This is a genomic window from Mesorhizobium muleiense (genome assembly GCF_900099905.1).
In the GTDB taxonomy this organism is placed as follows: Bacteria; Pseudomonadota; Alphaproteobacteria; order Rhizobiales; family Rhizobiaceae; genus Mesorhizobium; species Mesorhizobium muleiense.
On record NZ_FNEE01000014.1, the window covers coordinates 1 to 114,171 of the forward strand.

The following is a 114,171-nucleotide window of genomic DNA, read 5'->3' on the forward strand; positions in this document are numbered from 1 at the left end:
GTCCGCACGACGCGCTTGGCGGCGCTGTGCCGCTCGACCGCTACCGCGTCTCGCAGCGCCAGCATCGCGAAACCGTCGAGCCGTTCGACTATGCCAAGGACGATCTCATCCGCCGCGTTCAGCAGCATGGCTTCGTCTCCATTCTCGGCCACAACGTGCGCCTGTGCAGGGCCTTCGCCGGAAAGTCCGTCGCCTTTCGCCCAACCGCTGCCGACGGCGTCTTCGACGCCTGGTTCAGACATCAGAAAATAGAAACCATCGACCTCAATGCCATTGATCGATAGGATGGCAAACTGTTCGCGATGTCTTCGCACACCTGTTCGCGATGTCTCCGGTCCAAACACGGGAGAGTCCGAAGGGGAAGCGGTGACCCAAACCGGTCCTTGCTGGGCCGATTTGGCGGCTCGTAACCGGACGTTGCCCGGAACCAGCGACTTTGCACCGTTCCTGCCGTTCCAATTGAAATCAGCTACGGCGCTAGGTGACCCGACTCCAGTCGTTCCCAAAGCCGTCGGCTTCTTCAAGCCGCCGATTAGCGGCATGGAAGTGGCATGTTACTCAGCCCGCTTGGGCGCGGGTGAACGTCCATAGGGGGCGATGCTGACGTCGCGACTTTGCCAAGCTGGAAGACCTCCGTCGCCTCGCCGCGGCCGCGCAGCCGGTGCTTGCCCGCCGGGATCCTTTCGAACCTTTCGTCGAGCCGCGACGCGGTCTCGCCGGAAATGGCGATTGCGGCGGTGGCGCCCGGTTCGAGCTGCTTGCCGAGGTCCTGCAGCCGCTGGCTGACGTTCACGGTGTCGCCGACGATCGTATAGTTGACGCGGTCGGATGCGCCGATATTGCCGACGATGACGGAGCCCGTGTGGATGCCGATGCGGACATGAAGCGGAGGCCGGCCTTCGCCAGCCGCTTCCAGATTGTCCTTGTCCAACTCCTCGCGGATGGCCGCGGCTGCGCGGACGGCCGCGGCGGCATGGCCCTTCAGACGATCCGGCGCGCCGAAGAACGCCAGCATGCCGTCGCCCAGGAACTTGTCGACAGTACCGCCATGTGCATCGACCGCGCCGCACAGGATCGCGAAGTGGTGGTTCAGCAACCTGGCCGCGGCGGCGGCGTCCATCTGCTCCGACAGCGTGGTGAAGCCGGCGATGTCGGTGAACATGACGGTGACGACCGCTTCGCGCGGTTCGGCGATGCCGATCTCTCCGGTGCGCACCAGCTTGGCCACCAGCGAGCGCGGAATATAGGTCGAGAATGCACGCAGACCGATCAGCATGGCATTGAAGGCCGAAGCCTGGTTGTCCAACTCCAGCACCCTGCTGCGCGGCAGGGGGGTCACGCCGTCGAGATCGAAATCGGCGACGCGCGTGGCCTGGCCGGCAATCGCCTGGATCGGGCGCGACAGGCGCTTGCCGAGAAGAATCGCGACGATGACCGCCACCGCCATCGCGCCAAGTCCAAGCATGGCCGATCCCATGACGCGCTCGATTTCGTCACCGATCTGACTGGTCTTGAAATATGCGCCGAGCGTCCAGGGCCGGTCACCATAGCCGGTGATCTCACGGGTAATAGCGACGTAAGTGTTCTCTCCATCCCATGACGTCGAACCGTCCTTGTCGTCAACCTGGATTTCGGCAACCTCGATATCGCGGGTACGCTGCGTGCTGAACTCCGCTTCCGGTTTGCGCGCCTCATATCCGGCGAGAACCGGATCGCCGAAATTGGCGAGCGGCGTCAGCGGCAGGATGCCGTTCTTCAGCGCATCCGGGGAAGCCAGCCGCTGGTCCGCCAGGATGGATCCGTCGCCATCCAGAATGAAGGCATGCGTGCCGAAGCGCGACGACAGTTCCTGCGTGATTTTGGACAAGTTCTGCAGTTCCACCGCGGCGATCACCCAGGCCTTCGTGGCGCCATCACGTGACAGCGGCGCCGAGACGTTGGCGAACAAGCCATACTCGTTGGCCACGAAGGCGCCCCAACGGCGTCCGTCGACCTGTTGGCGCTGTTCAAGAACGGCGCGCACTTGCGGCGATTTCTCGGTTTCGGCGGGGAGTTTCCGGATCGTTCCGGCAGGATATTTGGCGTCGTTGTCCCCGGTCACCGCCGCCCCCCTGCAAATCAGGTCGGGTGTGCAGATCAACATTGCGTTCACCCCCGGCGCTGCCGCCAGCGCACTGGCAAGTGCCGCCGACATCGCCTCGTCGTCGATCTGGAACTCGCCCTGCTTGTAGATCTGCGCGACGCCGTCCACGGCGCTCTCGGCGCGCCCCATCTCGGCGCGCAGCAAATCCTCCATCGCATCGATCAGGAGCGTCGACTGGGCGCCGAGCAGGTCGAAAGTGTTGCGAAGGTTGGCGCCGACCGACAATGCGAGCACGCCGCCGACCGACAGGAACACGAGGCTGCCGAAACTCATCGCCATGATGACTGCAATGGGTATGCGACGCCGCTTCTTTTCGGGGCGGACCAGACGCACTGGTTGTGCGGACGTGCTCATGCAGCCAATGTCATAATGCGCCACCGCATTGCAAGCCCGGTGACGGCTTTAAGGAGAGGACGCGCCGAAGCATTCGCACCAATGTGGCGCCGATGTTTCCAGCGCCGATGATTCCGATCCTCATAGGGGTGTTCCTTTCGTAAATATGGAAGAGCGCCCGCCTCAGTCGCGGACGCGGGCGCCTCGAAGATGCGCCCCTTTCTCGCGCAGTGTCGAGAGTGTCAACTCCCGGAAAGGCGCATGCACCACATGATCGTCGCCGCCATGCAGGAGAACCGGGCGATCATCAAGGCGCATATCGAGCGAGTGGTGACGATCTTTGAGCCGATCATTCGCGAGAGGACCGAGGCGGGCGAACTCAAGGTCGAGGACCGGCAGAAGCGGCCCGTGCGGTCAACACCGCGTTCACGCCGTTCTTCCACCCGATTCTGATCGAGCACTGCGTTCAACACGGCGAAGACACCGACGCGGCAGGTACCAACCGTCAGGTTTCACCACCAGGTACCTTCAAACGAAAGATCGGAGGGCAACACGCCTCCGATCTTTCGGTGACAGGACAACCGCCGGCCTATTCGCTTTTCCAGACACCCCATACATGGGGGTTTGCCGCGGGCCATACCGAATAGCCCTTTACTTTCGGCGACACGGCATCGAGGGACGGCTCGTAATAAAGGCCAAGGATCGGCACATCCTTTGCCATCAGTGCATGGAGCTGCTTGAACAGCGCCTTGCGTTGCCCGGCGTCGGTCGTGGCCATCGACTTCGTGTAGAGATCGACGGCCTCCTTGCTGTCCCACTGCGCCGTCGGGTCGGTCGCCTTGTCGCCAAGGATGACGCCATACATCAGCGACGGATCGAGACGAGCCGAATAGCCAAAGGACTGGATCTGGAATTTGCCGACAAGGTAGTTGTCGAGCTGTGCCGCCCAATCCAGCACTTCGAGCTGGGCGTTGAAGCCCGCGGCCGTCAGCATCGCCTGCAGCAGCACGGCGTTCTCGTACATGCCCTGGTAGCGGGTGTTGGTCTGGATCTTGATCGGCTCGCCCTTGTAACCGGCTTCGTCCAGCAGGGCTTTGGCCTTGGCCGGGTCGTATTCCGGCCATTTGAGGAAGTCGTCGTCGAAGAACGAGCTCGCCTGGGCGACGGCCGAGGGACCTCCCGTGGCGGCACCGCTGGTGCTGGCGGCGGCGATCTGGTTGATGTCGGCGGCATGCGCCAGCGCCTCGCGTATTTTGACGTTCGACAGCAGCGGGTCCTTGGTCTGCAGCAGGATCACCGTCCACGACAGGCCTTGCGTCGACAGCACCGTCATGCCGCGCGACTTGGCTTCCTCGGCACGCGATGATTCAAGATCGGGCAGGACATCGAGCTCGCCGGCAAACAGCGCGGTTTCCGCAGCCGCCGTGTCGGGGACGACCATGAAGCGCACCTCGTCGACATAGGCCTCACGGCTGCCGGCAAAGCCGCTCGGCGCCTCCTTCACCGGCTTGTAGTCGGCAAAGCGCTCGAGCACCAAATACTGGCCCTTGACCCACTCCTTCAGCGTGAACGGGCCGCTGCCGATGGCGGAATCGGCGAGCCACTTGCCGTCGGCGCCGACATTCTTCGGGCTGGCGACCCAGCCATTGCATTGGACACTGGCGAGTTGCGCCAGAAAGAGCGCATTCGGCGCCTTGAGCGTGAAGACCACGGTGCGTGGATCAGGCGTCGCCACTTGCTCGACCTTGAGGCCCTGGCTGCCGTCGAAGAAGGGAATGCAGAACCACTGATTGGCCGGGTCCATGCGGCGGTCCCAGTTCCATTTGACGTCGGACGAGGTCACGGCGTCGCCATTGTGGAAAACCGCGCCGTCGCGCAACGTGAAAGCATAGGTCTTGCCATCGTCCGATACTGTCCAGGATTCGGCCAATGCCGGGCCCACCGTGAGATCGGCGCGATAAGCCACCAGCGTCTCAAAGATATGGTGCAGCACAGTGTCGGTGTTTGCGTCGCGATTGAGACCGTCGGTGGCGCGGATGTCTGCGTTGATGCGGACCGTGAGCGTGCCGCCGGTTTTCGGCTGCTCCTGCGCCATCGCCGGCAGTGCACAAATCATCACCGCGATTGTCGCCAGCACCTGAAACAATCGTCTTCCCATCATCAATCCTGTTCCCATTTTTTATCTCCAGTTTGACCGCAGTTTTTCAGGCGGGCGCCGCATTCAATGTCCGCGCAAAGAACTCCTTGACCTTGGCGATGAGCGCGCCGTCGTTGTGAGCGATGCCAGGCACGACATCCAACTGCACCTCGACGCCATGTCTCTCCAGGCTGCCCTTCAACGATCTGATCCGGTCGTTGCGGGTCGCGCCGGCGAGATCGGCGCCGGGCATCCACCAGTCATCCTCCGGTTTGATGGTGATCTCCCAGGTTTGGAGATCGTCACCACCGATCACCATCTGCACGGCGACCTTGCGCATGGCGTCGAGGTCGATGGCCTTGCCGAACACTTTCTCGAAGTCGCGCACCCCGACCCAGAAATCGTGATCGAAGTCGAGCAGGGTCACGACGCCCGGCGCACCGATCGATGCCGCCAGCAGACGTTTGGGATGGAGGAACAGGAAACGATGGGTGAAATGGCCGCCGCCGGAGAAGCCGTACATCAGCACGCGGTCGCCGCGGATGCGATAGCGCTCGCGCATCTCCTCGACCATGTCGAGCAGCACGGCATCGTAATGCAGGTCGCCCTGACGCAGCATCTTGTAAGAGGAAAGATCGCCCGGAAAACAGATATTCGCCGGGAACAGCGGGGCGAGCACGATCACGCCGTTCTGTTCGGCGAAGTCGGCGAAGGCGTCCCGGTAGGCGAGCATGCCTCGCTCGGTGCCATGCACGATCACCGCCAGCGGATAGGTCTTGTCGCTGTCCTCGTCATAGTCGTCGGGGACATAGGCGCAATAGGGGAAGCGCTGGTCGAAGCGGGAGGCGTACACCGTCGTGTGCCCGAAATCGTAATAGGACAGGCGCTTGCCATGTCCGCTGACGTTGCGCATCGAATTTTCCCTGATCTCAATTTCATTGTTTCATCATTTTGTGTGACTGAAAAGCATTTGTTTATCCACATCGTCAGGAAAGTACGTATTTTACATCGCGTAACGCCTGACATCATCGGGCAAGCATGTGCTGCTATCCGGGCCGTCGCGCGTCAAGTCCAGCCGAGCGGCCGACAAACGACATCGTGAAGTTGTGCAGGTTGACTCGGTTGTCTGCTCGCCTAACTTCGGGGCCACATGATATTTTCCCGCATCCGCAAGCTTGTCCCTCTTGCTCTCCTGGCCGGCAGTTCGATCGTGTCCTCCTGCGTCGCCCCTGACGACACATCGAACCTCCCGAAGGAAGACGCCACAACGGCGGCAGCCCGCAAAGAGATGGTCGGTCTCAGCGAGGCGGACGTTCGAATGTGCGCCGGCTTCCCGACTGCCACCGCTGATGCGGAGAGAGGCCAGATTTGGACCTATCAGCGTACTGTTCAACGCGGCAATCTCAACGTGGTGATCCCAACTTTGGCCGTGGGTGCGATCCCGACGGTTGGAGGATCGCTCAATGTCGATCCCGGCGGCTATTGCAACACGCAAATCCGAATGGTCGACGGCCGTGTTGCCGAGGTTGCCTACGCCGGCGACAACAACACGCCGAACCATCGCGATGCGCTCTGCGTCAGCACGGTAGACGGCTGCGTGGCCTATGCCCGCCAGCGCCATCAAGTCAGGACAAGAGCCAGCCCCAGGTAACCGGCCAGCTAATCGGGTTCCAGGTAATCGGGCTGGCTGGCGCAACCCAGGCCCTGCAGAATTCGTTCCTGTTTCAGGCAGACGTTCCATATCCGAACCGTCGCCAGGGACCGACCGCCGGCTCCCTGCCGATCGGCCTTGCGAAAAGCCGGTCGGCCGGAACCATTCTTGGGATCGGGAGTACAAGAGGTCGAAGGGACAGGGATGGCAGACGATGATCATCACCCGCAGGACATTCGTGAAGACTGCCGCCGCTTCCGGCGCGGCTCTGGTGTTGCCGGCAGCCGCGCCCGGCGCGCCGCCCGCGCCGGCGATGCGCGCCGTGCCCTCCTCGGGAGAAATGCTTCCCGCTGTCGGCCTTGGCACCTGGATCACCTTCAATGTCGGCGACGATCCGGTGCTGCGCGACGAGTGCGCCGAGGTGATGGCGGCCTTCTTCGCGGCAGGCGGCCGCATGATCGATTCCTCGCCGATGTACGGCTCCTCGCAGCCCGTGATCGGCTATGGCCTCGAAAAGCTCGGCCGGCCCGAAGCGCTGTTTTCCGCCGAGAAGGTCTGGACCTCATCCGCCGCCGACGGGCCCGCGCAGATCGAGCAGTCGCGCCGCTTCTGGGGTGTGCCGCGCTTCGACCTCGTGCAGGTCCACAACCTCGTCGCCTGGGAGACGCATCTCGAAACCCTGTTCGCCATGAAGGCGGACGGGCGGATCCGCTATGTCGGCATCACGACGTCCGAAGGACGGCGGCACGATTTGTTCGAACAAATCATGCGCGCGCATCCGCTCGACTTCGTGCAGTTCACCTATAACGTCGTCGACCGAGAAGCGGAGGAACGGCTGCTGCCGCTGGCGGCCGAGCGCGGCATGGCTGTCATCGTCAACCGGCCGTTTCGGCAAGGCGCGCTGACGCGCCAGCTCCAGGGCGAGACGCTGCCGGACTGGGCGGCCGGGATCGGTGCCGCGACCTGGGCGCAGTTCATACTGAAATTCATCGTTTCGCATCCCGCCGTCACCGTCGCCCTCCCCGCCACCACCCGCGTCGACCACGTGCGCGAGAACCTGTTGGCGGCGACCGGTCCCCTCCCCGACGCGGCCATGCGCGAGCGGATGGCGGCCTACGTCCGGGACCTCTAGGCAGGCATTCGTCGGCTGGCCCACGAATGCCTGCCTGGATTCTGTTGTTTTGTCGCAGGTTCTTGTCGCAAAACCGTGGGAGGCTTTTGTGGAACCTGCTTGGATGTCGGAATGGTGGACCTACCGGCTGGAGGATTTCCTGCTCTTCTCGCCGCGCGTCTATTGGCGCATGTTCGAGTTGGCCAATGCCGCGTTCTGGCCGCTGCATCTCCTGACGCTCGCCGCCGGCCTCGCCATTGTCCTGCTCGTGCTTAGGCAGCCGCGTCGCCATGGTCTGTGGATTGCGCTCGTCCTCGCCGCGCTCTTTGCCTTCGTCGGCTGGTCCTTGCTGTGGAGCCGCTATGCCGCGATCAACTGGGCGATCGCCTATGTCGCGCCGGCCTTCGGCCTGCAGGCGCTGCTGCTGGTGATCGGCGGTGCGCGCGGCGGCCTCGCCTTTGACCGGCGGGACATCGCAGGGCGGCTCGGGCTGCTGATCGCGGTCGCTGGCCTCGTCGTTTATCCCCTGCTGCCGCCGCTCTTCGGGCGGCCATCGGCGAGTGCCGAGGTCTTCGGCATCGCGCCGGACCCGACGGCGATCGCAGCGCTCGGCGTGCTGCTTGCCGGGAGCGGCGGGCTTGTGCCGCTGCTGTTGGCGATCCCGCTGCTGTGGCTGCTGCTCAGCGGCCTGACGCTGCATGCCATGGGCGATCCGCAAGCCTGGCTGCCGCTTCTTGCAGCGGCCACCATTCTCGCTGCATTGACCCTGCGCCGCATCGCTCGGTGATGCCAGCACGATCGAGAAAGTCAGCCGGCTCCAGCCAGATAGTACAAGTTTCAGATGTAACCGAATTTTCTCCTTCTGAAATCGTAGCGTAACGCCGCACCGCCAGATTCGCACTTCAGCAGACCGCAGCCACAGCTCGCCGCGTGGATGTTCACAGCCAGCTGGTTGCGCCAGCCGGTAGCGGTCGTGACTTGCTCTGAAAAAGAGGAGGTGATCATGGCCAATCAATTTTCGCGGACAGCGCCAACCGTCCAACCGATAGCCGCCACGCCGGAACTTCCTTCCGCCGTCCCGCTGATGGCGCTTTCGACCGGTTTCTGGGCCTTCAAGACTCTGGCCGCTGCGCATGAGCTGGACCTCTTCAGCCGCCTTGCGGGCGGCGCCGACGTCACGGTAGCCGAGCTGGCGCAAGCGCTCGGCCTGCATCAACGCCCGGCCGAGATGCTGTTGACCGGCTGCGCTGCACTCGGGCTCCTGGAGAAAACCGGCGGCCGCTATCGCAACACGCCGTTAAGCGAAACCTATCTCGTGCGCGGAAAACCGTATTACTTCGGCGGCTTCGTGCAGATGCTCGACAAGCGGCTCTATCCCGGCTGGGGTAGGCTTGCCGAAGCGCTGCGCACGAACCGGCCGACCACGTGGGACCCGGCGGTGCAATCCTCGGTGTTCGACGGCGAAGATCCGATGATGCTGGCGCTGTTCTGGGAGGCGATGCATTCGGTCTCCACGATGACCGCGCGCAAGCTCGGCGAAGCGATGGATTTCGGACATTTCCGCCGCCTCCTCGACATCGGCGGCGGATCGGGGGCGTACGACATCGAGCTTTGCAAACAGTATGGGGCGCTGCGTGCGACCGTGTTCGACTTGCCGCATGTGGCCGCGATCGCCGCGGGAAAGATTGCCGAGGCCGGTTTGACCGACCGGATCGAGACCGCAGGCGGCAACTTCTTCGAGCAGCTTCCCGGGGATCACGATTTGCATCTCCTATCGATGATCCTGCACGATTGGGACGAGGCGAAGAACCGCGCCCTGCTGCGCCGGTCGTTCGGGGCTTTGCCGAGCGGCGGCGCAGTCGTCATCAGCGAGCTTCTCGTCAACGACGAAAAGACCGGACCGGCGCCGGCGGCGCTGATGAGCCTCAACATGCTGATCGAGACGGAAGGACGAAACTACACGCCGGCCGAATATTCGGCGTGGCTCGAGGAAGCCGGATTCCGGGACATCGAGACGGTCTGGTTCGAGGCACCCGGCGCGAACGGCGCCGTGATCGGCCGCAAGCCGTAAGGCGCAAAGCGCAGTGGAATAGGCGCCCCGCAGTTCAACCCTGCCGACAATGATGATGGAGGCCGAAATGGCTCACACGCAAACCCGCGTCGATCGTCACCGTCTGCTTGGACTTGTGGTGAAAACCACAGCAACCGCAATCGCGGCTCTCAAGACCTGGCAACGGACCGTCTCAAGACGTCGGGCAATCGCTGGTTTGACGCCCGAGCGGTTGAGGGACATCGGTCATGCCGAGGCACCCGCGCCTGTGCTTGAGGTCAAGGCGGGTCTGGTCACGAACTTGATGTCGATGAGGTAAGCGAAATTCGAACCGATAAGATGGACTGGAACAGTCTTGCCCAATTCTCGGCCGCGACACTTTTGATTCTCATCACGCCCGGCCCGATTATGCTGATCATTGCCCATAATACGCTGCGGCACGGGGCGATGGCCGGTTTCTCGACCGCGATTGGTGTAGAGTTCGGAGAGGCGTGTCTGCTCGGGGCGATTTTCGTCGGCCTGTCACTTTCCGGTGAACTCTTGCCGGTGCTGTTGCGATGGCTTTCGCTGGCCGGAGCTCTTTATCTCATCTGGCTCGCTGCGGGCGCGTTGCGCCTCCGCCACCGGCCTTCGCGCTCTCCGAATTTGTCTCGCGCTCGTCCGCCCGTCCTCGACGGGCTGGCGATCGCCTTCGCAAATCCCGCAGCTCTTCTGTTCTATGCCGCCTTCTTTCCGCAATTCATAGATCCGGATCATTCGATCTCTATGCAAATAGCCTTGCTTAGCGCGATGTATGTTTGCTTGCGCTCAGTCTCCGCCTCGGCTTGCGTCTTGACAGTCGCGCGGCTGCGGCTACCGGTCGGCTGTGCACAGGTCGGCAGATTTGCAAATCTGGGCTGCGCCGCAGTCTATCTCTCCATCGCAGTCATCACCGTCCTCAGACTTATGTGAAATCGCACCGAACGGTGACCAATGTCGCCACCTTCGGCGGCAGTGCGGCCGGCCGTCATCGCAGGTCTCGCCAAGGCAGCGGCGGTCATCCATCTCTCTTCTTCTCACAACGTCAGGCAACCGGGCGCTTTGCCAGCAGCAGCCCACATCCAAGCATGATCATGGCACCGCCCGAGCCTTCACGAAGACGGCGAACGAGATTCCCACGCGACGCCGCGCCATCGCGAAGCCTTCCGGCTGCAAACGCCACGACAATATCGGCGAGCGTGTTGAGGGCAACCGAGATGGCGCCGAGGATCAGGAACTGCAGAACGACGTGATCCGACGATGTATCGACAAACTGGGGAATGAAGGCGAGGAAGAATGCGGCCGTCTTCGGGTTCATCACTTCGACAAGGACGCCATCCCTGAAGGCCCGCATCGTGCCGACGGGCGGCTCCGAATGACCCAGCGACTTGTAGTCGAGCCTGGCATGGCGAATGGTTCGGTATCCCATCCAGACCAGATAGAGCGCGCCGACCACCTTGAGTGCCGTGAACAATTCGGCGCTTGCCAGCACGATCGCCGAGACGCCAAGGCTGCCGGCCACGACATGAAACAGCCCGCCGAGGCCATTGCCAAGGCTCGAAGCGATTCCTTCCGAGCGACCGCCGGAAAGGGTTCGGGCGGCGACATAAAAAATCCCCGGACCCGGGGTAATCGCCAGCAGGAATGCCGTGAACAGGTAGACGGTGAAGGCGTTGGATTCCAGCATGGAAATGTCCTGACGAAGTCTGTCTATCGAGCTTGCATACAACCAGCGGAGAAAACCGCATCGAGATGGTCGAGAGCGGCGGCGACGCGCTGCCGTGCCTGGTCCTTCAGCGGGAGGACGGGGCGTGGCGGATCGACGTCGCAGAGGTTCAGAAGACTGGCGACGACATACATCACCCTGAAACTGCCGAATTCCTTGAACAGCGCCCAAAGCGGTCCGAAGGCGGCGTCAAGTCGCTCGACGGCCGCAGCGTCCCCGGCTTGCGCCGCTCGCGTCAGGGCCAGGGCCTGTGACGGCAGAAGTCCTGCGACGACGGAATACCAGGCGTCGCTCCCGGCGAGCAGCGCAGGCGCGCCGCCCCAGTCGCCGCTGTAGCCGATCCTGAATGCCGACCCGGTCGCAGACCGGAGGGAGGCAAGTTCGGACGTGAAGTCACCACCGGATGGCAAAGGCATCTTCACGGCTTCGATGTTGACCACCTTCGACAAGCGGGAAATGAGGTCCAGGCTGAAGGTGAACCTGGTCGTGCCGGGATTGTTGTAGATGCAAAGCGGGAGCTGCCCCGCGTCGGCGACTGTGGCGAAGTGTTCGAAGACCTCATCGTCGACGAGCGGCGTATAGGAAACCGGAGCGAGCAGCAGGCCATCGGCGCCCGCAGCCTTCGCGTCACGGGCAAGGTCCACGGCATCGCTGGTCCGGATCGCTCCGACGCCGACAATAACCGGGATTTTGCCGCCGACCGTGTCCATTGCCGTTTCGACCGCCCGTCGACGCTCTTGTCGCGTGAGGAAAGCATAGGCGCCGGTACTGCCGAGCAGTCCGATGGAGTCCGCTCTCGCCTCCTCGATGTTCTTCAGAAGGCGCGCGAGGGCGGCGGTGTCGAGCCTGCCGGAAGCGTCCGCCGGGGTGATCGGGAATGCTGAAAGGCCTTGGAAGAGTGACATGAAGGAACCTTTTCAGATGCGGGTCAGGAGAAGCTTTAGCCCGGTAAATCCGAAGAATACCGCCAGCGTGCCTTCGATCCAGCGCCGCGCCCGTCGATACAGGGCGATCATGGGAGCGGTCGAAAAGACGATCGCGTAGCCGCAGAAGATGGTGACGCTCAGCACCGCGCAGCCCGCGAGGATCACCAGAACCGTATGCGACGACGACCCGGGCCCGAGTCCCAGCGTCATCAGCGCGATCCATGCCAGGATCGATTTCGGATTGGTGAGATGCATCAGCAGTCCGCGCTTGTAGAGAGTGGCCGCCGTCGCCTTCCGTTCGTTGGTCGGGCGAAGCTGATCCTTGTCTGAAGAAAGCGCAGCCTTGCCCGCTTTGAAGGCGAGATAGAGAAGATACAGGCCGCCGAGCAGCTGCAGGACCACAAGTGCGTGCGCGTATCGACTGAGGATCGCCGAGACACCTGACGCCGCCATCAGGCCCCAAAAGATCGAGCCACTGACGACGCCAGATGCGATTGCCAGCGCGGCCCCGCGGCCGTCGTTCATGGCAACGGCCATGATACGCATATTGCTCGGCCCGGGACTGCCGGCAGCGATGACGTAGGCGGTAAAGACGATGATGAATTGGTGGAACTCGGCCAGCATTTTACTTCCCAGGAGGTGCAATCTGGCGTCATCAATACAAGCACAACTGGCCCTGACATAGAACCAGTTTTGAATAAAAAGCGCTGGTCCAGTTGGCCTCAGGCCTTTGCCTGGCTGATTTTCCCGGTAATGTCTGGATCAACGAAACGTCTTCATTTGGGTAATCGCGAATGGTCCAGTCCCGCAAGCAGAATTCGTCGTCGGGAAGTTCGTCGTCGGGATTGGGCGCGCGCGGGATCTATGAGAACCTGCGGGAACAGATCGTGGCAGAAGTATACGGCCGCGGGGACGTGCTCCCGTCGGCTCGTGCGCTGGCGGTCGAGCTTGGCGTCTCACGAACGACTGTGACGTCCGCTTACGAACAGCTCGCCGCAGAGGGGTTCGTGGTCATTCGACATGGCGCGCGGCCACGGGTGGCCATCAAGATCGCGCACAGCGAGCCGGGAGACCTCGGTCATACAGCCGCAGAGCCACACAGCCTCTCCGCTTTCGGAGAAAGGCTTCGATCCCGAGCCATCCCGATGCGGGTTGCGTCGGAGAAGCTCGTCGCCGACTTCCGCTACGGCGACATGTCGGCCTCTGACTTCCCGACCCTTGCCTGGCGGAAGGCCATGAACGATGCTGCGCTGGGACGGCCGCCCAAGCTGTCCTATGGCGACCCCTGTGGCTCGATCCGCCTGCGCAGCGCTCTGCAGGGCTATCTATGGCGAGCGCGCAGCATCAGGTGCGAGGTCGGCGAGATCGTCGTCGTCAACGGCTCTCAGCAGGGACTGGATCTCTGCGCCCGCCTGCTTCTCGATGAGGGCGACGGCTTTGCCATCGAAGAGCCCTGCTACCCGATGGCACGGAGCGTCTTCGAGATGACAGGAGCCATCGCCGCCCCGGTGGAGGTCGACGCCGAAGGCATCAGGGCGGACCTGTTGGCGGATGTTGGCGCGCGGCTGGCTTACGTCACGCCGTCACATCAGTTTCCCCTCGGAAGCGTCATGTCGATGGGGCGACGCCAGCAACTGCTAGGATGGGCGAAAGAGAAGAGGGCCTACATCGTCGAGGACGACTACGACAGCGAATATCGTTTCGACATGAACCCGATACCGCCGCTTCGCGCGTTGGGAGGCGCGTCGAACGTCATCTATATCGGTACGGTCTCGAAGACACTGTCGCCGTTGCTGCGGATCGGCTACGTCGTCGTTCCGCGTGAGTTGCAGGAGGTTTTTGCCCACGCCAAGCGCCTGACGGACAGGCATGCGCCCAGCCTCGAACAGGAGGCGCTTGCGACCCTGCTGGAAACCCGCGTCTACGAAAGCCACGTGCGCAAGGCCCGGCGTCAAAATGCCCGCCGACGTGCAGCGCTCCTCGACGCTCTGCAGGCGGAATTCCGCGATCTCGTTCGGGTCGAAGGCGCAGAGGCCGGTCTGCACGTCGTCGTCTGGTTTCACGACACGCCGCCCGCTATGGCGGCATCGTTCATCGAGAAAGCCGCCTCGCTCGGGGTCGGCATCTACTCCATATCGCCGCATTATTTCGACCAGACATTGGATTTCGACCAGACATTGGATCGCAGCTGCCTCGGCCTGGTGATGGGATACGCAAGTCTGACCGAGAGCCAGATCCACAGAGGACTAAAGCTCCTTCGACGCGCTTACGAGGAGGCAACAGGCAGCGGCGACGTATCGTAGGTGCTTTACGGCCTGCCTGAGGGAACAGGCGCGCGCGACGCCGAAGGCAGCCTCGGCACCGCGCGGGTGGTGATCTGCCGCTAGAGCGCTTTGCGTTTTGGTGGACCAAAACCGCGCTCTAACTCCTTGTTTTACACATTTTGTCGGACGCCAAACCAAGATTTTTGGCTGCAAAATGCTCTAGAACCACCGCCGTTCAGGCTCGGAGCTCTTTGCGATGACAATTCCCAAGAGAACGCCGAGCACGCCGCCAAGCATCATCGCCGTAGAGATCGTGCCTGGATTCTGCTGGACGGTTTCGGTCACGGTGTGTGCCTGGCTGCGCAATTGCCGGGCTGCGCGCGAGGCTCGTTCGGCGGCGCTCTCGTACCAGCCCTGTGCCTCCTCGGCACGGTCGGAAAGGGTCCGGTTTATTTTGGCGATTTCGCGACGAAGCTCGGCGATCTGTTTCTTCATCGCTTCCTGCGCGTCGTTTGCCGCCTTTGAGGTGCCTGCCATATTGGTGGTCTCCGCCATTGGATTTCTCCCTTTGGTAATCATATCCCCCAAGGTCATCAGATAGGGGAAACGGTCGCGGACACGCAGGGTTCCTTGCCCCAGAAAACGCGCCGCTGATTGCGTTATCAAGCATCCCCTTGCTCCCGCGCGTGGCGGGCAATGATGCTCTCCTCGTCGGTCGCGACGACGCGTATTTCGACCTTGCTGTCCGGTTGGCTTATGATCCCGGCATGGGCGGCATTGGATGGCTCGTCGATCGCCACGCCAAGCCAATCAAGCCTTTCGCAAATTGCCTTGCGGACCGGCGCCGAGCGCTCGCCGATGCCGGCGGTGAACACCAGGCATTCGAGGCCGCCCAGCGTGTTGGCGAGCGCGGCAGCTTCCCGTGCCGCCCGGAAGGCAAAAAGCTCTACCGCTTCGCGGGCGTGGGGGTTGTCGCTCGCTTCCAGCGTGCGCATGTCGCCCGAGATGCCGGATATTCCAAGCAGCCCGGATTCCTCATAGAGCATATGCTGCAGAGCCTCCCCGGCGATGCCTCGTTCCAGGACGAAGTACAAAAGCACGCCCGGATCGATGGCGCCGCAACGCGTGCCCATGACCAGGCCGTCGAGCGCGGAAAAGCCCATCGTCGTGTCGAAGCTTCTCCCGTCGCGCATGGCGCACAGGCTCGCCCCATTGCCGAGGTGGGCGACGATCGTCCGCTTCGCTGCAAGCGCCGGCGATATCGCCTTGAGCCGCCCGGCGATGTACTCGTAGGAAAGTCCGTGAAACCCGTAGCGGCGGATTCCGTCCGCATCGTATTTGCGCGGCAGCGCGAAGCGGCTGACGATCGGATCCATCGTCTGATGGAAGGCGGTGTCGAAGCAGCCGACCTGCGGCAGATCCGGCCGCAGCGCCGCAAGTGTGCGGATCGGCGCGAGACTGCGGGGCTGGTGCAGCGGCGCAAGCGGCGTCAGCCTGTCCAGGGCCTCGATCACGACCGGCGTCAGGCGGACGGGTTCGACGAACTCGCGCCCGCCATGCACGATGCGGTGACCGGCGCATACCAGTTTCCTGCCGCCAAGTTCGCTCTCGATCCAGCGCAGCAAATCGCCGATGCCCGCATCGCGTGCGTCTGCGGCAAGCGGCCGATCACACTGCATGGTTCCGTCAGCCGCTTTCGCGCTGAGCCTCGGCGCATCGCCGAGATCCAGCTTGCCACGCGAGACAAGCTGCAGTTCGGTGGAGGGTTCCAGATCGTATAGTCCGAACTTGATGCTGGAGGAGCCGGCGTTCAGTGCCAGAATTGCCTGTCGCATCAATCGCCAGCCTTCGTCGCGCTGTTCTCGGGCCAGTTCCACTCCTGGATCTCGGGCATGTCTTCGCCATGCTCGCGGACGTAAGCCTTGTGTTCGGCAAGCTTCCCGTGAAGTTCGGCGGCAAGGTCTTTCGCCCGTTCGGCGAGCCCCCCTTCGGCGAGACTGGGCACGCGTTCGACCGCCGCGAGCGCCAGGTGGTAGCGGTCGAGCTCATTGAGCACGACCATGTCGAACGGCGTCGTCGTGGTGCCTTCCTCGCGAAAGCCGTGCACGTGCATGTTGTCATGGTTGGCGCGCCGGTAGGTCAGGCGGTGGATGAGATAGGGATAGCCGTGATAGGCGAAGATAACCGGCCTGTCCTTCGTGAACAGCGCGTCGAAATCCTCGTCCGCCAAGCCATGCGGATGCTCTGAATTCGACTGCAGCGTCATCAGGTCGACCACGTTGACGACGCGTACCTTCAGGTCCGGAAGCGCCGAACGCAGAATGTCGGCGGCAGCGAGCGTCTCCAGTGTCGGCACGTCGCCGGCGCAGGCCATGACCACATCCGGATCCTCGCGCTCCGCAACCGTCCCGGCCCACTCCCAGATTCCCGCCCCCGCCCTGCAGTGGGCCTCCGCGGCGTCGACGGACAGAAATTGCGGCGCCGGCTGCTTGCCGGCGGTGATGACGTTGATGCGGTTATAGGTTCTCAGGCAATGGTCGGTGATCCACAGCAGCGTGTTGGCATCCGGCGGGAAATAGAGCCTGACCGTGTCGGCCTTCTTGTTGGCGACAAAATCGGCAAAGCCCGGATCCTGGTGGCTGAAGCCGTTGTGATCCTGCCGCCAGACATGCGAGGTCAGCAGGTAGTTGAGGGAAGCGATAGGCTCGCGCCAGGCAAGTTCGCGGGATGTCTTCAGCCATTTCGCATGCTGGTTGACCATGGAATCAACGATGTGGATGAACGCCTCGTAACAGGAGAACAGGCCATGGCGGCCGGTCAGCAAATAGCCCTCCAGCCATCCCTGGCAGAGATGCTCGCTGAGCACTTCCATGACGCGGCCGTCCCGGGAGAGTTTTACGTCATAGGGCTCTATTCGCTGCATCCAGACCCGGTCGGTAACCTCGAATACCTCGTCAAGCCGGTTGGAGGATGTCTCGTCCGGCCCCATCAGCCGGAAATTCCCGGCCTGCGCATTCAGGCTCATGACGTCGCGAAGATAGCCCCCGAGAACCCGCGTCGCCTCGGCCTTGGCGCCACCCGGACGCGGCACATCGAGCGCCAGGCTTTTCCAATCGGGAAGCACGAGGTCGCGCTTCAGCAGTCCGCCGTTGGCATAGGGGGTTGCGCCCATGCGCTTGGATCCGGTTGGCGCAAGCGCCGCCAGCTCTGGAAGAAGATGCCCGCTGTCGTCGAACAGCTTTTCCGGTTCGTAGCTCCGCATCCAGTCTTCGAGGATCTTGCGGTGTCCCGCATTGCTGCGGGCGTTCGACACCGGCACTTGATGCGAGCGCCAGAAATCCTCGACCTTCTCGCCATCGACCTCCTTCGGGCCGGTCCACCCCTTCGGGCTGCGCAGCACGATCATCGGCCACAGCGGACGCTCTCCTTGCCAGAACGGCGTACGGGCGCGCTCCTGGATCGAGCGGATTCTGTCGAGCACGGTGTCCAGCTTGATGGCCATCAACCGATGCATGGGAACCGGCTCGTGACCTTCGACGAAAAAAGGTTCGTAGCCATAGCCGGCGAACAGGGCTCGCAATTCCACGTCATCCATGCGGGCAAGGATCGTCGGGTTGGCGATCTTGTAGCCGTTGAGATGCAGGATCGGCAGGACAGCGCCGTCGGATGCCGGGTTGAGGAACTTGTTGGAGTGCCATGCCGCCGCGAGCGGACCGGTTTCCGCTTCGCCGTCGCCGACGACGCAGGCGACCACCAGATCGGGATTGTCGAAGGCCGCGCCGAAAGCATGGACCAGCGCATATCCCAGTTCCCCGCCTTCATGGATCGAGCCGGGCGTTTCCGGAGCAGCGTGGCTCGGCACTCCGCCGGGGAACGAGAATTGCCGAAAAAGTTTCCTCAACCCGTCTTCGCCCTGGCCGATTTCGGGATAGATTTCGCTGTAGCTGCCCTCGAGCCAGGTGTTCGCCACCATCGCCGGGCCGCCATGACCCGGGCCGCAGATAAACAGAACGTCGAGACCGCGTTGACGGATGACGCGGTTCAGGTGGACGTAGATGAAGTTGAGGCCAGGCGTCGTGCCCCAATGGCCAAGCAGCCGCGGCTTGACGTGTTCGGCTTTCAGCGGCTCGCGCAGCAGCGGATTGTCCATCAGATAGATCTGGCCAACCGAAATGTAGTTCGCGGCCCGCCAATAGCGGTCCATGAGATCGACCTGATAAAGGCCCGTTGTGGTCGCAGCTTTCTGAGCCTCGTCGTTCATCGAAAATCTCCAGAATGCGTTCGCCCGTCGATATCTGGAGTGACATCGCTCTGGAGAAAGGATTCTTACGGAAATAAGTTCGGCTGGAGCCGCCATTTTCGCCCGCCAATCGCTCTTTTGCAGGAACCTGGAAGCTCGCCAACGGTTAAGGAGACTAGCCGCCCGACATGAGTTGCCGAGGCCGAGCGCATACCCGAGAAGCCGTCGGGCACGATCAGGGGACAATCGGGGGCTGTCAGCTCGCAAGAGGAGCAAAAAGATGCTCGATCTTTCCCACGCACGCAACCGAATGGTCGAAGTCCATCTCAGCCGCCGTGGCATCCATGACCGCGAGGTGCTGGAAGCGATGCGCGAGGTTCCGCGCGAGGCATTCGTCGCTCCCGGCTTTGAAGAATTCGCCTATGAGGACGGGCCGCTGCCGATTGCCGAGGGTCAGACGATATCGCAGCCCTACATCGTCGCCTTGATGATCGAGATGGCGGAAATCGGACCGGGCGACCATGTCCTGGAGGTTGGCACCGGTTCGGGCTACGCGGCTGCCGTGATGAGCCGGATCGTCGAACGCGTCTACACGATCGAGCGCCACGCCGGGTTGGCCGAAACGGCGAGACAGCGGTTCCAAGAGCTTGGCTACGACAATATCGAAGTCCGCACCGGCGATGGCACCAAAGGCTGGCCCGACGCGGCGCCCTTCGACGCCATTCTGGTCGCCGCCGGCGGACCCGGTGCGCCGCTTGCGCTTCAGGAACAGCTCGACGTCGGCGGCAGGCTCGTCATCCCGGTCGGCGACGATCCGCATGATCAGCGCCTTCTCAAGGTCACCCGAAACGGCGCTGCGACTTACAGCGAGGAGGATTTCGGCGGCGTGCGGTTTGTCCCACTCATCGGCGAGCAGGGCTGGCCCGAGAGCGGCAACCGTATCGCGAATGATCGTCCGTCCGGACGCGCACGCACGCGCAGCCTGCCCGAGATGATCGCGGCGGCGGCCGAACCGCTGCCGGATTTCGACGATCCGGCGTTCGGCGAATTATTCGACCGGTTTGGCGACCGGCGCGTCGTCCTGCTCGGTGAAGCGAGCCACGGCACGTCGGAGTTCTACCGGGCCCGCGCCGCGATCACCCGCAGGCTCATCGAGAAGCACGGCTTCACCATCGTCGCTGTCGAGGCCGACTGGCCTGATGCAGCGGCGATCGACCGCTACGTCCGGCATCGGCCGCCACGCGCCAACGCCGATCCGCCGTTCCAGCGGTTTCCCACCTGGATGTGGCGCAACACCGACGTTGCCGCGTTCGTCGACTGGATGCGACATCACAATGAACGCATCAGGCTATCGTCCCGACTGGCGGGGTTCTATGGCCTCGACATCTACAATATGAGCGGATCGATCGCCGCGGTTCTACAATATCTCGATCTGGTCGATCCGCAGGCAGCAAAGATCGCGCGTGAACGCTATGGCTGCCTGACGCCTTGGCAACATGAACCATCCACCTACGGCCGTGTCGCACTCACATCGGGTTTCGAGAAATGCGAGCAGGCCGTGCTCGAACAATGCCGCGAACTGCTTGCCAGGCAGCTCGACTATGCCCAGCAGGACGGCGTCGATTTCATGGATGCCACCCAGAATGCCCGGCTGATCGCTTCCGCGGAACGCTACTACCGGATCATGTACTATGGCGGCGCGCAGTCCTGGAATTTACGCGACACCCATATGTTCGAGACGCTCGAGCATCTGCTGGAAGCTCGCGGGCCGAACGCCAAGGCGGTCGTGTGGGCGCATAATTCCCATATCGGCGATGCCCGCTACACCGAAATGGGGATTGTCAGGGACGAAGTGAACATCGGCCAGTTCTGCCGCCAGCGCTTCGGCGACGAGGCAGCCTTGATCGGGCTCGGCACGCATTCCGGGACAGTCGCCGCGGCCTCCGACTGGGACAGCGAGATGGAAATCAAGCGGGTGCGGCCTTCCCATAGCGATAGCTACGAGCGGCTTTGCCATGATAGCGGCGTCTCGCGTTTCCTGCTCGATATCAAGCGCGACGATACGTTGCGCGAGCGGCTTCTGGAGCGTCGGCTGGAGCGCTTCATCGGCGTGATCTATCGGCCGGAAACCGAACTGCGCAGCCATTACGCGGATGCCTCTCTTGCCCAGCAGTTTGACGCGTTCGTCTGGTTTGACGAAACCGTCGCGGTGACGCCGCTTGGGCCGGAGCATGTCGGAACCGGCGTTCCCGACACCTATCCGTTCGGGCTCTAGCCGCCTCGCGGACAAGGCCGCGTCAAGGTGAGTTTCGGCGGAACATTCATCGCGCCGTGCTGTTTCTAGTGCATGTCGCCCAAAAGTGCGCAGCGGTTTTGGGACAACGACATGCATAAAAACAAAGATTTAAAGCGCGTCGATTGAATCCGTTTCAACGCGATGCGCTTTAGAACAGGACCCTTTTCGAAGGAGTTGTGCCATGAGCGGAACCAAACATCCAAAGTGGAAAAAGCCGAGCGATGCCGATCTGAGGAACAATCCCGGTATCGGCACCTCGAAGGGCACGATCAAGGAAGGCGACGAACTCGTACTCGAAGGCGAAAACACCATCGAGGGCGATGTCGAGAACGACACGAACGCCCTTGGCGGGATCAATCCAAGACAAAAGATGCGGACGAACAAGTAGCGTCGCTGCGCATCCCACGCGCTATTCACTCCCAGCATAAAATGTCGCGGCGACAGCAATCGAGATCAGGCTCAGCATCGCCAGGACTGCCCTGGCGACGTGCGAGGCTTCCCAAACATCGCGCAAGTCTTTCCAGTCGCCGCTTTGCTTCCGGCGGAGCATTGAAAAAAACGTCGCGGCTGGTTTCGACACTGCGACGTCCTGCACCCAGAAATTGTTGACGGGATGTGTTACCAGCCAATAGGTCGCATGTTCCGCCACCAGGAAGACCAGGGCCGCCAAAGTCCACCAGAATCGACCGCCTGCATAGGGCGTGAGGTAAAGCAGGATGGCGAGTGCAATGATGCCGCCGATCTCGGCAAACCCGCCGATCGTGAAGCCGGGATAGTAGATCTCCTGCACAGATTTGTAGGTGGCCTCCTTGAGGCGCAACTTGCCGGGCAACTCCAACGCGTGTGCGAGCGACAGCGCCATTGCGATTGCGACCAGAAGAAGGGTGACAATCATGAACGCGCGCATGCTGTTCCTCCCTGAACCGTCTTGACAATACGCGGCGTACATAGCGTGCTCGCCGACACGGTAAAGGCGACGGAGGTGGAGCCGCCGCTCCATTATTCAACGCCGCTGGCATTGAGCCCCACCGCCAAGGCATGGAACCATCGTTCGGCGCGATGGTTGTCACCCTGGATGATCCTCCTCCGAGCAAACGGAAGGAGATACATGCCGCTGCGAACGACCCACGTCTAGGCCGGCGTCGACAGCGAGAACGAGCTATTCATTGGCGCCGGAGCTGTTGAGTGGAAACACATTGGCGCCGAGGAGATGTGAAGCAAGCTTCGGGGAGTCTCCGATGACCGATCCTGATCCAGACCCGAACAATCCCGTGCCGATACCGGATAATCCCAATCCTGAGCCGGCCCGGCCTCCTGCTCCGCCGGAGACTCCGCCTGGTGAGCCTCCGGGCGTTCCTCCGCCTTCGCCTGATCCCGTTCCCAGCCCCGAAAGGCAGCCCGTCGAAATTCCTCCCGATATACCACCGGAGATTCCTACGGAACCGACCTTTCCGGGTCCGACGGCCAGAGCATTGGACCCGGAGCATTCGACCCCGGAGCATTGGACCCAGGAGTAAAAACCCGGCAGTAGAACGATGCCGTCGCCGGCCATTCCGGTTTGGTCATTCCCCGATTTGGCTGGTCGAACGTTCGTTGAGCGTCCCGCCGGTTTGCGCATCGATCGCCGCCAGGCTGACCTCATAGCCCCACAGGGTCCGGATATGGCGCAGCGTGGCGTCGCGACTGGCCTCCTCCAGCATGATGCCGTTCTTCACCTTGTGCTCCAATCGCAACTGCCGGTCGCCGAGCAGATCGACATCCACCACCTGGATATCCGGCCGGCTCGCGCCGATGTCGTAGCTCTGGGCGAGCCCGGCGCGTATCTTTTCGTAGCCACGCTCATTGTGTATCGACGCTACTTCGTAATGCGGCTCGCTGGCGGCGTCGGCGAGGACAAAGAACCGCCACTTCCGCATCAGGGCGGGGCTCAGATACTGGCGGATGAAAGATTCGTCGCGATGGTTCGCCCACGCGTCGAGCAGGGTTTCGCGCCAATCGCCGTTGCCGGCGATATCGGGGAACCAGTCACGATCCTCGGCAGTCGGCTCGGTCGCTATGCGCTGGATGTCCTGCATCATGTCGAGGCCCAACGCATAAGGATTGATGCCGGAAAACCGCGGGTCGTCGAAGCCCGGCTGAAAGATCACGTTCGAATGGTTGCGCAGGATCTCCAGCATCGCGCCTTCGCTGATCAGGCCACGATCGAACAGCATGTTCATCAGCGTGTAGTGCACGAAGGTGGCGCAGCCTTCGTTCATCACCTGCGTTTGCCGCTGCGGATAAAAGTATTGCGCGACGACGCGGACGATCCTGACGATTTCACGCTGCCAGGGCTCTAGGACCAGGCTGTTTTTTTCCAGGAAGTAAAGCAGGTTCTCCTCGGGCAGCTTGAGCGTTTTCTTTCGCTCCGCGATGTCGGAATTCTTTTCCCCAACATTGTCTCCACCCTTCGAAGGCGGCAGCGTGCGCCACAGATCGTTGTAAGAACGCTCTTCGTACTCCAGGCGCTCACGAACGCCTACACGCTGCCGCTCCGACGACAGCTTCGGCGGCCGGCGATATCTGAAGACCCCCTGTTCCATCAGCGCGTGGGCCGCATCGAGGATCGCCTCCACCGCGGCAACGCCGTGCCGCTCCTCGCAACGGGCAATGTAACCCTTGGCAAAGTCCAGATAACTCAGGATCGCGCTGGCGTCCGTCCATTGCCGGAACAGATGATTGTTCTTGAAAAAATGATTATGGCCAAGCGCTGCATGAGCTGTCACCAGGGCCTGCAGGGCCATGGTGTTTTCCTCCATCAGGTAGACGATGCAAGGATTGGAATTGATCACCAGCTCGTAGGCGAGCCCCCGCCCGCCTTTGCGGTAGAGCAATTCCTGGTAGAGAAAATGCTTGCCGAAGGACCAGTGGCGATACATCAGCGGCATGCCGACCGAGGAATAGGCGTCGAGCATCTGCTGGGACGAGATGATCTCCATCTGCACCGGATAGATGTCGAGATGAAGCTCTTCGATGGCGATCGCCTCGATCGCTTCGTAGGCGCGCGACAGTGTCTTGAAATCCCAGTCGGACCCCGAAAAGAGCAAACCTGATTTGCTGGTTTGGCCTGGTTTGCCGGTTTGGCCTGATTTGCTGGTTTGGCCCGACTTGCTGGTCTGGCCCGACTTGATGGTCTGGTTCGCCATCGGCTCCCCTCAAGCGCTTTTCTGCAAGACCGGCTGCCTGGCAAAGAGCTGGCGAAAGACCGGATAGATGTCGGCTGCGTTGGCGATACGGCTCATCTGGAAATTCGGCCATCGCTGGTTGACAACGCTGTAGGCGCGCCAGAGCGAGGTTCCATTGTCGGTGGTGCCGAAAATATGGCTCTCACGTTCGTCGATGATCTCGACATAGGCAAAATACTGGCACAGGCGCATGATCTGGCCGTCCATCAGGCCGATGCAGCGCTCGGAATCGGTGACGAAATTGTCGCCGTCCGACGCCTGGGCGGCATAGATGTTCCACTCGTTGCTGGGATAGCGTTGCGCGATGATGCGGTGCATTTCCTCGAGTGCCGTGGAAACAACCGTGCCGCCGCTTTGCGTATTGTAGAAGAAGGTTTCCTCGTCCACCTCCTGCGCCTCGTGCGTATGGCGGATGAAGACGATTTCGGTGCGGTCGTAGCGCCGTTTCAGGAACAGGTGCAGCAGCACGAAGAAGCGCTTGGCCAGATCCTTCTCGCGTTCGCCCATCGAGCCGGATACGTCCATGAGACAGAACATGACCGCATTGGCATTCGGCACGGGCTGGGCGTCGAAACGGTTGAAGCGGATGTCGACGGGATCGACATAGGCGATCCGCTTGCGGCGGCGCTCAAGTCGCTCAAGCTCCTCCCGCAGCGCTGCAATGCGCTGGCGTGCCGGCGCCGCGCTCTGCGGCTCGGCCTCCAGGATTGCGAGTTGCTCCGCAATCGCATCGAGTTCCTCCTGCTTGGGGCGCCTTAGCGCAATCCGGCGACCATGGCTGTTTCGCATCGTGCGCCCGACATTGATGTTGGTCGGCGAACCGGTCGCCGCGAACCCGGCGCGGCGCGGTTTGAAGGATAGTATCTCCTTGAGGTTGAGCTTGACCATGTCGGGAAGTTCGAGATCCTCGAAAAAGAGGTCGAGCACCTCCTCGCGCGAGAGCACGAAACGAAAATCGTCCTCCGAGACCGTTTTCCCGGGAGATGAGCCGCCGCCGCCCTGGCCGGGCTTCGGAACCCGGTCGCCCGGGGCGAAATGCTTGTTGCCCGGCAGGATGTGCTGCCGCCTGCCGCTGTCCTTCGCGTCGCTGAAGCTCGGCTCAGCTGTGCCCCTCGCTGGCATCGAGACGGCGTGCTCGCTGTCGACATCGGCGATCTTGCCGGTACGGATCCGATCCCGGATGCTTCGCTTCAGCTCTTCGCGCGCACGTTTCAGGAAGCGCTGGCGGTTGCCGAGGCTCTTGTCCTTTGGGTTCAGTCGGCGATCGACAAAGATCGGCATGGAACCATCCCGGCCGGACTCAGCCCGCCTTGTTCACCCGCATGTACCAGTCCACCAGTCGGCGGACCTGGCGTTCGGTGTAACCGCGTCCGACCATCCGATGCACGAACTCTGTATGCCGCTTCTCCGTTACGCTGTCCTGCTTGGAGCCGAAGCTGATCACCGGGAGCAGATCCTCGACCTGACCGAACATCCGCTTCTCGATGACTTCACGCAGCTTTTCATAGCTCGTCCACGAAGGGTTGCGGCCATGGTTCCTCGCCCGGGCGCGCAACGTGAACTTCACGACCTCGTTGCGGAAGTCCTTGGGGTTGGCAATGCCGGCCGGCTTTTCGACTTGCGACAGTTCGTTGTCGAGCACCTCGCGATTGAGGATCTGGCCGGTATCGGGGTCTTTGTAGTCCTGGTCCTCGATCCAGGCATCGGCATAGGCGATGTAGCGGTCGAACAGGTTCTGGCCGTATTCGCTGTAGGATTCCAGATAGGCCTTCTGAATTTCATGGCCGATGAACTCGGCATAGCGCGTGGCCAGTTCCGACTTTATGAAGTCGAGATAGGCGGCTTCCGTTTCCTTGGGGAACTGCTCGCGCTTGATCGCCTCCTCCAGAATGTACATCAGATGCACGGGATCGGCGGCCACTTCCTTGGTGTCGTAGTTGAAGGTCTGGGACAGGATCTTGAAGGCAAAGCGCGTGCTGACGCCGGTCATGCCTTCATCGACCCCGGCGGCATCGCGGTATTCCTGAACCGACTTCGCCTTGGGATCTATGTCCTTAAGGTTCTCGCCGTCATAAACGCGCATCTTGGTGTAGAGCGGCGAATTGTCGTGCTCGGCCAGACGGGTCGAGACGGTGAACCGGCTGAGAATGTCGAGAACCTCCGGTGCACAGGAACTGGAGGCCAATTCGCTTTCGCGCAGCAGCTTTTCGTAGATCTGCCTTTCTTCTGTGACCCGCAGGCAATACGGCACCTTGACCACCAGGATACGGTCGAGGAATGCCTCGTTGTTCTTGTTGTTCTTGAACTGCAGCCATTCCGATTCGTTGGAGTGGGCTACGACGATGCCCTGATACGGGAAAGATCCGAAGTTTTCCGTACCGTTGTAGCTGCCTTCCTGGGTAGCGGTCAGCAACGGATGCAGGACCTTGATCGGCGCTTTGAACATCTCGACGAACTCGAGCAGCCCCTGCGTGGTCCGGTTCAGGCCGCCGCTGTAGGAATAGGCGTCCGGATCGGATTGGCTGAAATGCTCGAGCTGTCTTATGTCGACCTTGCCGACCAGGGCCGAAACGTCCTGGTTGTTCTCATCGCCTGGCTCGGTCTTGGAGATGCCTATCTGGCGTAGCCGCGAAGGCATGAGCTTGACGACGCTGAACTTGGAGATGTCGCCGGACAGTTCGTCGAGGCGCTTGGCCGCCCATGGCGAGATAAGACCGTTCAGCCGGCGCCGCGCGATGCCGTATTTGTCCTCCAAAAGGTCGCCCATGCGGTCAGGATTGAAAAGCCCGAGCGGCGATTCGAAAACCGGACTGATCTGGTCGCCGACCTTCAGCGTATAGATCGGACGCTCCTCCATCAGCTTCTTCAGCCGTTCGGCGAGCGAGGACTTGCCGCCGCCGACAGGGCCAAGCAGATAGAGAATCTGCTTGCGCTCCTCGAGCCCCTGAGAGGCATAGCGGAAATAGCCGGCTATGCGCTCGATCGTGTCCTCCATGCCATAGAACTCGGCGAAGGTGGGATAGACCTTGATTGTCCTGTTCGAGAAAATGCGGCCGAGCCGCTCATCCATGCTGGTGTCGATCAGGGTGGGCTCGCCGATCGCCTCGACCATCCGCTCGGGCGCCGAAGCATACATCGATTTATCCTCGCGGCAGGCAAGGAGATATTGCTGGATGCTTATCTCCTCCTGCGCCGCATTGGTGTAAATCTCCGAAAACAGATCGAAGACGTCGGAGTGGTTCTCGCGCATGGTATTCCTCGCCCCGGCCGGTCTGGTTGCTGTCGCCTCTTCACTCAACTGTCGGAAAGCCTTTGTGGTTCCCTATTACACGTAGTGCGTCTGCGACCGGATGTTAGGGGTCCAGACAGATATCGTGAACGCCTGGAAGTCAGCCAGCGAATGGCTCGCACAATGGAACGTTTCCGAGGGAAGTCCATTCTTCCACCAGCGCTTGCCGAGCGCAACAGCCCGCTGGGTACAAGTTGCCTTTCTGAAGCAATAAACCGCCCGCGCTCAGCAGTTGCCCGCGCTCAACGGTTGCCCGCGCTCAACAGTTGCCCGCGCTCAGCAGTTGCCCGCGTTCAGCAGTTGCCCGCGTTCAGCAGTTGAATGGCGAATCACTGGCCATTCGGCGAAGAGAGCTGCACTGCGGTGTCCAACCCCTGCACCGGGAGCAACGGTTTCGCTCCTGATGGGTAACGAGGGAAAGGAGATGTTCCATGTTCGAGAACAGCATGTGGTTGATCGTCGTTGCTGGAGGCCCGCTACTGCTGGCAATCCTGCTCGCCTACGCACTCCTTACGTGGCGACGCCGGGGGCCTGCAGAGCGCAGAGAAAGCGATCGGGCCACCGAGCGACTGTATCGCGAGGAAAACGGCCCGGGCAGAGGCGGTAAAACAACGTAAAACACGTCGCATGAAGTCGGTCGAACGCGACTCGCTTTAGACTCCAACACTTTCGGGCCAAAGCGCCCGGATCTGCTTCGGCAACGCGTCCCGCACCTTGGCCGACTGGCCGAGGTCGACATGCCTGGCGAGTACCTTGAACACGGATCTCGTCGCATCCTCGGGATTCACCGGTCGAGTGGATTTCATCTCCTCGGCCACCCGCTGCAAAAAATCCTCCAACGAACGGCTGCTCGTCGGCAGATCACGCGGCCGATACCGATCATAGTAGGCTCCGCGCACGAGAAGCGGCAGTTCAGCCCCCAAATTGGCAGCCAGTTCAATCTGCAGCCAATCCCGCAAGGTGCGTAGAACGGCTCCCAGCATATGCCAGGCCACGCGCCTGTCGGGCCCGTGATCGGCCATGATCTCGTCCAGCCAGATGTTTGTCGTCTGCAGGGTTTTGTCAAAAACTTCCAAGCCGGTTGCGCTCATCGTCGCCTCCTCTGGGCAATCCCAACACCCGCCCAAAATACCCGCCCAAAATAGCCGCCCAATATACCCGCCATGACGCGCAAACGGCCATTGAGCGCTATTGTTTCATCACGCGTTGAAAATTGTCCAAGAGCAGCGGCGGATGCAGCCAGTGGATTAAATCCAACGTCTGAAGCGAGGCGATCACATGCCAGGTTGCGCAGCCATCAATTTAGTGCCCATGACTGGACAGCTCGCAAGCGCTCCAAGACTGTAGAATTCAAGCGAAGGGCCTTTACGCGTACAGTTACGAACGGGCACCCCAACGAGGCGGCCATGAAGAGCGATACCGAATATCTACGTCTCGCCGTGGAGATCGCCACCGAGAGCCGGGCGAGTGGCAATCATCCTTTCGGGGCGCTCCTGGTCGGGCCGGAAGGCGACGTGCTGCTTTCGTCGGGCAACACCTACGCGCGGGATCGCGGCGTTGGCCACGCAGAGGCAAACGTGGCGCGCGCGGCTGCGCAGCAATACGACCCGACCTTTCTCGAGCGATGCACGCTGGTGACCTCGGTCGAGCCGTGCTGCATGTGCCCGGGGCCTGTTACTGGGCCGGCATCGGCACCGTGGTCTACGGACTCAGCGAAAGGCGGCTGGCCGAGCTGACCGGAGACAATTCGGAGAATCTGACCCTCGATCTGAGCTGTCATCAGGTGTTCGCCGCCGGACGGCGCCATGTAGCAATCCGTGGCCCATTCCCTGAACTCGAAGAAGAGATCGTAACCGACCACAAGGATTTCTGGTGACAGAAACCAATCATAAAGGACTGCTGTCGGTGAAGAATTCGTAGCCTCTGCGGCGCCATGAGCTCCGGCCACTTCTGGCCCAAAGGTTTGACACGCGAGGCCCGCGTCTTGTTGCAGGAAGCCATCGACTCGCGCGCAAAACCGCCGACACGCAAAACCGTCCACTGACTCGACCGACACGTTCATTCCACCAGTTCGAACGCTCAGTTGCCCGGAACCTTCCGCCCCTCTCGCCGGTTTACCGCGGAGGGGTTGCAAATGGGTCGATATTTCAGCCTGTCAGCTGCGTCATTGTTGCTCGCGAGCGGCTCTGCCGGCGCCCAGACGAGCACTCAGTCGGCACTTGAGTCCGCGGGAGCGGAAGCGCAGCAGATAGAAATGCTGTTTTGGGTCATGCTAAGCGGCGGCACCGTCATCTGGCTGGGCGTGGTCGGCCTGCTTCTTCATTCAGCCCTCGTCAATCGCCGCAGGCTGGCCGAAAAGTCTGCCAGCAGCATCATCCTTTGGGGCGGCGTAGTCTTCCCCTCGGTCACGCTTTGTGCGCTGCTCGCCTATGCGCTGTGGCTGATGCCTGGCCTTCGGCCCTTCGCCCAGGCGAGCCCCGCCGCCCTGCGGATCGAAGTCACCGGCAGGCAGTTCTGGTGGGAAGTTGTCTATCACCCTCCTCTGGGACCGCCGGTCGCGTCTGCCAACGAGATCAGGCTGCCGGTCGGCGAGCGGGTCGAATTGACCCTGAAAAGCGCCGATGTGATCCATTCCTTCTGGATCCCACCGCTCGGCGGCAAGATGGACATGATCCCCGGCCGCACCAACAGGCTTTCGATCATGGCCACCAAAGCTGGTCTATTCCGCGGCCCGTGCGCGGAATATTGCGGCACGTCTCACGCGCTGATGGCGCTCTCGGCCGTCGCCATGGCGCCCGAAGCCTTCCGGTCCTGGCTTGCCGCCCAGGCAATTCCCGCGGAAGGGGCCGGCGCAAGCGGCGGCGCGCTGTTCCTGCGCCATGGCTGCGGGTCCTGCCATGTCGTCGCGGGCACCGATGCGCGCGGCCTGATCGGCCCGGATCTTTCGCATATCGGTTCCCGCGCCACCGTCGCAGCCGGAATCCTGCCCAACACCGAAGACGCCGTCGCCAGCTTCATCGCCCGGTCCGACCTGATCAAGCCCGGCTCCAGGATGCCGGCCTTCGACATGTTGCCGCCGGACGACATTCGCGCCATAGCCGCCTGGCTGAGAGGCCTGCGATGAGCGCTGCGGTCAAGGAGCGTTCGCCGGAAGAATACAAGGCGCAGGAACAGCGGCTGCGCGCTGTGTGGGCCAATCCGACCGGTTGGCGCTACTGGACCTCGGTGAACAATTACCAGATCGGCCTCTGGTACGGCTCGGCCGCCTTCGCCTTCATGCTGTTTGCCGGCGTGCTCGCGCTGCTGATGCGACTGCAGCTCGCCGTGCCCGACAACGACTTCCTCTCGGCCGACTTATTCAACCAGGCTTTCACCCTGCACGGCACGGTGATGATGTTCCTGTTCGCGGTGCCGATCTTCGAGGCGGTCGCGATCTTCCTCCTGCCGCCGATGCTGGGCGCCCGCGAAATGCCGTTTCCGCGCCTCGGAGCCTTCAGTTTCTGGAGCTTTTTGCTCGGCGGTATCTTCGTCTGCGGCTCGATCTTCTTCAATGCGGCGCCGTCGGCAGGCTGGTTCATGTATCCGCCGCTCGCCACCGACAAGGAGTTCTCCGGCATTGGCGCCGACATCTGGCTGCTCGGCCTTTCCTTCATCGAAGTCGCCTCGATCGCGGCCGCCGTCGAACTCATCGTCGGCATCATGAAATGCCGCGCGCCGGGCATGCGCATCAACCTGATGCCGCTCTTCGCCTGGTACCTGCTGATCGTTGCCGGAATGATCCTGTTCGCCTTCCCGCCGCTGATCGCCGGCGACCTCCTGTTCGAGATGGAACGGATGTTCGATTGGCCGTTCTTCGACGCAGCGCGCGGCGGCGACCCGCTGCTGTGGCAGCATCTGTTCTGGATATTCGGCCATCCGGAAGTCTACATTATCTTCCTGCCGGCGATCGCGCTGATGGCCATGATCGTGCCGACTTTTTCCCAGCGTCCGATCGTCGGTTACTCCTGGATCGTGCTCGCGGCAGTGGGGACAGGGTTCCTTTCCTTCGGCCTGTGGGTGCACCATATGTTTGCCACAGGCCTGCCGCAGATCTCGCTGGCCTTCTTCTCGGCGGCCTCCGAGGCGGTGGCGATCCCGACGGGCGTGCAGATCTTCGTCTTCATCGCCACCATGCTGGCCGGCCGGGTGATCTTCTCGACCCCGATGCTGTTCGGCACCGGAGGGCTGGCCATCTTCGTCATTGGTGGCCTGACGGGCGTCATGGTGGCGCTCGCACCCTTCGACTGGCAGGCCCACGACACGTATTTTGTCGTTGCGCATCTCCATTATGTGCTGATCGGCGGCATGCTTTTCCCGGTCGTGGCCGGGCTCTATTACTATTACCCGCTGATCGACGCGAAGAAGCTCTCAGACGGGTTGGGGCGGCTCGCCTTCTGGCTGATGTTCTGCGGCTTCAACATCGCCTTTTTCCCCATGCATCTGAACGGCTTGCGCGGCATGCCCCGCCGCGTCTTCACCTATCCAGCCGAAATCGGCTGGAACTGGCTGAACCTGATCTCGACGGCCGGAGCCTTCATTTTCGCCGCGGGCGTGCTGGTGGTCGTCTTCGACGTGCTCAGGCCAAAGCACCGGCAGCCGCGCGGCGAGTTCAACCCGTGGAATGCCGGCACGCTGGAATGGATTTCCGAGCCGGAGGAGAACTGGGGCGTCCGCTCGATACCCATCGTGCGCAGCCGCTACCCCTTGTGGGACCAGAAGGACCTTGCCCGCAAAGTCAATGAAGGCCGCTATTATCTGCCCGACGCGGAAGAGGGATGGCGCGAGGGACTGGTCACCACCGTGCTCGACGCCGAACCCGTCCAGGTGCTGCGCGTCGGCGGCACCTCCCATGTCACCATCGTCTCGGCTCTTTCGCTCGGAGGCGCCTTCATCGCGCTTACCTTCCACTGGTGGATCGCGACGGCGCTGGCCGCAATCATCTGCTTTTGCGCAGTCATCTACTGGCTCTGGACGGGCACTGGCGAAATCCCCGAGAAGCCGGAAAAGGATGTCGGCCTGGGCCTCAGCCTGCCGCTTTATGCCTCCGGCTCCGATTCGGTCGGCTGGTGGGCGATGTTCATCACCATGGTGGGCGATGGCACCGCGTTCGCCAGCCTCGTCTTCGGCTATTTCTTCTACTGGACGATCCATGCCAACTTCACCGCGGGAATTGCCGGGCCCGATGCGGTCTGGTCGCTGGTGGCTGCCAGCCTGTTCGCTGCGGCGTGGGGCCTGATGGTTGCGGCACGCACGGTCAACAGGCGCGGCGCTACGGCCACTATGCGCGGCTTGCTGGTGCTGTCCCTGCTGACGACCGTTGCCGCGTCCGCCACAGGCCTGGCCGCGCCATTGTCTCCAGGCATGGACCCGACGCGCCACGTCTATCCCGCAATCGTCTGGATCCTAGTGATCTGGGTGCTCGCCCATGCAGCGCTCGGCACAGTCATGCAGGCCTATTGCCTGGCCCGCTCGCTGGCCGGCCGACTGACGCCGAAGCATGACCTGGATCTAGGCAATGTGGTGCTCTACTGGCATTTCCTGCTGATTGCCGCCGTCACCACCTTCGCCATCATCGGCCTCTTTCCGGCAGCGATGTGAGGCGCCGATGTGGCTTGTCCCAAAACAGATCGAGACACTGTGGACGCTGTTCACTGCGCCGGTGGTGTGGGCTGCGCATTTCCTTGTTTGCTACATTGGCGCGGCGATCTATTGCGCCAAACCCGAGCTTGTCGGGCTGAGTTTCAGCGCTGTGCGCGCCGGCATCGCCGCCGCCACCGTGATCGCCCTCTCGCTGATCGCGCTGTCAGCATGGCTCGCCTGGCGGCAATGGGGCCTCGGCACAGACGATCCGCCGCACGACGATCCGACGAGACGCGACCGGACCCTGTTCCAGGGCTTTGCGACGCTGCTGCTCTCGGGTCTCAGCTTCATCGCCGTGATCTTCACCGCGATGCCTGCATTGTTCCTGACGGAGTGTATCCGGTGAGACGCGCCTGCCTCATCCTCGGCATCCTCGTCCTTGCCCTGGTCTGGCTCGGGCCGCTGCTCGATGGCTTGCGGGATTCGTTTTCGGCGCACATGCTGGCGCATATGGGAGTGGTGGCGATCGCCGCGCCGCTGATGGCGATTGGGGTCCCGCTCGGCCCGACACCAGGTGCGAGCCGGGCGTTCACCCTCGCCCTCCCCGCCTCCCTCGTCGAACTCATCGTCGTCTGGTCCTGGCACGCACCGGCCTTGCGGGTTCTGGCGCAAAGCTCGCTGTTTGTCACCGCTGTCGAGCAGGTCACGTTCCTCGCCGCCGGGCTGTTCCTGTGGCTGGCCTGCCTGCCGCGCCGCGGCTCGGACACCACAGGCTATGCCGCCGGCGCCTTCGCCCTGCTTCTGACGTCCATCCACATGACCTTGCTCGGCGCGCTGCTGGCGCTGACCCCGCGGCCGCTTTATGGGACCGGCGAGACAAGCTGCTTCGGCATCGCGCTTTCCGCCCAGCAGGATCAGGAACTTGGCGGCGTTATCATGCTTCTGGTCGGCGCCGCGGTCTACCTGGCCGGCGGCGTGACGCTTTTCGCGCGCATCCTCGCCACACCACCGCGGAAGACGGTCTGATGCATATCAGCTGGAAGAAGCTCGCCATAGCGCTTGCCATTCTGCCCTTCGTCGTGGTGCTGGCGGCCTGGATCGGCTTTTTCAATGTCGGTGCCTCGAGCGGCCACTGGAAGATCACGGAATGGTTCCTCCATTTCGCCATGCGATCGGCTGTGCGCACCTATGCCCTGGCGGTCGACGCTCCAGAGGCTCTGCCGCGCCATGCGATTCAGCCGGCCGCCGGGCATTTCGCAGGCGGCTGCGCCATCTGTCACGGCGCGCCGGGCGAGCCGCGATCTCCTGTCGTCATGAGAATGCTGCCGCAGCCGCCTGACCTTGCCGGGGCCGTCGGCGAATGGTCGGACGCGGAGCTTTTTCGTATTGTCAAGCACGGCGTGCGTTTCACCGGCATGCCGGCCTGGCCGACGCAGGAACGCGACGACGAGGTCTGGGCGATGGTCGCCTTCCTGCGCGAACTGCCGTCGCTGGACGAAGCCACCTATCGCGATCTCGCCTATGGCGAAAGGCTTGCGCCTCCTGCAGGCGCTGCCGAAACCCTGCCGCAAGCGCTGGCGGATTGCGCCCGCTGCCACGGCGAGGACGGTCTTGGACGCGGTCCCGCGATACCCGTTCTGGCCGGGCAGAGCGAGGCGTATCTGCTTGAAAGCCTGCGTGCCTATGCCGAGGAAGGCCGGGCAAGTGGGTTGATGAGCCTGCCCGCCATTGCGGCAGGGCCTCAACTCTGGCCGGACCTGGCCAGGCATTTCGCTGCCCTGCCGGCGATGCGCCCCGGCGGCGGGGGCGATCCAGCACTTGTCCGGCGCGGCAAGGAAATCGCCGAGAGCGGCGTCAGGCAGGCCAATGTGCCCGCCTGTCTCGCCTGTCACGGAAGACAGGACCGCAGCCCGCTCTATCCCTCGATCGCCGGCCAGCCGGCGCCCTACATCGAGACGCAGCTTGGGTTGTTCAGGGCGGGAAAGCGTGGCGGAACGCGCTTCGGCCATCTCATGGCAAATGCCGCGAAGGGTCTGACGGACGACGACGTCCGCGCGCTTGCGGCCTACTTCTCCCGATCGGCCGCTGCGTCGGCAACCGCAACGCGATAAGCGCGTTTGCGTTCTTTCGACGTTTTTCGAGGTTCTGGTGAAAAACTTGGCTACCGCCCTTCTCATGCTGATCATTGTTCTCGTAATCGCCGCAGGAGCGATCTTCTTCCTGTCGCGCGAAGAGGCGACCGTTCCGATCGCCGAGACCTATGGCCCCAACCCGACCCTGCCGGAGCCCAATCCGACCTGGCTGCCGACCGTCCATGTCGCCAAGGCCATGCCATGGCCGCAGGGCACCAAGCCGACAGCGGCCCAGGGATTTGCAGTCAACGAATATGCCCGCGGGCTCGACCATCCGCGCTGGCTGTATGTGTTGCCAAACGGCGACGTGCTGGTGGCCGAGAGCAATGCGCCGCCCAGGCCGGAGGAGGGCTTCAGCATACGGCGCTTCTTCGTCAATTTCTTCCAGAGCCAGGCCGGCGCGGGGACGCATAGCGCCAATCGCATCACGCTGCTGCGCGATCAGGACGGCGACGGGGTGGCAGAAACCAGAACCGCCTTTCTCACCGGGCTGTTCTCGCCATTCGGCATGACCCTGCTCAACGGCAAGCTCTACGTCGCCAACGCCAATGCAATTGTGGCCTTTCCCTACCAGGAGGGTGCGACCGAGATCACCGCACCGGCGGAGAAGATCGTCGACCTGCCTGCGGGGAGGAACCACCACTGGACCAAGGACGTGACCGCCTCGCAAGACGGGACGAAGCTCTATGCGACGGTCGGATCCAATTCCAATGTCGGCGAGAACGGCCTGGAGGCAGAGCAGAACCGCGCCGCCGTGCTGGAGATCGATCTCGCCTCGAGACAGACGCGTCTCTTCGCCTCGGGCCTGCGCAATCCGAACGGCTTGTCGTGGAATCCGGAAAGCGGTGAGCTCTGGGTCGTCGTCAACGAGCGCGACGAGATCGGCAGCGACCTGGTGCCGGATTACATGACTTCGGTGATGGATGGCGGCTTCTATGGCTGGCCTTACAGCTATTTTGGCGAGCACGTCGATAATCGCGTCAAGCCGCAGCGGCCCGACCTCGTCGCCCAGGCGATCAAGCCGGACTATGCGCTCGGGGCGCACACGGCTTCATTGGGACTGACCTTCAACACAGGCGACCTGTTCGGTCCTCAATACAGGAATGGCGCTTTCGTCGGGCAGCATGGCTCGTGGAACCGCAGGCCGCACAGCGGCTACAAGGTGATTTTCGTGCCGTTTTCAGGCGGCAGGCCCTCCGGCCCGCCCCAGGACATCCTCACCGGCTTCCTGAGCGAGGACGACAAGGCTTTTGGCCGTCCCGTGGGCGTGGCGATAGACCGGCGCGGCGCCCTGCTGGTGGCGGATGATGTCGGCAACAAGATCTGGCGGGTCGTTCCAGCTCAGACGCAATCGGCACTTTGAGCAGTTCGTGCTGCCGGCGGCCCGGAAGCGATATGGCACCGCTTGCCATTGCCGGTCGGACACGGCGTTCCGGCGCCGATCAAAGCCGAAAATCAAGCTGTCGTTGCCAATCCGCGCCCCCGTGCGTGCCGGACCCTTTGACGCATACGATCGGCAAGGGAAGCGAGCGAGCCTTGCGCCGTGCGCGTCCCAAGGACGGATTGCAGGACAACGCCCTGCGTTGCGAATTTATGCTTGAACGCCTCTGCGCCGCACAGGAAATCGACCGTGCTCAAGCCGTGATCGAACGACCACTGTATGTAGTCCATCATCAGGATCATGCCCGGCGACGCCTGGCTGAAATCCGGATCGAAAGTGGTCACGAACGCCATCATGGTGTGGTGCTGGACGAAGTTGATGGAAACCGCGACCATTGCGCCATCGCATTCAAGTACGAAAATGTGCAGCACGCCGGCACGCGCCAGCGCGTCAACAAGTGCGGCCAGTACCGGCGCTCCCTCTTCGAAAAGTTGCGATTCACGCTTGCGCTCGACCAGCCATCTGCGCTTCAGGGCAGAGAGCCGGTCGAGTACCGGCTGCAGTGGCTCGTCTGGCGCAAGCAGGCGAAATTTCATTTCGCCGGCTTCTTCCAACGTCTTGACGCCGCGCCGATAATTCTGCCGTGTCTTTTTCGACTGCTCCGCGAACCACGCCCCTCCGCTCGCCCACTGTCCGGCGACGCGATAACTGACTTCCTCCCTGTGATTGGGGCGAAGTCTGATCCCGCTGGAGGGATCCGGAGTGAGAATTTTGCGGGCCGCCGCACCCGGCAAGAGACGATTGAGAAAGGCAATATCGAAGCCACCGGCGTCACAGATCCGGGCCCATACTCCCTGCAGGGCCGATAACGAGCATTCCGGAGCAACGAGAATATCGCCGTAATCGGTATAGCTGCTGGCCGCCCATTCGAGAAACCGCAGGCCCTTGCGCTTGCGGATCGCCATGGGAACGACAGCAACGAGCCTGTCACCATTCCAGACCAGGCCGATCCGCAGCGCGCGCTGGTCACGGTCCGCTACGGTATTCCACCAGGCCGAAATCCAGGCATGACTCTGAAAGACCAGCCCATCGGTGCGACGCCAGAGATTCATCCAATCGGCTTCGATCGCAGCCAGGCGATCCGCCGAACGGACAACTTCCAGGCGCTCTGCGCTCGAGGCGTCAATCGAAACAATTGTGTTCATTGGGAACGATCCTGTGCGATGGCATCGGGACGCCTCAGGAACAGTCTGCGGAGATGCCCTCCCATCTTCCTGAGCGGCAGGATGTAAAGCCCAAAGAGCGATTGATAGTCGCGCACATCGCGATCTATCAGGCCAAATTTGAGGTCTTCATCCGGATCCGGGACAAACTGCGTCCCGAAGAGGCGATCCCAGAACGAAAACAGCAGGCCAAAATTCTTGTCGTAGTGGCGAGGGTCGATGCTGTGGTGCACCTGGTGCCAGTGCGGACACAAGATGACGTTGTTCAACGGGCCGAAGGAAATCTTGAAATGGGTATGACGAACAAAGTCCATCATCAGGATGTTGCGGATGACATAGACGTTGATGCCGAAGATGGCGATCTCTGCCGGATCGAGCGCGATCAGGCTCCAGATGCCGAAGCAGATCCCCGGGATGACGCCATCCCAGATACGGTTCAACAGATCGTCCAGCGGGTGAACCCGGTCCTTGGTGATTCCCACCATCACCTCGGCCGAATGATGCACTTTGTGCAATTCCCACAGGAACGGGAAGTGGTGCTGGGCGACATGGTAGAGATAGTACGAAATGTCGTAGGCGATCAGCATGGTTGCGGTGAAGATGACGATCGTCACCGGTCCGGCCGGGCCGTCGATGAGCGGCGCCTCGATACCGAGCAGCCAGCCGATTGCGTGGTGCGTCCCATAGCCGACGGCGGCAACGAAGGTGGCGCCGGCAGGGATGAGCAGGAATGGCATTATCGCCCGTTTGGTGACCCAAAATAGGACATCCGCTCGCGCCGACGGGTGCAGGATGACTTCCGCCGGGAAAGCGAAATCGAAAAAGTCCCTGAGGGATTTATGCTCGACAGTCCGCCAGTAAGCGACCACCGCGCTCCCCAGTGCGGTGAAAAGCAGGAGGCCGAGCGTCACCAGATCGACGTTCGAAAGCTTTTCCACAATCAATCCGGCGAATTCAGAAAACATCGGTGCGGTGGCTCCTGGGCCGTAAGCTGGCCATCCGGCGAATTGCGAAGCAAGAAACTTGCCAAACCCACTGCATGTTGCCGGCAGCCAAATGGCTATTGCGGCTGCAACAAGCATAAGCATGCCGGATTTGCGCCAGACTAGCAGTTCAACCGTAACAAAACGCTAAAAGTTCGAACGCAATTAATCTCGAACATGGCCGAAACACCGGAGAGGCCGCTCCGCTGCAGCGCCGGTCGCTATCATAGCGGCCGGCGGATTGCCGCGAGCTGTATCTCAATTCCGTCTTCGCCCACTTCGCCACGCCAGGCGATGCGTTCGGCCGGCTGCCTGACGCCAAAACGCGGTGAAACCCAGCCGCCCTGCCCCGGTGCGTCGCCGCCGGCACGGATGTCGACCGCAGCGTCCGGAAAGCGCATGGCTATCAGCGGCTCGTCGCCGCGCAGTACCGTGACCGTGTTTTCGTCCCGATCGGTGCCGAGACCGGCTGCGAGTTGAAAGACGATCTCGGCCACACGCCTGCCGCCGAGCAGTTGGTCGCTCACGACGATGCCGTCGGCCTGGTGCGTCACGGTGCGCTGATGCACGACGCCGAAGCGGCTTTTATAGCCGTCATGGCGGGCGCGCAGCTTCCAGTGCGTTCCCGGCTCGCTCTCCACCAACTCCGCAATCGCCTTGTGCGACCAGTTGAACATCCCGGCGATGATACTTTGGCTTTTGCCCTCGATATTCAGCGTGTTATGCGCCGGTGTCGAGCGAAACCAGTTGCGCCAGACGCCTCCCGAACCGTAGAGCCAGGTGCCGGGATCGACCAGCACCGGCTCGCCATCGATGCACAAGGTGAGCGACAGCGCGTCGGCATGGCCGTGAGCCGCTATCGAGAGATAGCCGAGCGGGCCGTGGTCGAATGTCAGATCGATGCTGCGGCCGTTCATCTCGCCGCGCCAGACCGAGAGCCCGCCCTGCGTGAACGTTTGCAGCCCACGCGACACCGGTGTCGGCTCCGACGGCGTGCCAAAGACAAGCGCCCGAAAATCGTCGGGCTCAGCAGCGTTGCCCGGCATCTGTAGAAAGCCATGGATGGCGGCGGCGACGGATCGGACATAGTCCGGCTCGTCCCCGAGCGTCAGCACGCGACCTTCGTCATTGTCGCCAAAGCCGGCGGCTGGTGGCAGCCAGGCGACAAAATTGGCAAAAGCGGCCAGGCGCGCTTCGACGGGCGAGGCAAACGGCGTTCCGGCCTGGCGTGCCGCGGCAGCGCACAGCAAGATCAGTTCGGCGGTGAAGGCCGCGTAAGTCGGGGTCTGCTCGGCACCGGCGCCATCGGCGAGAATCTGCTTGCGCGCCTCAGCCAGGAGGGCTTCGCGTGCAGCGTCGGGTGCGGCCCCCAATGCCAGGCCGATCAGATACTCGCCAGCCAGTTCTGCGACGAGGTGATTGTTGGCGGAGGAAAAACGGGAGGGGAACCGCGGCAGCCAATAGGCGCTTGCCGCCAGTATTTCGCCCACGTGCTGCCGTGTCGCCGCGCCAAGTCGGTCGCCGACCAGGTCCATGGTGACAATCAGGCTGATGGCTCGCAGCGCAACTTCGATGCCGGAGGCCCAGCCAACCCCCCGAAACGGCGGGTTGGCTGAATGCCAGCTGTCGATCGCCGCCTCTATGGCCCTCCGGGACTGGTCGTCGCCGGCGAGAAGCAGGTGGGCGGCCAGTGGCGGCAACTGCTGCAGCCGGTTGATCTCCCACACATATTTTACATCGCCGCGGCCGCCGCCATTGCGAAAATCGATATCGAAAGTATGGGCCTCGGCACCCGGCCAAAGCCCGCCGGTCACCGGATCAAGGCGCCAAAGCTCGGGAGGAAACAGCCGATCGGGATCGCGCCGTGGCCATGTCCGCCCAAGTGCGGAAAACTCGCCGCCAAGCGCCTTTTGCGCCGCCGCCGCTATGGCTTGCCGTTGTGCCGGTGTCGCAGCCAGCACAGCATCGCGCAATCCGCGCAGCACCGGCTGCAACCGGGGCGAAGCATAACGCTGCCAACCGCCGTCGCGGCGGCGCGAAGCGATCCTTCGACGCTGCTCGCCCAGCCGGTGCAACACCTCAGCCGGCTCCATGCTGCGCAACCGGTTGATGTACCAGCCGATTCTCATACCGCCCCGCCAGGGTTTCGATTCTTGTATACCATGCTGTCGAAAAGCCGAGCGACCGCAATCCTCTTTTCCGATCCTGCGGTTAATATCTCCAACCATGAAACGGAAAGAGTGGCGATGAGAAGGACGGCGTTTGTTGCAGCGTGGATGCTCGGCATGGCGATAGCCGCCAGCGCTGCGCCGATCCCGCTGCAGCGCGGCGTTGGCGTGCATGAATGGCTCAACTGGTCGCCGGTGGAGGAGGATGGATCCTACCGTTGGCCGCCCTATCGCAGCGAGCAGGAGTGGCGCGCTGGACATAGGCCGCTCACCGATTGGCCCGGCGACGCGTTTACGCACATTCGGTCGATGGGCTTCGACTTCGTCCGGCTGAGCGTCGACCCCGGCCCTCTGCTTGCCAGCCGGGGCGCCAAACGCCAGCAGGCGCTCGACATACTTGCCGCCGCGGTCGAGCGGGTCACGTCGGCCGGCCTCAAGGTGGTTTTCGACCTGCACGGCGTCACCCAGGTTCCGGCCTACAGCATGGAGATGATCTATGACGGTGCCGACAGCGAAGGCGTCGCCAGCTATCGCCAAATGGTTGTGGCGGTCGCCGCCATGCTGGCCAGGGTTGGCACCGACAAGGTAGCCCTCGAGCCTTACAACGAGCCGGCATACTACCCCTGTGATTCGAGCGGCAGCGATGACTGGCAACGGATCATGGCAGACACGGTCCGCGATATTCGCGCAGTCAGCAGTGAACTCACCATCGTCGCAACAGGCGCCTGTGGCGGCAGCATTGCCGGACTGGTCAATCTCGCCCCCGGCTTTGACGATCCGAATGTCTACTACAGCTTCCATATGTACGAGCCGCACAGTTTCACGCACCAGCGGTCTGACGGGACAGGCGCTTTCGCCTCGGGGCTGCCCTGGCCGGCCGACAGCAGCACGCCCGAAAAGGTGACCGAAACCGTTAAGGCCCGGATGGACGCCGCCGGCTTGAGCCCGGTCGAGCAGGTGATGAACATGGTCGCGGCGCGTCAAGCAATCGCCCGGTATTTCGAGCAGAATTGGGGGCCGAGCCAACTCGAGGCGAGCTTCCGTCAGGCGGTCGACTGGGCCGAGGCGCATGGCATTCCAGGCCGGCGACTGTTCATGGGCGAATTCGGCGTCATCCTCATGTCTGCGGACGGCCGCATGGGCGCGTTCGACGCTGACCGTCTGCGCTATCTCGAGGCGGTGCGCCAGCAGGCGGAACGCTTCGCGATACCCTGGTCTGTCTGGGAATTCGCCAATCCGCATGGGATGTCGCTGATCCTCCCCGACGGACCGCCTATAGCCGATGCCGGACTGGTGCGAGCGCTGGGTCTTGCGTCTCAGTAACGCGACATGTCGAGTTGCTGGTTGATGAGCGCCCGCTTGCCGCCCCGCCCGGCGGCAATGCGGTCCACGGCTTTCAGGCAAAACCGGATACGACCGTTTGTGCGGTTGACCAACGTCTCGACGAGTCGCGCGGCGCAGGCAGGTGCCGCCCCGGCGGTCGGGATATAGCGAATCAATGCCTCGCCGGGCTGGTCCTGGTAGAATTGCAGTTCCTCTATGCCGTCGAAGAATGCGGGGCCGTCGGGCACCAGGTGCGTCGTCACCACCCGGCCGCCGTCGGCGGTCACCAGATAGTCGACGTTTCGGCGCGGCATGACAGCCTCGACTCTAAGCCGCTGGCCGTTTGCCTCATTCGGCAGTTCCACCAACCGGGCAGAGTCGCCGGTATCGTAGCGGATGAAAGGCATGCCGGTCGACAGGAAGCCAGTGCCGACGAGCCTTCCCTCCTTGCCTGTCTCTGTTACCGGCTCGCCTGCCGCGTCGACCAATTCGGCGAGGCCGTAGAGAGGATTGAACGCGTAGCTGCCGGGGGCTCCGGGCGTTTCTTCGGCGAACAGCACCTTTTCGCTGAGCCCATAGAAGCAGGACAGCGGTACGTTGCCAAGAACGCTTCGGATGATCTCCCTTTGATGGGCATGGACTGGCTCCGAGATCATCATCATGCCCTTGACGGGCCGTTTTGGTACTCGGTCAAGCACGCGCATATGCCGGCAAAACAGCTCTATGGCCGAGGGATAGCCATAAAAATACGTGATGCCCCGCGCGTCGATCAGGTCGAGATAGGCATCGGCGTCGTCGACCGTCATTGGAAAGACAGAGAGCCTTAGCTCGCGAAGTGCCGGGTCCCATTCATGCAATCGCTTGCCGGTGGCATCGAGGCTGAACCCGCGGAAGCAGACGCGCGCCGTGTCTTCATCATAACCGATCCGCGACCAGACGTGGTAGACAAACGCCATCTCGCGGGCGCTCCGATCCTTATCGAGATAGAAGCGAAATGGCTTGTCGGTGCTGGAGCCGTTGCCGGAGGCCTCATCCAGTTGGGCAATCGGCACCGCCAACGCTGCAGTTCCAGCCGCCCGCAGGATGTCCTTGGACAGAACCGGGAGGCGGCGCAGGTCGGCAAGTCCCAGCGTCGACAGATCGAAGCCAGGACCGAGGGCTTGGTCGATCGAATCGCGATAGAACGGACTGCCGGCATGGGCTTTCCGCAACAGCGCGCGCAGCGCGGCCAGATGAAATTGCCCGGCATAGATAGGATCCTCGGCGGCCATGGCGATCCGGCTCCGCCACGACCGATAGGTCGCACCAAATTTTACCCGAGTTGGCGCCAGCGCCAGCATGGGCGCCAGCAGCCGCCTGACCGCCGGCGGGCTTCGCACATAGGCACCGCGCGCTACGTCAAGAAAATTCATGATTTTGCACCGGACCTGCCGTTTGCCGCCTCATGCCACACACGGCATATCGATGCCGCGAACGAAGAAAGCTCCAGCCGTTCCCGGTGCACCGCCATGGCAGCCGAGCCAAGACGGGCGCGCAACGCCGTGTCGTCAACCAGTTCTGTCAGTGCCTCGGTCAGCGCCGCCACATCGCCGGGCGGCACCAGCAACCCGGTTTTCCTGTCGATGATGATGTCCTCTACCGCGCCGACAGGCGTGGTGACCACCGCGAGGCCGGAGGCCATTCCCTCGATGACCGAGACCGGGAGGTTTTCGGCGAATGAGGGGAGCGCCAGAATGTCGGCCGAAGCGATCAGCGATGCAACCTCGTTTGGACCCACCCAGCCTGGAAAGGCGATACATCCGGCAAGCCCCAGCCCGGCCGATCTTGCCCGTACGGCCTCGACGTCACCATCGCCGGCGATTGTGGCGCGCCACCGCCTGACAGGCTTCATGCGATGCAGTGCGTCCAACAATTGCGGCACGCCCTTGCGGTCGCCGATACGGCCCAGGAACAGGATGTGAACGCTGTCTCCACCACCGACATGGGCCAGGGACGGGACTTCGGTGGCATTGGGCACAATCACTATGTTCGCGGCCGCGCCTGGCGCCCGTGCAGTGACGAAGTCGCGCCAGATACGGCCCAGAACCACGATCCGATCGGCATGCTCGAACATATGCCGGATGCGGCGGCTCATGAAGCTGCGGTTTTCCTTCCAGAACGTCTGGTATTGAGCTCCATGCAAATGCAGCACATAGCGGATGCCGAGCAATCGCGCGCACCTCGCGATGACCATCTTGCGGTAGGTACTGCCAAAGCTCGATACGTTGATGTGAACGACGTCGGCACGGCCGGCAACACGCGCGACCACCATCCGAAGGCAAAAGCCAATCATGTAGAGGACCGACAGCGCGACCGAGCCCGAACCGCGACTGGGAAGGAACCGCGCTTCGACCTTTCCGTCTCCCTGCCGTTGGAGTTCGCGATCGAGCGCCGCCATGATGCGGTCGATGCCGCCCTGCCCCGACACACCCGACGGGGTCGCGACCAGGACATGTATTTTTCGATCGGGTAAGAGACTTTGCAGCATGGTATTCTCGATAGCACGGACCGCGTAACCACAAAGCAAACGTTCCCGGTAAGTTTACGGCAAATCTTTTAGTTCAAACTGAATCTGTTCACCCTTCGCCGCTGTCGCGCTGGATTTTCCGCCGGTCGACGGTTAGTCGATGCGGAATTTTCCGGGGACAACCCTTTGCTGCTGCGCTCCACGCTCATCTACGCCCCGGCGATCCTGCTGACGCGGATTTCCGCTCTGCTCCTGCTGGTCATCGTGACGCGGCTGGTCGACCAGACCGAGTATGGGCTGCTGACCCTGGTGGTGACCATCGGCGAAATGACCGACATTGCGGTCACCAACTGGCTGCGCATCGCTTTGCTCAGGCTTGGCGGCAAAGGCGACGTCAGCCGCGGCAGCCTGATGCTGGCCGGGCGGGTGTTGCTTGCCAGCACGGCACTGGCGCTGATCATATCCGTGGTCGCCTCTGCAGTGATCGTGCCGGAGCGCTGGGTCGAGTTCGCGATCGCCGTCTGCAGCTACCTGATCGCCGGTTCCATCGGCCGCTACGCGTTGACGGTGCTGCAGATGCAGCAGCGTCATTCGGTCTATTCGATGCTCGAGTTCCTGCGCGCCGTGCTGCAGCTGGCGCTGCCGATCGGCGCCATCGTCATGTTTCAAGATTCCTTTCTGACGGTATCGCTCGGCTCCAGCCTCGGTGTACTGATCGCCGGCATCGTGGCGGGCGTCATGGCATCCCGACGCGTCGTTGCCGGTCCGCCACGCTTCACCCAAAAGGAGTTCTTCGTCCTCGGCGTGCCCCTGGTCATCATGGCGCTGGTCGGCTTCGGCCTGCACAGCGCCGAGCGTGTGTTCCTCAAGATCTATTACGATGCCGGCGCGGTGGCGATCTTCGCCGCAGCCTATGCACTGGCCCGCCAGCCGATCGATATGGTCGCCAATTCCATCAACATGGGCGCCTTTCCCGAGGTGGTCAGCCGGTTCGACGACGACGGGCCCGCGGCATCGGGCCGGCTGCTGTCGCAATTGATGGCCTTGATGATGCGCCTTTGCCTGCCGGTTGCAGCGATGCTGGTCGCACTCAGCAGCGATATCACGCAACTCCTGCTGCCCGCCGAGTATCACGGCCGTTTCGGCCTGCTCTTTCCGATCATCGCCTTCAGCGTGCTGTGTGCCAATCTCGCCAGCTTCGTCTATGGCACCGTGGTGCACGCGCACAAGCGGCCGTGGCTGCTGATCATCGCCAATTCCTTCGGCTCGGTGGCGACAATCGCGCTGTCCGTCCTGTTGATCCCGCCGATGGCGGAGGTCGGCGCTGCCTTGGCGCTGGCGGGCGGATCGCTGGCAGGCCTTTTAGCCTGCATCATCATCAGCGAACGGCTGACGCCGGTGCCGGTGCCATGGCGCGACATCGGCATGTCGGTCGTCATCTCGCTCAGCACCGGGCTGGCCGCCAGCCTTGCCAGCGCTCTGCTCGGCAATATGCCGGCCATCTTCTCGCTCGTTGCCGGCGGTGCCGCTGGCGCAGTGGTTTTCTTCGGGCTGACCTGGCTGTTTTATCCCGCCGCCGCGATGCAATTCGTAGCCAAGCTGAGGGCGCGGCTGCGGCTCGCATAGGCCGCAACGGCATTTGCCGAATTGTCGTTCCATAGTCCTGGAAAAAGCGGCTCCGACTTCGGACTGATGCAGCAGCCCAGGGTCGTCGGCTGGTAAAGCTATTTATGGATCGACCTTCCGGCGTCCCCGACGGCCCCATAACTCCCGGCACAGCAGCGCCGCGTAGGCGGTGTTGGTGTCATAGTAGCGGCGCCACAAGCGTCGCGGCTCCTGTGCCACGCGAAACAGCCATTCCAGACCGGCCGCTTGAACCAGTTTTGGCGCCCGGACAACCTTGCCGCCATAGACATCGAAACTGCCGCCCACGCCCATGACGAAACTCGGGGTGAGTTCGTCACGATAGCGCTTGATAAAGCGCTCCTTGCGCGGCGTCGGCATCGCCACCAACAGGCAGTTGGCCCCCGAGGCGTTGATCGCCTCGACGATGCCGGCCTCGTCTTCCGGCTTGAAATAGCCATTGCGCATGCCGGCGACAACGAGACCCGGATGATCCCTGGCAAGTCGCATTCCAACGGCATCGAGCACGGATTGTTCGGCGCCCAGGAGGAAGGGCCTGAAGCCACGATTTGCGCAGAGGCTCAGCAGATTGATCATGATGTCGACGCCGGCCACCCGCTCCGGCAGCGCGACCCCGCAAAGACGCGCCCCCCAAAGCACGCCGATGCCGTCGACGTTGATCACATCCGCCGTCGCCACATCCTCCCGCAACTCGCTGTTGTTGCGCATGTTCACAAGCTTGGCGACATTCACCACCACATGATGCAGCGGCCGCCGCAGGGTCATCGCCTCATCGGCGATGGCCAGCGTCTCGGCCATGGTCAGCGCATGGATCGGCGCGCCGAGGAATTCCCGGCGCCGCGACGCCAACAGGCGATGCTGCGCCCATGCCGGGTCGTGCGCGTTCATGCGGCCTCCTCTGCACTTGCAGGAAGCGCCTCGAGCGCTGATTTCTTGCCTTCGATGCGGGCGTCGGGCTTGCGTGCCTTGCGCCAGGTCCACAAACCCCTGGTGTCGATGAGTTTCTTGTCCTTGAGCGCTTCGGGATCGACCAGATTGAACTGCCGATGGTCGACCAGCAGGACGACGATATCGCACTGGTCGATGGCGGAAAGCGCATCGGTGAAGACGATGCCCTTGCCCTCGAGCTCATGCGGCAGCCTGTGTGCGTTGGGTTCAGCCGCAATGATCTTCAGGTTGGGAATATCCGACAAAAGCTTCACCACCTCGACGGCCGGGCTCTCGCGCATATCGTCGATATTGGGTTTGAAGCTGAGGCCAAGACAAGCGATCGTCTGCTTACGGGATGGGTCGAGCAAGGCTTGTATATCCCTGACCACCGACAACGGACGCTCGGAATTGATCCGGCGTGCCGAAGCCATCAGCCGCGTGCTGTTGGGCGCGGCATCGATGATAAAGTACGGATCGACCGCAATGCAGTGGCCGCCGACCCCCGGGCTCGGCTGCAGGATGTTCACGCGGGGGTGCCGGTTGGCGAGATCGATCACCTCCCAGACGTTGAGCGACAGATCCTGGCACACTGCCGCAAGCTCGTTGGCAAAGGCGATGTTGACGTCGCGGAACGCGTTCTCGGTCAGCTTCACCAGTTCCGCGCTTTCGGCCTGGGTCGTGAACAGGTCGCCGGCAACAAAGGTTGAATAGAGTGCTGCGGTGCGTTCCGACGACTTGCGCGACAGTCCGCCGATCGAGCGATCGTTGTTGATCAACTCGGTAAGGACCTTTCCCGGCAACACCCGCTCGGGCGAGTAGGCGACCAGGACATCGGCCTGTTCGCCATGCACGAGAGGAAATTTGAGGTCGGGCCGCAACTCGGCAAGCAGTCCGGTCATGATGCGCGTCGTGCCGACCGGCGATGTCGATTCCAGCACCACAAGGTCTCCCCGCTTCAGCACCGAGGCAATGCTGCGTGCCGCCGCGAGCACAAAGCTCACGTCAGGCTTGTGGTCCTCGGTCATCGGGGTCGGCACGGCGATGACAAAGGCGTCCGCCGGCTGCGGCGTGCTGAAAGCCCTGAGCTTGCCGTTGGCGACAACCTTCTGGATCAGACCATCGAGGTCCGGCTCGACGATGTGGATCTCGCCGCGATTGACCTTCTCGACCACCGCTTCGTTGACGTCGACGCCGATGACGTCGAGCCCGCGACTGGCGAAGATGGCACAGGTCGGCAGGCCGATATAGCCCATGCCGATAACGGAAACGGTCTTGATCTCAGCCATGATGCAGCAGTTCCTCAACGATCCGGTTACTGGCCCGGCCATCGCCATATGGGTTGTGTCGTTCCGCCATGCCGCGATAGGCCGCCTGGTCGTCGAGCAGGCTGTTGGCATTCAACAGGATCTTTTGGATATCGGTGCCGACGAGACGGGCGGTGCCCGCCGCGATCCCCTCGGGCCGCTCGGTATTCTCACGCATCACCAGCACCGGCTTGCCGAGCGAAGGCGCTTCTTCCTGCACGCCGCCGCTATCGGTCAGCACCAGATAGCTCTGCTTCTGCAGGAACAGGAACGGCAGATAGTCCTGCGGGTCGACCAGGTGGATGTTGGGCACGCCGCCCAGTTCTGCGTTGACCACCGAGCGCACATTGGGGTTGGGATGGACCGGATAGACGATCTGCACGTCCTCGCGCATTGCCAGCCCCTTCAGCGCCGTGCAGATACGATGGATGCCGCCGTCGAAATTCTCACGACGATGACCGGTGACGAGCACCATTTTCTTGGCCGGATCGAGGAACGGGAAACCGGCGGCGAGTTTTGCGCTCATCAGACTGTCAGCGTCGATCGCGCCGGAAAAATGCAACAGCGTGTCGATCACCGTGTTGCCGGTCACGAAGATGGTGCTCGCAGCCTTTCCTTCGGCGATGAGATTGTCGCGCGCCTGGATGGTCGGCGCGAAATGCCAGGTCGCGATATCGCCGGCAATCTTGCGGTTCAGTTCCTCTGGAAACGGAGAGTTGATATTGTGGCTGCGCAATCCGGCCTCGATATGGGCGACCGGGATGCGCTTGTAGAAGGCAGCCAAAGCCGCAGTCATCGCCGTGGTCGTGTCGCCTTGCACGAGGACGATATCAGGCTTCGCCTGCTCCAGCACTTCGGCCATGCCCAGCAGCACGCGCGAGGTCACGTCGAACAATGTCTGGCCGGGCTGCATGATGTTGAGATCATGATGCACCGGCAGGCCGGTCAGTTCGATGACCTGGTCGACCATCTCGCGATGCTGGCCGGTGATGCATGTCTCGGTGATGAAACCTGGATGGGCAAGCGCGGCACGCACCACCGGAAAGCATTTGAGCGCCTCAGGCCTGGTGCCGAACACGATCAGCAGTTTTTGCCTGGACGGCAGTTTTGGATGTGAAAGGATGTTCATTGCTGATCCTGGTCGCCAGAAGGCGTCGCGACCTGCCGATTATTCGCCACGAGCTATAATAGCGGCAGAAGCCGCCTCCGTGACCTTAAATCTTAATATATGATTAACAGCCAAGCCCACGTCCTCACCGGTAACTCTTATGAAAGCCTGAACCGATAGGTATCCTGGCAGAGTAGTCTTGAAAAAGAATATATTCGATTGACTAATATTTTAATTATCGGCCACACGGTCGGATCTCGGCGCTGGGAAAATGCGCTTCTGGTGCGGTTGAGCGCAGCCGGTCACGTGGTTTCGAGCGGCCGCGCGCCGACGCCTGCGCCGATTGCACGCGGCCTGGATGTTGTGCTGGCGATCGAGAGCCGGCGCTTCGGTCCCTCATTGGCAAGCCGCTCCGAGCCGTTGCCGTCTGGCGGTTCTGGTCCGGCCGACCTCATAATCGATCTCACCGGCACTGCCGCACGACGTGACGCGCCGGTTCTGACGCTCGAATTTTGCGGCCGCAGCACGTTCCCCGCCGGTGTGGCCGAGATGCTGGCGAGCGGGCGATTGCCCGAACTTGCCGTTCGCCTCGACGGCGTCACAGTCGCCCGGGGCCGACCGATGCTCAGCGACCGGCTCTGGCTGTCTCGCAGCTGCAACGACCTGCTCGCTGGGGCCATCTCGCTGGTCGCGCAAAGCGTCGCCCGTTTTGCCGCGGGCGAACTTGCGCCGATAGCCGATAGCCCGGCGCCGATCCCGAGGAACGGCAGGTTTGTCCGGCACTATCTGCCTTTTTTCTGCAAGGGGTTGGTCGATCGCGCCGTGCAAAAACTCAGGCTTGGACGGCGTCCCTTCTATTGGCAGGTTGCCTATCGGCTGATCGACGGGCCAGGTGTCGCCGAAACCGGGCAGCTCGACGGTAAGCCGTTCACCGTCCTGCCGGACGATGGCCAGCGATTCTATGCCGATCCGTTCGTCCTCGAGCGGGATGGCCGCCACTATCTGTTTGTCGAGGAATTTCCCTACGCTACGGGTCGCGGCGTGATTTCTGTCGCCGAACGGGGTGACGACGGCAGCTTCGGCGTGCCGAGAGTGGTGCTGGAGGAAAAGCACCACCTGTCGTATCCGCAGGTGTTCGCACAGGCCGGCGAGATTTTCATGATTCCTGAAAGTGCGGCGGCGCGCGAGCTTGTGCTCTACCGCGCCGCGCAGTTTCCAGATCGCTGGGTACGCGACACCGTGCTGTTGACTGACAAGGATTTCAATGATGCCACGCTGCTCGAATCGGCCGGCCGCTTCTGGCTGTTGGGGACGGAGCGGTTCGGTTATGGCAGCGCGTCGGACACGATGGCGGTCTATTCCGCACCCTCGCTGCGCGGGCCGTGGGTTGCGCACGCGCTCAATCCCATCGCCGTCGATCACTCGGCCGCTCGCCCCGGCGGCGCCTTTATCGGCCACGGTGACGCCCTGGTGCTGCCGGTGCAAAACGGGTCGAGAGCCTATGGCGGCGGTCTCGGGTTGATGCGCCTGGAACGGCTTGACGATTTCGATGTCAGTTTTGCGCCGCCCCGCCCGATCGGCCCGGGGCCGGCATGGGGCCGCACGGGCATTCACACGCTCAACCGCGCAGGCAATGTTGAGGTTGTGGATAGCGCCGGCTGACGCGTCTGGAGCCTGCGCTATCCAGGCCGATTCAGTTTTGGCTCGGATGCAGCCGCGGCCGACAGTATGCTCGCCGGCCCGCTTCGAAACGGGGCGTTTCTATAGGCAAGCAGCAACACCACGATAATGGTGATCTCCGGCGATTTTGACGAAAGCGCGTTATTCGACAGCGCAGCAAGCAGGAACGTCATAGTGCCGATCCATGCCGGCAGCGGCGCCCCGCGCAGCAACCGGAAAATGAACCAGAACACCAGCCCGATGAAGAGCACGGCTATCGGCAAGCCGAACAGCATGATGATGACCACCGGCGCGCTCTCGATGTAGGGTAGATGCAACTTCTCGTTGACGATTGCCAAGAGGTCGTCGACGTTCATGCCGAACAGGATGTCTTTCCAGCTGACAAGTCCGAACACCTGGTAGATCGTCACCCGCGCCATGAAGTTTTCGTCAAAGATCGTGTTGCCGAATCGGTTCAGGAGCCCGCCCGAAAACAGTATGGCCACCAGCACTGCGCCGCCCGCCACGGCGAACAGCAGCACGACAGACTTGGCCTGCCGCTGATGCTTGAGCGACAGGCGCGGCCAGGGCACGAACATCAGCAGGATGAGGGTTTCTGCGGCAGCGAGCAACAGGGCGGCGCGGGCGCCTGATGCAGCACAGCCGACGAGCAATACGAAGATCGCCAGCACCCGCACCCATATGCGCCAGTTCGTCAGCGGTACGAACCCGATGACTGTGGCGCAGAGCGCGCCCAGGGCCAGCGGGTGCGCCGATAGGCCGATCGGCCTGAACTGCAGTTCGTTGAGACCGTAGGGCAGAAATCGATGTTGAGTCACCGCTTCGATCGTGCCCATCACAGCGCTGAGGACCACCATCCCAAGCACGAGGTCGCCCAAGGCACGCCGCACTTGCGCGTTCAGGGCCAGCATCAACAGGCCTGCGGCGCCCGCCACCAGATAGGTATCGATGATAAACCCGGAGGAGCCGGCACGGCCGGTGATGAACAGATACGGCACCAGCGCGAAAATCACCGCAGAATAGAGCAGCAAGGCCTTGAAGATTCCAGTTTCGTCGCCCTGCAGCAGAAACGGTCGGCTGAAAAGAACGACAGGAAGCAGCAGGAAGATGGCATAGGTGCCGACATGCAGTTTCTCGTAGAATGAACCGCCGTCGGCGGTATAGTCGACGACCATGTTCATGATCTGCGGCGACACCGTGAAGCGGAGCAGGAACGCCAACGCCGCGCACAGGAAAAACAGCAGCGACAGCGCGTTCTGACGGCGCGCCTGGCTGGATCGTTCCGATACGGCGGCGGGATAGCTCATCGCCGATCCAAGTGAGGGTATTCAGACGCCATTCTGGCCAACGAGATCCATTCAAGGGACCGCTGAACGGACGCGGTGCCTGACTCGGCAAAATATGCCAACTTGGAAAATGACATGTTAACGATCTTTCTGTAGTGCTGGTCCGCGTAGCGAATAACCAGAGTTAGCGCCATGTCCGCCGCTTCCGGCACAACCCCTCCCCCTACAGCGGATTCCAATATCAGCGCATTCGAGCGGATCGCCAATGCGCGGCGCGCCAGCAGGGCAAGGCTGCAACAGGATGCTCCGGTCACGGCGCGCCCCTCCGCCCCTGTCACTCTGCCCACGCCCGAGCCTGTCCCGACGGTGACGCTCGACAAGATCGGCGATTTCCTCGAGCTCGATTTTCGACGCCTTTTTGTCTGGCTGCGTGCCGGGCTCGTCCTGGCATTGATGCTGGCGGTGGCCGGCGGCGTCATCGGCGCCGCCTACGGATTGCTGAGCAAACAGCGTTATACCGTCACGACGGAAATCCTCATCAATCCTGCCAATTTGCAGGTTGTGGAAAACGATGTCTACTCGCAACCGGGCCAGGTCGACAGCCAAATACTGAACGCGCGCAGCAAGCAGCGCATCTTGACCTCCGGCAACGTGCTTGCACGTGTGGTGGACGAACTCGGTCTCGCCAACGATCCGGAGTTTTTCGATCCGGACCAGACCGCTTCCACCTCTGGTGCTGCAGTGAGTGGCGGCAAGTCCGATCCGAAGCTTGTCGCCCAGAAAAGCCTGGCGCAGCGGGTCAGCGTCGCTGCAGATGAAACCTCGTTCGTCACAACCCTCGCGGTATCGGCAGAAACCACCGGCAAGGCGATCCTGATCTCGCAAGCCATGGTGAAGGCTTTCCAGGAAGAACTGGCCACGGCCGAAGCTGCTGGCGCCGGCCGTGCCGCAGCTGCTCTTGAGGGCCGGCTCGGCCAACTCAAGCGCGACGTGCAGGCAGCCGAAGAGAAGGTCGAGAGCTACAGGCGCAGCCACAATTTGTCGGCCAGCAATGGCCAGCTTGTCAGTTCGCAGACGATGACGCAGCTCAATAGCGAAATTGGCGAGGCGCAATCGCGCGTCATCGCGGCGCAGGCAAGTTACGACGCCTTGGTTGCTTCCGGTGTCAATGGGGCCAATCCTGACCCCGCGGTTTCGGCAGCACTCTCAGTGCTGCGCGACAAGGCGAATGGCTTGCGGCAGCAGATCGATTCTCAGTCCATGACCTTTGGTCCGCGCCACCCGACGATCGTCCGGCTCAGGACAGAATTCGAAACCGTCAGTTCTCAACTCAGGGCGGAGTTCTCGCGCACGGTCGGCACGGCAAAAGCCAACCTGGACAAGGCCAACGCCTCGTTGGCTTCTCTCACCGCCAGGATGAACGCTCTGAAGAACAACGTTTTCACCGACAGCGAGTCCCAGGTCGCCCTGCGTGAGCTTGAACGCGACGCCACCTCGAGAAGGGCGGTCTATGAAAGCTTCCTGTCTCGCGCGCGCCAAATCACCGAGCGCGAGCAGATCGACACCACCAATGTGCAGGTGATTTCCACCGCCGTGCCGCCACCGGGTCGCTCGTGGCCGCCCCGCACCCCTGTGACGGCAGGCCTGGGAGCTTTCGCCGGCTTTGCTCTGGGCATGCTGCTGGCCATTGCCATGGGTATCGTTCGCGACATGCGCCAGCCGCCGAACCGATCAGGCATCGGCGTCAGCCGAGCCTGAATCCAGGCATGGCGAAGCGCATTGTCTTTCACATCGCCAGTCTCAGGGGCGGCGGCGCCGAGCGTGTCTTCGTCCTCATGGCAAATGAATTGGCATCGCGTGGGCACGATGTCACCCTTTTTACCTGGAACGCGCAAGGACCCAACGCCGCGCTGCGCTCCCCCGCCGTGCATCTGGTCGATTTCGACCTTCCCATCCAGGGCGAAGGTTACGGCAAGTGGGAGACGCTGAAAGCCATCGTGCGAAGCGCAGGTTTGTTCAGCCGCCTTGGTCCGCATGCGGTCTACAGCGCCCCGGAATTTGCCAATCTGGTCGTGGCGCTGGCGCTTCTCCTGGCGCGAAGCCGGGCGCGGTTCTTTCCAAGCTTCCACGCAGCCGCCTCATTGCCTTCCAGCAGTCTCGGCGCGAGAATAGCGGTCTGGCTTTCCGCGCTGGTTGCAGCGCGCGCAACCAAAGCCATCGCCGTCTCAGCGGGTGTCGGCCGCGACCTTGCGGCCCGCGGCTTTCCCAAATCCAAAATTGTCGTCATCAACAATCCGCTGCCGCCGGTTGCGGCGCTCCAGCAGGATCCCCATGCATGGCAGCCACAGCTGGCGAGGATGGGCGATGGCCCGGTCATCGCCACCGCCGGGCGCCTGGTGCCGGTCAAGGACCATCGGACCTTGCTGCGGGCTTTCGCCATCCTGCGCGCCGGCCGCCGCGCTCGGCTTGTCATCTTCGGTGAAGGTCCGCTGGCTGCCGAATTGCGCGCCTATGCCGAGGAAACCGGTATCGGCGCGGACGTGCTCTTTGCTGGCTACGTCAACGACCCAGCCGCCTGTTATGCCGCAGCCGATCTGTTCGTGCTTTCCTCGACGAGCGAAGGCTTTGGCAATGTGCTGGTCGAGGCCATGGCTGCGGGCGTCCCGGTGGTCTCCACGGATGCGCCACATGGCCCGCGCGAGATTCTCGGTGACGGCCGTTTCGGCGCCCTGGTGCCGGTCGGCGATGCCGCGGCTATGGCAAAGGCGATGGCTGACATGCTGGACCACCCCACTTCTGTCGCCATCCTGAAAAGCAGGGCGGCGGATTTCGAAGTTGAAAAGATCGGCGATCTGTACGAAGCGCTGCTCTAATGCATGTCGCCCAAAAGTGCGCAGCGGTTTTGGGTCAACGACATGCACAAAAACAAAAGGCTAAAGCGCGTCGCAGACGCGACGCGCTTTAGCCAAGGAATTTCGCGCTGGCGCTGATTGACGCCAGCCGCTATCGCCATTCGCGCCGACATCGAAATCTGATAGCAGCGGATGAAGAAAAGCAGCAGGTCGGTCACCGCGGCAGGAGCGCGGGCAGCCGCGCGGCGATTCTTTTTAACGGAGTGTTCGAATGAGACATGTGTGGCGTTGGTTCGGCCCGGTCGACGAGGTGACGATTGCGGATGCGCGTCAAGCCGGGGCCCAAGGCATCGTCACGGCCCTTCACCACGTTCCTCACGGCGCCGTCTGGCTGCCCGCCGAAATCGAAATGCGTCAGCGCGAAGTCGCGTCCTTGCCGGATGGCAGCGCAAGCGAACTGAGCTGGGAGATTGTCGAAAGCCTGCCGGTTTCCGAAGCGATCAAGACGCAGGTCGGCGAATGGCGCAGCCATCTAGCCAACTACAGGACATCGCTGGAAAACCTGGCGCGAGCCGGCATTTCGGTCATCTGCTACAATTTCATGCCCGTGCTCGATTGGACCCGCACCGATCTTGCCTGGCGCCTGCCGCATGGCGGCACCACCATGCGCTTCGATCTGATCGACTTCGCCGCATTCGACATCCATATCCTGAAACGCCAGGCGGCGCCCGGCGACTACACACCGGAGATCGCCGCCGAGGCGGCGCGCCGATATGCGCAAATGGATGACCGTGCGCGCAAGATTCTGGCAAGAAGCGTCAATTCCGGCCTGCCCGGCTCGACCGAAGACACGTCTCTCGACGGCCTCGCGGCTCAACTGTCAAACTATGACCGCATCGACGCAACAACCCTGCGACGGCATTTCGTCGATTTCCTGGCGGAGGTCGTGCCCACGGCCGAACGCCTCGGCCTGCGACTCTGCTGTCACCCCGATGATCCGCCGTTTCCGCTGCTCGGCCTGCCGCGAATCATGTCGACTGAGGCCGACTACAGCTACGTTCTGGACGCAGTCGACAGCACGGCCAACGGCGCGACGCTGTGCACCGGATCGCTCGGCGCAAGACCCGATAATGATCTGCCCGGCATGATCGAGCGGATGGGGCCAAAAATCCACTTCGCCCATCTGCGCAATGTGCGCAAGGAAGCGGCCGGCACCCCCTGCTCGTTCCACGAGGATGAGCACCTTGCCGGCGACACCGACATGGTGGCGGTGGTGGCGGCGCTGCTTCGCGAGGAAGCGCGGCGCAAAGTGGAAGGACGCCAGGACGCCGTCATCCCGATGCGCCCCGACCACGGCCAGGATATCCTCGATGACCTGACGCGCGGGGCGCAGCCCGGCTATCCGGCCATCGGTCGGCTCAAGGGATTGGCCGAGCTCCGCGGCGTCGAACATGCGATTCGCAGGTCGACATCAGGAGAGCCGATCTCCACTTACACCGCATAATCCAGAGGGAAATGCCACAGGTCGGTCCGCGACCTGTGCTCGTTAAACATGCCATCTTCGACCGCTGGGCGTCCGGCAGTCCGCCTCCGGCCTGACGGCACCTTTTCACCCATTTGCGCGGACTTGTGTATAATAGCACCATGCGGCTTGAGTCCGATTGCAATCCGCTAGGTTACGCTAGTTATTGGTCCACCCGCAGCCGGTGTTGAGAAGAACTCCAGGAGGCGGTTGGGAATTCATATCCTGGGAGGAAATTGAGATGAGAAGATTCGCCGCCGCTCTGGCCGCCGCCGCTACGCTGTATTCGTTCGCCGCGGGCGCGCAAACCTATCCCGAACGCACCATCACCGTGGTGGTGCCGTTTTCGGCCGGCGGCCCGACCGACACGGTCACGCGCCTCGTCGCGGAAGCCATGTCGAAGGATCTCGGCCAGCAGATCATCGTCGAGAATGTCGGCGGCGCCGGCGGCACGCTGGGCGCCGGTCGCGTCGCGAGCGCCGAGCCCGACGGCTATACGCTTCTCCTCCATCATATCGGCATGGCGACAAGCGCTACGCTGTACAGAAAGCTCGCATACGACACGCTGAACAGCTTCGAATATGTCGGCCTCGTCACCGAGGTGCCGATGACCGTCGTCGGCCGCAAGGACCTCGAGCCGACCGACCTGAAGGGGCTGGTCGACTACGCCAAGGCAAACAAGGATACCGTCACCGTCGCCAATGCCGGCATAGGCGCGGCCTCGCATCTGTGCGGCATGCTATTCATGAGCGCGATCGGCACGCCGCTGGTCACCGTGCCCTACAAGGGCACCGGACCGGCCATGACCGACCTTCTCGGCGGCCAGGTCGACATCATGTGCGATCAGTCGACCAACACCACCAAGCAGATCCAGGGCGGCACGATCAAGGTCTACGCCGTCACCTCGGCTGAACGCCTCGATGTTCTGCCGGACGTCCCGACGACGACGGAAGCCGGTCTCCCGGAGGTGCAGGTCGGCATCTGGCACGGCCTCTACGCGCCCAAGGGCACGCCGGCAGAGGTCACCGAACGCCTGTCGAAGTCGCTTCAGGTCGCGCTGAAGGACCCGAATGTCGTCGCCCGCTTCGCCGAACTCGGCACCAAGCCATCGCCTGAAGCTGATGCGACTCCGGCCGCGCTGAAGGCCAAGCTGAAGGGCGAGATCGCGCGCTGGAAGCCGATCATCGAAGCCGCCGGCCAGTACGCCGACTGAGATTTTGAACGGGGCGCCCACCAGCGCCCCGTTTTTTTCACACCGGCCCCATTTTCACACCGGCATCGGCGCGCCCGCGGCGCGGGCCTGGGAGGACGTCATGAAACCCTTCACAATCGACACGACCAACGGCATATGCGCCGCGCTGTTCATCTTTCTCGGCGGATTTTTCGCGCTGCAGTCGCTCGACCTCGAAATCGGCACCGCCTTCCGCATGGGACCGGGCTATTTCCCGCTGGTCCTGGCAATCGTTTTGATCCTGCTTGGCGCCGTCATCCTCGTCGAAGCGGTGCGCTTCGAGAGCGAGCCGATCGGCCATGTAGCCTGGCGTGGCATGCTGTTCATCCTGCCTGCCCCGATCTTCTTCGGCCTGACCGTGCGCGGCCTCGGCTTCCTCCCCTCGATCTTCCTGACGGCGCTGATCGCATCCTTTGCCAGCGGTCGCATGAGGCCGCTGACCGCGCTCGTGCTCTCCGCCGGCCTGACGCTGTTTGCGTTCCTCGTCTTCAGCTATGCGCTCGGCCTGCCGTTCCGGCGCTTCGGCCCGTGGCTGCAATTTTGAGGAGATGAACATGGAACTCCTCGACAACCTCGCGCTTGGTTTTTCGACGGCCTCGTCGCTGGCAAATCTCGGTTTCTGCCTGATCGGCGTCCTTCTCGGCACGCTGATCGGCGTTTTGCCCGGTATCGGCGCCACCGCCACCATCGCCATGCTGTTGCCGATCACCTTCCAGATCGGCGACCCGGTTTCCTCCCTTATCATGCTCGCCGGCATCTATTACGGCGCGCAATATGGCGGCTCGACCACCGCCATCCTCATCAACATGCCTGGCGAGTCCTCGTCGGCCGTCACCGCCATCGACGGCTACCAGATGGCCAAGAACGGCCGCGCCGGGGCGGCACTCGCCATCGCGGCGATAGGCTCGTTCTTCGCCGGCACGGTGTCGACCTTCCTCGTCGCCGTCTTTGCCCCGCCGCTGACGGCGATCGCGCTGGAATTCGGCGCGGCCGAGTATTTTTCGCTGATGATCGTCGGCCTCGTCTCGTCCGTCGCGCTCGCCCACGGCTCGATCGTCAAGGCGCTGGCGATGGTCGTGCTTGGCCTGCTGCTCGGCATCGTCGGCACCGACATCTACACCGGCACGCCGCGCTTCACGCTCGGCATCCGCGAATATGCCGACGGGCTGAATTTCGTCGCGGTGGCGGTCGGCGTCTTCGGCGTCGCCGAGATCCTGCGCAACCTCGAAAACGAGCACGAGCGCTCGGTGATGATCCGAAGCGTCTCCGGCCTGATGCCGACCCGCGACGACTTTCGCCGCATGGCGGCGCCGATCGTGCGCGGAACCATCATCGGTTCGGCGCTAGGCATCCTGCCGGGAGGCGGCGCGATCCTTGCAGCCTTTGCCTCCTACACGGTCGAAAAACGCATCTCGAAAAACCCCGGGGAATTCGGCAAGGGCGCCGTCGAAGGCGTCGCCGGACCGGAATCGGCCAACAATGCCGGTGCGCAGACCTCGTTCATCCCGATGCTGACGCTCGGCATTCCGGCCAACCCCGTCATGGCGCTGATGATCGGCGCGATGATCATCCAGGGCATCGTGCCCGGCCCCAATGTCGCGATCGAACAGCCGGCGCTGTTTTGGGGCATCATCGCCTCGATGTGGATCGGCAATCTGATGCTGATCATCTTGAACCTGCCGCTGATCGGGCTTTGGGTGAAACTCCTGACGATCCCCTACTACGTGCTCTTCCCGATCATCATGGCGTTCTGCTCGATCGGCGTTTACAGCGTCAACACCAACATCTACGACCTCTACGCCGTCGCCTTCTTCGGCTTGCTCGGCTATCTCCTGACCAAGCTGCGCTGCGAACCGGCGCCGCTGCTGCTCGGCTTCGTGCTCGGCCCGCTGCTCGAGGAAAACCTGCGCCGCGCCATGATTCTCGCGCGCGGCGACCCGACCACCTTCGTGACGAGGCCGATCAGCGCCGGCCTGCTGTTCATCGCCTTCGCCGTGCTCGTCATCGTCTTCCTGCCGGCGGTCAAGAAGAAGCGCGAAGAGGTGTTCGTGGAGGAGAATTAATGTATGTCGCGCAAAAGCGTGCCCCTTGGGCCTGACCCGAGGGTGCGCAGTGGTTTTGCGATAACGACATGACATGCATAAGTCACGCGGCCGCCTGTCCACGGCCGCGGCCGCCGATGCGGGCTCCGGTTTCCGCATCGAACAGAAAGACGGCAGTATCCTGGAAGGTGATGCCGATCGGCTCATCCATGTCGTAGTGCGCCGATTTGTCGGCCTTGACGGTTACTGTGGCCCCACCGAACTGGCAGGTGATCAAGGTATGATCGCCGATCAGTTCCACGGCATAGACTCGCGCCGCAATCTTGCCCTCCGATGGCGCCGTGACCCGGCAATCCTCGGGCCGGAGGCCGGCAGTGACCTTCTTACGGCTTTCGGCAACGCTGGTCGCAAATCGCCCTTCCGCCCAGGCGAAGCTACCCTCGACCAGCTCGCCCCTAAGAAAATTCATCGGCGGCGAGCCGATGAATCCGGCGACGAACAGGTTCGCCGGATCGTCGTAGATCTGACGGGGCGTCGCGATCTGCTGCACGACGCCGCGGTTCATGATGGCAACACGGTGCGCCAGGGTCATGGCCTCGATCTGATCGTGGGTGACGTAGATCGTCGTCACGCCCAGATCGGCCTGCAGGCGCTTCAGTTCCGAGCGCATGTGGCCGCGCAGCTTGGCGTCGAGGTTGGAGAGCGGCTCGTCCATCAGGAAGACGCTCGGCCGCCGCACCATGGCGCGGGCGAGCGCGATGCGTTGCCGCTGACCGCCGGAAAGCTGCCGCGGATAGCGGTCGAGGAACTCCTCGAGATGCACCTTGACGGCGGCGCTGCGCACGGCGGCGTCGCGCTCAGTGCGCGGCATGCCACGCAGCTTCAGCGGATATGCGATGTTCTCGGCAACCGTCATGTGCGGATAGAGCGCGTAGGACTGGAACACCATCGCCACGTCGCGATATTTGGGCAGCACATGGGTGACGTCGCGGTCGCCGATGAGGACGCGGCCGGAACTCACCGATTCAAGCCCGGCCACCATGCGCAGCGCTGTCGTCTTGCCGCAGCCTGAAGGGCCGAGCAGCACCAGGAACTCGCCGTCCTCGATCTCCAGGTCGAGCCCTTTGACCACCTCGACCGCGCCGAAGGACTTGTAGATATCGGACAGGGTGACCCGCATAATGACTAGCCCTTCACTGCGCCGACCAGCAGTCCGCGCGCGATATGCTTCTGCAGGATGCTTGAGATGATGATCACGGGGGCGATCATCACGGTTATCAACACCGACATGTTCCACCATTGCGGCCCGCGGGTCGTGTTCTGTGCCGATACCAGCACCGGCATGGTCTGCGCATCGGCATTGGAGAGGAAGAGGGCCAGCAAATACTCGTTCCAGGCAAGGATCAGCACCAGCAGGAAGGTCGCGACTAGGCCGGACCGCACCAGCGGCAGCGCGATGGTGAAGAAAACGCGGAACTTGGAGGCCCCGTCTATTTGTGCGCTCTCCTCGAGGTCGAGCGGGATGCCGGCGAAGAAATCGCGCGTCAGCCACACGACGATCGGCAGGTTGATGGCGGTGTAGGTGGCGATCAGCGCCACCTGCGTGTCAAGCAGGCGCATCTGCTGGAACATCACGTAGATCGGCAATACGGCGACGATCGGCGGCATAATACGGTTCGAGATGATCCAGAACTCAATGTCGCTGTTGCCGACCGCAAGCTTTGTGCGTCCAACGAGCGTGAACAGCGCAATGACGAAGAGAGCTGCCGCCACAACAATGGCGATCTCCCAGCGCACGCCGAAAGTGGCCACCGCCACGATGATTGCGGTGAGCAGGATCAGGAAGATTGCAACGGCAGCGAGCTTCACCTGGAAGCGGATACGCACGAGCGCGTAGGCTGCCAGCGAGCCGATCAGGACTGCGAGCAGCGTGCTGGCGACGGCGACAACGACCGAATTCATGTAAGGGCGCAGCGTATAATTCTGCACGAGCATGAAGTCCCATGCCTGAAGCGAGGGAGCAAAGTCGACGAACGGAAGATAGAACGGCCCGTTGTCGACCTCGCCAGGCCCCTTGAAGGACGTGATGAACACCCAGTAGAGGGGAATCACCACAACCAGCGTCCACAGGGACAACAGCACATAGGTCAGCACCCTGGCGACCGGCGCCTGGCTGTCGATCGAGGCCGGCTCGAACAGCCGGCGCGCCAGCGAGCGCGGCTCGGTGCTCATGCTTCGAACCGGCGCGCCGGCCGGACCACGAAGTTGAAGAACGAGACGCATACGATGGTCGAGATGAAGAGCAGCATGTAGCCGATAGCGGCCGAGCCGCCGAGATCCTGGGTGCGCCAGGAAATGAAGGAATGGAGCGTCATCGATTCCGTCGCCAGGCCGGGGCCGCCGCCGGTGAGCACGTTCGGCAGATCGATGATCTTGAAAGCCTCGATGAGCCGGATCAGCACGACGGTAGCGGCAATCGGCGCGATCGCTGGCCAGGTAATGTCGCGAAAAATCTGGAAGCCGTTGGCGCCGTCGAGCCGTGCCGCCTCGACCTGATCGCGCGGCTGGTTCTCGATGGCCGCCAGCAGCACGATGAACATGAACGGCGTCCACTGCCAGGTGTCGCCGACCAACACCATCAGCCGCGCCGACCAGGCCTCCGTGGCCCACGACCACTCGCTGATGCCGAAAGCGCGCACGAGCGGGGCGAAGGGCCCCTTCTGCATGTCGGCGAGCATGCGGAACGTGTAGGCGATGCCGACCGGGGTCACCATCAGCGGGATGAAGAAGAGGACGCGAAAGAAATTCCGGCCGCGGATCGGCTGGCCGCACAGCAGCGCGAGGCCCAGCCCCAGTGCGAACTGCACGGACACGCCGACGAACACGTAGAGAAGCGTGTTGACGACAGTCCCCGGCACGCCGCCCGGCGCCATGGTGGCCAGCGCAAGAACCGCCAGGCCCATCGCCATCGAGGTCACCAGAAGCCGACCAACCGTGCCGACGACGGTCGGCCTGCCACGCAACAAGTAGCGGGCGAGGAGGAAAAACAGCCCTGCCGCGATCAAGGCCAGCAAAGCGAATTGGACAAAGCCGAACGTGCCAAACTTACCGAGCAGGTGATACTGCTGCGAGCCGACCAGCAGCTTGCGGAAGTTCAAAAGTCCGATGAATTTCAACGTGAATCCGCCCGACGCGAGCGCAAAGCGCGAAAGAGCGAGATAGGCCGAGATGATGAGCGGAAAAATCGCGAAGCAGAGAAGCACGACGACGGCTGGCAGCACCATGATCCGGCCTGAGTGACCGTCCAGCCATTCGGCCCAGCTGCGGCGGTCGGCAGCGTCTGGCATCGTGTCGGTTGCGGTCATCATACCCTGAGAAAGTGGGGCAGGCATCAGACCCGGCGCGGACGATGCCACGCCGGGCCGTTTGCTTGGCTGCCTATTTGGCGCCGATGGTCGCCTTGTAAAGTTTGAGCTGCTCGTCTTTGCCAACCTCTTCGTTCAGCTCATTCCAGCCTTCCTCGACCGCCGCGACGGTCGCTTCCTTGTCGATTTCGCCGGCGAGGAAGCGCGACACCGCCTCGTCGAGCACGACCTGCTGGTATTTCTGATTTTGTGGGATGCGCAGGTCGAGGATCATGTTCGGGCTGCTCATGCTGTCGTTGATCGCGCCCAAGTAGACTTTGGCCTCCTCCTCGCTCATGCCGGCCTTCTTCCAAAGGTCGCTGTAGCCGAGCTGCGAGGTGCGGTACGGGTTGAACCCGGTGCCGCCGACGGTAACGTCGGCATTCGACTGCGCTGGCTGCGTCATGAACGAGAAGTAGGCGTAGGCGGCGTCCTTCACCTTCGGATCGGCCGCCGCGTTGATGCCGCCGCCCCAGCCGCCAAAGGCGGCGAATGGTGCATGGTTCACGCCGTCGATCGCGTGCGGGCAGTTTTCTGCCGTGCAGGCCTCTAGCTTGCCGGTGTCCCAGTTCAGGACCTCCTTGGATCCGGGCATGATCGCAGCGCCCCATTTGCCCATCACCTTGGACTGCTTCGGATCGATCGAGATCGTGCCTACATCACCCCAGTCGAGGTTCAGCGCGCAGCGGCCGGAAGCGAAGAGCGGCCTTGTATCGCTGACGTCGAGGTTCAACTCGTCCGGCGGGCCGTACTTGGTCGATTCAGACAGGAAGTCGAGCGCCTTGCGGAAGGCGTCGTTGTTGACGAGCGGCGTCATGTCCTTGGTGTTGAAGAAGGTGCCTTGGCTGGTTCCCTTGGACTGGGTCATCGAGCCGACCACATCGGTGACGAACCAATAGCTCTGCGCGTTGCGCTTCTTGGCGATGCACGAGCCGAAATCCGGCGTCCCATCGCCGCTCATGTCCTTGCCATGCGTGGCCTTGGCGACTTCGAGATACTCATCCCAGGTTTTCGGCACCGCCAGGCCGGCCGCTTCCAGCACGTCCTTGCGGTAGTACATCATGTGGAAGTCGCCATCGAGCGTGATCATGTAGGTCTTGCCGCTGTACTTCTCGGAGAAGTCCCGGAAGAACGCGCCCACATCGTCCTGCTGGATGTCCTTGTCGGCCTCGACCCGCGGCGTCAGGTCCTCGAGGTAGCCGCCGGCAATGTAGTCGACCATCCATTGCGGGGCGAACACGCCGGCGTCGACCGAGTTGGTGCCGCTCGCCCAGTCGGTGAGAATCTTCTGATAGAGATCCGAGAAGGGCACCGCGATGACATTGATCTTGGCGCCGGTGAGCGCTTCGAACTCGGGCGCGCGCCGCTGCAGCGGCTCCTGAATCGCACCGGTCTGCGTAATGACGTTCACGGTAACCCCCGCAAACGGCTTGTCCTGGGCAAAGGCAGGCGCGCCAACCAGCGCGGCAAAAGCCGAAAAGCCGGCCAGAAAGACCCCAATTCTCATCAGACTTCCTCCCGTGTTGACCGGGACATGTTCCTGCGAACCAAGCCGCCGGTATCTCCCCGTCGGCTGCCGTCGCCAGAGCACGGCACCAACGCTTGCCAAGCACAATATCGGCATCGCGCAGCGAGTCCAGTGCCTTGCCGCGACGGAAGGTGAGCTGCCCCGCGGGCTTCCCGGCCAACGCACCGCGTCACCGATGCTCACTGCAAGTTGGTGTGGCGGTGCAACATCAGTCTGTGCGCGTCGGGTATCTGCTGGGCCATGAAGAGCACAATGGAGTCGAGCAGGATGAGGCAGGATTGCTCGAACAGGCTGCCGCCAAACTGTTTCGATTTCTCGACAGGGACATGCAGCGTGACATCGGCAATGCCGGCCAGGGTCCCGGCCGGCTGATGCGTCAGCGTAACGACCTTGGCGCCCTCCGCCTTGGCGATGCGGGCAAAGCCTGTACTGACCGGCGTTTCCCCGGAGCCGGAGACGATCAGCAGCGCATCGCCCTTGCGGATCGATGGCGCCGATGCCTCACCGACGAAATGCACCGCTCGACCAAGATGCATGAAGCGCATCGCACTCATTTGCGCGACAAGGCCGGAGCGTCCCTGCCCGGAAAAGAACCATCGCCGATCGGGGTCATCGAACGCTTGCACCAGTCTTGCAAAGGCGTCGGCGTCGATCCGGCCAAGAACGTCGGTTATCTCCTGTCCCACGGCCAGCCACGGCCTGGATTGGGCAATCTGTCGCGAATCCATCGGGCTACCTCTTTCGGACTTGCCGATTCTGTGATGGCGCTGCCCACCACCAGGATTTCAGGCTCGACTGCGATCACCGCTTGCAGCGTGTCGGGGCCGATCCCGCCGGCGAGCGAAACCAGAAAGCCGCGATCATGCATCTTTCTCACGGCGTCAATATGTGACGTGGAGGTGTTGCCCGCCAGCCGCGCATCGGTTGGCGAATGGACCGCGATGTAGCCGAAGCTTTCGGGGAAGACAGCATTCACGGGAAGCAATTCTGCCTTGCCCGCCTCGGTGATGGTGTCGACGACGACCGTCGCGCCGAAGGCGGCGGCACATTTTCCGACCGCCTCATGCGTGGCGGACGAAGCACACGACAGCACCGTCATGAACGCGGCACCGGCGCCGAATACCATATCAGCCTCGAACCGGCCGGCGTCGACGGTTTTGGTATCAGCCAACACCATGACTTCAGGGCAGAGCTCGCGCGCCGTGGTGATGGCAGAGAGGCCGAGGCGTTTCAGCAATGGCGTGCCGATCTCGATAATGTCGGCAAATTCCTTCATCTGCGGGAGCAGAGCCAGGTGTTCAGGCTTGTCGAAGGCGACTTGGAGGAGCAAGGCGGTTCTCTCGGATTGCTTAAGGCAGCGAGGGCGGCATGCCGCCCAACCCACTGTCGTGTGCTTCGTGGTCGAAATCTGCCATAATCCAGCAACCTCCAGGCTGGTCTGCACAGGGAGAGCAAATCGTGCCCTGCAAAGCAAGTGGTCTTGTCGAAAGCAGGAGGTGCGGGCCAGATCAGCGCCGACGCCACCTGCAATGCAGTATGAGGTAGTCCTTTGACGAGACTGTTTGAGCCCATTGGATGCAAGGTCGACCTGCCGACTGGTGCGATGGGAAATGCAACCGGCAGCTACCAAAAGCGCTTCCGCGATCTGGACGGGCTCTATGCCGACGCCGCGGCGTTCGAAGCCATGCGCGTGACATGGGGTGAGCGCATCGTCTACGAGGTGTCCGAGTTCCGACCGACCGAGCAGTCGGGCGACCTGATTTTCGGCGTCACGCACATCGCGCCAGGCAAGGTCGGCGACGAATATTTCATGACGCGCGGTCACATCCACAGGCAGGCCGACCGGCCCGAGATCTACTATGGCCAGAAAGGGCACGGTCTCATGCTGATGGAGTCGCCGGAGGGCGAGGTTCGCATCCTGCCGATCGACGCCCAGACCGTCTGTTATGTTCCGCCATTCTGGATCCACCGCTCGATCATTGTCGGGGAAGGCGATCTGGTGATGCTGTTCTGCTACCCCGCCAATTCAGGGCAGGACTACGAGATCATCGCGAGATCGGGAGGCATGCGCTCGCGCGTGGTCGCCGGCGATGGAGGCTGGAGGCAAGTCGACAACCCGGATTGGCGACCGCGTGACGCAAAGCTGATCTCTGCCCTCTATGGGCAACGATCCGGCACGGCGCCGGCATGAAGGCTCGCTACGAGATCGCTGCTTCATTTAGCATTGCTGCACTGCGCGCGGAGAAAATCCGGGAGAATGGCGAATGAGCCGCTATCGGCCGGCCACCCAGCCGACATTCTACTTTATCGGCGTCACGACGACGAGCAGCTCGATCATGCGGGTTTTCCCCGCATGGGCGCGCCACCTCGGGCTGAAGGAAGCGGTTCTCAAGGATGCGGTTCTCAGGGGCATCGACTTTTCACTCCATGCTGATCCGGAGGCCTACCGTGAGGTCGTCTCCTTCATAAAATCCGACCCGCAGTCGCTTGGCGCGCTCGTCACCACGCACAAGATCGATCTTTTCAACGCAGCGCGCGACCTGTTCGATGTGATCGATCCGCACGCCCGCCTGATGCACGAGACCAGTTGCCTGTCGAAGCGGGGCGGAAAACTCGTCTGCCATGCCAAGGATCCGATCTCTTCGGGCCTTGCGATAGACGGTTTCATTCCGGCGGGATATTTTGCGGACACCGGCGCGGAGGTCCTGTCGATGGGCGCCGGCGGATCGACGATAGCGATCACCTGGCACCTGATGCGCAAGCAACGTGGCGCCGACTTGCCTTCGCGCATCATTGTCAGCGACCTTTCGCAGCCGCGTCTCGATGAAATCGGTCGCATCCACAGAGACATGACGTCGGCGGTCGAGCTCGAATATGTCCTGGCGGACCGACCAGAGATCAATGACGAGACGTTGGCGGCGCTGAAACCAGGATCGCTGGTGATCAACGCGACCGGACTTGGCAAGGACGCGCCCGGCTCGCCGATTACCGATGACGGCGTGTTCCCCAAGCGCGGCATTGCCTGGGATCTCAACTATCGCGGCGACCTGATCTTCCTCGACCAGGCAAGGCGGCAGCAGGCCCGACAGCAGTTGCAGATCGAGGATGGTTGGACATATTTCCTGCATGGCTGGACGCAGGTGATCGCAGAGGTCTTCGACATCGCGATCCCGGTGTCGGGACCGGATTTCGACGAGATGTCGCGCATCGCCATCGAAGCGGCGAAAGGCTGATGCCGTGGGTCTCGTCACGCCGCGCTCGCTCTGACCGATAGACAGAGGATCACATGTTTGCCCATCTCAGGACTCTTCCGAAATGAGCGGCGAGCTTTTCCTCGCCATCGACGTCGGCACCGGCAGCGTCCGCGCCGCACTGATCGATGTCGCCGGCAAGATCCTCGAGCTTGCGTCGCGCGAGCACGACCAGATCGTGCCGGAATTCGGCTGGGCCGAACAGCGGCCACTCGACTGGTGGGAGGGTGCGCGAGCCAGCGTCAAGACGGTGCTGGACCGCGTCGAAAGCGCCCGCGAAAACATCTCTGCCATCTGCGTCTGCGGGCAGATGCACGGGCTGGTCCTGCTCGACGCGCACGGTGCGCTGACGCGCGACACGGCACCGCTCTGGAACGACAAGCGCACCGTCGATCTCGTCCGTCGCTTCGAGCAAGCGAACCAGCCGGACAGCTACCTGCCCGAAAGCGGCAACACGCCGACCCCGGCATGGCCGGGCTTCAAACTGCAATGGGTCCGAGACAACGATCCCGCCGCATACGCCCGCAGCGCAGTCGCCATCATGCCGAAGGATTACATCAACTACCGGCTGACCGGCGAGATCGCCATGGATACAGGCGACGCGTCCTGCAGCTTCCTGATGAACCCGGAGCGGCTCGACTGGTCGCCGGTGATGATCGAGCGCATGGGTCTTGACGCCGCCAAGCTGCCGCCGATCCGCAACTCGCTCGATGTCGTCGGCCACGTCACCGAACAGGCGGCGCTCGACACCGGCCTGCGCTCTGGAACCCCGGTGCTGGTCGGTGGTGCCGACTATCCGGTGGCACTGCTCGGCTCAGGCGCCTGTCGGCCGGGAATGGGTTCCGACAGCACCGGCACGGGCGCCATCATCACGGTGATCGCAGAGAGGCCGCTGCTTGACCCGGAAATCTCGAACGTTGCGACGATCGAAGGCAACTGGGCGCAATTCGTGCTGCTGGAGACCGGCGGCGACGGCATGCGCTGGGCACGCCGCGCCTTCCACGGCAACGCGCTGTCCTACGACGAGATCGTCGCCCGCGCCGCCGAGGCGCCGGCCGGTTGCGACGCGCTGCTCTTCATGCCCTTTCTCACCGGCGAACGCCTGGGGCGCCATCGCAACGCCCGCGCACAGTTCTTCGGATTGGGCGCCGGGCATGGCATGGAGCATTTGCACCGCTCGATCCTGGAAGGCATCGCCTTTGCCATGACGCGCCACATCCGCATCATGGAACACGCGTCAAACAGGCCGCTGGAGCGCGTTATCGCTGCGGGTGGCGGGGCGCGCACCGAACTCTGGCTGAAGATCAAGGCCAGTGCCTTCAACATTCCGATCCTGGTCCCGCGGGAGCCCGAATGCGGCATTGTCGGCTGTGCCGCGATGGCCGCGACGGCGACAGGCCGCTTCTCGCGCGTCGACCAGGCGGCCGAGCGCTTCGTGAGCTACGGCGCCGAAATGCTGCCGGACCCCGGATGGGCCGAGACCTACAAGCGCACCCAACCGGTTTTCGAGCAGCTCTACCATCACAGCCAGGCGCTCTACGACGACATTGACGCACTGGCGGCCGCCACGCGCCAGACCCAGCCGTGACGTCTGCCTGGCGATCGCACGGGGTTTGCGCAGCTCCGAGTCTCGGGTCCCAGCCCTCGGCAGTCCCGAGGAGAAGCTCGAGGCCGCCGCTGCCTGATGGCATTGGTCGGCGGCCTCGACAGCCAGATGGGGCTTGGGAGGGCCACCTCAGCCGGCCTGATACTCCTGCGACTTGAACGACAGGTGCTTCACGCCTTCCGGGGCATCCGAGATTTTGCGGATGTTCGCCCAGGTCTGCTTGTAGTTCGGCAGGATCAGCTCATTGGTGCCGGCATTGATGACGTTGCCCTGCACGCCGGTCGGGAATCCGAACAGCATGAAGGTCTCGCCCTTCCTGGCGCTCGGCGTCGGGTAGACCATCGCCTGGGTCGAGCCGCTCTCGTTGTAGACCTCGACGAGGTCGCCGTTGTTCACGCCGAGTTCGCTCATGTCGTCCGGGCTCATCTCGATGAACGGATAGGGCCAGCGGTCCATCACGAATTCGCTCTCCTGGTCCAAAAAGGCATTCTGCCAGACCTGGTTGGCGCGCCCGTTGTTGATGAGGTACTTGTTGTTCTTCTTCTGCTCCTCCTTGCCCGGCGCCTGCAGGCCGCGCCATTGCGCTTCCATGAAGGTCGCCTTGCCGTCCTTTGTGCCGAACTTGCCGTCGGTATAAAGACGCTTGGTGCCGACGATCTTGCCGTCTTCGAAACCGGTAGCGGGCTCCTGGAAGCCGTTGTTGCCCATTGCCTTCAGACGCTCATAGGTGACGAATTCGCCGCCTCCGGCATTTTTGTTGTAGCCGTCCATGAAGGCGTCTTCCTCGGTCTTCCAGTCGTAACCCTTGAACTGGTCGGCATAGGCATTGTCGCCCATTTCGCGCAGCACCTTCTCCATGTGCTGGGCAAGCCCGGCGGCGATGAGACAGTCCGGCCTGGCGTTGCCGGGCGGGTCCATGTAGCGCTCGACCAGCCGCATGCGTCGCTCGCCGTTCATCGACGTCAGGTTCATTTCGCCCGACTCGGCCGCCGGCAGCCAGACATGGCTCGCCGCGCCGATCTTGGACGGGATGATGTCGACGTCGACCGAGAACAGTCCGCCGGCCTTGATGGCGGCCAGGATGGCTTCGACCATCGCCTGCCGGTCGCCATACGGCACCTTGCTCATCGCATCCTTCACGATGTCGGTGCGCTTCTTGTAGACCATGTTGAACTGGTGGGCGTTCAGCGTGGTCTTGTAATGGTCGCAGGCCCAGATGTGATGAACGCCGCCCTTGCCCTCGATCAGCAGCTTGTCGACATAGGCGGCAGGTCGGCCGACATGCGCGTCGGAGGGACGGACATAGCCTTCCTGGTGGCCGCCCATGCGCACGCAGCCGCCGCCCTCGCGACCGACATTGCCGGTGGCGAGCGCGACGTTCACCAGCGCGGCATTGGTGCGATAATTGTCGTTGCCCCAGATCAGGCCCTTCTCGTAGGCGAACATGGTGCGTCGACGCTTACCGTCCTTGGGCTCGGCGATCCATGCCGCCGACTGACGGATCTGGTCGACGGTCAGCCCGGTGATTTTCGCAGCATCTTCAAGCGTGGTCTTGTTGGCGGCGAGCGCCTTGTCGAAATCTTTGGTCGACGCGTCGATGAAGGCCTTGTCGATCCAGCCTTTGTCGGCAATCTCGGTCAGCCAGGCATTGAACAGCACCATGTCGGTGCCGGAATTGATGGCAAGGTGCATGAGGTTTTCCTTGCCGGCTTCGGCCTCGGCCGCATTGACCGATACGGTGCGGCGCGGATCGACGAAGATAATGCGTGCCTTGGCATGCGGTTCGTCCGGAAGCTGCGCCTGTTTTTTCTGCATCGAGGTGCCGCGCAGGTTCGGGACCCAGTGGTTGAGGAAATAGTTGGTCTGCGTCTCCAACGGATTGTTGCCGACCGAGACAAGCGTATCGGCGAGTTCGGCATCCTCGTAGCAGTTGTTCAGCTCACCGACGCCCATGTCGCGGGTCGCATGGACTTCGGAATTGTAGGCCGGCCTGTTGTGGATGCGGATGTTCTTCACCTTCATCGAGCCGAAATAGAGTTTTCCGGTGCCCCAGGTGTTTTCGTAGCCGCCGGCCGAACCGCCGTGATCGAAAACGGAGACGAACAGCCCATCCTCGCCCTGATCCTTGACGACGGCGGCGGTGACACGAGCAACGAGATCGAGGGCATCTTCCCAGGAGGTCGGTTGCATCTGGCCGTAGCGCCAGACCATTGGATCGGTGAGACGTTGCTGCTGCGAGCCGCGGGCGGTCGAGTAACGCAGCTCGCCCATGCGGGCGCCGCGCACCGAGCCGAGGCCGGAATTCACTTCGCAGTCGTGGTCCGGCTTGATGACGATGTGGACGTCCTTGCCGTCCTGCTTGACGATGTTGTACATCGACGGCGCGTACCAGGCGTCGGTCTCGGCACCCTGCTGCTCGGCGAGATCGACGCCGAACACATTCGAGGCGGCATCGGTGCCGCCCTGCTTGTTGGTCGGCCAGGTGTAGGCGTGATAGCCGCAGCCGACGATGCAATAGTGGCAGGTGACGTTGTGCTTCTTGGCATCCGCCGGAATGATCGGCAGGCGGTCGATGTGACGTTTGTAGGCCATGATCCGATCCTCCCTTAAAGCACGTTGCTCAGACGGCCGTAGAGCAGCTCGTCCAGGCCCTCGGCATAGATGTCGCCCTTGTCGTCGATGCGGAGCGCATATTGCGGCAGGTTGGCGGTCGACTGCCCCCAGATCTGTTGCCCGCCGGCATCCGCGTCGAAGCGCGAATAATGGCCGGGGCAATTGAACGAGTGGTCGTCGGCATTGTAGTTGAGCGGGAAGCCCTTGTGCGGGCAGATGGTCGAGAAGCCGACGATGTCGCCGTCAGGGCCGGCGCCGCCTTCCACTTTCATTCCAAGCTTCAGCAGCACACCGGGCGCGTTCTCATCGGGGTAGCCGACATCGAAAGGCTCGTTCGGCTTCAAATCGGCAATATTGGCCAGCTTGTTCGACGGGTATTCGACCAGCGCCAGACCGGGTGCAGCCTTGGTCTCGGCTTGTGCCGGCAGCGCCACCGCGGTGGCCACGCCGGCGGCGGCGAATGCCCCTCCCCTCAAGAATTGACGGCGGCCGACGTCGACCAGCCTGTTGCAGCGATCCATGCATTCCTCCCATTGGCGAAATCGCGCAAGCGGTCTTGCAACGCCTGTGCCAACCGGAGAAGCCGCCGGTTTGATTGAAGCGCGTCGCATTGAACGGATTCATGCGACGCGCTTCAAGTTCTTGTTTTTATGCATATCGTTGCCGCAAAACCGCTGCGCACTTTTGCGCGACATGCATTGGAGAAACTGCTGGAAAGCCAGCACCAAGCGGCCTGCATGTTCGGAAATCTGGACATGCTGCACTGCCGAAGGTTCAGGAAGTCGAACGCGCCCGATCGGCAACGCCGAGCCGCGTCATCTTCTCCCAAAGCGTCGTTCGCGAGATCGCCAGCAACCCGGCTGCTTTTGCGATTTGACCGCCGGTTTCGTCCAGCGCCCGCTCTATCTGCCGCCGCTCCGCGGCATCGCGAACATCGGCCAGCGGCACGAATGCAGCACTTGCGGGTTTTGCTGTGCGCTCCGGGAACAGGTCGCCGGGCATGATCCATTCACTGGTCGACAACGCCACCGCCCGCTCGACGCGGTTTCTGAGCTCCCGCACATTTCCGGGCCAGGGATAGGCGAGTGCGGCCTCCTCGGCCAGCGCGCTGAAACCCCGGATCCGGGTATCGGATCGGGTCGCTGCGTTTTCAAGGAACCTCTCGAGCAGCCAGGTAATGTCCTCATGCCGCTCGCGCAGCGGTGGAATCGTCACCGGCAGGACCGCGAGTCGAAAATACAGATCTTCGCGGAAGCTCGACCGCCCATCGCGTTGGCCAAGGTCGCGATGCGTGGCGGAAACCACCCGTGCGCCAAACGTGCAGGGCGTCTCGCCGCCGACGCGATTGAAACTGCCATCCTCAATGAGCCTGAGCAGTTTTGCCTGAAGCGGCATTGGCATGTCGCCGATCTCGTCCAGGAACAACGTGCCTTTTCCGGCCCGTTCGGCGTATCCGAGATGCCGCTGCTGCGCCCCGGTAAACGCCCCTTTTTCGTGACCGAAGATCTCGCTTTCCAGCAGTTCGGCCGGGATCGCCGCACAGTTCACCGCGATGAACGGCTCCAGGCGCCGAGGCGAGACCTCATGCAGCAGGCGGGCCGCCACTTCTTTCCCGCATCCGGTCTCGCCGGTGATCAGCACCGGAAGATCGTGGCCCGCGTAACGGCGCAGCAAGTCTTCGGCATGCTGGATGGCCGGCGACTCGCCGAGGAAATAGCCGTTGAGACGAAGCTGGCTATGCGTTGTCCGCCGTGCGGCATCGATCCTCCGCAAAAATTCATCCATCGCGAACGGCTTGGTCATGAAATCGACGGCGCCGGATCGCATCAACCGGACTGCCTGGTCAATCTCGCCATGGCCGGTCACGAAGACAAAGGGTGGCGAATTCGGCAGGTTGGCAAGCTCGCTGAAAACCACTTCGCCGGAAATATCCGGGAGACGGACGTCACAAATCACCAGGTCGAGGCAACCGCAGAGGCCTTCAATTCCGGAGATGGCATCTCGCCCTGACTGCCACCAATTCACCTGCCAGCCCTCGAGCTCGAGGCGCTGGACGATCGACCCGCCCATGACGGGATCGTCCTCGACGAGGCCTATCCGGGCGCGCTCAGGCGGCATGGGCTTTGGTGTCCTCCCTGTCGAAGGGAATTGTCAGCGTGACCGCCGTCCCTCCCCCTCTTTTGGCTGCGATACTGGCACGTCCGCCGAGATCGTCAACCACGCGGCGGACCATCCAGAGGCCGAGACCACGTCCCGCGCGTACGGCCGGACCGGGATCCTGGTCGATGAGGATCCCCGCGATGTCGGCCGGCATTCCGGTGCCCTGGTCGCCAATTTCGATGTGCAACCGGTCTTCCCAGCTCATCGCCGTCAGCGAAACCGTCCCGTCTTCCGGAGTGACCGCGCTGGCATTGAGGAGGAGGTTGAGGACTGCCTGACGGACGGGACCGCCTCGGATGGGCAATTCCCGCGCACCGTTCCATGCGACGCTAAAGTCCAGCCGCTGCCGCTTGCGGCGCAATTCCGGCTTGAGCAACAGGTGGACATCGTCCAGATCGGCAGCCGTCATCGGGCGCTGCGATCGTTCTGGCCGATACGTCGCCAGCGCGGCCTCGACCACGTCGCGAATGCCGGCGAGGCCGCGCTCGATCAGGCTGATCGACGTGTCGCGAACACCGGGGGTTTCGCCATGGGTCTTCAACGTATCGAGTGCGTTGAACAGGCCGCCAAGCGGATTGTTGATCTCGTGCGCCATGCCGGAAGCGAGACGCCCGAGGCTCGACAGCTTCTCTTCCTCGGCGAGCTGCATGGCGAGGTTCGCGCGCTCACGCTCGGCATGGACAAGGGCGTTGTAGCCGCGGAACAGGCCTGCGACCTCGGAGTCCCCGGACGGGATTTCCCGGGACGAGATCGGCTCGGCCGCGCCATGCGCTGCAACGCGCATGTGGTCCTCCAGCACCCGCATCGGCCCGATCATCTGCCTCACCAGCACGAAGCCGCCCAGCGCGAACAACGCTGCAAGCACGCCATTGGTAATGAGCAGGGTGACCAGGATCTCACGGCGCTCGGCAAAGAGATGCGAAACATCGAATGTCGCGTGGATGGTCCCGATCGGCTGACCCTGATAGACGAGATCGCGGTGGGCGAACCCGGTCAACCTGGCCTCGTCGATGGTGACGACATCCGGCCCATAGCGATTGCGGTAATCGGCCGATAATTCGGAATAGGTCGCGATCCGGTTCGGATCGCTCGCTGCGAGCACCTTGCCGTCTGAGCCGGTCACCACGGTCTCGATCGGAGCGAGCGATTTATAGGACGCCGAGGACCTGTCGAGCGCGTCGAACACCTCCCAGACGTCGGCCCGCAACACAGCCGGCACGACCGCTGACGAAAGCCCGTCCAGATAGGTCTCGGCAAGACCGTTGAGGAAGCTTTCCTGTGTCCGCGACAGCCGGCTGAGCACGCGCTCGGAAATGGCCGCACTGATGACCACCATGAGCAAAGCGACAAGGACCGGCACGCGGTAGGAGACGGGAATCGATCGGAAACGCCAAAACAGTTTCATCCGAACTGCCTCACGATTTCCACCTTGGCCGCAATCGCGTCGAAGTGCGACGGACCGGTTGCCACGAACCCGTCCAGACGAAGCAGGGCAAGGACCTTGCGACCCTCGGCATCGTCCTGCATGGAAATCAAGGCCAGCTGCAACGCCCTGACGCGTCGATCGTTGGCGACGGACTTCGGCGACGCGATTGGCGGAAAGCCCAGCCATTCCGACTTGCGCACGATCCTGGTCTGCTTCACCAGATCCGGCTCGGTCTCACGCATGACCTCGTAGACATAGCCGTCGACGCTGCCCGACTGAGCGAGGCCGGAGGCGACGGCCCTGATGACGTTTCGGTGGCCATAGGTGAAAAAGCTGCGCGCGAAAAAGCTGCCGGCAAGCTGGCGGTTCTCCGCAAGCAGCGCCCGCGTCACCAGAAAACCCGAATTTGAATCAGGATCCGAGAACGCATGGACGTCGCCTTTCAGTCCGGCCCAGTCATCCACTTTACGGTCGGCCGAAGCGATCAGGTACGATTGGTAGAGCGGCTTGCCGTGCCAGACCGGGGCTGCGACAAGGTCGAGATCGGCCTTGAACTGCACGTAGGGATAGCCGCAGATCCATGCCGACTGGATCTGGCCGGAAACCAGCAGCGCGGTGATCTCCTGATAGGTGCGGCGCGTCACGAGCTCGATCCGGCCACCGATCCTGGCGCTGAGATAGCTGCGCAGATGGCCAAGCAGTTCGAGATCGTTCGAGAGGAAGACCGGCGTCAGGCCGAATTTGAAACTCTCTTCTTCGGCGCCAAGCGCAACGGGGGCGAAGACCGCACCCGAAACGGCGGCCGCAATCAGATCACGCCGTGTGATCGGAACGCCGTCGGTGGCCCTGTGCGGGTTGCCTAGGTTCCTCAACAATCGCCTCCCGACCGGAGCGAGAGCGCGCCCGGTCGATCCGATCATATCCGAAAATGCAGAAGTGCAGGAACTGCAAAAAGAAGCCGGATTTTGGGCCGAATTTTGAAGCGAGCCGACGCATCCCGTCTGGGATGCGTCGGACGATTGACTCAAGCATGTCGCGCAAAAGTGTGCAGCGGTTTTTGCGATAACGACATGCAAAAACAACAACCTAAAGCGCGTCGCATGAGGCCGGTCAAACGTGACGCGCTTTAGGTGTGGCGTATTTCCGTCCCCAGCACCTTCAGGCACTCGCGGATGAACGCGGCTAGTGCCGTCCAGCCCTTTGCCGAGACCATCGTTCCATCGACATAGGCCTCGGTCGGGGACAGGTCGATATAGGTTCCACCGGCGAGGGTCACTTCCGGCTCGCAGGCGGCCAGCGCACCTACTTTCTTGCCACGCACGACGCCGTCGACGGCGATCAGGATCTGGACGCCATGGCAGATCGTAAAGATCGGCTTCTGGTTTTCGTGGAAATGGCGGACGATCGCCTGCACGCGCTTGTCCGTGCGGATGTACTCGGGGCCTCGGCCGCCCGCGCAATAGACGGCATGATACTGGTCGAGCTGTCTTTCCGCCTCCGAAAAGGTCTTGTTCAGCAAAGCATAGTGGCCGGGTTTTTCGGTGTAGGTCTGGTCACCTTCGAAATCGTGAAGCGACGTCTTGATCAGGTCTCCGGCGTTCTTGTCAGGACAGACAACGTGGACGATGTGGCCGACCGCCTCCATCGCCTGCTGATAGACGAAGATCTCGTATTCCTCGGTAAACTCACCGGTCAACATCAGTATTTTCTTGCCTGGCATGGTCGGTTCCTCGTTTTGTGAAGGGAAGGGTCTTGTGAATTGAAGGCGGGCGGGCCTTGCGCTCGCCCGGCGGCGCGGGTCTCAGAAATGGCGATCCGCCCCGGGCGTTTGCTTGCCTGATCGACGGTGCGTTCAGCTTGACGGCGCCGCTCCCGACGGTGACGAACATCGTGCCAGCCTCAATCGAACGCCGGCAACAAACGATCACGGGAATGCTCGATATGACGGCGCATCGCCTGTTCCGCCGCAGCGGGGTCGGAGGCGGCGAAGGCGGCCAGGATGGCCTGATGCTCGTCGAGCGCTTCCTCGGTGACGCGCGAATGGAACATCAGGCGGAAGATGTGGAAGTGGGTATGCTGGAACGCGAGCGTCTCGCGCACGAGGCCATTGTTGGCAAATTCCATGATCCGGTCGTGGAAAATGGCGTCCTGCCGCGCGAAGTTGGAGTAACGCAGGCGTTCATCCTTGCCTTCGCGGCGCGCCATGCCCCCTGCGGACTCCTCAAGCACCGCAAGTTTCGTCTCATCCATCAATGCGGCTGCTTTGGCCGCCGCATGCGGCTCGAGCAGCAGGCGAAGCTCATAGAGTTCGTCAAATCGGCGCCTGGTTATCTGCGGCGCGGCGCGGTAGCCGATCAAATGTGTCTTCAGCACAAGGCCTTCGCCTTCGAGGCGGCCAAGCGCTTCACGGATCGGCGTGTGGGATACGTCGAGCTCCTTGACCAGGCTGTCGACGGTGATCCGTGCGCCAGGCGCGATCTTCAGCGCCATGAGTTGCGCGAAGATCGCTTCATAGACGTCCTCAACCAGGCTGGTGGATCGCTGGATGCGCCCGCTGGCGGGGTCGACTTCTCGGGAATTGCTTGCGTTCGTGACCTGCATCTTTGCCTCTTGACAGGATCACTGGCTAACACGATGCTTCGCTCAATACAATCCTATATCCTATACGATTTGATAGAGGATGCCTTTAGCACCGAGCTCGGCGAGCTTTCGCCTTCCACTCCCACATCATCGAGGGACGCAAGACCATGAGCCTTTTCGCTGCCATAAGGCTGCCGCGTGAAATCCTCTTCGGCAAGGGCCAGCGCCATGTCATTGCAACCGTTGCGGCCAGGCTCGGCCATCGCGCTCTCGTCTGTACGGACGAGCGCTTTGCCGCAACTGTCGCCTTCGCCGAGATCATGGCGGCGCTCGAAGGCGCATCGATCGATGTTCTGGTGCACGATCGTGTGCAGCCCGATGTGCCGCGCGACACCGTTGCCGTCTGCGTCGAGGAGGCGCGGGAGTTTGCGCCCGACATGGTGATCGGCATCGGCGGCGGCAGTTGTCTCGACATGGCCAAATGCGCCGCGTTGCTCATCAGTCACGGCGGCCTGCTCCAGGACTACTACGGCGAGTTCAAGGTGCCCGGTCCGACACTGCCGCTGATCGCGGTGCCAACGACAGCCGGCACCGGCTCGGAAGTAACCCCCGTCGCCGTGATCTCCGATCCGGATCGCACCATGAAGGTAGGCATCTCCAGCCCGCATCTGATCGCGGCAGCCGCCATCTGCGACCCGGAACTGACGATGACATGTCCCCCGGGACTGACGGCGATCGCCGGCGCAGACGCGCTGACCCATGCGGTCGAGGCTTTTACCGCCGCCAGGCGCGGCACTGACCCCAGCCTGCCGCAACAACATGTCTTCATCGGCAAGAGCGCGCTGACCGATCATTTTGCGCTGCTCGCGATCAAGCTGCTTGGCCGCAGTCTCGAGAAGGCCTGCCGCGACCCCACCGACGAGGACGCTCGCGCCGATGTGATGATGGGCGCGCTTGCGGCCGGCTGTGCGTTCGGAACGGCCGGAACGGCAGCGGCGCACGCGGTGCAATATCCGGTCGGCGCCCTTACCCACACCGCTCACGGGCTGGGTGTCGCCACCATGCTGCCGTATGTCATGAAGTACAACTGCGCCGCCGCTGCCGCCGAGATGACCGAGATCGGCCTTGCCCTTGGTCTCGACGGCAAGGACCGGAGCACCGCTGAGATGGCCGACGCGACGATCGACGAGATCGGCCGGCTGTTTGCAGCGATCGGGATCACGCCTACGCTGGCCAGGCTCGGGCTTCCCGCCGACAAGCTCGATTGGACGGCCGAACAGGCGCTCGGCATCGACCGTCTCATCAAGAACAATCCGCGTCCATTCGACCCGGCAGCCATGCGCGGCCTGATCCAGGCCGCCTATGATGGCGACCTCGCCGCCTGTGTCATGTGAGCAACCGAGGAGCAGGCCATGAACATATCTCATCAGGCGCTGGAGGACGATCAGGACACTGCCGGCTTCCATAGATTCTCCCACGGCTTGTATATTGGCGGCCAATGGCGGCAATCCGCCGACGGCAGGGAAATCCAGGTCGTCGACCCTTCCACCGAGGCGGTGATCGCCGCGGTTCCCGATGCGACGATCGAAGATGCCGCGGCCGCCGTCGAGGCTGCGGCCAAGGCCGCCGATGGCTGGCGCACGACGGCGCCCCGCAAGCGTTCCGAAATCCTCAGACGCTGCTTCGAGCTGATGACGCAACGTTGCGAGACGCTGGCCACCCTGATCTCGCTGGAAAACGGCAAGGCACTGCGGGATGCGCGTGGCGAGATCGCCTATGCTGCGGAATTCTTTCGCTGGAATGCCGAGGAAGCCGTTCGCATCACCGGCGAATTCGGGATGGCGCCTTCCGGCACCAACCGGATCGTGGTCGACTACGAGCCGATCGGCATCTGCGTCCTTGTCACACCCTGGAATTTTCCTGCCGCCATGGCGACGCGCAAGATCGCGCCCGCCCTGGCTGCCGGGTGCACGGTGATTTTGAAGCCGGCCAGCGAGACCCCGCTCACCGCCTACGCGCTCGCCGCGCTCTACCAGGAGGCAGGTGTTCCGCCAGGGGTTGTCAACGTTCTGACAACCTCCAATCCCGGCCCGGTGACGGCCGCGATGCTGGCCGATCCGCGGGTGCGCAAACTCTCCTTCACCGGCTCGACCGGAGTCGGGCGCGTCCTGCTGGCCGAGGCCGCAAAGCACGTGGTTTCGTGTTCGATGGAACTTGGCGGCAACGCGCCATTCCTGGTGTTCGATGACGCGGATCTCGATGCGGCGGTCGATGGGGCGATGGTGGCGAAGATGCGCAACGCCGGCGAGGCCTGCACGGCCGCAAACCGCATCTATGTCCAGTCCGGCGTTTACGATGCGTTTTGCGAAAGCCTCGCCAGGCGGATGTCGGCATTCACGATTGGCGCCGGCACCGACCCGGCCACGGAGTGCGGGCCGATGATCACCAGGAAGGCAGTCGACAAGATCGACCGCCTGGTCAACGATGCTGTCGCCCGTGGCGCGCGGGTGCTGTGCGGAGGCAAGGCAGGCTCGGGAACGGGATACTATTATCCGCCGACCGTGCTCTGCGACGTCCCGGCCGAGGCGGAGATGGCGCACGAGGAAATTTTTGGGCCGGTGGCGCCGATCTCGAGCTTCGAAACGGAAGCCGAAATCATCGTGCGTGCCAACAACACCGAATACGGTCTTGCCGCCTACATCTACACGCGCGATCTTGCGCGTGGAATGCGGGTGGCATCCAGGATCGAAGCCGGGATGGTCGCTCTCAACCGCGGCTTGATGTCCGATCCGGCAGCACCGTTCGGCGGGGTCAAGCAGAGCGGCCTCGGCCGCGAGGGCGGCCAGCATCACGGCATTGCCGAGTTCATGGAGGCGAAATACCTCGCCATCAGCATCTGAGCGGAGGAAGAGTGCAAAACGATCCGTTCCGCATCCGCGACCATGTCGCCGATTTCGATCAAATCGTCCAGGACATCGTTCACCGCAGCGAGGCCGTCCGCGCAACCATCCCGATGACAGCGGACATTGCCTATGGGCCGGATCAGACCGAAACCATCGACCTGTTCTTTCCCCCGGGCAAAACAAGCGGCCTGCCGGTGCACATGTTTATCCATGGCGGCTACTGGAGGATGTTCTCCAAGCGCGACTACTCATACGTCGCAGCGACGATTACCCAGGCCGGCGCGATTGCCGTCATCGTCAACTATGCGCTGATGCCCAAGGTCAGGATGGCGACGATCGTCGACCAGGTGCGCCGCGCCAAGCAGTGGGTTCTGGCCCATATCGCCGACCATGGCGGAAACCCGGCAGACCTCACCGTCAGCGGCCATTCGGCCGGAGCACATCTTTCAACGTTCCTGTTCAACAGCGAGCATAGCCCTTCGAATGTGCGGGCCGCCCTTCTGCTCGGCGGGCTCTACGATTTGAAACCGCTCCAGGACTCCTTTCTCGCCAACGAAATTGCAATCACCGATGAGGAAGTCGCCAGGTTTACACCGCTTGCCCATCGGCATGATCCTCAAACCAAAGCGATGGTTCTGGTCGGAGCCAACGAGACGCCGCCTTTCCATCAGCAGGCAGATCGATTCAAAGAGCACCTGCTGCAGCAGGGTTCGCCGGTAACGTCGCTTGTTCTCGCCAACCGCAACCACATGGACAGTGTCAGAGATCTGGGCGTGCCTGAGAGCCAGGCGGGGGATTGCCTGACGAAACTGATTGCCAACGACGATCGTTGACCCAGCAGACATGCCGGCCATGGCGGCTTAATCGCAATGGCGTCAGCAGCACGCCTCAGCGAGGGAAAAGAACCTCACCCATGCCAAGCACCGCGTTGTCACCGCCGTATTTCTGCGGCGCGTTGCCCAGCAGCGGCCGTTTCAAGATAGCCTCGGCGATCAGATGGCGATCGATGACGGCGGCGAAGACGCTCTCCGGCGCGCCGCATTCGACAAAACTCGGCGACAGGCTTTTCGGCGCGCGATCGAGCAGGATCGAACCGCGACGCATCAGATAGCCAGGCATCTCGCCGGTGCCGCCGGCCACCACCAGCGTGCCGGCGATCATGCGGCTGCCGGCATTGTCGCCTGCGCCCTTCAGCACCGCGATCAGGCCGCGCCGCATCCGGTCGGCGGCAAAAGCGCCGGCTTTGCCCCTGACGATCAGCACGCCGCCATTCATGCCGGCCAGTTCGCCGGCGAGCGGCGCCCCAAGGTGATCGCCGGCATTGCCGGTTATTTCAAGCCTGCCACCGCGCATGCCGGAGCCGGCATGCGGGCCTGCATTGCCTTCGATGGTGAGCGTGCCGCCGCGCATGGCGCGCCCGGCCTGGGCGCCGGCATCGCCGACGACGCGAACCGAACCGCCCCGCATGGCTTCCGCCACGCGGTCGAGGCGCGCGCTGCCGCCTTCGAAGACGATGTCCAGCAGGTTGTTGCCGGCGACGCGAAAGATATCGCCGACCTTCGATCCATGCTTCGACATGCCGATCCGAATCTTTTCGAAATCGCGCCTTTCGATCCCGGCAAGCCGCTCCGCCGTCAACAGCGACAGATCAAGGCGCTCGGGTGGCTCGGCGACAAGGGTGAAGGTCAGCGCTTTCACGGCAGCATATCCTTCAGCGAATAGATGAACTTGCCGAGCTTGCCGCCGTAATTGCCGGCGCTGATGCGAACCGCGCCTCGCTTCGGCCCGAGCTCGATGACGGCCTTGATGCCGGCCTTCATCGCCGCGGCAACGGCATCGTTGGTCTCGCCGTCGATGACGATTTCCAGGACGGCGTTGATGTCGGCGCCGAGCTCACTCCTGACGACACCGCGCAGTGTCGGCGCGTAGGCTTCGTTGGCCGAGGCGATCATGCCCTTGTATTTACCGCCGATCTTGGAACCCGAACGGGCGATGCCGCCCGGAAACGGCACGATCGCGCCCGGCACCAGGCCTATCGCGGCAACCGCGACCTCGGCGGCGAGCAAGGCCCTGGCGCTGGTTTCAGCCATGACGAAGAAATTGCCGCCGCCGACGGCAGCCTTGGTCAGCCCGGTCGTTGCTTCGCACAGGAATTCGCCGTCCATGACCGGAACGCGCCAAAAATGCCTGCCGCCGATTTTCTTGGAGATCTGCCAGCCGTCGCCGAAATAACGCAGCGCCGAACCGAGCTTCAACGCGGCGCTGCCCTCCAGTCCGGCGAAGCAGGCGGAACCCGGCGAGGTCAAGACGCACTGGCCGACGCGATTGAGCAGTTGTTTCTGCAGCTCGTCTGTTCCCATCGCAAAAATCATCACGCGGCAGCCGGGCCGGCCATCCGGTGTCGCCGATGGCGGCAGCTCGACATCGATTGCCGCTTCGCAGCCGCAGCCGATCACCGAGGTGGCGAAGCCGGTCATCGTGATCGCCGCCTGGCGCGCCCATTTCCGGTTCGGCGCGGTGATGATGATGGCGGTCGCGCGCATGCCGAAGGCCTCGGCAAAGGTATCGTCGATCACTATGCCATTTACGCTCACGTTCGGCATGCCACCTCGCCGAATGGCTGTTCGCGCGCGACCGCCGAATCCGGGAAATCGAACCAGTCCAGCGACAGGCCGTAGCGCTGCTGGTGATAATCCTCCAGGCGCCGCAGCATCGCCTTGTCCGGCGACGGATTGAGCCTGAGCGCCTTGCCCCAGCGGTAGTGGGTGATCTCTCCGTCCTGCACGACGAGATCGCCGTCCTTGAAGACATACGCCGCCTGCCCCAGCATGTTCGCGATATTGTCGTCCCTGCGGTAGACAGCGATGTCGGCTGTCGCGCCGGCGCCGAGATGGCCGCGGTCCGTCAGCCCGAGCAGCCTGGCAGGGGCCGCACGCGTCATGATGGCAATTTCCTCGAATGTGTATTCGCGGTCGATCGCGGCCAGGGTGGAGAGCGCCATGGCGGAAGGTGAAAGTCCGGCGATCATTTCGGTGCGCGCTTCCCGGCTCATCAGCAACTCGAACAGGGCCGGATAGGCGGTAAAGGGCGCGCCGTTGGGATGATCGGTGGTGAAGAAGACACGCCACGGATCGTCGATCAGGAGAAAAAGCTCAAGCCCGATCGCCCACTGCATCGTGCCATAGAAATCCTTGCCATAGCGGTAGGGCACGATGCCGCCGCCATTGCCGTCGCCGTCATGAATGACGGATTTCTTCGGCTGCGCACTGCCACGCGCCGAAAACTGCCGCATGACGTCTGAGGAGATGGTGACGGTCTGGCCGAACATCACCTGGCCGATATCGATGGTGACTTCCGGCGTCGCGTTGACCAGTTCGGCAAGGCGCGCCGCGGCCGAGGAAAACCTGCGCTTGCCTTCCGTGCCGTAGCCATAGAACTGGAGATGGGCGAGGTGCAGCGGCAATCCTTCCGCCGCCGCGATCGTCGCGGCCGCCGTGTCCGCCGATCCGGGGCTGCCCAGATTGTTGCAATGGACATGCAGCGGATGCGGGACGCCGAGGCTGCCGACGGCGGCCTGCAGCGTCTTGACGATCTTGCGCGAGCTGACGCCATAGGAAGGCACCACGTCGTCCAGCGAGAAGGTGCGGACGTTTTCCTTGAAGGCGGCCGCCGCGCCGGCATTGATCACCTTGACCCCAAGCGCCCGCGTCGAGGCGACCGTCCAGGCGACATAGTCCTCGATCATCGTTGAGGAGGCGTCGTCGCGGATCATCGACAGCAGGAAATCGTCGTTGCCGAGAATGGCGAGCGTCGCCTTGTCGATGATCGGGATGTCGGCCAGTTCGAGATGGGTGTGAAGCGCGGCTCCCGGCGACATCGCCGGCTCGACCACCGTGGTGAAACCCATCTTGGCGTAGAGGCAGCCGGTCTGGAAAGTCGACCAGCCGGCATTGGAGAGCGGCGTCGTCGCCGGCCGCGCCTGGTGCGCGGCGTGCTGCTCCGGCAACAGCAGCCGTGCCGTATTCACGTTGCCGCCGCCGATGTGGGAATGGATGTCGATGGCGCCCGCCATGACGATGCAGCCGTCAGCGTCGATGGTCCGGTCGGCAGCGCCCGCCGCCGGCGCCGCAGCGATCTTGTCGTCGCTGATCCACAGGTCGCCCTTGCCGAGACGGCCGTTGACCGGATCGATGATGTCGCCGCCGGCGATTTTCGTCAGCATGGCAACGCCGCCTCGGCGGAGACATGACTGGCGACCAGCCGGACAACGGTCGCAGCGGAGGGCAGTTCGGACGCCGCGCGCGCGTCGACCGACCGCAGCGATCCGGTGCGGCTGGAATAGACCACCGCCTGATGATCGACGCCCGCTTCGCCGATGGCGATGGTGACCGCAGCACCCGCGACCGGCTCATGCGTTTTCGCCAGGGCGATCAGCGCCATGCGGTTCCTTTTCTTCTTCGGCTGGACAATCGAGGACGAGATCCGCAGGTGCAGGTCGGCTTCGCCGGCAGCGATCATGCGAGCGACATCGTAACGCCAGGGATCGAACTCCGGGAAGCCGCGCGCAAAGCCGGTGCGCAGCGGAAAACCGGTCATCCAGGTCGAGGCGAGCGCGCTTCCCCATCCGTTCTCGCTCGCCGGCAGATGCAGGCCGGATGCGCGTGATTTGCGGTTGAGATCGGTGATCAGCCCTTGCAGCATCTCCAGCGCCAGCCCGTCGGTTGCGTCGCCTGAAAACAGGAAGACGGGAAAATGCGCAGCCTCCAGGGCTTTGGCGAAATCGTCGAAATTCGACACAGGCTGCGATGTCTGGCGCCCCCTCCACTGCGCCCTCAGTGCCGCCAGCGTCGCGCCGAGGCCTGCCTCGCCGCAGGACAGCAGCGTCGCCGTCCGCCCGTTGCTCAACCGCGGCGCAGACGTTTCATTCGACCCGACCAGAAAGATCTCGCGCTGATTCTTGGCCGAGAGATCGGGGGCCGAGAGATCGGGAACCGTCTCGGCAAGCTCGCCGACAAATTGATGATGGATCTGCGGGAGTTCGCCGACGATCACCACGACATCGGCGCGCCGGCGCGTCTCGCCGGGCGCAACCGTCATCGCGCCTTTGTCGGTAAAAAGGGCGGCCTCGCGGGAAACTGCCGCGCCATCGGCATGATCATATGCCGCGCCAACCCGCTCAGCCAGAGCGATCGCCGCCCTGGTGCCGTGTATATCCGTATCCAGGCTGAAAACCGGGCACCGGCTTGACCCCAACAGCGCGGCGGCATGTGCGGCCGCGCGCTCGACCAGCGTTTCCCGGTTGCCGATCCAAGCAACCGCCATTCACTACGCTACTTTCTGGTGCCGGCCCGATCCTAGACGAAACTGGATTGGCCGTGAACCCCGCCTGTCAGCAGATTAGCGAATGTTTTCTTACGCCATCAACAAATTCCGACCGCGCTTAATCATATTTGATGTAAGCGAAGCGCTGATCGGTCGGTGGAGTGCCTTCCAGCGCGCCGCCTTCCCGGGCCGGCTGCCACTGGACGACCTCCTCGATCTTTTTGGCCAGCTCGAAGTCTTTGTCGGTGATGCCCTTGGCTGCATGGTTCATCAGGCGCACCTCGACCCAGGCATAGGACGCCGTGATGTCGGGATGGTGCCATGCCGCCTCGGCGAGATGGCCGACCGTGTTGATGACCATCAGTGTCGATTTCCAGCTGTGGGTCTTATATTTGCGCCGGATCCAGCCGTTCTCGTAATACCATTTCGGCAGTTCCTTCTCGAGCCGGTCGGCAATCTCAGCTTCCGAATAGACTTTTTCCCTCGGCGTCTCGTTCATCTCGACCTCCGCGAATTGCCCGGTCCGTTCTCGCGCCGAGCCAAAAGAAGATAAAACGAATGCACTCTCTGCGGCTTGCCCCTTCGACGAAAACAGCTATCATGGCGACGGGCACCTAAACTTCCATGATGCGTCTATGATGCACCCATCGGGGGGTAGATGTCGAATTCTGTTACCATACGAGTGCCCGCCCGCCTGCATCTTGGCTTCCTCGATCTCAACGGCGATACCGGGCGTCGCTTTGGCAGCGTCGGGCTGCCGCTGAGCGAACCCGAAACAACAGTCACCCTGTCACGGTCCAGCGAGACCATCGTCGAAGGCGCCGACAGCCGGCGCGCCGGCGAACATCTGTCGACGCTCTGCAGCCATCTCGGCATTCGCGGTCAGCACCGTCTGGTGATCGAACAGTCGATCCCGAGCCATGCCGGCCTGGGCTCCGGCACGCAGATCGCCCTTGCCGTCGCCGCGGCGCTGCGCACGCTCCACAAACTGCCTCTCGATATCGGCAGCGATGCGACCCTGCTCGATCGCGGCGGACGATCCGGCATCGGCATCGCCAGCTTCGAAAGCGGTGGCGTCATCGTCGACGCCGGCAAGGACGACAGCGGCAGGCCGCCGCCGGTCGTGGCGCGACTGCCGTTCCCGGAAGAGTGGCGCGTCATCCTGATCCTCGACCATGGCGGGCATGGACTGCATGGCGATGCCGAGATCGCGGCGTTTCGTTCGCTGCCGCCGTTCCCGGCATCCGGCAGCGGCGAGATCTGCCGGCGGGTGCTGATGGGCATCATGCCGGCTCTTGTCGAGCACGACCTGCAAGCCTTCGGCGCCGCCGTCACCGCGATCCAGATGCTGATCGGCACCCATTTCGCCCCGGCGCAAGGCGGCGTGTTCACCTCCAGGCGGGTCGAGAGCGTGGCCCACGGTCTCAACGAAGCAGGCGCCGTCGGCATCGGCCAGAGCTCGTGGGGACCGACAGGGTTTGCCTTCGCCCCATCGCAAGACGCTGCAGTCAGCTTCGTCAGTGCGGTTCAGCAGGCAGTTGAAGACGGCGTCGAGATCAGGATCGTCAAGGGCAGGAATTCCGGCGCGAAGATCAGTTCGACCAGACTTGATCTCGTCGGCAGCTGACGGCTGGCCAACACGATCAGGTTCAAGAAGAAAGGCGAGAAATGGCCCGCAAACACATCCTGCACATGCTGACGCCGTTGAAGCATATGAGCCCTTTCGACGTGAACATGGCTCTCGATGCAGGCTTCGACGCCGTCGTCCCCTATGTCGATGTAAGCCTGGGAGAGGTGACAGGCCTCGTGCAGGACGCGATCTTCTCGCGCCCGCCCGATGCGGGCGTCGATACCGGCATTTTTATCGCCGGCAAGGATGCCTCGCTGGCGCTCGACATGTTCGACGCAGCGCGAAAGGCGATGGTGCCGCCTTTCCAGGTTTCGGTATTCGCCGATCCGGCCGGCTCGTTCACCACGGCGGCGGCGATGGTGGCCAAGGTCGAAAAAGCGCTGGAGAAGAAATTCGAGCGCGGGCTGAAAGACACCAGGATCGCTGTTTTCGGCGCCACCGGCGTCGTCGGCTTCTGCACCGCCGTGATCGCCGCCAGGGAAGGCGCGGGGGTCACGCTGGTCGGCCATGACGGCATCGAAAGGGTCAAGCAGATCGCGGCCGAGATCAAGAGCCGGTTCAACATCGCCGTCGATGCGGCCGACGGATCGAGCGACGCCCGCAAGACGAAGCTGGTCGAGGCGAGCGAGGTGATCCTGGCGTGCGCCAAGGCCGGCGTCCAGGTGGTCTCAAAAGCCCAGTTGAAAGGCGACGGCCTGCTCATTGCCGCCGACGTCAATGCGGTCCCGCCGGCCGGCATCGAAGGCGTGGCCGTCAATGCCAATGGCGATCCGCTCGAAGCGGCAAAAGCTGTCGGCATTGGTCCGCTCGCCATCGGCAACGTGAAATACAAGGTCGAATTCGGCCTCTTCAAAAGAATGATCGAATCCGAAAAAACCATCACGCTCGATTTCCAGGAAACATTTTCCCTTGCACGCGAGATTGCCAAATAACGCCGGATCTGTGCTGATCGCGGCGATTTCAGGCCGGGCGCTGGCTGCCGCTGCGCGCCGCGCCGGCTATCGTCCGCTGGTCGCCGATTTCTTTTGCGATACCGACACGGTCGCGCTTGCCGAGCGCGCGACGATGCTGCCGGGCGACCTGCAAGGCGGCATCGACGGCGAGCGCATCATCGAGACGCTTCGGCAACTGGCAGGAGACGACCAGCCGGTCGCCATCGTCCTGGGCTCGGGCTTCGAGCGGATGACCGAGACCGTCGACGAGATCGCGCGCCATTTTCCGCTCGCCGGCAACAGCGGCGCCGCGATCCGCAGGATCAAGGACCCGCAATTGCTGGCCACCGATTGCGCCGAACTCGGCATTCCGCATCCGGAATTCCAATGGGACCCGCCGCCCGATCCGGAGAACTGGGTGGTCAAGACCGCAGGCGGCGCCGGCGGCGCGCATATCAGACGGGCCGCCGGAGAAACCCCGATATTACAGTGTCAGGCTCCTGGCGGCCGCTATTTCCAGCGCTTCGTTGCCGGCCGCAGCATCTCGGCCCTGTTCGTCGGCGACGGCCAAAGCGCTGACATCGTCGGCTTCAGCCAACAATGGGCGTCGCCTGCCCCGGCAGCGCCCTACCGCTATGGCGGCGCCGTGCGGTTGAGGCGCTTCGATCGCAGACGGGCGGCGATGATCCGCGGCTGGCTTTCAGGTCTGGCGCGTCGCGCCGGCCTGGTTGGATTGTGCAGCGCCGATCTCATTCGCGGACCGGATGGCTACAAGCTCATCGAGATCAATCCGCGGCCCGGCGCCACGCTCGACATTTTCGACGATGCCGACGCGCCATTGATCGAAGCGCATCTGCGCGCCGCGGCGGGCAAGAAATTCCGTCTGCCGCGCTTCGTCGATTCGATGGCGTCGATGGTGACCTATGCGGCGGCGCCGATCGCCCGCTTTCCATCGATTGCCTGGCCTGAATGGACTGCCGACCATCAGTCGCCCGGCACCCGACTGATCGCCGGCGATCCGGTCTGCACCATCTTCGCGCGCGGTCCGAGCGCCGATCTGACCAGGCGGCTGATCAAGGGACAAGCCAGCCGATTGCAACACCAATGGGAAGGAGACCGGACATGAAAGACGGTTCGGCATTCCTCAACGACAATGCGCAGCGCATCATCGACGGCATGATCGGCGACGCTGAACGCCTGCGTATCGGCGTTTCCACCGGGCCATTGGGCGAGTGCCTGATCGACGCCGGCGCCAAGGCCGCCGGCGGCGTCGAGGCCGGGCTGCGCATGGCGGAAGCCGCGATGGGCGGCCTCGGCAGCATTTCGGTGTGCATGGACCGTGCGTCGCCAAAATGGCCGTTCACCATCGAAGTGCGGTCGTCGCAGCCGGTGCTTGCCTGCCTGGGCAGCCAGTATGCGGGCTGGAACCTGTCGAGCCAGGATTATTTTGCCATGGGATCGGGACCGGCGCGGGCGCTCGCCCGCGTCGAACCGCTGTTCGAAACACTCTCCTATCGCGACACCGCGTCATCCGCCGTGCTGATCCTGGAGACCGCCAAACCGCCGCCCCAGGCGATCGTCGAGAAGGTCGGCAGGGCAACGGGATTGCCACCCGAAAAGCTCACCTTCCTCTATGCGCCGACACAAAGCCTGGCGGGCGGCGTCCAGATCGTTGCGCGCGCGCTCGAGGTCGCCCTGCACAAGACCAACGATCTCAAGTTTCCGCTGGAGAACGTTGTCGACGGCATCGGCACGGCGCCCATCCCCGCCCCGCATCCGGATTTCCTGACCGCGATGGGCAGGACCAACGACGCCATCATCTATGGCGGCAGCGTCCAGCTCTTCGTAAAAGGCTCGGCGAAAGACGCCAGCGAGCTCGCTGAGCGACTGCCGAGCCAAGCCTCGCGCGACCACGGCCACCCCTTCGCCGAGATCTTCAAGCGGTTCAAGGGAGATTTCTATGCCATCGATCCGCTGCTGTTCAGCCCTGCCGAAGTGATCGTCACGGCGATCGAGACCGGCGATACGTTCCGCGCCGGCGAGCGTGATCTGCAGATGCTCGAACGGAGCCTCGGTTAGACCATGGCGCTGCAATGGATCGGTCTGTCATCCGCCTGCCGGGGCATTCGTTCCGGCTTTCCGTATACCGGTATCCAAGGCGAGACATGATCCCTCGCATCCTGATCGTCAGCGACGTCTCGGACGCCCGCTCCAAGGGCCTGGCGGCAAGGCTGGAGCGGCGCGGCGCCGTGGTCGCAACCGTGCCGCTGGCGGCGATCGCGTTCGACACCGGCAGCCCGAGCGGACTGTCGATCCCCGGTTTCGACGGCGCGCTGCCCGACGCCGTGCTTGTCCGTTCGATCGCCGCCGGATCGTTCGAAGCCGTCACCCGGCGTCTCGGCGTGCTGCACGCATTCGGCAAGCTTTCCATTCCGGTGTGGAATTCCGCGCAGGCGATAGAACGCTGCGTCGACAAGTCGATGACGACCTTCCTCCTGAAGAATGCCGGCCTGCCGACGCCGCCGACATTCGCGGTCGAGGGTCTTGCCATGGCCGAAACGGTCGCCAGACGCGAACTGCCGTTCACGCCTCTGGTGCTAAAACCGCTTTTCGGCGCCCAGGGCCGCGGCATCCGGCTGATCGAAACACTGTCCGACCTCCCCGCCGACGACGAGGTGAACGGCGTCTACTATCTCCAGCATTACGTGCCGCGTCCTGGCCCGCCTTTCCGCGATTTTCGCGTTTTCGTCTGCGCCGGCGAGGTTTTGGCGATGATGAGCCGCCGTGGCGACGACTGGATCACCAATGTCAATCGCGGGGCGGTGCCCGAGCAAGTCTCGGGGCAGGTTTCGGGGCATGGCGAAACCGAACTGGCGGCGCTGGCACGGGCCGCCGCCGCCGCTATCTCAGCGGATTTCGCCGGCGTCGATATCGTGCCGGCGGCAGACGGCAAGCTGTTGGTGCTGGAGGTCAACAGCATGCCCGCCTGGTCCGGGCTTCAATCGGTGGTCGCGGTCAACATCGCCGATGCGATTGCCGACGCCCTGCTGAAATTCCTGGCTGATCGCCCAGCTGATCGCGCAGAGGCGGCGGCGGCGCGACCCTACCGCCTCACCGCGCCGGCGAATTCGTGACCGACGGCATGGCGCATTCGCGAGAACGCCTCCGGGCTGCCTACAAGGACGCCTGCCGGATGGAGATCGAGGCGCTGAAACCGGGCAACGTCCATCTGTTCGCCGACGGGCACGGCATGTCCGCTGCCCAGTTCATGACCAGCGCGGAGGTCTCGTCCGTCCCGCTGACCGATCCGCGCCTGCCGGTCGGACAGCGCATGCTGGAAGCGGTCCGCGCGACACGTCTGGCGGTCCAGACCAATACCAATCTCGGTATCATCCTTCTGGCAGGGCCACTGCTGTGCGCCGCCGAAATGGCGGGCGCCCAACTGCCCGACAATCGACTGCACGACAATCTCGACGCGGTGCTGCGCGCGATGAGCATGGACGATACCAGGGCGGTGTTCGAGGCGATCGTCGCCGCCGCGCCGGGCGGCCTCGGAGAGGCGGCGAACGATGTGCGGCAGGAGCCAAAAGTTCATCTGCTCGAAGCCATGCGCGAGGCGGCCGACCGCGACATGATCGCCCGCCAGTATGTTACCGGTTTCGGCGACGTGTTCGGCGCCGGGCTTGCGGCTCTGCAAGCCGCCTTGGCGCGCGGCGAAGTAGGCATGTGGCCGACGGTGTTCGCCTATATGGCGTTTCTCGCCGGCTTCCCGGACAGTCATGTGGTGCGCAACCATGGCGCTGACGTTGCAAATCAGGCGCGGCAAGAAGCCCTTGCCGTTGAAGCGGCGCTGCATGCCAGCGACGACGAGACGTCACGCATTCGTCTGCTCATGGAGTTGGACCGCCGGCTGAAGGCGGACAAGGTCAATCCCGGCACCTCGGCCGACCTCACCGTGGCTACTCTTTTAGTCCACACCCTCGGCGTTCAGCTTGCATAATCGCAACGTTGGTGGTTGACTTTCAGGAGCGGAAGCTGGGCTTCCGCGGCTATCCAGCCAACCGGTCCGGATCCCCGGGCGCTGCCAACAAGGATAGCTGTCCATCGAGCGCTCGCTCGGTTTGCGGCGTCTTTGGACACCATAACTGTGTCTTGGAGGAGAATTGGCATGGCAAAGATCTCGAAAGTAATGGTCGGTGAATCGCTGGTAGGAGACGGCAACGAAGTGGCGCATGTCGACCTACTCATCGGCCCACGGGGGAGCGCAGTCGAAACAGCATTTTGCAACGCGCTGACCAACAACAAGGACGGCTTTACCTCCCTTTTGGCGGTGATCGCGCCCAATCTTCAGTGCAAGCCCAACACCGTGATGTTCAACAAGGTCACGATCAAGGGCGCCAAGCAGGCGGTGCAGATGTTCGGCCCGGCCCAGCATGCGGTCGCCAAGGCCGTGCAGGACAGCGTCGCCGATGGGACCATTCCTGCCAATGAGGCGGACGACCTGTTCATCTGCGTCGGCGTTTTCATCCATTGGGACGCCGCCGACGACGCCAAGATCCAGAAGTACAATTACGAAGCGACGAAGGAAGCCATCCAACGCGCCGTTGCAGGAACGCCGACGGCCGCCGAAGCCACGGATAAGCGGGACCAGGTGAAGCATCCGTTCGCGGCTTAGACAAGAGACAGCCCCGCACAGGCAAAACCCTCCGCGGAGCCGGATGGTCTGTTGCGCCGCCTGAAAAACCTTCTGGGCCTTTAGAGCACCGGACAAAGGGCCTGCCTTCGGGCCTGACCCGAGGGTGGACCGGTTTTGGGAAATCCGAGGCTCCAGCAAAGAGATAGAGCGGCGAGACGATCGACTTGACGGCCCGCCGCTCTACAAGGCCCAGTTTCCGAGGCCGAAGTTCGAGGCGAAGTCAGGTGCCAAGCGCTGCGAGTTGCCCCGGCGTGAGCGTGCCGTCATGCAGCGAGGTCGCAACCAGCGCCGCGGCGATACCGAGTGACGAGAGGGCGCGAATGTCAGCCTCATTGCGCACCCCGCCGGCCGCGATGACGGAGCGGCTTCCAGCCTTCGCCTTGATCGCCTTGAGCCGCGTGAAATCGGGACCGGAGGCGGAACCGACCTTGGCCAATGTCATGACGATCACCTTTTGCGGCCAAAGCGCCGGCTCGTCGAGAAATGATGCCGGACCGCGAAACCCATCGTCGAAGAAATCCAGCGACAGGATAAGCTCCGGATGATCGCAAAAACGCCGCAACAGCGCGTCGTCCTGCTGCGATTCGGACCCCACGACCGGGCAAAGCCAGGATTCGGCAAGTGCCGCCGAAAGTGTTTTCTCGTCGGTGACCCCGGCATCGACCCAAAGCTCCGGCGGCTCCGCCATCGCCTTCAGCCGGGCAAGCGCGCCGCTGTTTGGCGTTCCGCCTTCGATGGCATCGAGATCGGCGATATAGAAGGTCGGAAAAGGGTAAAGCCGGCGCAGGCCCTCAGTGACCGCGACGACATCGGAAGTTTGGCTAAGCGGCGTGACGATCGGCCTGTAGCGATCGCGTTTTCCTTGCTGGGCGCGCACCACCTCGCCGCCTTTCAGGTCAAGAACCGGAATGATACGCAACGCTCTTTTTCTCGCTGACCGACTGCCCCTGACCAACTCTGATGAAAGCTTGAAGCGTGGAAAAAAGAAAGAGCATCGTTGCCGGCTTCGATATTGGCGGCGCCCATCTGAAGGTGACGCGTGCGCAAGACGGCCGCATCGTCGAGGCTGTAACCATCGCCACGCCGCTTTGGCTAGGGCTCCATACCCTGACCTCGGCATTCGAGGAAACGGCTCCGATCTATGCCGGCGCCGATCTCAACGCATTCACCATGACCGGCGAACTGGCTGATATCTTTCCGTCTCGCGACGCCGGCGTCGCGGCCCTGCTGGATGAGATTTCAGCGCGGGTCCCAGGCGAAAACTTGATCTATGCCGGACCGTCCGGATTTGTCGGGGTCGAGCAGGCAGCGCGGCTGAGCAGCGATGTCGCCTCCGCCAACTGGCATGCGACAGCGTCGTTGGTGGCGAAACTCGCCGGCGATGCCCTGTTCGTCGATATGGGCTCGACCACCACCGACATTATCGCCATTAGAAATGGCGCCGTCGCCAATGACGGCTATACCGATGCCGGACGGCTGCTGAGCGGCGAACTGGTCTATACCGGCTTCACCAGGACGTTCCTGTTCGGCGTCGCCTCGTCGGCCCCCGTCCGCGGCAGGCTGACTCCGCTGATGAACGAGTATTTCGCCTCGATCGCCGACGCGCACCGGATCCTGGGGGTGCTCGACGAGAAGGACGACAGGCACGCTTCCGCCGACGGCAAGGAAAAGACGATCGATGGCTCGATCGCGCGGCTGGCGCGCATGATCGGGCGCGACGCCGCCGAGCTGACCCTGCCGGAATGGCAGAAAATCGCACGCTGGTTCAGCGAACAGCAATTGCGCAAGATCCACGACGCAGCGTCCTTGGTTGCCGGGTCCCCGGTTGCCGGGTCCCTTGCCCGGGATGCGCCGATCGTCGGCGCCGGGACCGGCCGCTGGCAGATCAGGCGGCTGGCCGAACGCATGGAACGCCGCTTCGTCGATTTCGCCGAGATCATCCCCGCAGATGACGCCGTTCGCGGCGAAGCCAGCAGCGTGGCGCCCGCGTCAGCGGTGGCGCTGCTGGCGGGATTTCAATCGTAGGTGCTATATCATGGCCATCCGATCAATCGGGGAGATGAGATATTTCCCCCGGCTCGAAAGATCCCGACCCGTACCAGCGCAGGTCGCAACAGGGTGGAAGGTTCGCGTTCGGCACCCGCTCGACGCGCCAATACCAGTCAGCCAGATGCATACTCGCGGATGACCGCAATTGGGCCGGGAGCGGACTGGCGGCTTTCAAGTCAATTATTCAGAAGCGGACTGTTGCCGCCCGGGTATTGACGTTGTCCGACAGCAGGCCGCCGACTTCGGGCGTTGCGATGGGGTAGTTTTCGCGAACAAGACTCGCGTCTGTCGGCGACGTCGAGGCCTGCCTGACATCGCTGCAGCCTGTATATCGAACCCTGCTTCCGTTACGCACTCATCAAGTGATATTGAAGATGGTGCACAAGACTTCGCCATAGGTCAGACGACATGTCGAACATCGAGGAATTGACCAGCGTCCGGCGAAGTCGCCAAACGGTCGGCCATTATCTCAAGCTGAGTGCGTACTGCTCGGCTGCCATTCTCTTTGCATCGCTATGTGGCCCGACCTCCGCTTTTGAGAGCCTGGAGCAAGCTAGCGCAACGGATTATTTGAGTTGCGGGTCCTCTGGCAATCGTTCCGCACCGAGCGAAGGAGCCAGCAAGCCCCAACCGAACCCAAAACGACAACCCGCCGGCCCCATATTCAGGCAGAGCCTACGCAACGCTCCTGATCGCAGAGTTGCGCTTCTACAGAGCGTGCTGGCGGATAAGGCAGTTTATGCATCTGTGATCGATGGCTTGTTCGGCTCGCAAACAGTGAGCGCGGTGAAGTCCTTTCAGGCCAATAGTGGGATGCCTGTCGACGGCATGGTCGGCATTGAGACAGGCAAAGCGATGGGGTTGCCGTTTTGGGACGCCAGTCACACTCGCAAGCTAACTCCTCCATTTCGTGATTCTGCGAAATATCCTGACGATATAGAATTCAGGTTCAGGAGCCTGATCGGGATTGGCAATTTCTTCAGCAGCGTGCCAGACGCCCGCTACAGTTCGTCCGATACGCTCACTCGACGGGCGCTTCGAACAAACAATCCCGGCGCCATCAACATCTCGAGATGGCAGCGAGATAGCATGAAAGGGTATGTGGGTTGCACGCTGCCCGACAGGTACGGCAACCAGACCGCCGTTTACGAGACTCCTGAGTTTGGGGTAGCCGCTTGGGGCTTTCTTCTTCGCAAAATCTATTTCGGGGGCAAGAAGGACAAGGTCACCATTGGCGCCATCGTAGACAAGTACCGCGGCGACAATCCTCGTGATGCGTATATTGACGGCTACAAAAAATATTCAGGCGGCAAATTGGCGGAAAGCTATGAAATCGACTTATATGACAACCGGCAACTGGCCTTGCTGGCAATCGCCGCATACTCACACGAATTCGGCTCCTGGTACCCTCTCACGGGAAAGCAGCTTCTGGCAGGCTTTTCCATTACCGATGAATACATCGACTCTGGCGTTAACGACGAGGTCATCGTGGCGCCGGAGGAAATGGATCCCGGCCGATATATAAAGCATTCCGATGCCGAACGCCCCGCACCCACGCCCCCTCCGCCGGCCGAGCGGTCAGCCACAACCGATGCAGCGGTGCGACACGGCCTGCAGCAGCTAGTCGAGACTGAGGGTGGGCCGCCAGGTGCGATAGCAACTCTTTACCGCGACGGCCGCCTAACCGTACTCAGTGCGGGCCGCGCCAATGTGTCCTCGGATGTAGCGCCAGCGGTCAATCAATACATGCGTATCGCCAGCGTCTCAAAAGCCTTCAACGGGGCCATTGCCCTGCATCTCGTCCAGACTGGCCGGATCGGCCTCGACGAGACTATCGGCCAACATTTGCCCGGGCTGCCGGCGGCATGGTCCGCGATCACGCTTCGGCACATGCTAAACCACACCAGCGGGTTACCTGATTACCTGCGATCCGACGGCTTGGCCAAGCAAGTGGCGACAGATCCCCAAGGCTACGTCGAGCCGAGAAAGATCATCGACTGGGTCCGCAACGATCCGCTCGAGTTTGCCCCCGGTTCTAAGTATGCCTACTCAAACACCGACAATATCGTGGTTGGGCTGATTGCCGAAGAAGTGACCTCCAAACCTTACGAGGCACTGTTGCAAGAGATGATATTTGGTCCTGCCAACCTCGCGCAAACTAGCTTCCCGACAACGGAAATCGCGCTGCCGACGCCCTACATCCACGGCTACGCCGTTGAGCCCGGATCCCAGCCAGAGGACGTGACCAACTTTGTCAGCCCCAGCGGCGCGTGGGCATCTGGTGCGATCGTGTCGACTCCTCAAGACTTGTCCACGTTCATACGGGCTGACCTTGCGCTGAAGTTTTTCGGCGCTGCCGAGCAGCAGGAGCAGATGCAGTTCATATCAGGAGATTCCAGCCCGCCCGGACCAGGGACGAATGAGGCTGGCCTAGGACTGTTCCGCTACACCACGCCGTGCGGCGTCGTGTACGGCCATACTGGCAACTTCCCGGGCTATACGCAGTGGGCCGCGTCCAACGCCGACGGTACGCGCTCGGTCACTACCACGCTGAACGCTGCCGAGCCCACAGGCGCCTTGATTGAGCACTTGAGGGAGGTTCAGGCTCAGGCTGTCTGCGCGTTACTCGGCCATTGACGGTATTTTTTGCCAGTGACGGACCCGCGGCATACTGCTAAACCAATTCAGAGTTACCGCTGATTTCCCTGCCACGATAGTTCAGCGAGTTTTGACATGCCTGGTCGCAAGGCGCTGTCCCGATGGTCCGACGCAGTGCGTTGCCTATCGATTTGTCTTGCGATCAGTGCCTTCATTGTCGGGCCCAGCCTTAGCCAAACAATTCCCGAGCAGATCGACTCGGTGATCTCGGATCAGAACGAGACTGTCCGACGCTATTCCGCACCGAGGAAGCCTGGAACGATCGACCTTTCGGTCCCCGACGCGCGCAAGACTACGCCACCCGAACAAGCCGAACGAATATTATTCACCTTGAGGTCGGTAACGGTTCGCGGCGCCGTGACGGTGCCGGCGTCACAGTTGCAGCAAGCGTGGGCCTACCAGTTGAGCAAAAGGATAAGCCTTGGCGACCTCTACGCCATTGCCGAACGAGGCGTTTGCGCGGGCTGCCTCGATCTCGCTTCGTTGTTCAGGGGTAATGCTCAATTTCATCTCTCATATTATTGGCACGTTGAACTTGGTGGCGAGGCCGACAAGAATCCCAGCGATCAGGCGAGGGTTGCCTCAGATTTTTTGCTGCAAGCCCCTCCACCGGATACCGTTCGCAAAGCTCGCCCGCCCTTTTGTTTTAGCGGACCACGACACGATCGGATCGCAAACTTAAACCGCACCGGGAACGAACTCCAGCAGCTGCTCGTCAATGTCTCCTGAGGTTCAAGTAACGAGGAACTTTGACATGGTGGGGCCGTCCATCGCGGGTGCCGAGGTGGAGCAGTGGCGGACTTCGTTGTGGAAGCAGCCGTATCGCATAACATGGCCTACCGCCTACAATACAATAGTTTTGAGCAGCCAATCCCAGCCCGTCGGTTAGGGGGCCAATGGATGACCGCTCAGGGGTCGAAGAACGAACCCGCTGGCCGGGACGGGCGCGCGCGGTGAGGTAGAAGACACGGGCCGATCATCGTGCATACCGGGCTCAATGGCCGCAAAAGGCTCGAACACCGCCGTTTGAGATCACCGCCACCGTGTACCATGCTAAACCACGTCGGCCCGGACGCTTACCCAGGTTCAGCATATCCGGTTCAGCCCCGCGCATCCTCGCCGCTGGCATCCTCGGCCGCAAGGTGATCGCCGACACGCTGCATCAGCCAGTCCCAGGCTTCTTTTTCGCCCTCGCCCGCAGTCTTTTCGATGGCGATCGAAAGGTAGGCGATTTCCGCCTCGATCTTGTCGCGCGGCAGCATGCCGAGCCGGCTGACCAGGATGGCCAGTTCCAGCACCGCCGCCTTGGCGCGGTTGAAGCCGGTGAACGGCGCATGCGTTTCCTCCTGCACCACGCGGCAGAAATGGCGAGGCCGCATGGCATCGTCGTCCACGCTTTCGACTTCGAGGACCGAATGCGCGAGCGCCGCTGCGAGCCGCGGCACCGGAAACCCGTCGACCGCAACGGTCGGCCAATGCTTGCGGCCGGTCAGGCAGCCGGCAAAGATGCGGACGTCATCGGTGTAATTGGCAATGGCGAACGGCACTTCGGCGAGATTGTCGAGCGTGATCGACGGCCGGAACGGCGCGATGACCCAGCCGTCCTTCTCGGCGATGATGCCGATCGGCGCGATGTGGACGTCGCCGGCTTCGTTGACCGTGGTGATGATAGATTCGCGAATGAACGGCATGGTTTAGCGCTCTTTCTTCGCGCGAAGCGTGGGGCCCGCTTCGGCAAGACGGCTGCGGTCGGTTTCGGGAGCCGGCGCGGCAACGCCCCATGCGAGCGGCTCGTCCTGCACATAGCGCTTGCCGAGGCGCCACGCGATCTCGGCCTTCATCAGTTCGGCGCCGAGATAGAACGCGTGTGCTCCATCCGCCTCAACGCCAAGCCCGGCAAAGAGTTCGAACGCACCCGTGGCAACCGCGTGCCCCTTGCCGTTGAAAACATGGATGCCGTCCTCGGCGGTCATAATGCGGAAATTGGTGTCGCGCACCTCTGCCGCGAGTGCTGCGATATCTTCGGTCGAGGCGGTGAACGGCTTGCGATCGTGAACCTGCAGCAGCCCTGGATGGTAACTTCGCGGCAGCGCACCGTCATTCTTGGCGGCAAACAGGATCCGGCGGGCAATGTCGTGCTCCTCGATGGTTCGCAGCGTGTGCGGGCTGACGTGCACGGCAAGCACGTTTCGGATCTGAAGTTCCGAGCAGAGCCCGGCCAGAACCGCGGTGACGCCGGAACTGTCGGCGTCGGTCAATTCGGTGAGATTGCCGGTGCCCATCAGCAGCTCGACCTCGGGCCAGCGGCGGCGCGCCTCGATGAAACGCCCGAGCGAGGCGGCAAAGCCGAAATGGATCGGATCGAGCACCGGATCGGCGAGGAAGCCGACACCGGCCTTCTGTGCCGCTTCGATGGCCCGGCCAAGCGAATCCAGGTCGCCGGGCGTGGCCGGGATCAAAACTGGTACGGCCTTGTGGTCGAAGGCCAGCGGCAGCGTGTTCTCATCGAGGCTGAGAAGATAGTCCGCACCGGCGCGCGCGCCGATCGACAGTTCGTCGGTGCTGGCCGAATCGACGCTGACCAGAAATCCCAGTGCCTTCAGCTTGCGCACGACCTCTTCCAGCAACGGAAACGGCGTTTCCGGCAGGCAGCCGAGATCGATGACGTCGGCGCCGGCCGCGGCCAGCGTCCGTGCTCTCGCCACCAGCGCCTCGACCGACAGCATCGGCGCATCGACGATTTCGGCGAAGATGCGCATGTCGTGACGCGAAAGATCAGGCGGCTCGCCCGCCCGGCCGAGAAAGGCCGGCAGATCGGCGATCTCGTCGGGCCCGCGTACGAAGGGCACGCCGAAATGCTTCGACAGATGCTCGATGTCGCCGCGATAGCGGCCTGGCAGGATGACGCGATCGGCGGCGCCTGCCAAGGTAAGCCGCCGCTTGATGATGTCTTCGCTCATCAGCGCCGCGACCTTGACGCCGATGTCGATGATCTCCCAGGCAAATTCGGTTTCGCCCAGTCCGGCCAGCAGCCTTTCCAGCCGGACCTTGGCCAGATGGCCGGTAAGAAAGACCAGCCGCTCAGCCATGGCCTGCGAGTTCGGCGTGGCGCCGCCTGACCGAGGCTTCGAGATCGGCAAGCGACTCGACCACCTGGGTTCGGTCAAAACTCTTCAGCTGGTTGGTATTCTCCAGGTCGATGCTGCGCGGATAGACCTTGACCAGCCCATGCGGCGCCATGGTTTCGAGTTCCGGCGCGGTGTCGCAGGCAAAGACGATGGCCGGCACCCGGCATTTTCCGGCCTGGGCAAAGACGTTGGTGGCGAGCGTGTCGGAAATGCCGTGCACGCATTTGGCGACCGTGTTGGAGCTGGCCGGCGCCACCACCACCGTATGATAGACGCCGTGATAGAATTCGCCGACCGGGATCGCGCTCGCCGTCTTGTCGTGCAGCACGCGCGTCGTCTCCGGGAAATCGAGCTTGAGCTTGTACATGCGCAGCACTTCGCTGGCGGCTTTCGACACGAAGACATCGCAATGCTCGATCTGGTGGATGAGTGCAAAACTCTCCGTAAAAAAATGACCGGAACCGGTCAAAACCCATGCCCAGCGCGGCGTATGCAGCGTCGCCATCGCCTACCCTGCTTTCCTTGCCGGCCGGGTCGGGGCCGCGATCGCAATGCCGGGCAGATTGCCCGCCGCAAGCAGCGCCCCGGCCTCGGCGGCATCTTTCGGGCCGGCGAGATGGACATCGACACCGTCGGGCAGCATGGCGGCGAAGCCGGCGTCGACGATGCCTCTGACCGCCAGGCTGTCGATCGTGTCGCTGCCGGAGAAGGCGCCGGTCTGCTTGATCAAGAGCAGCGCGTTCGCGCCGAGCTTGCCGGCAAGCCAGGCGGCAAGCGAATCGGAGGTAACATCCCAGGACGCCGGAATGTCCGGCGCCGGCAGCGCCAATGACGACGGCAGCCACACCGGGATCTTCCCCGCGTCCAGCGCCCGCCCCATTTCTTCCAGCGACCGTGCCGGCGCCAGCCTTTCGTCACGGTCGAGGATGACCTGGGCGAACTGCTCCATGGCGAGGATCGCCATGGCGTGGGCGGCGGTGTCGGAAAAATCCATGTAAATCTGCGTCTCGCGCACCTGGTCGGCGAACAGGCCGCCGCCTGGCACGATGACGATCGGCAGCTTGGAACCCGCCAGCGCCGCGATCCAGCTTTCCAGTTCCGCCGCATGGACGGTGCTGCCGCCAAGCTTGACGACGGACGGTTTGACGGCGGCTCGCCTGATGGCCTCGGGCCTTTCCTGTCGCGGTCGGGAAACGGCGCCTTGGTCTTTTCGCCCGGCAGGGCCGGAGGCAACGCCGCGGCCTGCCGATTGGCGCTTGCGTTCGATCTCGACGCCGACGCCGCCTGGGCCGAGCTCGAGTTTTTCCACCCTTACCGTGACCCGCACGACACGCGGGTTCTCCAGGATGTAGGTCGCCACCTGCTCGGCCAGGGCCTCGCTGAGCTGGATGTGGCCCCGCGCAACGATGGTGCGAATGCCGTCCATGATGATGTCGTAGGAGAACACATGGCGCATGTCTTCGGGATGGTCGGTGACTTGCAGCACGTCGGCGGTCACGTCGAAACGCACTTTTTGGGTATGGCCGTGCTCAAAACTGTAGGCGCCGATCTGGACCGGCAGGACAAAGTCCCGCACGAAGATCTTGTCGGTGCCCAGTGTCGGGTCGGTGCCCGGCGAATAGCCCCTCGCCGCCAGCAGGCGGTAGTCGATGCTCGACGCGCCGCCGGCCCGGGATGCTTCCGGGATCAGTTCGCGGATCTGCGCAACCGCCTCGGCGTTGATCGAACCCACGCGGCCAGAATCGCCGCACAGCGCCCCGCGAAAGCCGAGAAAATCGGGAGCGAAGGGCAGCAGGCGTGGAATATCAGGGGCTTCCAGCGATCCGCTCAGCCCAACCATGAGGCCGAGCGATTTCGCTCGATCGATGAATCCCGGGATACGCTCGGGCGGCAGATGGTCGAGCAGCCGCCCGTTGGCCTTGTTCGCAGTGTCGACCATGGCGCCATGGAAGCGATGTTCGGCAAGCATCGGCAGAAGCTCGAAATCCGGCGTCAGGTCGGCGAAAAGCACGGCGATCAGTTTCGTTCGCGCGGCGAGCGGCGCGAGCGCTGCAGCACAAGCCGCAACATTTGCCGACGGAAACAAACCTATCTTGACGTAATCGGCGCCGGCGGCAGTGATCTCTTCGGCCCTGGCGCGGATCGTCTCGGGCTCCATCGGCAGGTCGCCGCAGACCGCGCTGACCGGCGCCCGGCCGGCGATCAGCGAAATCGTCCGGCGGATGGTCTGCGTGGACACCGCGCCCAGCGCTCCCGCCTTCGGATCCTTCAGGTCGACGATGTCGGCACCGCCTGAAAGCGCGATCTCCGCCTCGTCGACGCCGGTGACGCTGGCCAGCATTCTGGTCATTGACGGACTTTCTCCGGCATGAGGAAAAGGACGCTTTTGGGCCCGAATACCGAAATCCGCTCGGTCGCCGTTCGGGCGAGCAGGCATGGCACTAAAGCAGACGTGAGAGGTCCACTTTCAGGGTTTGATAAAATTTGCGGGTCAGCTAAGCTCATCACGGGCACCTTGACTTCGCGCCGCTCCGACAACAATCGGACTTTAGCGCAAGAACGGGTAATTTTATCGATGACGAGCGCGGTGCCGGGCACTCTGGCGGCCTTTTTGTGCTTTTTTTTCCTGACCGTCAACGTTGCGGGCGCGCTCGCCCAGGAAGCGACGGGCAAGCAGCCGACCGCAACGGCCAAGCCGGAAAAAAAGCTGACCGAGATCAAGATAGGCTATTTGCGCGCCTATGCGCCGCAGCTGGCCTTGTCGGTGCTCGACGTCCCGCCGCGCGATGAAGGTGTCGCCGGCGGCAATGTGGCGATTGCCGACAACAACACGACCGGCAGCTTCCTCGGCCAGAAATTCAGCCTCGACGTGACCGAGGTGAAGCCGGATGCCGATGTCGTCCCGGCCTTCCAGGAGATGATCGCCAAAGGCAACCGCTATGTGGTCGCGGACCTCTCGGCCAGGCAGTTGCTGTCGATCGCCGATCTTGCCCGCGACAACGGCGTCTTGATCTTCAACGCCGGCGCCACCGACGACAGTCTTCGCGAGGAGGAATGCCGCGCCAGCATCTTCCACACCATCCCGACGCGCAGCATGCTGGCCGACGGGCTGGCGCAATATCTGATCTGGAAGCAATGGCGGCGCTGGGTGCTGATCTACGGCTCGCACGAGCGCGACCAGCTTTTTGCCGAGGCGCTGCGCCGGGCGGCGACGCGCTTCGGCGGCGAGATCGTCGGCGAAAAACTGTTCGAGGATACCGGCACGGCGCGGCGGACCGATTCCGGCGTCGTCCAGATCCAGCGGCAGATGCCTGTCTTCACCCAGGACCTGCCGGAGCACGATGTCCTGCTGGTCGCCGACGAAAGCGAGGTGTTCGGCACCTACGTTCCGTTCCGCACCTGGATCCCGCGGCCGGTCGCCGGCACCGCCGGCCTCACCCCCTTGGCCTGGCATCCGGCCAGCGAGCAATGGGGCGGCACACAGATCCAGAACCGCTTCGCCAAGGCAAACGGCCGCCGCATGGTTTCGAAGGACATGGCGGCGTGGACCGCGGTGCGCATCCTCGGTGAGGCGGCGACCCGCACGCAGGGCGCCGACCCGCGCAAGATGGCCGATTTCATCCGCTCCGACGATTTTTCGATCGCCGCCTTCAAGGGGCAGAAACTGACGTTCCGCAAGTGGAACCAGCAGTTGCGGCAGCCGATCTTCCTCGGCGACACCAGGTCGGTCGTCTCGACATCGCCGCAGGAGGGATTTTTGCACCAGCTGTCGGAGCTCGATACGCTCGGGGTCGACGAGCCGGAAACAAAATGCGTGCTTAAGTAGAAAAGATTGGGAGGAACTTCGGTGCAGAGACGAGCTTGCGCACTCGCCATAGTTGCGACCGGCTTCATGTCCGGTCCGGCGTCGGCCTACATGGCCTATGTCTCCAACGAGAAAGACAACACAATGACCGTCGTCGACACCGCGACGATGCAGGTGGTGAAGACCGTCAATGTCGGGCAGCGTCCGCGCGGCATCACCATCTCGCACGACGGCAAGCACATTTATCTCTGCGCCAGCGACGATGATTCGATCGAGGTCATCGACACGGCGTCGCTGGAGATCGTCGATACCTTGCCTTCCGGGCCCGACCCGGAGCTGTTCGTGCTGTCGCCTGACGGCAAGACGCTCTATGTCGCCAATGAGGACGACAATCTCGTCACCGTCATCGACATCGAGGGCAAGAAGGTGCTGGCGGAAATCCCGGTCGGCGTCGAACCGGAGGGCATGGGTGTCAGCCCGGACGGAAAGACCATGGTCAACACGTCGGAAACGACGAACATGGCGCATTTCATCGATACGTCGACGCACGAGATCACCGACAACGTGTTGGTGGACGCGCGCCCGCGCTTCGTCGAGTTCACCCCCGACGGCAAGCAGGCCTGGGTGAGCGCCGAGATCGGTGGCACGGTTTCGGTGATCGACAATCAAACGCGCGAGGTCGTCCAGAAGATCACCTTCGAGGTTGCCGGCCTGAGGCCCGAATCCATCCAGCCGGTCGGTGTGCGCATCACCGCCGACGGCAAGAAAGCCTACGTGGCGCTCGGACCGGCCAACCGCGTCGCGGTGGTCAACACCCAGACATACGAGGTCGAGAAATATGTGCTGGTCGGCCAACGCGTCTGGCAGCTTGCTTTCACCCCGGACCAGAAGACCATCATCTCGACCAACGGCGTGTCGAACGACATCACCTTCATTGACGTGGCGACCGACGAGCCGGTGCAGTCGGTGACCGTCGGCGCGTTGCCGTGGGGCGTCGTCGTCTCTCCCAAATGAATCCCGCCACATGAACCATTGAATAAACCAAGTGAATCAAACCGACAGAAAAACAGCAGAAGGGCAGGAAATCATGCGGAAATTTCGGGCAGTCGCTTTCGCCGCGCTGGTGGGCATGGCGCTCACCCAGGGCCAGGTCTCGGCGCAGGACGGCGATGACGATGACGCCGCCGCCGGAGCGGCCAGCACGGAGGCCAGTCCGAAAGCCGAGAAGGCGACCCGGGCCAGCAAGGACGTGCCGGAACTTATCCTCGGCAGCAAGGAAGACCAGTTCACCGCCAACCAGAAGGATTTTGAGCTGATCGCCGGCCAGGGCTATCGCTGGAAGATCACCGCGGCGGGCGGGCTGGAGTACAAATTCCACACCGACCTGTTCCGCAATGTGTGGAACAACCAGATCGTCATCAACGACCTCGAGGTGCACATGAACGGCGCACCCGCATGGCTCGAATTCGACGCCGACGGCACCATCCAGGTACAGTTCACCACCGTGAGGCCCGGTATCTACACATGGTCGGTGCCCGACCTCGCCGACAAGGGCATGAAGGGCACGATCACGATCAAGTAAGGTTTGAAAAGCAGGACCTGCGCGATCACGCCCCGTGGGCTAGACTTGGGCCAGACTGTTGTCGACGACAAGGGAGCCAGCCAGCGTGCAGCATGTGAGGACAAGCGGACCGGGAGATCAGGTGGCGGCGCTCGACGTCGCCGCCGTCAGCCATTCCTATGGTTCGAAGCCGGCGCTCAACGACGTCTCGTTCTCGATCGCGCCGGCGACGTTCACCGTGCTTCTCGGTCTCAACGGCGCCGGCAAGACGACGCTGTTCTCGCTGATCAGCCATCTTTACGACACGCGCCGCGGGTCGATCCGCATCTTCGGCCACGACGTCAGCCGCGCCTCCGGCGAGGCGCTCAGGCGGGTCGGCATCGTGTTCCAGGCGCGCACGCTCGACCTCGATCTCAGCGTTCACCAGAACCTCTCCTACCACGCCGCGCTGCATGGCATCGGCGGACGCGAGGCCCGGCAGCGCATTGCCGCGCTGCTCGATATCGTCGACATGCCGGGTCGGCAGCATGACAAGGCACGCAGCCTTTCCGGCGGCCAGATGCGGCGCATCGAGATCGCCAGGGCGCTGCTCCACCGCCCGTCGCTGCTGCTGCTCGACGAGGCGACGGTAGGTCTCGACATCCAGTCGCGCGCCGGCATTCTCGCCACCATCCGCAAGCTCGTCGAAACCGAGGGCATCGGCGTGCTGTGGGCAACGCATCTGATCGACGAGGTTGACGACGGCGACCATGTCGTCGTGCTGCGCCAGGGCGAACTGGTCGCCAAGGGCAAGGTGGCCGATGTCGTCAGGACAAGCGGCGCCGGCTCGATCCGCGACGCCTTTTCCAGGCTCAGCCGCATCGAGGCGGCTGGCACCGCGGGGATATCGCCATGAGCGCTCCTTCAATGCCCGAAAAAGTCGCCGGCATCATCCCGGTGAAGTTCGAAAAATTCGGCCTGCGCCACTATCTCATTTGCCTCAAGGGCGTCGTCCTGCGGGAATGCCTGCGCTTCCTGCACCAGCGCGAGCGCTTCATATCCTCGCTGGTTCGGCCGCTCATCTGGCTGTTCATCTTTGCCGCCGGATTCCGGCAGGTGCTCGGCGTGTCGATCATCCCGCCCTACAAGACCTACGTGCTCTACGAGGTCTACATCACGCCGGGGCTGTGCGGCATGATCCTGCTGTTCTCAGGCATGCAGTCTTCGCTGTCGATGGTTTATGACCGCGAGATGGGCAACATGCGCACCCTGCTGGTCAGCCCCTTCCCGCGCTGGTTCCTGTTGGTGTCGAAGATGCTCGCCGGCGTCTCCGTATCGATCGCGCAGGTCTATGCGTTCCTGATCGTTGCCTGGTTCTGGGGCGTCAAGGCGCCGCCGATCGGCTATCTCATGGTGCTGCCGGCGCTGTTCCTGTCGGGAATGATGCTTTGCGCGCTCGGCATGCTTTTGTCGTCGATGATCAAGCAGCTCGAAAATTTCGCCGGCATCATGAACTTCGTCATCTTTCCCGGCTATTTCGCCTCTCCGGCGCTCTATCCGTTGTGGCGCATCCAGGAGGCGAGCCCGCTGCTGCACAAGATCTGCCTCGCCAACCCGTTCACCTATGCCGTCGAACTGATCCGCTTCGCCTTCTACGGCCAGATCGAGTGGCTGTCGCTGGGCGTCGTTGCCGGCTGCACTGTCCTGTTCCTTGCCGCCGCCATCATCGCCTACGACCCTTCGCGCGGCCTGGTGACCCGCAAACAAGACACCGGAGGAAATGGCTGATGGCACGAATGAGTCTTGTTCGCAGCCTGGCTGTGGTTGCCATGCTCGCGCCGAGCGTGAACGCCAGGGCGGCGAATACCGATCCGGACTGGCCCTGCATACAGCGCAAGGTGCCGCAACTCTCGCTCGGCCAGATCTGGAACGGGCCGGAGCTTCCGCCAGCGGCGAAGGACTTTTCGAAGGACCCTGCCGTCTCCGGCCTGGTCGAGGAGGTGGCGGCCCGGCGGATGCCGATTGCCGAAGCCCAGAAGAAGATCAAGGATTTCGCCGCCTCGCTGCCGGCCGAGCAGCTTGCCCCGAAGATGGCGATGCTGGTGCAAGGCATGTTCGATCACATGGACGCCGAGCGTTCGCAGGTGATCTCAGGCATTTCCCGGTACGCCCACAAGCAGCTCGAAATGGCCGCCGTCTTGCGCAAGGCAGCGTCCGAGGTCGATGCGTTGCGGGCAAAGCCGGATGCGGATCCCGACGACATCGAACGGCGAACCGAGCAGCTGAAATTCGCAACGCGAATTTTCAATGAACGCGTCCAATCACTGACTTACGTCTGTGAAGTGCCGACGATCATCGAGCAGCGGCTTTATCAATTGTCCAAGGCCGTCTCGGAAACGCTCGCCGCGAAGAAGTAGAACCTCTATCTCCGCAGCGGATCTCACGTTCCCCGGCCGGGCAGCACGCGCCAGCGCTGCACGAAATAACCGGGATGCGTCTCAATCCACTGGGCGACCAGCGGCTGCGCCTGCATGAAGGCGGTCCCTGGGTTCATCGCCAGGCCGTCCACCATCTGCTCGCGTTGTTCACAGGTCTGCGGCACATCCGTCAGGCAGACCATCATAACCAGCGTATAAAGCATTGCCCCATTACCCCCAATCGAATCCCGAACCCCATGCCCGGGAGTTTCAGTGATACCGACCAGTCTGCAGGGTCGCACATACAGATCGCTTACGGGTGTGAAAGGACGTGCCCCCGCTCTTTCGCACCGCAATATAACATATCGCTTATCTAACACCAACAACCGCAGGGCGTTGTTCTAGGCAATTGCTTCAGGTTGCGCTGCGCCAATGCGGCGCCGATGTTTCCGGCGTCGATGATTCCGATCTTCACGGGGTGTCTTCGATGTCGTCAGACCGGCAGCCCGTTCTGCTTACGCAGGCTCTTGTCGAATGCGGATGCGGGGACGAAACGGCGCAGGAGACTGACCTGGCGCGCCATTTTTCCCGCAGCATAGCGCCTCTTCGGAACGGGATCGGTCGCAGCCGCCAAAACCGTCTTGGCGACCAATTCGGGCGAATCGCCTTTTTCCATTGCTTTCCGCACGACTGCGTTCATGCTAGCGCGCGCAGCGTCATAAATATCAAGCAACTGGTCCGGCTTGGCGAGATTATCTTCAAACGACGTGCGGGTATAAGCGGGTTCGACCAATGCAACGCGAATCCCGAACGGGCGCAGTTCATGGTCGAGCGATTCGGAATAGCCTTCGATGGCATGTTTGGTCGAAGCATAAAGTGCGAAATAGGGAGCTGGGATGAACCCCTGCACCGAACTCAGATTGACGATCCTACCCTTGCCTTCTCGGCGCATTATCGGCAGGACCGCGTTGGTCACGCGGAGCACGCCGAAGACGTTCACATCGAACAGTGCCTGAGCCTGGATCATTGAGGACTCTTCCGCGCCACCAAACAGACCCATGCCGGCATTGTTGACGAGCAGATCGATGCGCCCGGTCTCGGCCAGCACGTCATCGACCAGTTTCGCCACCGACGCGTCATCGGTCACGTCACAGGCCAGCATGGTCGGGCCGTCGGAGTTTTTGGCGGCTGCGCGACGGCTGGTGCCGAACACGCGAAAACCGGCGCTTTGCAAAGCTATGGCCGTCGCGCGCCCGATGCCGGAGGACGCCCCCGTCACCAGGGCGACGCCAGGATTGGTCTTGTTCATTGAAATCATCTCTTTCTCTGGGGTTGGACTGATTTTGGATTGGCATGGAAGAAGCATGAAAGGTCGGAGTCAGTTATGAGCGCCTCTGGCGTTCGCACCGGCCAACTCGTCCGTCCAGCGCCGGAACAGCGCGCTGGCATTGACGCCGCCAAAGCCGAAGCCGTTTGAGATCGCGTAGTCCATTGCCATCGGCCGGGCCTGGTTTGCGACGAAGTCGATGCCGTCGCCGGCGGGATCCGGCGCGCCCAGATTGAGGGTTGGCGGCGCCACCTGATCCCTGAGCGCCAGGATTGCGAAGATGGCTCCAAGCCCGCCGGCGGCTCCAAGCAAATGTCCGGTCGCCGATTTGGTTGCGCTGACGGCGATGGTGGAATCTGCGCCGAAGAGTGTTTTGATCGCCGCCATTTCCCCGAGATCACCGACCGGCGTCGAGGTCGCGTGCGCATTGAGGTGGCGAACCTCACGCGGCGAGATGCCGGCTTGGGCAATTGCGATCTGCATGGCTCGGCGCGCCCCGTCGCCATCCTCGGGACCGGAGGTGACGTGATGAGCATCCGCCGTCGTGCCGTAGCCGACGAGCTCGGCGAGCGGTTTCGCGCCGCGCGCCAGCGCGTGGCTCAATTCCTCGATGACCAGCACGCCGGCTCCTTCGCCCATGACGAAGCCGTCCCGCGACACGTCGAAAGGCCGTGACGCCTGAGCCGGCGCCCAGTTGAAGCCGGTTGAAAGAGAGCGTGCGGCAGCAAAACCACCGAGACTGACGATGTTCATACAGGCTTCGGTTCCGCCGCACACCGCGATATCGGCTTCGTTGGCGCGGATGAGGCGAGCCGCATCGCCGATCGCCTGGATCCCGGCCGCGCACGCCGTCACCGGCGCGCCGAGTGGCCCCTTGAAGCCATGGCGGATCGAGATGTGGCCCGCCGCGAGGTTCACCAGGAAGGACGGCACCGTGAACGGCGACAGGCGGCGGACGCCGCGCTGGTCGACCGTGCGCACCGCCTCGGTTATGGCGGGGAAGCCGCCGATGCCGGACGCGACGATCGTGGCCGTGCGCAGGCGATCGGCTTCCGAGACGGGCGCCCATCCTGCTTGCGCGAGGGCCTCTTGTGCAGCGGCGAGCCCGAAGATGATGAACCGGTCTACCTTGCGCTGGTCTTTTGGCGCCAGCACGGCATCCGGATCGAAACCAGCCTCCGGATCGTCTTCCAGCGAGGGAACCACCCCGCCGATCTTGGCCGGGAGGTCTGCCACCACATCGTCCGGAAGCCTGCGGATGCCCGAGCGACCGGCCAGCAGCCGCGACCACGACGCTTCGACATCGGCAGCAAGGGGTGTGACCGCTCCCATGCCTGTAACAACAATCCGTCGCATCTGCTTTCCTATCGAGTTGGCTGCGTCGCCAGCGCTGCGCACGCCGTTCAAGCGGCGGCTGCTTCGCGAACCTGTCCGGTCGCCGCGTCCAGGAAGGCCTGGGCGAGATCCGGATCGTTGACGACGCGCGACAGCATCAGCGCGCCGACCATCGTCGAGAGAATGGCCATGGCCTTTCTGTCGGGCTCCTCAGCTTTGGCGTGGGCAATGAAACGGCCGAGGATTTCGAGATGCTCCTTGATCCCGGCTTCGAACGACGCTTTCACCTCGCTGCCCTGTCTGGCGGCATCCGAGCCGAGCGCGACAATCGGGCAGCCGTCCATCTTTTCTCCGCGATGGCCCATGCTGAGGTAGAATGCGATCACGGCGCCAAGCGGATCCTCGGATTTTGCCGCAGTCGCGGCCGACCACCGCAGCGTGGCGCTCTCCATCGCCCGCCTCGACGCCTGCACCGCCAGATCGTCCTTGGAGGCGAACTGCTTGTAGAACGCGCCTTGGGTCAGCCCGGCAGCCTGCATCAGGTCCTTAAGGCCGATGCCGTCAAAGCCGCGCTCCCGAAAAAGCCGGCTTGCCACATTGATCACGGTTTCGCGGTTTTCCGCCGCCTGAATGCGACTCACACGCATGTAGACCTCCTTAAATTAGCTTGCGTTCGACATCTATAACAGATATAGAGTACGAACGCAATCCAATTTGGAGGAGAGGTCAAATGCTATACAGTCATATCGTCGAGAAATCGATCCGGCAGAGCTTCGACCACGTCAACAACCATCGCTGGGATGAGGCGGTGAAAGCACTCGTGCCGCATGTCCATCACCGCGTTTCCGGCGCCCACGCGCTTGGTGGTGAGCGCCACGACAAGGAAGCCGTGCGCCGCTGGTTTGAGCGCCTCGGCCGCGTCCTGCCCAATCTCCATCTCACGGTCAACCACGTCTGGGTGACGGGCTGGCCGTGGCATACCACCGTATTTGCCCAGTGGGACGGCACGGCAACGCTGCTCAACGGCGACGCGTCCTACGTCAACAGTGGCCTGCACGTGTTCACCCTGCGGTGGGGCCGAGTCTATGCGCTAGAGGAATTCTACGATTCACAAGCAGCGGCCCGCGGTCTTGCCACCCAGGCGGCAACTGGCCTCGAAGAAGCTGTCGCCGAACCAATCGTAGGCTAGCGGAAGTCAGCGGCCCGCAGCGTAACCGTGGGTACGCTAGCCCGTGGCCATGCCGACCCCATCAGCGCGCGCTCGACGGCCGCTTTCGGGAACCGCTTCGACAGCCGCTCGTCGTTGACGGTCGCGAGAGGAGCACCGCGCCGGCCATTGTCGAGAGAATGGCCTTGCAGCTGGGCTCCTTGCCCCTGCCCTCGCCAACCCAGCTACCGAGCATCCCAGAATATTCCCTGATCCCCGCCTCGAAATGATGCCTTACGTCGGCGCCCTGCCCGGCGGCATCCGAGCCGAGCGCGTCAATCGGGCAGCCCTCCATTCTGTCTGCGCGATGCG

General features: G+C 62.8%; 102 protein-coding genes and 1 pseudogene (1 of these 103 only partly in view). 50 read left to right on the forward strand and 53 right to left on the reverse strand.

Annotated elements, in window-relative coordinates; all coding sequences use genetic code 11:
• Positions 1-284 (forward strand): annotated as a pseudogene (locus tag BLT09_RS34360) (IS481 family transposase); the annotation flags it as partial.
• A gap of 248 nt (positions 285-532) precedes the next feature.
• Here the strand turns inward: BLT09_RS34360 and BLT09_RS21845 are convergent.
• The gene (locus BLT09_RS21845; RefSeq protein WP_236473718.1) at positions 533-2,497 is read right to left on the reverse strand and encodes an adenylate/guanylate cyclase domain-containing protein; all 1,965 of its coding nucleotides are present in this window, start codon (positions 2,495-2,497) and stop codon (positions 533-535) included.
• Positions 2,498-2,746: 249 nt separating this feature from the next.
• Between BLT09_RS21845 and BLT09_RS35040 the strand changes: the two genes are divergently transcribed.
• Positions 2,747-2,929, forward strand: coding sequence for a hypothetical protein (locus BLT09_RS35040; protein WP_236473717.1), 183 nt, complete (start codon positions 2,747-2,749; stop codon positions 2,927-2,929).
• Positions 2,930-3,065: 136 nt separating this feature from the next.
• Here BLT09_RS35040 and BLT09_RS21855 read toward each other — a convergent pair whose 3' ends face one another.
• On the reverse strand, positions 3,066-4,652 hold the full coding sequence (locus BLT09_RS21855) for an ABC transporter substrate-binding protein (RefSeq protein ID WP_236473716.1): 1,587 nt from the start codon (positions 4,650-4,652) through the stop codon (positions 3,066-3,068).
• A 28-nt stretch (positions 4,653-4,680) separates the two neighbouring features.
• Positions 4,681-5,526, reverse strand: a complete 846-nt coding sequence (locus tag BLT09_RS21860; protein WP_091596563.1) for a hydrolase — start codon at positions 5,524-5,526, stop codon at positions 4,681-4,683.
• A 237-nt stretch (positions 5,527-5,763) separates the two neighbouring features.
• On the opposite strand from BLT09_RS21860, the gene BLT09_RS21865 reads away from it, so the two are divergent.
• The 3 genes from BLT09_RS21865 (at position 5,764) to BLT09_RS21875 (ending at position 8,162) form a co-directional block, all read left to right on the forward strand.
• Positions 5,764-6,264 (forward strand): hypothetical protein, encoded by a 501-nt coding sequence (locus tag BLT09_RS21865; protein ID WP_091596566.1) that lies wholly within the window; start codon positions 5,764-5,766, stop codon positions 6,262-6,264.
• A 313-nt stretch (positions 6,265-6,577) separates the two neighbouring features.
• Positions 6,578-7,396 (forward strand): aldo/keto reductase, encoded by an 819-nt coding sequence (locus BLT09_RS21870; protein WP_329608817.1) that lies wholly within the window; start codon positions 6,578-6,580, stop codon positions 7,394-7,396.
• 88 nt (positions 7,397-7,484) lie between these two features.
• Positions 7,485-8,162: a DUF6064 family protein gene (locus tag BLT09_RS21875; protein WP_236473715.1), complete on the forward strand. Its 678-nt coding sequence runs from the start codon at positions 7,485-7,487 to the stop codon at positions 8,160-8,162.
• A 50-nt stretch (positions 8,163-8,212) separates the two neighbouring features.
• Here the strand turns inward: BLT09_RS21875 and BLT09_RS34370 are convergent, their stop codons facing one another.
• The gene (locus BLT09_RS34370; RefSeq protein WP_167366495.1) at positions 8,213-8,386 is read right to left on the reverse strand and encodes a hypothetical protein; all 174 of its coding nucleotides are present in this window, start codon (positions 8,384-8,386) and stop codon (positions 8,213-8,215) included.
• Between BLT09_RS34370 and BLT09_RS21880 the strand changes: the two genes are divergently transcribed.
• Together BLT09_RS21880 and BLT09_RS21890 are read left to right on the forward strand one after the other, a co-directional pair.
• The gene (locus BLT09_RS21880; protein ID WP_236473714.1) at positions 8,379-9,446 is read left to right on the forward strand and encodes an acetylserotonin O-methyltransferase; all 1,068 of its coding nucleotides are present in this window, start codon (positions 8,379-8,381) and stop codon (positions 9,444-9,446) included. The two genes, BLT09_RS34370 and BLT09_RS21880, sit on opposite strands and share 8 nt — an antisense overlap.
• Positions 9,447-9,764: 318 nt before the next feature.
• Positions 9,765-10,376 carry a LysE family translocator gene (locus tag BLT09_RS21890; RefSeq protein WP_091596573.1) on the forward strand — a complete coding sequence of 204 codons (612 nt, stop codon included), beginning with the start codon at positions 9,765-9,767 and terminating at the stop codon, positions 10,374-10,376.
• 112 nt (positions 10,377-10,488) lie between these two features.
• Here the strand turns inward: BLT09_RS21890 and BLT09_RS21895 are convergent, their stop codons facing one another.
• The 3 genes from BLT09_RS21895 to BLT09_RS21905 are packed head-to-tail and all read right to left on the reverse strand — an operon-like array spanning position 10,489 to position 12,719.
• The gene (locus BLT09_RS21895; protein WP_091596576.1) at positions 10,489-11,130 is read right to left on the reverse strand and encodes a LysE family translocator; all 642 of its coding nucleotides are present in this window, start codon (positions 11,128-11,130) and stop codon (positions 10,489-10,491) included.
• A gap of 23 nt (positions 11,131-11,153) precedes the next feature.
• Positions 11,154-12,074 carry a dihydrodipicolinate synthase family protein gene (locus BLT09_RS21900; RefSeq protein WP_091596579.1) on the reverse strand — a complete coding sequence of 307 codons (921 nt, stop codon included), beginning with the start codon at positions 12,072-12,074 and terminating at the stop codon, positions 11,154-11,156.
• A 12-nt stretch (positions 12,075-12,086) separates the two neighbouring features.
• Positions 12,087-12,719 (reverse strand): LysE family translocator, encoded by a 633-nt coding sequence (locus BLT09_RS21905; RefSeq protein WP_091596582.1) that lies wholly within the window; start codon positions 12,717-12,719, stop codon positions 12,087-12,089.
• Between the two features lie 170 nt (positions 12,720-12,889).
• On the opposite strand from BLT09_RS21905, the gene pdxR reads away from it, so the two are divergent.
• A complete protein-coding gene (gene pdxR, locus BLT09_RS21910; protein ID WP_091596585.1) occupies positions 12,890-14,398 on the forward strand; it encodes a MocR-like pyridoxine biosynthesis transcription factor PdxR in 1,509 nt (502 codons plus the stop codon).
• Between the two features lie 180 nt (positions 14,399-14,578).
• On the opposite strand, the gene BLT09_RS21915 is transcribed toward pdxR, so the two are convergent.
• The 3 genes from BLT09_RS21915 to BLT09_RS21925 form a co-directional block, all read right to left on the reverse strand.
• The gene (locus BLT09_RS21915; RefSeq protein ID WP_236473713.1) at positions 14,579-14,914 is read right to left on the reverse strand and encodes a hypothetical protein; all 336 of its coding nucleotides are present in this window, start codon (positions 14,912-14,914) and stop codon (positions 14,579-14,581) included.
• 107 nt (positions 14,915-15,021) lie between these two features.
• Entirely contained in the window at positions 15,022-16,194 is a 1,173-nt protein-coding gene (locus BLT09_RS21920) for an acetate/propionate family kinase (RefSeq protein ID WP_167366496.1), read from the reverse strand.
• A complete protein-coding gene (locus BLT09_RS21925) occupies positions 16,194-18,620 on the reverse strand; it encodes a phosphoketolase family protein (protein ID WP_091596588.1) in 2,427 nt (808 codons plus the stop codon). Before BLT09_RS21925 ends, BLT09_RS21920 begins: the two co-directional genes overlap by 1 nt.
• 259 nt (positions 18,621-18,879) lie before the next feature.
• Here BLT09_RS21925 and BLT09_RS21930 point away from each other — a divergent pair, with 259 nt between their 5' ends.
• A complete protein-coding gene (locus tag BLT09_RS21930) occupies positions 18,880-20,874 on the forward strand; it encodes a protein-L-isoaspartate(D-aspartate) O-methyltransferase (protein WP_091596591.1) in 1,995 nt (664 codons plus the stop codon).
• A gap of 202 nt (positions 20,875-21,076) precedes the next feature.
• Positions 21,077-21,283 (forward strand): hypothetical protein, encoded by a 207-nt coding sequence (locus BLT09_RS21935; protein WP_027151394.1) that lies wholly within the window; start codon positions 21,077-21,079, stop codon positions 21,281-21,283.
• Positions 21,284-21,304: 21 nt separating this feature from the next.
• Here the strand turns inward: BLT09_RS21935 and BLT09_RS21940 are convergent, their stop codons facing one another.
• The 4 genes from BLT09_RS21940 to BLT09_RS21955 all read right to left on the reverse strand — a co-directional run bounded on the left by BLT09_RS21940 (position 21,305) and on the right by BLT09_RS21955 (position 27,369).
• Entirely contained in the window at positions 21,305-21,844 is a 540-nt protein-coding gene (locus tag BLT09_RS21940) for a DUF1772 domain-containing protein (protein ID WP_236473712.1), read from the reverse strand.
• Between the two features lie 613 nt (positions 21,845-22,457).
• Positions 22,458-24,080 carry a SpoVR family protein gene (locus BLT09_RS21945; RefSeq protein ID WP_091596597.1) on the reverse strand — a complete coding sequence of 541 codons (1,623 nt, stop codon included), beginning with the start codon at positions 24,078-24,080 and terminating at the stop codon, positions 22,458-22,460.
• A 9-nt stretch (positions 24,081-24,089) separates the two neighbouring features.
• Entirely contained in the window at positions 24,090-25,400 is a 1,311-nt protein-coding gene (locus BLT09_RS21950) for a YeaH/YhbH family protein (protein WP_027151392.1), read from the reverse strand.
• A 19-nt stretch (positions 25,401-25,419) separates the two neighbouring features.
• Positions 25,420-27,369: a PrkA family serine protein kinase gene (locus BLT09_RS21955; protein WP_027151391.1), complete on the reverse strand. Its 1,950-nt coding sequence runs from the start codon at positions 27,367-27,369 to the stop codon at positions 25,420-25,422.
• Between the two features lie 470 nt (positions 27,370-27,839).
• Here BLT09_RS21955 and BLT09_RS21960 point away from each other — a divergent pair, with 470 nt between their 5' ends.
• Positions 27,840-28,025, forward strand: a complete 186-nt coding sequence (locus BLT09_RS21960) for a hypothetical protein (RefSeq protein WP_091596600.1) — start codon at positions 27,840-27,842, stop codon at positions 28,023-28,025.
• A 36-nt stretch (positions 28,026-28,061) separates the two neighbouring features.
• On the opposite strand, the gene BLT09_RS21965 is transcribed toward BLT09_RS21960, so the two are convergent.
• A complete protein-coding gene (locus tag BLT09_RS21965) occupies positions 28,062-28,499 on the reverse strand; it encodes a DUF2267 domain-containing protein (protein WP_091596603.1) in 438 nt (145 codons plus the stop codon).
• A 315-nt stretch (positions 28,500-28,814) separates the two neighbouring features.
• Between BLT09_RS21965 and BLT09_RS21970 the strand changes: the two genes are divergently transcribed.
• The 7 genes from BLT09_RS21970 to BLT09_RS22000 all read left to right on the forward strand — a co-directional run bounded on the left by BLT09_RS21970 (position 28,815) and on the right by BLT09_RS22000 (position 36,522).
• Positions 28,815-29,144: a cytidine/deoxycytidylate deaminase family protein gene (locus tag BLT09_RS21970; protein ID WP_329608814.1), complete on the forward strand. Its 330-nt coding sequence runs from the start codon at positions 28,815-28,817 to the stop codon at positions 29,142-29,144.
• 398 nt (positions 29,145-29,542) lie between these two features.
• On the forward strand, positions 29,543-30,532 hold the full coding sequence (gene coxB, locus BLT09_RS21975; RefSeq protein ID WP_091596605.1) for a cytochrome c oxidase subunit II: 990 nt from the start codon (positions 29,543-29,545) through the stop codon (positions 30,530-30,532).
• A complete protein-coding gene (ctaD, locus tag BLT09_RS21980; RefSeq protein WP_091596607.1) occupies positions 30,529-33,045 on the forward strand; it encodes a cytochrome c oxidase subunit I in 2,517 nt (838 codons plus the stop codon). The genes coxB and ctaD overlap by 4 nt, the downstream gene beginning before the upstream one ends.
• A gap of 7 nt (positions 33,046-33,052) precedes the next feature.
• Entirely contained in the window at positions 33,053-33,433 is a 381-nt protein-coding gene (locus tag BLT09_RS21985; RefSeq protein WP_091596610.1) for a hypothetical protein, read from the forward strand.
• A complete protein-coding gene (locus tag BLT09_RS21990) occupies positions 33,430-34,053 on the forward strand; it encodes a cytochrome c oxidase assembly protein (protein WP_091596866.1) in 624 nt (207 codons plus the stop codon). The genes BLT09_RS21985 and BLT09_RS21990 overlap by 4 nt, the downstream gene beginning before the upstream one ends.
• Entirely contained in the window at positions 34,053-35,138 is a 1,086-nt protein-coding gene (locus BLT09_RS21995) for a c-type cytochrome (protein ID WP_167366498.1), read from the forward strand. Before BLT09_RS21990 ends, BLT09_RS21995 begins: the two co-directional genes overlap by 1 nt.
• A gap of 64 nt (positions 35,139-35,202) precedes the next feature.
• Entirely contained in the window at positions 35,203-36,522 is a 1,320-nt protein-coding gene (locus BLT09_RS22000) for a PQQ-dependent sugar dehydrogenase (protein WP_091596612.1), read from the forward strand.
• A 92-nt stretch (positions 36,523-36,614) separates the two neighbouring features.
• Here BLT09_RS22000 and BLT09_RS22005 read toward each other — a convergent pair whose 3' ends face one another.
• From BLT09_RS22005 to BLT09_RS22015, 3 genes are all read right to left on the reverse strand, one after another.
• Entirely contained in the window at positions 36,615-37,745 is a 1,131-nt protein-coding gene (locus tag BLT09_RS22005) for a GNAT family N-acetyltransferase (protein ID WP_091596615.1), read from the reverse strand.
• The gene (locus BLT09_RS22010) at positions 37,742-38,728 is read right to left on the reverse strand and encodes a sterol desaturase family protein (protein ID WP_091596871.1); all 987 of its coding nucleotides are present in this window, start codon (positions 38,726-38,728) and stop codon (positions 37,742-37,744) included. Before BLT09_RS22010 ends, BLT09_RS22005 begins: the two co-directional genes overlap by 4 nt.
• Before the next feature lie 242 nt (positions 38,729-38,970).
• Positions 38,971-40,875: a heparinase II/III family protein gene (locus tag BLT09_RS22015; protein WP_091596618.1), complete on the reverse strand. Its 1,905-nt coding sequence runs from the start codon at positions 40,873-40,875 to the stop codon at positions 38,971-38,973.
• 117 nt (positions 40,876-40,992) lie between these two features.
• On the opposite strand from BLT09_RS22015, the gene BLT09_RS22020 reads away from it, so the two are divergent.
• The gene (locus BLT09_RS22020) at positions 40,993-42,237 is read left to right on the forward strand and encodes a glycoside hydrolase family 5 protein (RefSeq protein ID WP_091596874.1); all 1,245 of its coding nucleotides are present in this window, start codon (positions 40,993-40,995) and stop codon (positions 42,235-42,237) included.
• Here the strand turns inward: BLT09_RS22020 and BLT09_RS22025 are convergent.
• Together BLT09_RS22025 and BLT09_RS22030 are read right to left on the reverse strand one after the other, a co-directional pair.
• Positions 42,231-43,649 (reverse strand): phenylacetate--CoA ligase family protein, encoded by a 1,419-nt coding sequence (locus tag BLT09_RS22025; protein ID WP_091596621.1) that lies wholly within the window; start codon positions 43,647-43,649, stop codon positions 42,231-42,233. The genes BLT09_RS22020 and BLT09_RS22025 overlap by 7 nt on opposite strands.
• Positions 43,646-44,764, reverse strand: a complete 1,119-nt coding sequence (locus BLT09_RS22030) for a glycosyltransferase family 4 protein (protein ID WP_091596624.1) — start codon at positions 44,762-44,764, stop codon at positions 43,646-43,648. The genes BLT09_RS22025 and BLT09_RS22030 overlap by 4 nt, the downstream gene beginning before the upstream one ends.
• Before the next feature lie 165 nt (positions 44,765-44,929).
• Between BLT09_RS22030 and BLT09_RS22035 the strand changes: the two genes are divergently transcribed.
• Positions 44,930-46,369: a lipopolysaccharide biosynthesis protein gene (locus BLT09_RS22035; protein ID WP_091596626.1), complete on the forward strand. Its 1,440-nt coding sequence runs from the start codon at positions 44,930-44,932 to the stop codon at positions 46,367-46,369.
• Between the two features lie 102 nt (positions 46,370-46,471).
• Here BLT09_RS22035 and BLT09_RS22040 read toward each other — a convergent pair whose 3' ends face one another.
• Genes BLT09_RS22040 through wecB form a run of 3 tightly spaced genes read right to left on the reverse strand, consistent with a single transcriptional unit; the run spans position 46,472 to position 49,750 of the window.
• Complete coding sequence (locus BLT09_RS22040; RefSeq protein ID WP_091596629.1) at positions 46,472-47,275, reverse strand: WecB/TagA/CpsF family glycosyltransferase; 804 nt, start codon at positions 47,273-47,275, stop codon at positions 46,472-46,474.
• Complete coding sequence (gene wecC / locus BLT09_RS22045; RefSeq protein WP_091596632.1) at positions 47,272-48,603, reverse strand: UDP-N-acetyl-D-mannosamine dehydrogenase; 1,332 nt, start codon at positions 48,601-48,603, stop codon at positions 47,272-47,274. Before wecC ends, BLT09_RS22040 begins: the two co-directional genes overlap by 4 nt.
• On the reverse strand, positions 48,596-49,750 hold the full coding sequence (wecB, locus tag BLT09_RS22050) for a non-hydrolyzing UDP-N-acetylglucosamine 2-epimerase (protein ID WP_091596635.1): 1,155 nt from the start codon (positions 49,748-49,750) through the stop codon (positions 48,596-48,598). Before wecB ends, wecC begins: the two co-directional genes overlap by 8 nt.
• A gap of 198 nt (positions 49,751-49,948) precedes the next feature.
• Here wecB and BLT09_RS22055 point away from each other — a divergent pair, with 198 nt between their 5' ends.
• On the forward strand, positions 49,949-51,391 hold the full coding sequence (locus tag BLT09_RS22055; protein WP_236473710.1) for a glucosamine inositolphosphorylceramide transferase family protein: 1,443 nt from the start codon (positions 49,949-49,951) through the stop codon (positions 51,389-51,391).
• 17 nt (positions 51,392-51,408) lie between these two features.
• Here BLT09_RS22055 and BLT09_RS22060 read toward each other — a convergent pair whose 3' ends face one another.
• Positions 51,409-52,716: a VpsF family polysaccharide biosynthesis protein gene (locus BLT09_RS22060; protein ID WP_091596641.1), complete on the reverse strand. Its 1,308-nt coding sequence runs from the start codon at positions 52,714-52,716 to the stop codon at positions 51,409-51,411.
• A gap of 171 nt (positions 52,717-52,887) precedes the next feature.
• Between BLT09_RS22060 and BLT09_RS22070 the strand changes: the two genes are divergently transcribed.
• A complete protein-coding gene (locus tag BLT09_RS22070; protein ID WP_091596648.1) occupies positions 52,888-54,453 on the forward strand; it encodes a GumC family protein in 1,566 nt (521 codons plus the stop codon).
• 8 nt (positions 54,454-54,461) lie between these two features.
• Positions 54,462-55,568 carry a glycosyltransferase gene (locus tag BLT09_RS22075; RefSeq protein ID WP_091596651.1) on the forward strand — a complete coding sequence of 369 codons (1,107 nt, stop codon included), beginning with the start codon at positions 54,462-54,464 and terminating at the stop codon, positions 55,566-55,568.
• Here the strand turns inward: BLT09_RS22075 and BLT09_RS34375 are convergent.
• Positions 55,565-55,765, reverse strand: coding sequence for a hypothetical protein (locus tag BLT09_RS34375; protein ID WP_091596654.1), 201 nt, complete (start codon positions 55,763-55,765; stop codon positions 55,565-55,567). The two genes, BLT09_RS22075 and BLT09_RS34375, sit on opposite strands and share 4 nt — an antisense overlap.
• 53 nt (positions 55,766-55,818) lie before the next feature.
• Between BLT09_RS34375 and uxuA the strand changes: the two genes are divergently transcribed.
• The 4 genes from uxuA to BLT09_RS22100 all read left to right on the forward strand — a co-directional run bounded on the left by uxuA (position 55,819) and on the right by BLT09_RS22100 (position 60,363).
• Complete coding sequence (uxuA, locus tag BLT09_RS22085; RefSeq protein ID WP_091596655.1) at positions 55,819-57,051, forward strand: mannonate dehydratase; 1,233 nt, start codon at positions 55,819-55,821, stop codon at positions 57,049-57,051.
• A 259-nt stretch (positions 57,052-57,310) separates the two neighbouring features.
• Entirely contained in the window at positions 57,311-58,282 is a 972-nt protein-coding gene (locus BLT09_RS22090; protein ID WP_091596658.1) for a tripartite tricarboxylate transporter substrate-binding protein, read from the forward strand.
• Between the two features lie 100 nt (positions 58,283-58,382).
• Entirely contained in the window at positions 58,383-58,844 is a 462-nt protein-coding gene (locus BLT09_RS22095) for a tripartite tricarboxylate transporter TctB family protein (protein WP_023797766.1), read from the forward strand.
• 10 nt (positions 58,845-58,854) lie between these two features.
• The gene (locus tag BLT09_RS22100) at positions 58,855-60,363 is read left to right on the forward strand and encodes a tripartite tricarboxylate transporter permease (protein WP_027151366.1); all 1,509 of its coding nucleotides are present in this window, start codon (positions 58,855-58,857) and stop codon (positions 60,361-60,363) included.
• 82 nt (positions 60,364-60,445) lie between these two features.
• Here the strand turns inward: BLT09_RS22100 and BLT09_RS22105 are convergent, their stop codons facing one another.
• From BLT09_RS22105 to BLT09_RS22130, 6 genes are all read right to left on the reverse strand, one after another.
• Positions 60,446-61,522 (reverse strand): ABC transporter ATP-binding protein, encoded by a 1,077-nt coding sequence (locus BLT09_RS22105; RefSeq protein ID WP_091596661.1) that lies wholly within the window; start codon positions 61,520-61,522, stop codon positions 60,446-60,448.
• A gap of 5 nt (positions 61,523-61,527) precedes the next feature.
• Entirely contained in the window at positions 61,528-62,574 is a 1,047-nt protein-coding gene (locus tag BLT09_RS22110; RefSeq protein WP_023797762.1) for a carbohydrate ABC transporter permease, read from the reverse strand.
• On the reverse strand, positions 62,571-63,689 hold the full coding sequence (locus BLT09_RS22115) for a carbohydrate ABC transporter permease (protein WP_167366499.1): 1,119 nt from the start codon (positions 63,687-63,689) through the stop codon (positions 62,571-62,573). The genes BLT09_RS22110 and BLT09_RS22115 overlap by 4 nt, the downstream gene beginning before the upstream one ends.
• Before the next feature lie 91 nt (positions 63,690-63,780).
• Positions 63,781-65,253 carry an ABC transporter substrate-binding protein gene (locus BLT09_RS22120; protein ID WP_091596667.1) on the reverse strand — a complete coding sequence of 491 codons (1,473 nt, stop codon included), beginning with the start codon at positions 65,251-65,253 and terminating at the stop codon, positions 63,781-63,783.
• Between the two features lie 200 nt (positions 65,254-65,453).
• A complete protein-coding gene (locus tag BLT09_RS22125; RefSeq protein WP_091596670.1) occupies positions 65,454-66,002 on the reverse strand; it encodes an SIS domain-containing protein in 549 nt (182 codons plus the stop codon).
• Positions 65,945-66,550 carry an orotidine 5'-phosphate decarboxylase / HUMPS family protein gene (locus BLT09_RS22130; RefSeq protein ID WP_244529111.1) on the reverse strand — a complete coding sequence of 202 codons (606 nt, stop codon included), beginning with the start codon at positions 66,548-66,550 and terminating at the stop codon, positions 65,945-65,947. The genes BLT09_RS22125 and BLT09_RS22130 overlap by 58 nt, the downstream gene beginning before the upstream one ends.
• Before the next feature lie 273 nt (positions 66,551-66,823).
• Here BLT09_RS22130 and BLT09_RS22135 point away from each other — a divergent pair, with 273 nt between their 5' ends.
• The 3 genes from BLT09_RS22135 to BLT09_RS22145 all read left to right on the forward strand — a co-directional run bounded on the left by BLT09_RS22135 (position 66,824) and on the right by BLT09_RS22145 (position 70,113).
• Complete coding sequence (locus BLT09_RS22135; RefSeq protein WP_091596673.1) at positions 66,824-67,465, forward strand: glucose-6-phosphate isomerase; 642 nt, start codon at positions 66,824-66,826, stop codon at positions 67,463-67,465.
• A gap of 73 nt (positions 67,466-67,538) precedes the next feature.
• Complete coding sequence (locus BLT09_RS22140; protein WP_091596676.1) at positions 67,539-68,507, forward strand: shikimate dehydrogenase; 969 nt, start codon at positions 67,539-67,541, stop codon at positions 68,505-68,507.
• A gap of 82 nt (positions 68,508-68,589) precedes the next feature.
• Positions 68,590-70,113 carry a xylulokinase gene (locus BLT09_RS22145; protein WP_091596678.1) on the forward strand — a complete coding sequence of 508 codons (1,524 nt, stop codon included), beginning with the start codon at positions 68,590-68,592 and terminating at the stop codon, positions 70,111-70,113.
• Between the two features lie 147 nt (positions 70,114-70,260).
• On the opposite strand, the gene BLT09_RS22150 is transcribed toward BLT09_RS22145, so the two are convergent.
• From BLT09_RS22150 to BLT09_RS22180, 7 genes are all read right to left on the reverse strand, one after another.
• Positions 70,261-72,723: an arsenate reductase (azurin) large subunit gene (locus tag BLT09_RS22150; protein ID WP_091596681.1), complete on the reverse strand. Its 2,463-nt coding sequence runs from the start codon at positions 72,721-72,723 to the stop codon at positions 70,261-70,263.
• 14 nt (positions 72,724-72,737) lie between these two features.
• Positions 72,738-73,265, reverse strand: coding sequence for an arsenate reductase (azurin) small subunit (locus BLT09_RS22155; protein ID WP_091596682.1), 528 nt, complete (start codon positions 73,263-73,265; stop codon positions 72,738-72,740).
• Positions 73,266-73,518: 253 nt separating this feature from the next.
• On the reverse strand, positions 73,519-74,862 hold the full coding sequence (locus BLT09_RS22160) for a sigma-54-dependent transcriptional regulator (RefSeq protein ID WP_091596685.1): 1,344 nt from the start codon (positions 74,860-74,862) through the stop codon (positions 73,519-73,521).
• The gene (locus tag BLT09_RS22165; RefSeq protein ID WP_091596689.1) at positions 74,852-76,309 is read right to left on the reverse strand and encodes a sensor histidine kinase; all 1,458 of its coding nucleotides are present in this window, start codon (positions 76,307-76,309) and stop codon (positions 74,852-74,854) included. Before BLT09_RS22165 ends, BLT09_RS22160 begins: the two co-directional genes overlap by 11 nt.
• Positions 76,306-77,202: a substrate-binding domain-containing protein gene (locus BLT09_RS22170; protein ID WP_236473707.1), complete on the reverse strand. Its 897-nt coding sequence runs from the start codon at positions 77,200-77,202 to the stop codon at positions 76,306-76,308. The genes BLT09_RS22165 and BLT09_RS22170 overlap by 4 nt, the downstream gene beginning before the upstream one ends.
• A gap of 254 nt (positions 77,203-77,456) precedes the next feature.
• A complete protein-coding gene (locus BLT09_RS22175; protein ID WP_091596695.1) occupies positions 77,457-78,050 on the reverse strand; it encodes a DJ-1/PfpI family protein in 594 nt (197 codons plus the stop codon).
• A gap of 179 nt (positions 78,051-78,229) precedes the next feature.
• On the reverse strand, positions 78,230-78,931 hold the full coding sequence (locus BLT09_RS22180) for a GntR family transcriptional regulator (protein WP_091596697.1): 702 nt from the start codon (positions 78,929-78,931) through the stop codon (positions 78,230-78,232).
• Positions 78,932-79,077: 146 nt separating this feature from the next.
• Here BLT09_RS22180 and BLT09_RS22185 point away from each other — a divergent pair, with 146 nt between their 5' ends.
• From BLT09_RS22185 to BLT09_RS22195, 3 genes are read left to right on the forward strand one after another with little or no spacing between them, the layout of a single operon-like run.
• Positions 79,078-80,304, forward strand: a complete 1,227-nt coding sequence (locus tag BLT09_RS22185) for an iron-containing alcohol dehydrogenase (RefSeq protein ID WP_091596700.1) — start codon at positions 79,078-79,080, stop codon at positions 80,302-80,304.
• A gap of 18 nt (positions 80,305-80,322) precedes the next feature.
• Entirely contained in the window at positions 80,323-81,810 is a 1,488-nt protein-coding gene (locus BLT09_RS22190) for an NAD-dependent succinate-semialdehyde dehydrogenase (protein WP_091596703.1), read from the forward strand.
• A gap of 11 nt (positions 81,811-81,821) precedes the next feature.
• Positions 81,822-82,646, forward strand: coding sequence for an alpha/beta hydrolase (locus BLT09_RS22195; RefSeq protein ID WP_091596706.1), 825 nt, complete (start codon positions 81,822-81,824; stop codon positions 82,644-82,646).
• Positions 82,647-82,701: 55 nt separating this feature from the next.
• Here BLT09_RS22195 and BLT09_RS22200 read toward each other — a convergent pair whose 3' ends face one another.
• The 5 genes from BLT09_RS22200 to BLT09_RS22220 all read right to left on the reverse strand — a co-directional run bounded on the left by BLT09_RS22200 (position 82,702) and on the right by BLT09_RS22220 (position 87,634).
• On the reverse strand, positions 82,702-83,511 hold the full coding sequence (locus tag BLT09_RS22200; RefSeq protein WP_091596709.1) for a formylmethanofuran dehydrogenase subunit C: 810 nt from the start codon (positions 83,509-83,511) through the stop codon (positions 82,702-82,704).
• Complete coding sequence (gene fhcD, locus BLT09_RS22205; protein ID WP_029350418.1) at positions 83,508-84,416, reverse strand: formylmethanofuran--tetrahydromethanopterin N-formyltransferase; 909 nt, start codon at positions 84,414-84,416, stop codon at positions 83,508-83,510. The genes BLT09_RS22200 and fhcD overlap by 4 nt, the downstream gene beginning before the upstream one ends.
• Entirely contained in the window at positions 84,404-86,035 is a 1,632-nt protein-coding gene (locus BLT09_RS22210) for a formylmethanofuran dehydrogenase subunit A (protein ID WP_091596713.1), read from the reverse strand. The genes fhcD and BLT09_RS22210 overlap by 13 nt, the downstream gene beginning before the upstream one ends.
• Positions 86,029-87,135: a molybdopterin-binding domain-containing protein gene (locus tag BLT09_RS22215; RefSeq protein ID WP_091596716.1), complete on the reverse strand. Its 1,107-nt coding sequence runs from the start codon at positions 87,133-87,135 to the stop codon at positions 86,029-86,031. The genes BLT09_RS22210 and BLT09_RS22215 overlap by 7 nt, the downstream gene beginning before the upstream one ends.
• A 118-nt stretch (positions 87,136-87,253) precedes the next feature.
• A complete protein-coding gene (locus BLT09_RS22220) occupies positions 87,254-87,634 on the reverse strand; it encodes a 4a-hydroxytetrahydrobiopterin dehydratase (protein ID WP_091596718.1) in 381 nt (126 codons plus the stop codon).
• A gap of 159 nt (positions 87,635-87,793) precedes the next feature.
• Between BLT09_RS22220 and BLT09_RS22225 the strand changes: the two genes are divergently transcribed.
• The 7 genes from BLT09_RS22225 (at position 87,794) to fae (ending at position 94,372) form a co-directional block, all read left to right on the forward strand.
• Positions 87,794-88,762, forward strand: coding sequence for a beta-ribofuranosylaminobenzene 5'-phosphate synthase family protein (locus BLT09_RS22225; RefSeq protein WP_091596721.1), 969 nt, complete (start codon positions 87,794-87,796; stop codon positions 88,760-88,762).
• Between the two features lie 41 nt (positions 88,763-88,803).
• The gene (locus BLT09_RS22230) at positions 88,804-89,697 is read left to right on the forward strand and encodes an NAD(P)-dependent methylenetetrahydromethanopterin dehydrogenase (protein ID WP_091596724.1); all 894 of its coding nucleotides are present in this window, start codon (positions 88,804-88,806) and stop codon (positions 89,695-89,697) included.
• On the forward strand, positions 89,687-90,823 hold the full coding sequence (locus tag BLT09_RS22235) for an ATP-grasp domain-containing protein (RefSeq protein WP_236473706.1): 1,137 nt from the start codon (positions 89,687-89,689) through the stop codon (positions 90,821-90,823). Before BLT09_RS22230 ends, BLT09_RS22235 begins: the two co-directional genes overlap by 11 nt.
• A complete protein-coding gene (gene mch, locus BLT09_RS22240) occupies positions 90,820-91,776 on the forward strand; it encodes a methenyltetrahydromethanopterin cyclohydrolase (RefSeq protein WP_091596728.1) in 957 nt (318 codons plus the stop codon). Before BLT09_RS22235 ends, mch begins: the two co-directional genes overlap by 4 nt.
• 86 nt (positions 91,777-91,862) lie before the next feature.
• Positions 91,863-92,831 carry an ATP-grasp domain-containing protein gene (locus tag BLT09_RS22245; RefSeq protein ID WP_091596731.1) on the forward strand — a complete coding sequence of 323 codons (969 nt, stop codon included), beginning with the start codon at positions 91,863-91,865 and terminating at the stop codon, positions 92,829-92,831.
• Complete coding sequence (locus BLT09_RS22250; RefSeq protein WP_329608813.1) at positions 92,828-93,697, forward strand: triphosphoribosyl-dephospho-CoA synthase; 870 nt, start codon at positions 92,828-92,830, stop codon at positions 93,695-93,697. The genes BLT09_RS22245 and BLT09_RS22250 overlap by 4 nt, the downstream gene beginning before the upstream one ends.
• A gap of 168 nt (positions 93,698-93,865) precedes the next feature.
• Positions 93,866-94,372, forward strand: coding sequence for a formaldehyde-activating enzyme (gene fae / locus BLT09_RS22255; RefSeq protein WP_023797737.1), 507 nt, complete (start codon positions 93,866-93,868; stop codon positions 94,370-94,372).
• Positions 94,373-94,613: 241 nt separating this feature from the next.
• Here the strand turns inward: fae and BLT09_RS22260 are convergent, their stop codons facing one another.
• Positions 94,614-95,312, reverse strand: coding sequence for a HisA/HisF-related TIM barrel protein (locus BLT09_RS22260; protein ID WP_091596733.1), 699 nt, complete (start codon positions 95,310-95,312; stop codon positions 94,614-94,616).
• A 56-nt stretch (positions 95,313-95,368) separates the two neighbouring features.
• Here BLT09_RS22260 and BLT09_RS22265 point away from each other — a divergent pair, with 56 nt between their 5' ends.
• The 3 genes from BLT09_RS22265 to BLT09_RS34640 all read left to right on the forward strand — a co-directional run bounded on the left by BLT09_RS22265 (position 95,369) and on the right by BLT09_RS34640 (position 99,829).
• The gene (locus BLT09_RS22265) at positions 95,369-96,418 is read left to right on the forward strand and encodes a hydantoinase/oxoprolinase family protein (RefSeq protein WP_091596736.1); all 1,050 of its coding nucleotides are present in this window, start codon (positions 95,369-95,371) and stop codon (positions 96,416-96,418) included.
• A gap of 432 nt (positions 96,419-96,850) precedes the next feature.
• Positions 96,851-99,079 (forward strand): serine hydrolase, encoded by a 2,229-nt coding sequence (locus tag BLT09_RS22270; RefSeq protein ID WP_091596739.1) that lies wholly within the window; start codon positions 96,851-96,853, stop codon positions 99,077-99,079.
• Between the two features lie 96 nt (positions 99,080-99,175).
• Complete coding sequence (locus BLT09_RS34640; protein WP_208602526.1) at positions 99,176-99,829, forward strand: hypothetical protein; 654 nt, start codon at positions 99,176-99,178, stop codon at positions 99,827-99,829.
• A 371-nt stretch (positions 99,830-100,200) separates the two neighbouring features.
• On the opposite strand, the gene BLT09_RS22280 is transcribed toward BLT09_RS34640, so the two are convergent.
• From BLT09_RS22280 to BLT09_RS35045, 4 genes are read right to left on the reverse strand one after another with little or no spacing between them, the layout of a single operon-like run.
• The gene (locus tag BLT09_RS22280) at positions 100,201-100,791 is read right to left on the reverse strand and encodes a DUF447 domain-containing protein (RefSeq protein WP_023797719.1); all 591 of its coding nucleotides are present in this window, start codon (positions 100,789-100,791) and stop codon (positions 100,201-100,203) included.
• A gap of 3 nt (positions 100,792-100,794) precedes the next feature.
• Positions 100,795-102,189 (reverse strand): DUF6513 domain-containing protein, encoded by a 1,395-nt coding sequence (locus tag BLT09_RS22285; RefSeq protein ID WP_091596742.1) that lies wholly within the window; start codon positions 102,187-102,189, stop codon positions 100,795-100,797.
• Entirely contained in the window at positions 102,182-102,733 is a 552-nt protein-coding gene (locus BLT09_RS22290; RefSeq protein ID WP_091596745.1) for a flavoprotein, read from the reverse strand. Before BLT09_RS22290 ends, BLT09_RS22285 begins: the two co-directional genes overlap by 8 nt.
• 3 nt (positions 102,734-102,736) lie before the next feature.
• Positions 102,737-104,578, reverse strand: a complete 1,842-nt coding sequence (locus BLT09_RS35045; RefSeq protein ID WP_091596747.1) for a (5-formylfuran-3-yl)methyl phosphate synthase — start codon at positions 104,576-104,578, stop codon at positions 102,737-102,739.
• Positions 104,579-104,803: 225 nt separating this feature from the next.
• Here BLT09_RS35045 and BLT09_RS22300 point away from each other — a divergent pair, with 225 nt between their 5' ends.
• The 6 genes from BLT09_RS22300 to BLT09_RS22325 all read left to right on the forward strand — a co-directional run bounded on the left by BLT09_RS22300 (position 104,804) and on the right by BLT09_RS22325 (position 109,990).
• Complete coding sequence (locus tag BLT09_RS22300) at positions 104,804-106,054, forward strand: ABC transporter substrate-binding protein (protein ID WP_091596750.1); 1,251 nt, start codon at positions 104,804-104,806, stop codon at positions 106,052-106,054.
• Positions 106,055-106,075: 21 nt separating this feature from the next.
• A complete protein-coding gene (locus tag BLT09_RS22305; protein ID WP_091596753.1) occupies positions 106,076-107,047 on the forward strand; it encodes a YVTN family beta-propeller repeat protein in 972 nt (323 codons plus the stop codon).
• Positions 107,048-107,120: 73 nt separating this feature from the next.
• Positions 107,121-107,615 carry a cupredoxin domain-containing protein gene (locus BLT09_RS22310; protein ID WP_091596883.1) on the forward strand — a complete coding sequence of 165 codons (495 nt, stop codon included), beginning with the start codon at positions 107,121-107,123 and terminating at the stop codon, positions 107,613-107,615.
• Between the two features lie 85 nt (positions 107,616-107,700).
• A complete protein-coding gene (locus tag BLT09_RS22315; RefSeq protein WP_091596756.1) occupies positions 107,701-108,489 on the forward strand; it encodes an ATP-binding cassette domain-containing protein in 789 nt (262 codons plus the stop codon).
• Positions 108,486-109,361, forward strand: a complete 876-nt coding sequence (locus BLT09_RS22320) for an ABC transporter permease (RefSeq protein WP_091596759.1) — start codon at positions 108,486-108,488, stop codon at positions 109,359-109,361. The genes BLT09_RS22315 and BLT09_RS22320 overlap by 4 nt, the downstream gene beginning before the upstream one ends.
• Positions 109,361-109,990: a hypothetical protein gene (locus BLT09_RS22325; RefSeq protein WP_091596763.1), complete on the forward strand. Its 630-nt coding sequence runs from the start codon at positions 109,361-109,363 to the stop codon at positions 109,988-109,990. Before BLT09_RS22320 ends, BLT09_RS22325 begins: the two co-directional genes overlap by 1 nt.
• Positions 109,991-110,013: 23 nt before the next feature.
• Here BLT09_RS22325 and BLT09_RS22330 read toward each other — a convergent pair whose 3' ends face one another.
• From BLT09_RS22330 to BLT09_RS22345, 4 genes are all read right to left on the reverse strand, one after another.
• Positions 110,014-110,214 (reverse strand): hypothetical protein, encoded by a 201-nt coding sequence (locus BLT09_RS22330; protein ID WP_023797709.1) that lies wholly within the window; start codon positions 110,212-110,214, stop codon positions 110,014-110,016.
• 269 nt (positions 110,215-110,483) lie between these two features.
• On the reverse strand, positions 110,484-111,299 hold the full coding sequence (locus BLT09_RS22335) for an oxidoreductase (protein ID WP_091596766.1): 816 nt from the start codon (positions 111,297-111,299) through the stop codon (positions 110,484-110,486).
• A gap of 69 nt (positions 111,300-111,368) precedes the next feature.
• Positions 111,369-112,673: a beta-ketoacyl-ACP synthase II gene (gene fabF, locus BLT09_RS22340; protein WP_091596886.1), complete on the reverse strand. Its 1,305-nt coding sequence runs from the start codon at positions 112,671-112,673 to the stop codon at positions 111,369-111,371.
• 47 nt (positions 112,674-112,720) lie between these two features.
• Positions 112,721-113,299 carry a TetR/AcrR family transcriptional regulator gene (locus BLT09_RS22345; RefSeq protein ID WP_091596769.1) on the reverse strand — a complete coding sequence of 193 codons (579 nt, stop codon included), beginning with the start codon at positions 113,297-113,299 and terminating at the stop codon, positions 112,721-112,723.
• An 83-nt stretch (positions 113,300-113,382) separates the two neighbouring features.
• On the opposite strand from BLT09_RS22345, the gene BLT09_RS22350 reads away from it, so the two are divergent.
• Positions 113,383-113,841, forward strand: coding sequence for a nuclear transport factor 2 family protein (locus BLT09_RS22350; RefSeq protein ID WP_091596772.1), 459 nt, complete (start codon positions 113,383-113,385; stop codon positions 113,839-113,841).
• Positions 113,842-113,902: 61 nt separating this feature from the next.
• Here BLT09_RS22350 and BLT09_RS34390 read toward each other — a convergent pair whose 3' ends face one another.
• A protein-coding gene (locus BLT09_RS34390; protein WP_167366501.1) for a hypothetical protein crosses the window boundary here: on the reverse strand, positions 113,903-114,171 show its 3' portion. The gene runs 211 nt beyond the window's last position; 269 of the gene's 480 nt are visible here — the last part of the coding sequence; its start codon lies beyond the right edge, outside the window — the gene reads right to left on this strand; the stop codon is at positions 113,903-113,905.

Coding starts and splice junctions, on each gene's coding strand:
- BLT09_RS22000 (WP_091596612.1), top strand. CDS start 35,203: ATGCTGATCATTGTTCTCGTAATCGCCGCAGGAGCGATCTTCTTCCTG.
- BLT09_RS21995 (WP_167366498.1), top strand. CDS start 34,053: ATGCATATCAGCTGGAAGAAGCTCGCCATAGCGCTTGCCATTCTGCCC.
- BLT09_RS22030 (WP_091596624.1), bottom strand. CDS start 44,764: ATGCTGCAAAGTCTCTTACCCGATCGAAAAATACATGTCCTGGTCGCG.
- BLT09_RS22145 (WP_091596678.1), top strand. CDS start 68,590: ATGAGCGGCGAGCTTTTCCTCGCCATCGACGTCGGCACCGGCAGCGTC.
- fae (WP_023797737.1), top strand. CDS start 93,866: ATGGCAAAGATCTCGAAAGTAATGGTCGGTGAATCGCTGGTAGGAGAC.
- BLT09_RS22180 (WP_091596697.1), bottom strand. CDS start 78,931: ATGCAGGTCACGAACGCAAGCAATTCCCGAGAAGTCGACCCCGCCAGC.
- wecB (WP_091596635.1), bottom strand. CDS start 49,750: ATGAACATCCTTTCACATCCAAAACTGCCGTCCAGGCAAAAACTGCTG.
- BLT09_RS22075 (WP_091596651.1), top strand. CDS start 54,462: ATGGCGAAGCGCATTGTCTTTCACATCGCCAGTCTCAGGGGCGGCGGC.
- BLT09_RS21960 (WP_091596600.1), top strand. CDS start 27,840: ATGTTCGAGAACAGCATGTGGTTGATCGTCGTTGCTGGAGGCCCGCTA.
- BLT09_RS22185 (WP_091596700.1), top strand. CDS start 79,078: ATGAGCCTTTTCGCTGCCATAAGGCTGCCGCGTGAAATCCTCTTCGGC.
- BLT09_RS21920 (WP_167366496.1), bottom strand. CDS start 16,194: ATGCGACAGGCAATTCTGGCACTGAACGCCGGCTCCTCCAGCATCAAG.
- BLT09_RS34640 (WP_208602526.1), top strand. CDS start 99,176: ATGCCTGGTCGCAAGGCGCTGTCCCGATGGTCCGACGCAGTGCGTTGC.
- BLT09_RS21845 (WP_236473718.1), bottom strand. CDS start 2,497: ATGAGCACGTCCGCACAACCAGTGCGTCTGGTCCGCCCCGAAAAGAAG.
- BLT09_RS22025 (WP_091596621.1), bottom strand. CDS start 43,649: ATGAATTTTCTTGACGTAGCGCGCGGTGCCTATGTGCGAAGCCCGCCG.
- coxB (WP_091596605.1), top strand. CDS start 29,543: ATGGGTCGATATTTCAGCCTGTCAGCTGCGTCATTGTTGCTCGCGAGC.
- BLT09_RS22105 (WP_091596661.1), bottom strand. CDS start 61,522: ATGCGGGTCACCCTGTCCGATATCTACAAGTCCTTCGGCGCGGTCGAG.
- BLT09_RS22110 (WP_023797762.1), bottom strand. CDS start 62,574: ATGAGCACCGAGCCGCGCTCGCTGGCGCGCCGGCTGTTCGAGCCGGCC.
- BLT09_RS22015 (WP_091596618.1), bottom strand. CDS start 40,875: ATGAGAATCGGCTGGTACATCAACCGGTTGCGCAGCATGGAGCCGGCT.
- BLT09_RS21880 (WP_236473714.1), top strand. CDS start 8,379: ATGGCCAATCAATTTTCGCGGACAGCGCCAACCGTCCAACCGATAGCC.
- BLT09_RS21955 (WP_027151391.1), bottom strand. CDS start 27,369: ATGCGCGAGAACCACTCCGACGTCTTCGATCTGTTTTCGGAGATTTAC.
- BLT09_RS22300 (WP_091596750.1), top strand. CDS start 104,804: ATGACGAGCGCGGTGCCGGGCACTCTGGCGGCCTTTTTGTGCTTTTTT.
- BLT09_RS22130 (WP_244529111.1), bottom strand. CDS start 66,550: ATGAAGGAATTTGCCGACATTATCGAGATCGGCACGCCATTGCTGAAA.
- BLT09_RS22310 (WP_091596883.1), top strand. CDS start 107,121: ATGCGGAAATTTCGGGCAGTCGCTTTCGCCGCGCTGGTGGGCATGGCG.
- BLT09_RS21905 (WP_091596582.1), bottom strand. CDS start 12,719: ATGCTGGCCGAGTTCCACCAATTCATCATCGTCTTTACCGCCTACGTC.
- BLT09_RS22100 (WP_027151366.1), top strand. CDS start 58,855: ATGGAACTCCTCGACAACCTCGCGCTTGGTTTTTCGACGGCCTCGTCG.
- BLT09_RS22010 (WP_091596871.1), bottom strand. CDS start 38,728: ATGTTTTCTGAATTCGCCGGATTGATTGTGGAAAAGCTTTCGAACGTC.
- BLT09_RS21950 (WP_027151392.1), bottom strand. CDS start 25,400: ATGCCGATCTTTGTCGATCGCCGACTGAACCCAAAGGACAAGAGCCTC.
- BLT09_RS22060 (WP_091596641.1), bottom strand. CDS start 52,716: ATGAGCTATCCCGCCGCCGTATCGGAACGATCCAGCCAGGCGCGCCGT.
- BLT09_RS21855 (WP_236473716.1), bottom strand. CDS start 4,652: ATGGGAACAGGATTGATGATGGGAAGACGATTGTTTCAGGTGCTGGCG.
- BLT09_RS22285 (WP_091596742.1), bottom strand. CDS start 102,189: ATGGCTGAGCGGCTGGTCTTTCTTACCGGCCATCTGGCCAAGGTCCGG.
- BLT09_RS21945 (WP_091596597.1), bottom strand. CDS start 24,080: ATGGCGAACCAGACCATCAAGTCGGGCCAGACCAGCAAGTCGGGCCAA.
- BLT09_RS21930 (WP_091596591.1), top strand. CDS start 18,880: ATGCTCGATCTTTCCCACGCACGCAACCGAATGGTCGAAGTCCATCTC.
- BLT09_RS22230 (WP_091596724.1), top strand. CDS start 88,804: ATGGCCCGCAAACACATCCTGCACATGCTGACGCCGTTGAAGCATATG.
- BLT09_RS21860 (WP_091596563.1), bottom strand. CDS start 5,526: ATGCGCAACGTCAGCGGACATGGCAAGCGCCTGTCCTATTACGATTTC.
- BLT09_RS35040 (WP_236473717.1), top strand. CDS start 2,747: ATGATCGTCGCCGCCATGCAGGAGAACCGGGCGATCATCAAGGCGCAT.
- BLT09_RS35045 (WP_091596747.1), bottom strand. CDS start 104,578: ATGACCAGAATGCTGGCCAGCGTCACCGGCGTCGACGAGGCGGAGATC.
- BLT09_RS21925 (WP_091596588.1), bottom strand. CDS start 18,620: ATGAACGACGAGGCTCAGAAAGCTGCGACCACAACGGGCCTTTATCAG.
- BLT09_RS21970 (WP_329608814.1), top strand. CDS start 28,815: ATGAAGAGCGATACCGAATATCTACGTCTCGCCGTGGAGATCGCCACC.
- BLT09_RS22090 (WP_091596658.1), top strand. CDS start 57,311: ATGAGAAGATTCGCCGCCGCTCTGGCCGCCGCCGCTACGCTGTATTCG.
- fabF (WP_091596886.1), bottom strand. CDS start 112,673: ATGCGACGGATTGTTGTTACAGGCATGGGAGCGGTCACACCCCTTGCT.
- BLT09_RS21890 (WP_091596573.1), top strand. CDS start 9,765: ATGGACTGGAACAGTCTTGCCCAATTCTCGGCCGCGACACTTTTGATT.
- BLT09_RS22330 (WP_023797709.1), bottom strand. CDS start 110,214: ATGCTTTATACGCTGGTTATGATGGTCTGCCTGACGGATGTGCCGCAG.
- BLT09_RS22210 (WP_091596713.1), bottom strand. CDS start 86,035: ATGCTGACGAAAATCGCCGGCGGCGACATCATCGATCCGGTCAACGGC.
- BLT09_RS22040 (WP_091596629.1), bottom strand. CDS start 47,275: ATGAACGCGCACGACCCGGCATGGGCGCAGCATCGCCTGTTGGCGTCG.
- mch (WP_091596728.1), top strand. CDS start 90,820: ATGAAAGACGGTTCGGCATTCCTCAACGACAATGCGCAGCGCATCATC.
- BLT09_RS22155 (WP_091596682.1), bottom strand. CDS start 73,265: ATGGATCGCTGCAACAGGCTGGTCGACGTCGGCCGCCGTCAATTCTTG.
- uxuA (WP_091596655.1), top strand. CDS start 55,819: ATGAGACATGTGTGGCGTTGGTTCGGCCCGGTCGACGAGGTGACGATT.
- BLT09_RS21900 (WP_091596579.1), bottom strand. CDS start 12,074: ATGTCACTCTTCCAAGGCCTTTCAGCATTCCCGATCACCCCGGCGGAC.
- BLT09_RS22125 (WP_091596670.1), bottom strand. CDS start 66,002: ATGGATTCGCGACAGATTGCCCAATCCAGGCCGTGGCTGGCCGTGGGA.
- fhcD (WP_029350418.1), bottom strand. CDS start 84,416: ATGCCGAACGTGAGCGTAAATGGCATAGTGATCGACGATACCTTTGCC.
- BLT09_RS21965 (WP_091596603.1), bottom strand. CDS start 28,499: ATGAGCGCAACCGGCTTGGAAGTTTTTGACAAAACCCTGCAGACGACA.
- BLT09_RS22190 (WP_091596703.1), top strand. CDS start 80,323: ATGAACATATCTCATCAGGCGCTGGAGGACGATCAGGACACTGCCGGC.
- BLT09_RS21985 (WP_091596610.1), top strand. CDS start 33,053: ATGTGGCTTGTCCCAAAACAGATCGAGACACTGTGGACGCTGTTCACT.
- BLT09_RS22280 (WP_023797719.1), bottom strand. CDS start 100,791: ATGCCGTTCATTCGCGAATCTATCATCACCACGGTCAACGAAGCCGGC.
- BLT09_RS22175 (WP_091596695.1), bottom strand. CDS start 78,050: ATGCCAGGCAAGAAAATACTGATGTTGACCGGTGAGTTTACCGAGGAA.
- ctaD (WP_091596607.1), top strand. CDS start 30,529: ATGAGCGCTGCGGTCAAGGAGCGTTCGCCGGAAGAATACAAGGCGCAG.
- BLT09_RS22165 (WP_091596689.1), bottom strand. CDS start 76,309: ATGAAACTGTTTTGGCGTTTCCGATCGATTCCCGTCTCCTACCGCGTG.
- BLT09_RS22320 (WP_091596759.1), top strand. CDS start 108,486: ATGAGCGCTCCTTCAATGCCCGAAAAAGTCGCCGGCATCATCCCGGTG.
- BLT09_RS22220 (WP_091596718.1), bottom strand. CDS start 87,634: ATGAACGAGACGCCGAGGGAAAAAGTCTATTCGGAAGCTGAGATTGCC.
- BLT09_RS22150 (WP_091596681.1), bottom strand. CDS start 72,723: ATGGCCTACAAACGTCACATCGACCGCCTGCCGATCATTCCGGCGGAT.
- BLT09_RS21915 (WP_236473713.1), bottom strand. CDS start 14,914: ATGGCGGAGACCACCAATATGGCAGGCACCTCAAAGGCGGCAAACGAC.
- BLT09_RS21940 (WP_236473712.1), bottom strand. CDS start 21,844: ATGTACGCCGCGTATTGTCAAGACGGTTCAGGGAGGAACAGCATGCGC.
- wecC (WP_091596632.1), bottom strand. CDS start 48,603: ATGGCTGAGATCAAGACCGTTTCCGTTATCGGCATGGGCTATATCGGC.
- BLT09_RS21935 (WP_027151394.1), top strand. CDS start 21,077: ATGAGCGGAACCAAACATCCAAAGTGGAAAAAGCCGAGCGATGCCGAT.
- BLT09_RS21865 (WP_091596566.1), top strand. CDS start 5,764: ATGATATTTTCCCGCATCCGCAAGCTTGTCCCTCTTGCTCTCCTGGCC.
- BLT09_RS22345 (WP_091596769.1), bottom strand. CDS start 113,299: ATGCGTGTGAGTCGCATTCAGGCGGCGGAAAACCGCGAAACCGTGATC.
- BLT09_RS22160 (WP_091596685.1), bottom strand. CDS start 74,862: ATGCCGCCTGAGCGCGCCCGGATAGGCCTCGTCGAGGACGATCCCGTC.
- BLT09_RS22350 (WP_091596772.1), top strand. CDS start 113,383: ATGCTATACAGTCATATCGTCGAGAAATCGATCCGGCAGAGCTTCGAC.
- BLT09_RS22225 (WP_091596721.1), top strand. CDS start 87,794: ATGTCGAATTCTGTTACCATACGAGTGCCCGCCCGCCTGCATCTTGGC.
- BLT09_RS22140 (WP_091596676.1), top strand. CDS start 67,539: ATGAGCCGCTATCGGCCGGCCACCCAGCCGACATTCTACTTTATCGGC.
- BLT09_RS22070 (WP_091596648.1), top strand. CDS start 52,888: ATGTCCGCCGCTTCCGGCACAACCCCTCCCCCTACAGCGGATTCCAAT.
- pdxR (WP_091596585.1), top strand. CDS start 12,890: ATGGTCCAGTCCCGCAAGCAGAATTCGTCGTCGGGAAGTTCGTCGTCG.
- BLT09_RS22215 (WP_091596716.1), bottom strand. CDS start 87,135: ATGGCGGTTGCTTGGATCGGCAACCGGGAAACGCTGGTCGAGCGCGCG.
- BLT09_RS21895 (WP_091596576.1), bottom strand. CDS start 11,130: ATGCTGGAATCCAACGCCTTCACCGTCTACCTGTTCACGGCATTCCTG.
- BLT09_RS22335 (WP_091596766.1), bottom strand. CDS start 111,299: ATGAACAAGACCAATCCTGGCGTCGCCCTGGTGACGGGGGCGTCCTCC.
- BLT09_RS22120 (WP_091596667.1), bottom strand. CDS start 65,253: ATGAGAATTGGGGTCTTTCTGGCCGGCTTTTCGGCTTTTGCCGCGCTG.
- BLT09_RS22005 (WP_091596615.1), bottom strand. CDS start 37,745: ATGAACACAATTGTTTCGATTGACGCCTCGAGCGCAGAGCGCCTGGAA.
- BLT09_RS22020 (WP_091596874.1), top strand. CDS start 40,993: ATGAGAAGGACGGCGTTTGTTGCAGCGTGGATGCTCGGCATGGCGATA.
- BLT09_RS21870 (WP_329608817.1), top strand. CDS start 6,578: ATGCGCGCCGTGCCCTCCTCGGGAGAAATGCTTCCCGCTGTCGGCCTT.
- BLT09_RS22325 (WP_091596763.1), top strand. CDS start 109,361: ATGGCACGAATGAGTCTTGTTCGCAGCCTGGCTGTGGTTGCCATGCTC.
- BLT09_RS22115 (WP_167366499.1), bottom strand. CDS start 63,689: ATGCCAGACGCTGCCGACCGCCGCAGCTGGGCCGAATGGCTGGACGGT.
- BLT09_RS22270 (WP_091596739.1), top strand. CDS start 96,851: ATGTCGAACATCGAGGAATTGACCAGCGTCCGGCGAAGTCGCCAAACG.
- BLT09_RS22245 (WP_091596731.1), top strand. CDS start 91,863: ATGATCCCTCGCATCCTGATCGTCAGCGACGTCTCGGACGCCCGCTCC.
- BLT09_RS22290 (WP_091596745.1), bottom strand. CDS start 102,733: ATGGCGACGCTGCATACGCCGCGCTGGGCATGGGTTTTGACCGGTTCC.
- BLT09_RS22095 (WP_023797766.1), top strand. CDS start 58,383: ATGAAACCCTTCACAATCGACACGACCAACGGCATATGCGCCGCGCTG.